This window comes from Acinetobacter albensis (assembly GCF_900095025.1).
GTDB classification, from domain to species: Bacteria; Pseudomonadota; Gammaproteobacteria; order Pseudomonadales; family Moraxellaceae; genus Acinetobacter; species Acinetobacter albensis.
Window position 1 is genome coordinate 1 of the sequence record NZ_FMBK01000010.1, and the last position, 115,343, is coordinate 115,343.

Consider the following 115,343-nt stretch of genomic DNA (forward strand, 5'->3'; position numbering starts at 1 on the left):
GCGACAGCGGAAAACGCTGTTTCCCCTGTCTTATCTTTCGAATGAGGAATATATTCCGCAAGTTCTCATATCCGAAGATGTAATTAGCCATAAAAAATCCCCTTAAGAGGGGGTTTTTTATGGGTATCTCAAAAAGAATGAAATAGTCTAAACTAGCCTTTTTGCACCAAATAATGAAACTCTTTGTTGCCTACTTCATCGAATACTTCTTCTTGTAATAATAATTCATGACCTAAATGCATACAAAATTTTGGAATATCCCATGAAGTTGAATTGTCTGTTGCAAAGACTTCAACCACATCGCCCGATTTTGACTTACGAATCGCTTGATGCAACATCATTACAGGTTCAGGGCAACGCAATCCCCGTGTATTGATTTGTAGCGTAGGTATAACAAGCGGTTCAGACATGTTTAAACTCGGTATTAAAAATCGCAACTATTTTAACATAAACTCATTTAGCATCTTTTACAAAAAAAGACTGTAATATGAAATTAAACCATGACTACGACATTCATCCGTTTGCATTATTTTATAGATAGACATCTATATTTTCTCGGGTATGATAAAATTTATTTTTTTGCTCTTCAGCCTCTTTAGGAAAAATCATGCACGAGGAATCAGGCCCGTCGTGGGGCATGCGCGGCTTACGTAAATGGTTAAGCACCGCACCCGAAACTCGCGACGAACTGCTAAAATTAGTACAAGATTCACGTCGTTTTTTAGAACCCGATACTGTTGCAATGTTAGAAGGTGTACTTGACCTTCCCGCAACTAAAATTCGTGAGGTCATGACCCCAAGAACGTCGATGATTAGCTTACAAGAAGATGATCAGTTATTGGATATTTTGCATGTATTGGTCGAATCTGCACATTCACGTTTCCCCGTTTTTTCATCTGATCAACCCGATAATGTAGTCGGTATTTTACTGGCAAAAGATTTGCTGCCTTTTTTGACAGAACAAAGCAATAAAGTAGATGTTCGTGCTTTAATGCGACAACCATTATTTGTTCCTGAAAGTGCACGTTCTGACCAAGTGCTGCGTATGCTCAAAAACACTCAAACCCATATTGCGGTGGTGATTGATGAGTATGGCACAACCTCTGGCGTAGTCACTTTAGAAGATATTTTAGAAGAAATTGTCGGTGAAATTGAAGATGAGCATGACACTGTAGATGAAGAAGCTCAATTCATTATTCCTGATCATGATCCTGAAACAGCCAATACTTGGCTTGTTCAGGCACTTACACCAATTGAACACTTTAATAATATTTTAGATGCTGAATTTTCTGATGATGAAGTAGAAACTGTGGGCGGCTTATTGCTTCAAGAAATGGGCTTGGTGAGCGATTTACAGGGTCAGATTATTGAGCTTGAAAATTGGCAATTTACCATTTTAGAAGCAGATGCACGTACTATTCATCTGATTCGAGCTGTCCGTAAATGAGAACTTACTTTCATAAGCTGTTAAATTCATCTCAAACACAAAAGCAGCTTCCTTTTATTTATCCTTTTTTAATTTCACTATTTTCAGGTGCTATTTTTAGTTTTGCTTTGGCGCCTTATTATTACTGGTGGCTAGCACTGCTGTCTCCAGCTCTACTGTATGCCTCATTACGTCAACGTTCTGCACGACAAGCCTTTGGAATAGGCTGGGCCTATGGCTTTGGTTTATGGTTTGTGGGTGCATTTTGGTTATATACCTCTATACACGTCTATGGCGATACCAGTGCATTTTTAAGCGTTCTGATGATTGCATTCATGGCCTTGCTCATGGGTCTGTTCACTGCTTTACAAACGTGGATCTATCGTCGCTTTTTCCCAGAAACACCCCTCACTTTTGCACCGCTTTGGGTGTTTTTTGAATGGATTAAAACTTGGGTATTTACTGGATTTCCGTGGTTATTTGCAGGTTATGCTTTTACTGAACGCTTCTTAGACAATTATGCCCCGCTCTTTGGAATTTTTGGCGTTTCGTTTGCGGTCATTTTACTGGCCTGTGCATTAGTTGAAATTCTCAATAAACGTCTATTTTGGATTGTGCCTTCAGTCCTTATCTTGTTAGGTGCTTGGGGTGCTTCATTTCTTAACTTTGTACAAGAAAAAGATGAAAAGCCACTTTCTGTTTCTCTTATTCAAGGCAATATTCCGCAAGATTTAAAATGGCTAACCGAATACCAAGTTAAAACTTTACTGATTTATGCCAATTTAAGTCGAACAGAATGGGGACGTGACCTCATTGTCTGGCCAGAATCCTCTATTCCAATGTTCCAAACTGATATTCAACCTTTTTTAGATGCCATGAATGTACAGGCCGAAAAATCTGGAACAGCATGGGTTACAGGTATTCCATATTGGGATTTGAAAGAATCAGATATCGAGCAACATCCGATGTACTACAACAGCATCATGGCTTCGGGTGATGAATCGAGTGGTCTGTATAAAAAACAGCGTTTGGTGCCTTTCGGTGAATACATTCCATTATCTGGATGGCTTAGCTGGGTACTTCCTGCACTACAAAATGACCCTTCAATGAGCGGTTTTTCACGTGGTGCAAACCATCAGCCACCTTTAAATGTTAAAAACCATCCTTTGGGTGCGGCCATTTGTTATGAGGTCGCTTATCCAAATCTGACCCGTCGTAACGCCAGCCAAAGCGATTATTTGGTCACAGTATCCAATGATGCGTGGTTTACGGGTACAGCAGGTCCTTGGCAGCATTTACAAATGGTACAAATGCGTGCTAAAGAAAATGGACGTTGGTTCATTCGTGCCACAAATACGGGTGTGACTGCTTTTATTGATCATCATGGCCATATTGTGAAACAAGCACCAATCGATCAAGCAACTGTTTTACGTGGTGAACTGCCAGCTATGCAAGGTAAAACCCTGTATATGCGTCTAAGTGATTGGCCAGTTTTGGGGTTTTCTTTGTTATTGTTAATTCTGGGTTGGATCTATCGCCCACGTAAAGTAGATGTATCCTTTAAATCACGACGCTAATCATTGCTTTCAACTGCTTTAAAAGCAATTAAAAAACCGAGATCAATATCTCGGTTTTTTAATTTAATAAACTTAAAACATTCTTCTTTTTAAAGCTGAGTGACCAAATAAGACAGCATGCTCGCCAAAAAGAGCATTGGAATATAGCCATACATTTTGACCACAACATGCTCTAGCGCTGAAATCTGTGGTTGTTTTAATTTTAAAACTGTTGCTTGCAATGCCGACCAGAAGCACAAAACTGACATCGCACTAAATACACTCAGTGCAAAAAAGCCCACCATAATTTGGCTACTGCCTTCTGTCGCATTCCAGAGGGTTAAAATACCCTGAGCCATCGGCAATAAGCTCAAAATTAAAAGAATAGATTTGAGCATTGCCCAATGAAATTGATTAATTTCATCCGATAATATTAATGCTTTCATTCCATCCTCCAAAGGCTTTTTTTGCCACTAAGAACATTATGCAAGCTTTTTAATAAATAAAAAGTCTATTTATCTTCATAAAGAATCAATATTGTAACTATCAAATATGGGAATAATTCTTATTATAACTCTCAAACCTCTACTATTATATCATTATTCTAAAATTCATAAACTTAACCCCTATTTTAGAATTAAGATTTATTATCACTTCACTTAGTATTGAGGTAAAAATAAAGTGAAGTGATAAGACTTATTTAAAAGACATGATGATTTTAAATTACGGTTGATAATAAATATCGGCATTATTTCCTTCACCGCCTTCTTGACCATCAGCACCAAAAGAATATAAATCGAATGCACGACCTTCAGCACCCGGAATTACATATTGAACATCATTATCCCAACTGTCTTTTGGATAACCACCTTTTACATATCCACCTGGCAACCAATTTTTTGCAGAAGCAGGCTGATTCACTAAAGCATCTAAACCGCCATCTTGCATCGAAGGATATCGACCATTATCAAGTTTGTATTGATCTAAAGCACCTGCAATCCCTTTTAGAGTAATGGATGAGGTATCAACTTTTGCTTTCTCGCCACGACCCATAACATTTGGCACAATCAGGGCAGCCAGAACACCTAAAATGACAATCACCACCATCACTTCAATGAGGGTAAATCCTGATTGCTTCGCTTGATATTTTTTAGCTTGCATATAACTCTCTCGCAAAAATCTTTATCTTTATAAAATGGGTTAAATCATATTATTCATATTCACAATTGGCAGCATGACCGCAATCACAATCACTAAAACAATACTGGCCATCACCACCAACATAATCGGTTCAAGTAAAGCCAATAACGTTGAAATAAGGGTCGTAACTTCTCGATCCTGCATGGTTGAAGCCCGTTCTAGCATTCGGTCTAGCTCTCCAGACGTTTCACCACTTTTGATCATTTGTACCATCATCGGTGGGAAATAACCACTGCGCTCCAATTGCGTCGCCAAATTGCCACCTTCAGTGACTTTTTCTGCGGCTAAATTGACTGAATCACGAATCACCCAATTGTTGCTGACTGCTGCACCAATTTTAAGTGCGTCCACCAAAGGTACGCCAGATTTAGTCAAAATAGACAAGGTACTGGCAAAACGTGCAGCATTTATACCACGTGATAATTTACCAAATAATGGCAGTTTGAGTGTTAAACGATCAAATGCATAATGCCCAGCCGAGGTTCTTAAAAAGCGAAGCAAAACAATAGAACCGACCACACTGACGACCAATAAAAATGGCCATGCCACCCGTATAAAATCACTGGCTTTCATTAAAGCCACGGTAATCCAAGGCAGTGCATCTTTATTTTGATCAAATGTTTTGACAATGTCAGGCACGACATAGGTCATCAGACCCATTACAATCGCAAAGGACATCAGCATCAGAATAATTGGATAAATCATGGCGCCTTGCACTTTCTTTTGCATGGTAAAGCGGTTTTCGGTGTAATCTGCCAATTGGTCTAAAATTAAATCCAGATGTCCCGAACGCTCACCTGCGGCAATGGTCGCAATATACAAATCAGGTAGACGCCCAGATTGCTGCAAGGCATGCGCCAATGAATGCCCTTCCATCACTTTGGAACGAACTGACATCAATAAATTTTGCACATGGGCTTTTTCGTTTTGCTTGCCTACGGCACGAAGTGCCTCTTCCAATGGAATAGATGCTGCCACCAAAACTGAGAGTTGACGCGTAAATAAGGCCAAATCATAAGCAGTCACTTTCTTTTGAAACCACGCTTGCGATCGGTGTTTATCTTTTTGTTCAACAGGATCAACCGTGACAGGAATGAGTTCTTTGTCTCTGAGCTGCTGACGGATTTGACGGGCTGAATCGCCTTCTAAAACGCCTTTTTGCTGCTTCCCTGAAGCATCAATGGCAGTAAATTGATATGCAGGCATTGTAATGCTCTAATTTTCCAAAATTTGCTTCAGCGCTGTTGCGTCTGACCACTAAAATCATTCATATTCTGAGATATAAATGATTGCTCACTCTAACATAACTCTCTCGATAGCACGACGGAATTTGATCAGGACTATTTAAGCTTTATCTATGCCAAATTCAACCTCGACTTTATCCAGTATTTATCGCATTCGTGTCGCAGTGCCAGTACCTGTCTATGACTGCTTTGACTACATGCTAAGCGCAGAACAATATCAGCAGGCAGAAGTAGGTGCACGTGTTGCTGTCTCATTTGGACGTCAAAATCTGGTCGGCATTATTGTTGAAAAATTAAGCAATGACACTCCTATCGACCCACGCTTTAAACTTAAAGCGATTAGCGAATTGCTGGATGAACAGGCTATTTTAGATGCAAAAATTTTAAGTTTATTAACGTGGTCAGCACAATATTATCAATTCCCGATAGGTGAAGTTTTTCAAAGTGCCTTACCTGCTTTTTTACGTCAGGGTAAACCGTATAATTTATTGGCACGCATCTGGAAGGTTTTGGACTTAAATGCTGAAGCCAAAGTAACACGTTCAGAAAAACAACAAAATGCCTATAAAATTCTGAAATTACACCCATCAGGCACCACAGAGAATATTTTAAATTTAGCAGGTATTGAAACTGCCACGCTGAAAGCTTTAGAAAAAAAAATCATTATTGAATGTGTCTTGGAAAATCAAGATTTTCGGCCCCAGTCCGTGACATTGGCTCAAATGCCATTGACCCCCAATCAAGATCAAAAGAAAGCCATTCAACACATTCTAAAAGCACAAAATAAATATCAGGCTTTTTTACTGGATGGCTTAACTGGCAGTGGTAAAACCGAAGTCTATTTACAAGTCATGCAAGAAGTTCTGAAACAAGGCAAACAGGTTTTGGTTTTAGTGCCCGAAATTGGACTGACCCCACAAACCATTAGCCGTTTTCAGTCGCGCTTCCATGGCCATATTGTACTGTTACATTCAGGACTGAATGATTCAAAACGTTTACAAGCTTGGCAGTCAGCACAGACAGGCAAAGCTTCCATTATTTTGGGAACACGTTCAGCTATTTATACCCCATTGCCTAATTTGGGATTAATTATTTTAGATGAAGAGCATGATCTATCTTTTAAACAACAAGAGGGTTTTCGCTATCATGCGCGCGATGTAGCAATGTATCGTGCACACTTACACAGTTGCCCCATTATTTTAGGTTCAGCCACACCGAGTATTGAAAGTTATGCGCTGGTCAGTTCGGGCAAAATGACCAACTTAGAATTGAATCAGCGCGCAGGTGTTGCGCTCATGCCAAAAATTCATTTAATTGATTTGAAAATTGCGCAAAAACAAAACGGCATGAGTCAAACCTTAATTGATGAAATTCAAAAACGTTTAGATAAAAAAGAACAAGTCTTGGTGTTTTTAAATCGACGGGGTTATGCACCTGTGTTGATTTGTGAGAGTTGTGCATGGCAAGCCAAATGCCCACATTGCGATGCTAATTTTACGGTACACCGTCAACCTTACCAGCATTTACATTGTCATCATTGTGGCAGTATTCATCGTATGCCAGAGCATTGCCCACAATGTAAGCATACTGAGCTCAAATCAATTGGCATGGGAACAGCCAAGGTTGAAGAACACTTACAACAGTTATTTCCAAAATTTGATGTCATTCGCGTAGATCGTGACTCCACCAGCCGGATTGGAAGTTGGCAAAAAATTTATGACAAAATTCAAAAAAGTGAACCCATTATTTTACTGGGAACTCAAATGCTGGCCAAAGGGCATCATTTTCCATACGTGACTTTGGTGGCGATTCTGGATATTGATTCAGGTTTACTCAGTGTCGATTTTCGTGCCACCGAACGTACAGCACAACTGATTATACAAGTAGCAGGTCGTGCAGGACGTGGGGAACATAAAGGTGAAGTCTATTTACAGACCTTAAGACCAGATCATCCATTACTGAATACTTTAATTCACAAAGATTACCGTCATTTTGCTCACCAAACTTTAAAAGAACGGCAAGCTGCACTTTTACCGCCTTTTCGATATGCGGTCCTCATTCGTTGCGAGTCTAAAAGTCAGGAACAAAATCAAGAATTTTTACAACAACACGCTCAAGTGTTAAAACATGGTTCTGAAAATCTAATTGATATTTGGGGGCCTATTCCAGCCCCGATGGAACGTAAAGCGGGTCGTTATCAGGCGCATATGGTGCTGTTATCCGTAGATCGTGCCCGATTACATTTTTATATTCGCGCTTGGTGGCAAAATATGTTGCATCAAAAGCCATCAACCATGAAACTGACCCTAGATATAGACCCTCAGGAATTGAGTTAAGTTCAACATTTGCTGAGTGAAATATTGTTTAAAATGAAAATAAATTTTAGGAAAGACTAATGTCGCTCTTATTGCAGATTACGCTTTTTCTTGGTGCATCCCTGATTTTGGTTCCTTTAGCCAAACGCTTTGGAATTGCGACGGTACTCGGCTATTTATTTACAGGTATTTTGCTGGGTCCTAGCGTCCTTAACATGGCCAATGACCCTGAAGCAATTCAAGAACTAGCTGAATTTGGCGTCATTTTATTGATGTTCATTATTGGCCTAGAGCTTCGTCCACAACGGTTGTGGGAAATGCGTAAATCCATTTTTTTAATGGGTAGTCTACAAGTGGGTATTACTGGAATAATTTTGGCTGTTGTAGCCTTTTTTGCATTACAACAAAGTCTTGCAGCCAGTTTTATTATTGGGACAGCACTCGCATTATCATCTACTGCATTTGTTTTACAGCTACTGTCAGAAAAACAACAATTGAATACCACCTTTGGACAGCAATCATTTTCTATTTTATTGTTCCAAGATATTGCTGCTATCCCGTTATTGGCCATTATTCCGTTATTGGCAGGCAGTGAATCAACACATCATGGCGTTGCTTATTTCGCAGCAATTATTGCGACCTTTAGTGGATTATTTTTATTTAGCCGTTACATGATGCGTCCCTTTTTCCGCTTCGTCGCCAAAAGTGGTGCACATGAACTCATCACAGCAGTGGGTTTATTTATTGTTTTGGGTGTAGTCGTCCTCATGGATGTGCTGGGAATTAGCACTACACTTGGTGCATTCCTAACAGGAGTATTGCTGGCGGATTCTGAATTTAGGCATGAACTTGAAGCCAGTATTGCACCATTTAAAGGTTTACTGCTGGGTCTATTTTTCATGACCGTAGGAATGACCACCCCATTGTCTTTATTGGTGGAGATGCCTTGGTTCATTTTAGGCGGCGCTGTGCTTTTAATGCTGGTTAAAAGTGTAACTCTGACCGCGGTTGCACGTTATTTAAAATATTCTTGGCGCAATAGTCTGCTGCTTGCGACTTGCTTGGCACAAGGAGGAGAGTTTGCGTTCGTGGTGTTTAAAGTCGCCACGAGTGAAAAAGTTCTGAGTCAGGCCATCGTAGAACCGTTAACGCTCATGGTGACCCTTTCCATGGTGCTCACTCCAATGTTGTATTGGCTCATCAATCGATGGGTTATTCCACTGATCGATCAAGAAAAATCACCGATCTATGATGAAATTCCGAATATACATCATGCAATGATTATTGCTGGATTTGGCCGTTTTGGACAAATCATTGCACGTATTGCACATTTGCAACATCAATCCTTTACCGCAATTGACAGTAATCTAGAAAAAGTTGATTTTGTACGAAATTATGGCGGTACTTTATATTATGGTGACGCAACCCAACCCGATATTTTACGCGCTGCCGGTATTGAACACGCCAAAGTATTTGTTTTAGCCATTGATGATATTGAAGACTCCATGAATGTGGCACGACATATTCGTTTAAATTATCCAGATTTAAAAATTTTAGTCCGTGCACGCGATCGTCATCATGTCCACTTACTACGTGACTTAGGTGTCGAACATATTTGGCGCGAAACATATTTGTCTTCACTGGATATGGCTTATCGTGCTTTGCGTGAATTAGGTGTTAGTGAAGCAGATGCATTTAAAAGTCTGGAGTTGTTCCGCGATTACGACGAAAAGCTCTTGGCCCAACAGCAACGCGTCTATACAGATGAACAAAAGATGTACGAAACGCACCGAAATGCACTCGCAGAACTTGAGCATTTATTTGAAAGTGATGCTCATATTCGTGAACAAACCAGCAGCGCACATTTACGTCATCCCTTACATCAACGCACCGATGTTTCACCTGATGAAATTAACTAGCTTGTGTTTTATCATATAGACACCATTAACACGGGCTATTGGAGAAATTTATGTCTGAATTACGTCAACGCTTTTATATTGAAAATTGTCCAGTGCGTGGTGAAGTGGTACATATTGAAAATGTGCTACAAACGATTCTCGCTCAGCGTGACTACCCTCAAGCCATCCAGATTTTATTAGGTGAGATGCTTACTGCAACTGCCTTGCTTGCCAGCACACTGAAAATTAAAGGTCGTATTAGCCTACAAATTCAAGCAGCAGGTACATTCAAATGGGCGATGGCAGAATGTAATCATTTAGGTGAATTACGTGCATCGGCAGACTATGAAGAAGACCCTCGTTTCTTTCAGGCTGAAAATAGCAGCACCGTATTAAAATCTTTGGTTAATCCAGTACTCTTTATCAATATCGAACCTGAATTTGGCGAACGTTATCAAGGTATTGTTGCACTTGAGCAAGACTCTTTAGCAGGTTGTCTAATGCAATATTATGATTTATCTGCACAAATTCCGACCAAAATTGTTTTAGCCAGTAGCGCAGAACGTGCAGGTGGTTTACTGATTCAATTATTACCTCGAAATAGTGAAGAAGAACAGCAACGCGTAGATGAAGATCTTTGGCCACGCTTAACCCTGTTGACAGAAACTTTAAAACCACAAGAGCTGACTGATCTAACGGCAACCGAAATTCTCTACCGCTTATACAACGAAGAAGATGTACGTTTACCTGAAGTGGAACAATTAAAATTTGGTTGTACCTGCTCTAAAGAACGCTGTGCCACTGCGCTTGAGCAAATTGGCATAGATGCTGTACGTGAAACACTGGAATTTCAAAATCCAATTACGATGGATTGCCAATTCTGTAGTACGCGCTATAGTTTTACTGCTGAAGAAGCTTTAGGTTTATTTGGTAAACACTTAAGTTAGTCCAATCATTCCACTCAAAAAGTGATTTTAGCCATCACTTTTTGAGTAAGTTGCTGCAATTAAAATCCATCTTTTAAACAATCCTATTGCATCACCCAAGGATTAAAAATATAAGCTCATACCCTGTTATAACTTAAATAATGACCGCTATATAAAACTCATTTCAATTTTGCTTGGTCTATTTTTTATCATGAGTGATGAAATAAATTGAATAATTATTAAACCAAAGTATAGCGCTAAAAATCTAATTTAATGATAAAATTAATGCATCAAGTATATGTAACGCTATGTATTTTTTTGATTTTATTCGAATGATGTTCTGTGACTAAATTGTTTATTCCCATCGCCTTTCTATATGAAATTGGTTTTAATATTCTCAAACATTTTTTATTTATTTGATCTATAAAAATAAATTTTTATAGATCAGCACCAAAGGTCTGGATTGGATGAACAATAGTAATTTTAAAGGGTTTCAAGATGCTGGGGAAGCCATTTTAAAATTCCTCTATCAGCGCTTTGGGTTTAATTTATGGATGATTACGCGCGTAGAAGGTAACGACTGGATTGTATTACAAAGTGAAGATCATGGTTATGATGTAAAGCCAGGACAAGTATTCAGCTGGGCAGATTCCTTTTGTTCACATATGGTCACCGGTAAAGCGCCTAAAATAGCCCCGCGTTCAGAAGATATACCCTTATATGCCAGTGCTCCGATTAACCAACAAGTCAGCATTAAATCTTATATTGGGCAGCCTTTAATTAAGGAAGATGGCAGTTTATTTGGAACCTTGTGTGCAATTGACCCTCAACCCAAATCTGAAGAAATTACCCAAGATCTTGAAATGATCGAATTGTTTGGTAATTTACTCAGCCATATTCTTCAAGCTGAATTGCGTGAAAATGAAAAAATACGTCAATGTGAACGCTTAGAAGCTGAGGCTTTAAGTGATGCTTTGACCGGATTGTATAATCGTAGAGCATGGGAAAAACTACTGTATGCCGAAGAAAAGCGCTGTCAACGCTATGGGCATGCTGCCGCAGTTTTCTTTATTGACTTAAATAATCTTAAACAAGTGAATGATCAGCAAGGACATGTTGCAGGAGATGCATTAATTCAACACACGGCCTCTCTACTGCGCCAGACTGCACGTAAAAACGATGTTGTGGCCCGTCTAGGTGGCGATGAATTTGTTATTTTAAGTATTGAAACTGATGAGGTCGGCGCAAAAACACTGTTAAAGCGGGTAATGCATGGATTTGAACAAGCCGATATTAGTGCTGCAATCGGTTTTGCGATGCGTCATCCCAGTCAAGGGCTGACAAATGCCGCTCAAGAAGCAGATAAAAAAATGTTTGAACATAAACGTGCTATGAAAGCTGAATCCTCTTAAATTGGGTAGAGTTAGAATTAGAGATAAAGAACTCATTCAGATTTATATTAATACTGAAATTCCTCTCTTTATAGATAATTAAAAAATCAGACGATGCCATTTTGAAGTAACACCCTGTTATGATTTGAAACAATAAGGTACAGATCTACACTATTGCATTTTGATGAAAAGCATAATAATGATTAAAATATAATCAATGACGGCTTTTTAATTTATGCCTAAAAATCATTATGAAACCTTAGGTATCCCCCGTGATGCCACGCCTGATCAAATTAAAAAAGCCTATCGTAAATTGGCACGAAAATATCATCCTGATGTCAGTAAAGAAGCCAATGCTGAAGAACAGATGCAAGCCATTAATGTAGCATATGACACTTTAAGTCATGCTGAGAAAAAGAACGAATACGATTTTCAACTTGATCATCCTGAAGCATTTTCGCAAACAGGCGGGTCTAAAAGTGGTGCAGGCAGTTATGATGATGCACAATTTTATCGTCAAGGTGGTCATCAGCAGTCGTCTGACTTTAGTGGTTTTGAGGACTTATTTGGACGCTTTGGTTCAGGCTTTGGAGGAGGAAATTACCAATATCAAAATCAGCAAAGACAACAACAACGCAGTTATGCGGGTGAAGATCAACATGCCAGTATCGAAGTCGATATACAGGTTGCTTATGAAGGTGCTACACAGCAAATTACTTTACAAATTCCATCCTTAAATGCTTATGGCGAACCTGAAGTCCAACGTAAAACTTTACAAGTTAAAATTCCAAAAGGTATGAAAGAAGGTCAGCACATTCGTTTGTCAGGGCAAGGACAATTGGGTGTAAATGGTGGGAAAAATGGTGATCTTTACATTGAAATTCATTATAAAAATACAGAACAGATGCGAGTCGAAGGTGCCGATATTTATGCCACTATCACTGTGACACCTTGGGAAGCAGCACTCGGACAAAGCATTGAAATCCTCACCCCTGCAGGAAAAAAAGTTCAGGTAAATTTACCTAAAAACAGCAAGACTGGCCAACAATTACGATTAAAAGACCAAGGGATACCAAATAAAACATCAGGACACCTCTTCCTTGTGTTAAATATTGTCTATCCAACAGTGCAAAATGAACATGACCAGCAGGCTTACCAAGCTTTCGCAGAAGCTTTTTCAGCATTTAAGCCGCGCAATGCTTAAGGAGAAGAATCATGACCACTATTCGTTATCGTGAAATTATCAGTGATGGATTTAATCATGCCGAAATTGTCGATGAGCATCACATTTTTGACTTAAAGCATTTTGCTGATGCTTGTGGCCAAAGTCCTGAATGGATTTTGCAACTTCTTGAATATGATATTTTAAATACCCGTCCTGAAGAACGGATTCATCAATTTTTTGGCGATGATGTATCGCGTGCACGCCGCGCCTATCGTTTACAACGTGACTTCGATGCCAGCTTTTCTGCTGTCGCCATGATGCTTGATTTAATTGATGAAGTTCAACAATTGCGTAAACAAGTCAGACATTCAAATTTTAAAGATGCGTAATGAAGTCGCTTAAACCCACTGTACGGTTTTAAATGAGCCGTACAGGTTATTTTTATTATTCAACCAGTGAGAATAATCTAGGCCTATGAAAACTAAAGAATGTAATAAAAAGATAAAAAAAATGTTTCCTGAACATCAGGAACTCATACAGAAACTTCGACATGATGATCCACATTTTGCCAAAATCTTTGAACATCATGAAGAGCTCGATAAAGAGATTACCCAGCTTGAGCTGAATCCCGTCAATTTAATTAATGATGACATAGAATTGCTGAAGCGTAAAAAGCTAAAAATGAAAGATGAAATTTATAAAATATTGACACAGACCACTCAGTCGAGTCCTCTTTCTTAAAAGTGATCCTGTTTGAGTCTTAAACACAAACAGGATGTCTTAAAATATAATCTGTTGAAGGTAACGCTTTTCTATCACGGGAAAGCTTTACTTTAATTTGGTGAGTTTCTCAACTTCTTTCATGGTGTCTTTAACCGATTGTTTAATTGGTTCATACTCAAGAAACCAAAGTAAATTGACGTGTTGACCTTTATGCTGCTGTGCCAAAAGATCAATCACGCTTCTTTCACCGCGTCCGACCAAATGTCGGCGATAAAAGTAATACAATAATAAAATCGTGGTGATCAGCATGATCATCAACATGCTCCAAAATCCGATGGGTGATTTTAAACCTGGAATAAATTCAAAGTTCATTCCATAAATACCCGTTAATAGAGTTAAAGGCGCAAAAATCGCGGTAATGATGGCCAGAATTCGCATATTTTCATTGGTCTGATTGGCAATTGCCGAAAAATGTAGATCAATTGCAGCTTGAATAGATGCCCGCAACCGCATGGTATGCTTTTGAATTCGCTCAATATGGCTCACCAAATCATTCATCCGAACCAACATGATATCTTGTCGTTCTGACTTTTTTTTGCCTTTTAAATGTGGATAATTATCTACAATTTCATCTCGCAGCTCTTGCAAGGCATCCATCTGCTCTTCACAGAGATTTTCGACTTGTTGAAAAGCCATATTTTCTTGTAATAACTGATTCCACTTGGTAAAGCGACGGTGCCCCTGCAACAATTCCTGTTGCCAAAATTCGACTCTGCGGGTCAATGGTACACGCAAATCTAAGTAACCATCCACCATGCTATTGAGTAAACGTAAACATAAATCAAGAGGCGTAGCTGGAAGCTTTCGAGGTTTACTTTGTTCTTGAGCAGAACGACTAAAGTGAATTTCAAGACGGGAAATATAGTTTTCTACTGCTTTATTGCCCTGTTCACGAACAGTAATAAGTACCTGTGAATTAACAATAAAGCTAATCGGTGTAGTTGCTAAACCAAACAATTTTTCGTGCTGTTCAATGGCTTGATCATCCGCTTTGATTTCATCATCTGGAGTAATCAATTTACGAAAAATCAGTAAATCGTAGTCATCCAGACTATCTAATACACACGGATGCTCTAAATTCAAAATATCTTTGACATGAAATTCATTTAAACAAAAATGGCTATGGGGAAAGAGTTCTGTTTGCCACACTTCTGCACGATTGACCACATCTTCTCGGGTACATTCAATCCAAACAAATTCAGGTTCAAGCGCTTCATTTTTTTCTTTTTGCACAAAAACATGATGTTCTGTCGGATGTAAATAGAAGTAATAAACCTGCATTTCAACAATTCTCTCATCATGTTTTTTGTTTATTGGATAGGTTTTCTGCTGTTCAGCTCTATCATATTCAGTTTAAAAGTATGAGCTGAGAGAAAAACTTAAGCAATCCAATCTTTAAGTCTCATTTCAATTTACTTTAAATTAAAAAAACCCGCATTACGCGGGTTTTTTTAAAACAAGCAACAATTATACTTGTTCGATATCTTTCATCGTTAACTTGATACGACCACGGTTGTCGACGTCAGCAACTTGTACTTTCACTTCCTGCCCTTCTTTCAAAACGTCTGCAACATTGGCAATACGTTCATTCGAAATTTGAGAAATGTGAAGTAGACCATCCGTACCCGGCATAATATTTACAAATGCACCAAATTCAACAATACGGATCACTTTACCCATATAAATTGTACCTGGTTCAATTTCAGCCGTTAACGCTTGAATTTTTGCAACCGCAGCAGCAGCAGCAGCTTTCGTTTCACCAAATACGCGAACTGTACCGTTATCTTCGATATCGATTGCAGCTTTAGTTTCTTCAGTAATGGCACGAATCGTTGCGCCGCCTTTACCAATCACATCACGGATTTTATCCGGGTTGATGTTGATCACTTGGAAGGTTGGTGCATGCATCGAAATTTCAGGACGAGCGCGTGAAATTACTTGGTTCATTTCGTTTAGGATGTGCATACGACCCGCATACGCTTGGTTCAATGCAGCTTCCATGATTTCTTCAGTGATACCTTCGATCTTGATATCCATTTGAAGCGCAGTAATACCGTTTGCAGAACCGGCTACTTTAAAGTCCATGTCACCTAAATGATCTTCATCACCTAAAATGTCAGAAAGAACTGCGAAACGCTCGCCTTCTTTCACTAGACCCATTGCAATACCTGCAACTGGTGCTTTCAGTGGAACACCCGCATCCATAAGTGATAATGAAGCACCACATACAGAAGCCATTGAAGATGAACCATTTGATTCAGTAATATCAGATACGATACGGATCACATACGGGAAGCGATCAGCAGGTGGAAGTACCGCTTGAACACCACGACGTGCCAAACGACCATGACCAATTTCACGACGTTTAGGACCAGATTCACGACCTGTTTCACCCACAGAGTATGCAGGGAAGTTGTAGTGAAGCATGAAGTTGTCAGTTTTCGTACCAGACAATGTATCGACCATCAAGGCATCACGTGTGTTCCCCAAAGTCGTTGTCACCAACGCTTGAGTTTCACCACGTGTGAACAATGCTGAACCGTGTGCACGACCCAATACGCCCACTTGAACGTCAATGCCACGAACAGTTTTGGTATCACGACCATCAATACGTGGCTTACCTGACAAAATGTTGTCACGTACTGTACGGTATTTAAGATCTTCGAATAATTCATTCACTTCGTCAGCAATACCAGTTTCGTCATTTTCAGGGACGAATTGAGCAACTGCTTCAGCATAAAGTGCATCAAGTGCCGCATAACGGTCTTGTTTTACAGCAATGGTATACGCTTCAGAAATTTTTGCTTCAAAAGCAGTTTTCAATTGTTCAAGAAGCGCTTCATTTTTGCTTGGTGCAACCCAAGTCGATTCAACCGCACCAGCAGCAGCTGCAAATTCTTTAATTGCTTGAACAGCAATTTGCATTTCATCATGACCAAAAAGTACAGCACCTAACATTTGGTCTTCTGAAAGTTCTTTCGCTTCAGATTCAACCATTAGTACCGCAGATTCAGTACCTGCAACCACAAGATCAAGATCACTCTCTTTCAGCTGTTCGTGGTTTGGATTTAAAATATATTCGCCGTTGATTAAACCAACGCGAGCACCTGCGATAGGGCCACGGAAAGGAACACCCGCAATTGACATTGCAGCTGAAGCACCGATCATTGCAGCAATGTCAGCATCCATAGTCTTATCAGAAGAAACAACAGTCGCTGTTACTTGGATTTCGTTATAGAAACCTTCTGGGAACAATGGACGAATTGGACGGTCAATAAGACGTGAAATTAAAGTTTCAGCTTCAGACTGACGACCTTCACGTTTACCATAACCACCTGGAATACGACCAGCAGCATATTGTTTTTCTTGATAGTTCACAGTCAGTGGGAAAAAGTCTTGACCCGCTTTTGCTTTTGGTTGAGCAACAATTGCTACAAGAACGGTTACACCGCCCATTGTAATCACAACGGTGTTTGCTTGACGCGCGACACGACCTGTTTCAAGTACAACTGTATGTTGACCGTACTGGAATTCTTTACGAATAATATTAAACATCGACATGTATTTTTGTTTCCCGATTTTATTCTAGTGGAGACCCCTAAGGTTTGACATTCACATTACTCAAATGTAAGCATAAATGACAAAGCTTAGAAGCCGACTTCACCAGATTTTTTAAAAACACTAATTAAAGACACAAAGAAGGAGCGAAACATTCGCCCCTTCCCTTTTACCTAGCCGAAGCGAGGCAGACTTTGTTTTTCAGTCTGAAAGCATTCAAAAATGCAATCGTCCGAAAAATAAGTTTAATCGAATTAACGACGTAAACCTAAAGCAGCAATCACGTCAGTGTAACGAGTAGCATCTTTACCTTTAAGGTAATCAAGAAGCTTACGACGTTGGTTAACCATACGGATAAGACCGCGACGGCTATGGTGATCGTGTTTGTGTGCTTTAAAGTGACCTTGCAAATCATTGATTTGAGCAGTCAATAAAGCCACTTGTACTTCAGGTGAACCAGTGTCGTTTTCAGCACGAGCAAATTTAGCAACGATTTCTGCGCGATCTGTATTTGTTAAAGCCATTCGATTTCTCCGAGATGCTTATTTATATTGATAAAAATCAAAGTAATGAGAATTCAAAACTCTGACTGCCGTGCATCACTACAGCAAGTCGCCTATTTTAAGTGATCTATCGCTATATTGCAAAAATGTTTTATGTTCGCGGGCAATTCGGCAGCTGACAATCTGTAATAAAATTGGCAAAATTATATTCATCTATGTTCAATCATTGATCACAGAAACAAAAAAAATGAAAAAATTGCGAGGGAATGTGAAAATTTTATCAACCAATACCTGTTATGTACCGAATGACCTCAATCATGTGATTCGTACTAAAAACGAAGTCGCAGCTGACTTGGGGAGCATGACCGAAAGACAAATTCAAAATATTTGGAATAGTGTCGAAAATTTATATAAAACAGGAAATTACCCTTTAGTCACCTTATGTTTACGTCGTAAAGGGCAGATTGTTTTAAATCGTAGCATCGGTTATGCACAAGGAAATTCACCCAATGGCCTCGCATCTGATGCCAAAATCGGAACGCCAGACACGCCTGTGTGTTTATTTTCCGCCTCGAAAATGATTACCGCCATGTTGATCCATATGCTTGATGAGCGCGGTGATCTCAATCTACTCGATCCGATTAGCTATTATATTCCTGAATATGGAGTAAATGGTAAACGTCGTGCCACCATTTTCCATTTACTCTCTCATCGTGGTGGTATTCCCCGTATCGAAAGTGAAGTTACGCCAGAGCTGCTGTTTGACCAAGAAAAAATTTTAAAACTTCTTTATGCAGCTAAACCTGTTTCACCCTCAGGTAATCATCTGGCTTACCATGCAGTCACTGCAGGCTATATTTTAGGTGAAATTGTTCAGCGCGTCACAGGACAAAGTGTTCAAGCATTTTTGCATGAACAAATTGAAAAACCGATGGGTCTAGATTATTTCAACTACGGTTTAAAACCTGAATATCGTGCAGATGTAGCTTTAAATTATGCAACTGGTTTACACCCACGTTTAGGCACAGATCATTATTTAAATCATGTGTTAGGAGGTGGTTTACAACTTGCAGTCGATGTGACCAATGACAGCCGATTTATGGACTCCATTTGTCCCGCAGGCAATATTTATACCAGCGCGGAACAAGCAGGTCGTTTTTTTGAAATGCTATTAAGTGGAGGGGAATATCAAGGCAAACAAATCATGAGTGCTCAAACTGTGTTTCGCTCTACTCTACCGACTTCTGGCATTAGCCTCGATCGTACCTTGTTAGCACCTATGCGCTATGCTTTAGGACCCATGCTTGGCAGTAATCCAGTCGGTTTATTTGGACCAATGACAGGGCAAGCTTTTGGGCATATTGGTTTTTCAAATATTTTATGTTGGGCTGATCCTGAGCGTGATATTAGTGTTTCCCTATTAAACACAGGGAAATCAGTGGTGGGTACACATTTACCCGCATTGGCAAAAACGCTTTATCAAATTTCAACCAACTGTCCAAAAATTCCTAAAAATCAACGTCGTTCGCTTTTTGCAACCGATCGTACAGAAACAGATTTAGTCTAAGTCTTTAATGTGCTTCTATTTTAAATAAAAAAAGCCCAAGCAAGCTTGGGCTTTTTTGCGCTGTAGTTTTCTTATATTTTAATTGTTATTATTTTATTTATAGTCATGATATGACGCGTTCTCGCGATTCTTGTTTTAAACCATCCATGTTTAAACATATCCTTCCCTCTGTGATACATTTTGCCATAAAGGATTATGTAGAAAAGACGACTTTTACGTATCTTTGTGTAAGCTTTTGCGTACGTTTTTTAATTTTTTGTTTCAAATGCCAATACATATTTAAAAAATATTATTAGAATACAAAGACTAAATAAAAAATAAACCATGCTTTCTTTTCAGCATTCTGATTCAACTAAAAAATAGAAAGTCGCATCTGATTTTTATTTTAAGGTATAAGGTTTTGCAAATCATTTTATAAAATAAGGCTATTTTTAGATATAAAAAAGCCCTGTAGTCTCTCCCAAAACTACAAGGCTTAGCGGCTGTAAGTTTCCTCTTTTCCTTACTTCACTGTAAGTTCGCTGTCTCTCGACCTTTTTTATTCTGTTATGGCGATTATGCTCAACATTCCGTGTTGAGTTTTTATGTGAGGCCATCATCTCAAAAACATAGCTAAAGCTCTATGCGCTAATTTCTCGAATTGGTGTAAGCTTTTTCGTACAAAAGTCGATATTAATTAATTAATCTTAACAATTAGAAATTTTGTTAATTTTATCTAATAAGCCACTGGTTCTCGAACTCCGATGAGTCAACGATTGTATAAAAGCATCTTGATCCACCAGCAAAGTGAGTCCCCTCTTGGCACGAGTAATCGCAGTATACAACAACTCCTTACTCAGCAAATTCTTGGCAGAGCGGTCAAGCACCACTGCGGTATGGGTAAATTCCGAACCTTGTGATTTATGAATAGTCATCACAAAAGCAGTTTCAATACTTTTAGGTAAGCGTGTCGCAAGAACCCATTTGTCTAAACTAGGAAAATATACCTCAAACTGGCTTTGGCCTTCTCGATTGCGTTTAAAACAAATACCAATATCACCATTCGATAACCCAAGCTGATAATCGTTATAGGTCATCATGACGGGACGTCCAACATACCAATCTCCCTGCTTTAGCATGAATAGAGATAAACTGGCCAGCAGACGTTGCTCAATCTGTTGATTTAGCTGCCTTAAACCTAAATTCCCATGACGAATAGCAGTTAAAATACGGTAATCATCGAAACATTTCAGAACCTTACTCATCCATAACTCAGGCTCATCTGCAGTTAAATAATTTTTTAATATTTCAATATAGTCTTGATAACCGAACATAAGCTTGTCGTAATAAGGCGTCCAATCCACTGGTTTGGACGTATCTTCTGTTAGATATTCCCATTGAATGTGGTCTTCCATTTCAGGCGTTAAACTCATGGTTTCAATTTGGGTTGGGCCAACCACTTGATTGGAGAATTTTTCTAATAATGCTACATGGCTTTGAGTAAATTCTTGCAGCTGTATGAATTGTGCCATTTGCCCAATTAAAGCGCCTTCTTTAAAACGGCGACTGGTCAGTAAATTGACACGATTGTCTGCTAAAGCAGCGACCTGTTGTAAGTCCGCCAATACAGAACCCACATCTACTGCAGCCAATTGATCGGCATCACCCAATAAAATTAAACGAGCATGCTCAGGCACAGCCGCAAACAACATTTGCGCTAAACCCAAATCTAGCATTGAGGCTTCATCTACGACTATTACATCATATGGCAAAGGTTGTTTAGCATGAAAACGTGGCTGATTATTGCTGTTCAAACCCAATAAACGATGCAAGGTCACAGGATTGAGTTGTTTTAAATCATTGGTGACCCAGTTTTGCAATTTTTTATCATTAAAAGAATGCTGTAGTGCTTCTTTCATCCGCTGTGCGGCTTTACCTGTCGGTGCAGCCATCGCAATTCGAATATTCGGTATGGCTTGATTCAGTACCGCAATTATGCGAGCCAAAGTATAGGTTTTTCCTGTACCTGGCCCGCCTGTAATGATATTTAAGCCCTGTCTGGCGACCATGTGTAAAGCTCGAATTTGATGTTCATCGCTCAAGAGATTGGAATAATCGCCGATATCAATTGGGTCAATCGTTTGCTGTTTTAAACGGACCACTTGTTCAGCCAAAGCATGTTCCAATATCCAATAACGATACAAGTACAAATGCTGCTGATCAAATACAAAAGGAGCAATCTCTTGCTCTTGGGAAGCATCAGCAGCACAAATCACTAAATTTTGCAGTGTATCGACTTGTGCTTGCGTTGCGGGAATACAGCTGTTGCCATTTTGAATTGCTTCGAGTACTTGTTCAATGATGTCACTGTCTATTTCGCTCTGTGCACCTTGAGTAAAAGGTTTTTGGCGAATAAACCGACTCCAAGTGCCAATCCATTCAGCGCTTTGGTGCTCTTTATCCTGTTTATTTTCCACACAGTTATCCTCAAAGTTATCCACAACTCAATCTATTGTTTAAAATCGTTTAATCATGGTGAGTTGATTATTTTCAGGTTTTTTCTTCAATAAAACTGCCCAACAAAGCATCAAGTCGTAAGATAAACTCCACCTCAGGTTTCCAGTGATAAAAACCATCTGAGCTTTGCCCATTCATACCGCGCAAATACAAGTAACTTGCGCCACCTAAATGCTGTTCAATGTCATAACTCTGCATTTTCACGCTTAAATAACGATGTAGAGCCACCAAATATAAACCTGCCTGTAACCAATAACTGGCTAGTGCCATGCTTTGTCTAATTTCAGGCACTGTATAATGCGATTGATCTGTGCCTAAAAAATTACTTTTATAATCGGCAATGTGATATCGCTGACCATCAAAATAAACCAAGTCAATTGAACCTGTTAGGTAACGAGCAGAATTGGCTGGATTAAAATCCAGCATTTCAATGCCATATTCTGCATATAGCTGATGAATCCTGTGAATTGCTAACACATGATCGGATAAAGACAAATAAAATGGAAATTCAGCCAAATATTCATGTGTATTTAGTTGGTTCAACTTAAAATTTTCATGTAAAACCGTCGTTAATACGTGCTCCAACCATTCGCTGATCCAAAGAATCAGCTGATCTTCATCTTGCTGCGGAAAATCCTGTTCATATTTATTGAATAATTCGAGCCATAAGACAGGATAATCATTTTTAAAACGGCGACGAATTTCTAAAGGCCAATCTTTTGAGTCTTGAAAATCAATATGTTCAAAAATTTCATGTAAAAAAGTCCCCGCTACAGTTCCCATTGGAAAGTTTCGTTTAATCCATGACAGCGGTTGGATCGGAATACTTTGAATAAATGCTGTGCGATGCATTTCATCCGCTGCACGCATTGTTTTTTCAGCGTCTACCGCCAAAGCATCTATGACCTGTTTACGGCTTAAATGCTGTGCCAAGGCACTAAAACTAGTTTTTGATCGTGGATAAAAACGCTGTGCTGGAAATGCCAAAGCATATAGCGGCAAGAGTTCTTGAATTTTTTTCGCCACTAACTTCACAGGTTTTTCGCTTAATACTGCTTCATCACTACTGGCTGGATGAGCAAAACATTGGTCCGCTTGTCCACGCCAAAATGCCAGTCCATGTGTCGATTTCCCTTGTTGGTCATGTAGCACAGCGTAGACACGATGACTGGCTCGCGTTAACGCCACATACCATAAACGATGTTGCTCAGCTTCCACCCGGGCATTGTGCTGCTCAATAGCATGGTCTGGGAGTAAATTTTTATCATTAATCGCAACTACACGTTGCAGTTCGACTTTTCCTGTTACGGGATGAACATGCTCAATCGTGGAAAAATTCAACGTTTTATTTATTTCTCTAGGCGGTTTATCCGCACCCAGCAAAAATACAATTTTAAATTCTAAACCTTTAGACTGATGAATGGTCATCAGTTGTACGCCTGCCTCATTTGACAGTTTACGCTCAAGCTCCCACTCGCGTTCCGCAGGTGATTGCAGTTGTTTCAAATACCAATAATATAGCTTTTGCGCACCCTGATAATGTTCACTGTGCTGACTCAGCAATTCAGTCAAATGACGTAAATTCACCACCGTTCGCTCATTGTCTCGGCTTTGAGTAGCGACCAGATTTTTCCAAATTTTAAATAAATTTAAACAGTATTGCCAAGCGGTGAGAAAGCCTCTTTCGACCCACATTTCACGAATACAGTCAAAATCATAAATAAATTGACTCAGTCCATCGGCTTGATTTTCCAACTGAATGAGTTGTTGTAAATTAAAACCCAACAAGCGACTGAGTAAAGCACGTTTCACTTTTGCTTCATCATAAGGATGCATGATTGCAGTCAATACCGCCCCTACATCTTTGGCCACTTGATGATCGAAAACACTACGTTTGGAAGGGCGATTGACCCGAATTCCCAGACGCTCCAATTCGTATTGAACTTTATCTAGGCCCGTATGGTTTTTTGATAAAATCGCAATATCATTTTCAACGAGCGCGCGAGCTTCTATCGCTTCTGCCACATAAAGTTGTTCTTGAATCCCTTGATTTAACAGTTCACGGATTTTCCATGCAACTTGTATGGGTTCTTCATTTTTATCATTTAACAATAACCAGCGTAAGGGTTGGTGGTTTTCACCCTGTGCATCCATCAGCGGTGGATGGCTACGTTTCCCTGCCTCAACAGGACTATAACGAACCTCCTCACCAAAATCCATTTGCCGTTGGAATAAAGCATCGACCACATCAACCAAGGCTTGGACTGAACGATGATTATGGCGCAGGCTATATTGCAAGCCTTGTTTAGCCAAAACATCAGCACGGGCTTGGTTATACGTCAGCATATCACCACCGCGAAAACCATAAATGGCCTGTTTTGGATCGCCCACCATAATCATACAGCCTTGGGTATAGCGTTTGGCATCACGCCAAATTCTGGCGAGCATGTTATCTTGATCTTGGTTGGTATCCTGAAATTCATCGACCAAAATCAGTGGATAACGTGCCTGTACGTACTGCGCAAAACGCTGTCCTTGTTGCCCTTGCAAAGCTTCTGACAGCGTCCGAATTTGTTGGGCAAAGGTAGTTTCATTTTTTTGTTGCAGCATTTGCGGTAAACGTTTTTTGACTTCACGACTTAAATAAAACTTTAAATAGGCATCCAGTACATCGAGATCCATATTCAGTTTAGATAATGCTTCACAAAATACTCGCAAACTTTGAATAACACCATGCTGTTCAAACTGATGTAACACATCTTCGGCGCATTTATTCAGCACTTTTTTAGTGGCCAGCTCATTCAAATGCTTTAATGTCTTTTCAAAATGTGGTGCAAATAAAGCATAGCAACCTTGTTGTGCCAAAGCCTGAAGAAAGATAGGTAAATCATCACACAAGGTGCGCTGCATTAAAGCATCAGTGCGCCATTTTTTCGCCACTACGGCATGATATTGTCCTTCAGGTAAATAATATTCACTTAAAGTTTCGATTAACTGGAGATCTAACTGAATAAAATGATCAATCACCTGTTCAAACTGACTTAGGTCTAGCACTGGCGGGCTAACTTCCTGAAATTGAGCCGATGCGAAATTCAGGCTATTTTCAACCACTGGAATATAAGCTTCTTGCGATTTGAGTTTCTGATTCAGCAATAAATAATTCACCACCTCTTGAGGTTGTGATTGGATCCATTCACGTAATACATCATGAATCAATTGATGGGTATAGCGCTTCGCATCATCGGTGATATCCGCACGTTCAATTTTGCCACTTTCAAAAGAGAATTCACGTAATAACTTTTGACTAAAACTGTCCAATGTTCCGACAAAAAGCTCATCTAACTGATCAATCACCAATTTGAGACGTTGTTGAGCAAAATCAATCCGAGTCGCATAATCGTGTAACACTTTTTGCAATAAAGGGTCTGTTTCAGCAGTCATTTTGACTTGAATTTCGGCCTCTGTCAGGGTTTGACAGGTTTCAATATAACGTAAGGTTTGTACCAGTCGAACCCGAATCCGATTTTTAAGCTCTGCGGATGCCGCACGGGTAAAAGTGGTGGCAATCACTTGATTCGGCAAATAAGATTCTAAAAAAATTCGAACCATTAAACTTGATAAAGTAAACGTTTTCCCCGTTCCTGCCGAAGCTTCAATCCAATGTAAACCCTTAAATTGCATGTCTGCAATGGGGTCAAACGAGACCTTATTTAATACTTGAGGATGATTCATTTTATTTTATTCCTCAATCACGTGTTGATGCCAAAAAATGGGCTGATAAAGATGATAAGAAAATTGTACACATGCCTCTTCAAGTAATGCTGTCGCATCTTGTTCTTGCAAAATAAACTGCCAGTCACGGTGCATCTTATTGGCTTCATTATCCACCACAGAAAAGCCGCTAAATTTTCCATCGTCATGCCAATCTTTATAAATGATTTGCATATCATCAATACACATCTGATTCTGCTCATTGGCTTGCCAGTAATGTGCTTTATCTTTTTCTGCCACTTTTAACAACAATGCTGCAGGTAAAACCAAAGGTTGAGTTTGACCGTACCTCCATGCTGCCAACCAGTGATCAATCCATTCACGCGCTTTATTTGAACTGACTCCCTCACAAACAATGCTCTGGTCACTAAAAACCACGATTCGCGATAATTTTTCTCCACCCTCCCCCATATTTAAATAGGCCACCCAAAGCAGATATTCTAGCCAGACCTGAGCACGTCGCTTAGCCCGCGCACTTGATGCTTCTAGACTGACCCATTTTTCTGCATGATGTTTGGGTAAAGTGATATTGATATAAAGCTGATCAGTGACTTTCCAAATCTGTTGCGTGGTCGGGGTGACTTCAGTGGCATGTTGATATAAGCGATCTTTTAACCGTTGTTGTTCGATCAAACTCATCTGCCAACTGCTGTGTTGCAGTTTACCTATCGGTAGTTGATGCATCAGTAGGTCAGGGTTAGGCGGTTCTTGCTGTTTTTGCAAAAAATTTCGCACAGCATAACGTCCTAAACCATCAAGCAATAAAGGTTCTTCTAGCGCAGGTAACTCTTCAGGAGTCAAATTTTCAACGCCTAAACTTTTCAAATATAAACGTGCAGGAAAAGTCACATCTCTAATCCACTGATGACTGTCCAAAACCTGAACATCATGCACCACGCTTTGGTAAGGCGTATTGATCCATGGCAAACGTTGCCCTGTTGCATGGCGAATTTGCCCTGCCACAGCAAACCACTGATCTTGGTAACGCACGGGTTTATTTGACTCAAAGCCAACAGGATCAAAAGGCAATAACGGATGAACAAAATAGAGTGACTGTAACTGTTCAGGCACCTCTACGCCGTGAATGTTGACCGTTTCATTGGTGCCACTTTGGGGTTGTTTTGACTGTACAATAAAAGCGAGATGCTGAATCAACTCTTGTAATACAGTGGAGGGATCGCGCACTTCACCATCATTAATGTCAAATCCATTATAAAACAACCACAAATTATCTTGTGCCAATAACATATGATCTAGAAATGCACCTTGATCATCCTCCAAACGTGAACGATCCCCTAACTGTGGTTTTAATAAATCCATTAAATCAAAAGGTAAATGCTGGGTTCGATTGGGAAATTTGCCACTATCCAATCCAAGCATCACCATCAACTTATAAGGTACGGGACGTATTTGACCCAGTTGGCTAAAGGTAATTTGTCCTGTCGGTTCGGCATGTTCTAGCTGAGTTTCTAAAATAGTATTAATCTCGGCCAGTATGTAAGGCAAAGGTAACCTTAAACCTTGCAAGGCATGCTGATCATGATCATCATAAAAGTTGGCCAAAGTCAGCATTCGCTGTTGTTTTTTAACAATTTTATAGACTGATGCTAAAGCTTCAACACCGGCTTGTTCAAATGTAGCAATCTCTTGCATTAAGCGGTTTAACCAGTGCTCTACAGGCTGGGTTTGACCTTGTTCATGCTGGATAATCCAATCACGACGTACATCAAAATCTTGGTAAATCTGAATCAATTTGGCAATCAACTCAAAATCACTACTTAATACTTCAGCAAAACTGAGTGTATTCTGAAATACAGTATGTTTAGGAATTGCAATACCTAAAGCCAAACGATCTAAAGCAAATTTAAAACTAAAGCGATAGTCTTCATCACCCGCAGCCAGACTTTGGCGCAAATGCTGAGCATCAAATCCACGTTTAAAGCCTGCATCAATCAGCAATTTGGTTATTCGCTGAATCGAGCCTATTTCAAGGTCATATACCTGTTGCGTCGCATTTAAACTTAACCAATCCGCAAAATCTTCAATGGTAAAGCGCCCCTGAATCAGTTCAATTCGACCCAGCAGTGCTCGCCATGCATTTAAAACATCTATTTGAGTGACACCCGCAATCTTAATGGGCAAATAGATACTGTCTTTAGACAACTGATGAGGACTATCACCTTTTTGCTGGATTAAATCACGCTCACTGGGTGGCGGCGCAAATACACTGCGAATCAGCGGTTCAAGCTCAGTTAAACTGGGAGTTAAGACCAAAATATCACTGGGTTTACGCGGATTTTCTGGCGTCCCTTGAGCAAGCCAATAAATCAGTTGTTCTTTTAAGACCTCAAGCTGGCGCAAACTGGAATGGCATACATGAATTTGAATAGAATCATCTTCAGCTTCCAAAGGATATTGATGCTGCTCAGGTTCAACCAAATATAAGATATCAGACTGAATTTTACCCAATAAATTATTGCGATAAGCATCGATAAAAGCATCTGCCCAAATCCCTTCTTCTCCTGAGGATAAACTGGACAATAAAGAAAAGTGATCACGTGCTTGCTTACCAAAACGGGTCAGCAGCGGATGTCTAGACTCTCGTTGTTCCGCATTAAAGTTCAGGGTGAATTCCTGAAAAAATTGCTCAATATCGGCATCTTTCGCCTGTGGATTTTTTTCAATAAAACGTTCTTTAACCCGCACGTCATAACGTGCTTTCCAATGCGGATCGACGCTGTCTGCCCAATATTCTTGCGAAGGGTTATAATGCAAAATATAAATATCGAGGTACTGCCCCAAGCGTCGCATAAAGGCCAACTGCATGGGCGGTAAATCCAATACAGTAAAAATCACCAATTGAGGTGGTAATTTTTTTAAAGCTGCTGAACGTGTTTCAGGATTGTCCAAAATCTGCCAAAACATCGCATCAATACTTTGCATTTGTTCAAAGTCTTGGTGAAAAACGTCTTGCCATAACCAGCGTTGCCATGCTTCTAGTTCTTGCGCTTGAGTTAGAGTAAATTCAGAAATATCTGTATTGGTTTTAAAAAACATGCCTTCCAGTGCGAGGGCTTGGTTTTTACCCCAAGCCTGTAACCAGTTGCTTTGGCAATTACACAGATTGGGAGGACAATTTTTCGAGCAATAACCCCGATATTCCATGTAATGACTAAATAAACGTGAAACTTGCTCAGCAACCCAATACAACATACCTTGTTTTTTAAGTTGCTTTTCTGTGCCTTGTTCTAAACGGTCGGCACTGTCATAAATACGTTGCACAATTGAAAACAAAGGATGCTGACTGTCCAAAGCAGTGTGTTCTGGCTGAATAAATTCTTTTAAGGCCTGAAACACCCGCCATTTAATAATAATTCGTGGAATATTGGCTTTACGGACCTGTTCTTTTTGCTCGACCAAAACCCATTGATAGGCTGACCATTGAAAACCCCGAATACGATGATGAAACTGGGTATTGGCACTTATTCCTTTTTTCTCTGCCAATTTTTGAGTTAACCATGCCTCAACCGCGTGTGAAGGCACAATATAATGCTGAGTTTGCAGCACATGAAAAGGCGTTTGCGCTGGCTGATTCACCGTAGTGAGCATTGCTTCTACAAGCACCTCAATACGTTGACTTTGAATTACATGAATGGCCATGTCTTGCCTTTTCCCTTTATTTGCAAAATGAAACACCTACAAAAGCATAAAAATTAATTACTATACATTCCGATTAATCTATGTCACTTTTAAAAAACGGTACGATTCAAAAATGCTTTGAAATTCGAACGTTAACAATGATTAAATAAGAAAACCTACATCAAGTTTAAGGTATTGCCATTATGAAAATAGATAAAATTCCGGACGCTATAGATCCCACATTAAATTTAGAAATCATTCTTGCAGAATGCTTGGAACTGGTCAAAAAACGTGCTTACTTTTCTGCAGGTGCTGCAGTGGTTCCCGTGCCATTTCTTGATGTTGTCATCGATGTCGGAATTTTGTCACAACTCATTCCAGAAGTGAATGCACGTTTTGGATTAGCGCCAGAACAAATTAGTGTCTTCGACCCTAAAACCAAACAAGTGCATTGGACTGAATTACGCAAACGTGGCGTCGAATTTTCAGGTTTGGTGGTGGCACGCACAGCAGTGAAAAAATCTTTGAATAATGTAGCAGCTAAAGTGATTACTAAACAAATCACAAAATTTATCCCATTAGGTGGACAAATTATTGCAGCAAGTTTAGGTTATGTGGTCATGAAAAAAGTGGCTGAAGCGCATGTGAGAGAATGCTATAAAATTGCCAAAGGGATTCAGCAAAAACAGCAAGCTCAGTTGGTCAGTTAATTTTTCAATGGTCTGACACCAAACTTGCTGCACCACATGCTTTTCTTAGGTCTATCATCATTTTATGATCGACTCAATGCGGGTTTAAACCCAAACTAGCCTCTTCTCACCAGTATAGATAAAAGACCCAACTCACAGCTAAATGCTTAATCTGCATTTAGCTGTTTTAAAATGGCACGTAATATTTCTAAGCGTGCCGTGTATTTATTATTGGTCGCAACAATATGCCACGGCGCATCTGAAGTATTGGTTCGCTCAAACATATCTGCTGCGGCCTGCAAATAGCCATCCCACTTTTCTCGATTACGCCAGTCATCTGGCGTTATTTTAAAGCGTTTATGCGGTGTTTCTTCTCGCGCTTTAAAACGTGCGGCTTGTTCATCCTGACTAATCGCTAACCAAAACTTGATCACTAACGTTTGATTTTGTACCAAGTCTCTTTCAAATCGGTTAATTTCATCATAAGCACGTTGCCATTCAGGCGGACTGGCAAAACCTTCTAAACGTTCAACCAAGACCCGTCCATACCATGAACGATCAAAAATCGTAATATCTTCGTCAGTTTGTAATTTGTTCCAAAAACGCCACAAATAAGGCAGGCGTAATTCATACTTTTCAGGTGCAGCAATGGTATGAATATCATACTCACGCGGATCCAGATTTTTAACAATCCGCTTAATTGCACCGCCCTTGCCTGCTGCATCCATGCCTTCAAAGACAATAATCGTTCTGCGTTCATCACAACGCAAGGCTTTCGCAACTTTACGCGATAGTTTTTTCAGTTCTTTTTTATAGTCTTCATGGTTGAGTGGCGTCTGTTCAGGCTGCAATAAACTTTCGGGAATGGCCGCCTGTTTCCACTTGGTTCTGGTTTTACTTAAATGTTCTGGACAATCTTTTAAGGCAGTTAAAATCAGCTGTGCAAATTGTTGATCACGCTGTTGCTCATCTTCACAATTTATAATTTGCCAATCATCAGTAAAACGCTGACGCAGTTTTTGCAAATTGTCGTACTGTTTTTTACTCCGCCAGTCCAGTCCATGAAGTTTATGCCAATGCACTTCACTCGGATCTAAATTATCCAAACGTTTCTGTAATGATTTCCACGACAAGTCAAACCAAACTTTAATCACATCGACATGATTATTTTTTAAATCTTGTTCAAAAGCCCGCATATCTTCGACATAACGATCAAACTCCGTTTCATCTAAAGGCTTGGAGACGTACATCGCTGTAACCAGTAAATCACTATACCAATTACCAAACATCACCATCATTTGACCTGTCGCTGGAATAGCACTGGCATAGGCCTGCCAGAAAGGTTGCTGTGGATTAAATATTTTTGGAATATCGGCTTTAACACCTAAATAACGAGGATCGACCCATTCACGTAGTTGTTTAACAGCCTCGCCTTTGCCTGCCAATTCAATTCCATTGACCAAAATCATGACACTTTTAGCATTTTTTTGATCACGGGTATTTTTTAAAAGATATTGTGCTTCAATCAGGTTTAAAGAGAGCTGATCTTCATCTACGATTTGATTTTGCGTGAGTTCTAATGACATATCTTTGTTCTCTTTTTTTGATATCTTTTAATTTATTTCAATATAAAACAAGATTGCAGAAGAAAATATACCGTTTATGTTGTGAAGAATTGTATTTCAACAGCAAACTGACCTATTTAAAGTCATTTTTATCGCATGTTGTCATAGCGACATTGTCCATCTGTCTCTAAAATTTAGCCAACTGAAAAGAATAGAGACTGAGAATGTCAAAACTGGCTGCACTAGATGATTTATTAGCCTTGTATTATCAATTAAATTATCATCAAAACCCTGCTATTTTTCAGCGTTTACAAGATGTACAAGCTTGGCAAAAACAACGTATGCAACGTACCCATGCCAAAATATTTGCAGAAAAACAGAATATTTTAATGTCTGAATATTTTTTGAATCGTTTATATGGTGGCCCCGATTTCGATGCTTTGGCAGGACAAATTGCACGTTTAATGAAATATGTGCACAAAGCAGAAAAACTCATTCCTGAAAATGCGATTAAAACAGGTACATCTGGCGTTGCTTTGGCTATTTTAGCTGTTCGTTTAGATGAACAAGTCGCGATGCGACTGTTACAAGATTATCATCCAAATGAAGCTTTAACTGACGAGATGATGCGGCTAACTTATTTGAAACTAGACCAAGGTCAACAACGCTTAGAACAGCTTGATTTACTCGATCAATTGGGTAAGAGTCTAGATAAATATATGCGCTCATTTGTGGTTTATACTGCATTTAAAATGTGTAAAGGAACGGCAAATAAATATCATTTTCAAATCATGTATGAATTTATGCAAGATGGCTTTTTAGCCATGAAACCACTTAAGTCAGCAGAGAAATTTGTCCAAGATTTTACCGCTGTTGAGCGTCAAATTATCCATAAAGTCCATGCAGGTGATCTGGCCCCATTTCAATAATTTTTTCGGATAATTAAAATGGACATCGACATGAAAAATAAAAATACGACATAGATTTCTGTATATTATTCATAACAATTGCATGCTGATTGCTGTACAACGTCTTAGAATCTGTCATCATGCATGCATTGCCATCTTAACCCTATTTTTATAATTAGGAGCGACTCTATGTCTAATGAAAATCAAGCGCCAACTGCAACTTCTGAGTCGGCACCCAATACAGACAAAGTGAGTCCTTTCTTAACTGAACCTCTGCCACAAGGCACTGCACAAGGTCAGCAACAATCACTACAACAACAATTCACAGATAATCCAACGAAGTCAGTGCCGAAATATAACTTACCTCGTGGTGCCAATACAGGCAATGTCGGTGCAACCACTCATTTTGGTTATGCAACGGTCAGCAGCGAAGATAAAGCACAAAAAGTTGCTGAAGTATTCCACTCTGTAGCCAGCAAATACGACATTATGAATGACTTAATGTCCTTTGGTATTCATCGCCTATGGAAACGATTTGCGATTAATATGTCAGGTGTACGTCGTGGTCAACATGTACTCGATATTGCAGGCGGTACAGGTGACTTAGCCAAAGTGTTTAGCCGTGAAGTTGGTCCAACAGGTCATGTGGTACTTTCAGACATTAATGAATCTATGCTCAATGTTGGGCGTGACCGTTTAATTGATGCGGGTTGTACCAACGTCGACTTTGTTTTGGCCAATGCCGAAACTTTAGAGCCCTTTGCAGACAACAGTTTTGATTTGCTGACCATCAGTTTTGGTTTACGTAACGTAACCGACAAAGATGCTGCATTGGCTGCCATGTATCGCGTACTTAAACCAGGTGGTCGTTTACTGATTCTTGAGTTTTCAAAACCTGTATTTGAACCTTTCTCTAAACTTTATGACTTATATTCATTCACCGCCTTGCCAATCATGGGTAAAATTATTGCCAATGACGCGGAAAGTTATAAATATTTAGCTGAGTCGATTCGTATGCATCCAGACCAACGTACCTTAAAAGGAATGATGGAAAATGCTGGATTCCAAAACTGTGATTACCACAATTTAACCGCTGGTATTGTCGCAGTTCACCGCGGCTTTAAACTTTAAGGTTTCATGCAATGTGGTCGATTCTCGCACTCGGTGCAGCTGAACGATTAATTCACCATGTGATTGATCTGGATGCGATTAGTCGTATCCAATTAAATAAATTACAAGGCCAAATGCTGCGTGTCGTAATGGACAGTCCGCAGCTTTCAGTCGATGTTTTCTTTGATGAAAACAAAGTTCGTTTAGAACCGACTGTCACTGGACAAAGTGGACACAATTCCATTTTCGAACAACGCCCATTTGATAAAAATGAACAAGTGTTTGAAGCGACTGCCACATTACATGTTAAAAATGTGGTTGCACTTTTAAAGCTGTTTTTGGCAGATGAAGTCGGTAATATTCCTTTGCAAGGTGATTATCACCTATTGCAGGATATTCAGCGTATCTTACAACAAGCCGAGCCAGATTTGGCTGCACATTTAAGTCCTTGGATTGGCCCTGCCTTGGCACATGAACTGGGTAAAATCCAGTTAGCACCTCAACATTTAAAACGCGCTTTGGAAAGTTATGCTTTCTTTGCGGAAGATGCTTTAAAAGAAGACAGTGGTTTATTTGCTTCGCGCTGGCAAATGGACGATTTAAATCAAGACACACGCATCTTCAATCAAAATTTAGACCGTACCGAAGCTAAGATTCAACAGCTTCGTGCAAAAATTGATGCAACGGCAACGTCTGCTTCACCTCAAAATTAGGTAGTTTCACATATGATTCCGCACGTTTCACGTTTACTCGAACTTTGGCGCATTGCGGCGCACTATAGACTCGACACGTTGTTTCCTGCGGAAGAGTTGCCAGAAAAAATGCGTCATGCTTTAAGCCTGATTCGTATGCATCCTGCAGCATGGTCAAGTCGTGAACGTAAAAACTCACTTAAACTTAAACAAGCTTTAGAAGACATGGGCCCCTTGGCGATTAAGCTTGGGCAATTACTCTCGACACGTCGCGATCTGATTGCACCTGAAGTCTTAGAGCAATTGGTGTTATTACAAGACCGTGTCAAACCGTTTGACAATAACGTCGCCAAAATGCGCATTCAGCAATCCCTAAAAGCCGATGTAAATACTCTTTTTTCCCGTTTTGATGAACAACCGCTTGCTGCTGCTTCTATTGCACAAGTGCATACTGCGGCCCTGCATGATGGTCGTGAAGTTGTCGTCAAAGTCACTCGCCCTCATATTCGTCAGCAGATTTTACAAGATTTTGAAATTTTGGAATGGCTGGGTGCCGCATTAGAAAAACGTTTAGAAGCAGCGCGCGCCTTACATTTATCTGAAATTATCCAGAATTATCGTCAAATTATTTTGAATGAACTGGATTTGACCTTAGAGGCTGACAATACCCGTCGTATGCGTCATTACTTCACCGGTTCAAGCATGATGTATGTGCCTGAAGTTTACATGGACAGTCAAGATGTGATGGTGGCTGAACGCATCACAGGTGTACCCATTTCAGATATTGCGACTTTTGACAAAATGGGTATGGATCGTGCAGATTTGGCTGAAAAAGGCTTAACGATCTTTTTTACCCAAGTGTTTCGTGACAACTTTTTCCATGCCGATATGCATCCCGGCAATGTTTTCGTTGAAACCATAAATCCGAGTAATCCACGCTTTATTGCACTTGATTGTGCGATTATGGGCGAGTTGTCCAAACACGATCAAATGACTGTAGCACGCATGTTATTGGCTGTCATGAACAGCGACTTTATGCAGCTCATTTTAGTGGTGCATCAAGCAGGTTGGATTCCACCGGGCACAGATCAAGATGCCTTAGCACGTGAAATGCGCCGTACAGTTGGGCCCATGGTTTCTAAACCCATGCACGAGCTAGACTTTGCTGGCATCCTGATTCAAGTCATGGATATTGCCCGTCGTTTCCATTTAGAAATCCCACCACAACTGATGCTATTACTGAAAACTTTGGTACATGTCGAAGGCTTAGGCACCGACTTATATCCAGAACTGGATATTTGGAAACTGGCGAAACCAATCTTAACCGATTGGATTAAAACACAAATGAACCCACAGAAAAACTTAAAAGAATTGGGTCAAAAAATTCCTGACTTATTGCTTGGAGCACAAGATTTACCGAGCTTAATGATCGACAGTTTAAACGGTCTAAAAAATCAGTCTGCTTGGCATTCCAAACAACTCAATGAACTGCAAAGTATGCGTTTACAGATGGAACATCAACAAAAACGCAGTTGGATGTTTGGCAGCATCATGGCGATTTTGTTATCCATTGCCATTATTGCACCGTGGTATGTGTCCATTTTGTTGATCGTACTCTCAAGTATACTGGCAATTTGGCGCGTCGCGAAATAACCAAATTTTTATAAGTTTTCAATATTCAGCAGCCTGATGATAAAAATGATCGGGCTTTTTCCCATCCAGTGACTGTTCAGTCACCAACTGATGTCTCTCGCCATTGTGACCCACAGCAAACGGATTAAAATTACAGCACACTTGTATATTTAATCGAAGATCATGACGCAAATTCTGCAAAAACGGGCTCCTGCATTAAACTTACGTGCAGGTCACCTTGCACGCCAACTGATTGAAAAAGAAGGATTACAAGCCAGTTTTGTCGATATTATACCTGGTGCAGCTGGTGGCCCCAAAGGGATTGGCATTCAAGGTTTAGACCAAGCTATTTTTGGTGATTTTCTCCCTCAAGCACCACAACGCAGAACGCTTATTGGTTCATCAATTGGAAGCTGGCGTTTTGCCAGTATTTTGGCTTGGGGCGCACAAGAAGGCACCAAACGTCTTGCTGATTTATACACACATCTTTATTTTCATAAAAAAATGTCGCGAAACGACGTCGGTCATGTTTGTCGCGATATGTTAATTGAACTGATTCAAGGTAAAGAACAACAGCTTATTGAACACCCCGATTATCATTTGGCCATTATTTCGATTAAAGCGCAGCATATATTTCAAAGTGATCATTCTTTGCCACTGCTTGCCTCAGTGGCAGGTATTATAGGAAGTAATGCATGGGGGCGAAAACATAATCGTCTATTTATGCAACGTGTGATTAGTCAACCTGCATCGGCTCAACAGTTTAAAATAGAAGATGACTTTTTTACCCATTATCATGCTTTAAATGAAAAAAATATCACCCCTTGGCTCATGGCCTCAGCCTCTATTCCAGGCCTGATGTCCGCTATTCGTGATATTCCAGATGCACCTAAGGGGAGCTATCGCGATGGAGGCTTAATTGATTATCATCTTGATCTGCCCTTTAAAAGCCAAGGGATTGTATTGTATCCGCACTTTAGCGACACCATTACTCCAGGCTGGTTCGATAAAATGTTGAAAAAGCGTAAAGCTAATCCTGAAAATCAAGCAAGCACATTATTACTTTCACCATCGAAAGAGTATTTACAATCATTGCCGCTCGGGCGTTTACCCGATCGCAAAGACTTTAGCTTAAAAGGTTTAGACCAAAAACAACGTATTCAAATGTGGAACCAGTGTGTGGCTGAAAGCCAACGTTTAGGCGATGAATTTTTAGAGCTGGTCGAAAAGCAAAATTTCCCTCAGTTTATAAACGCTTTATAAATGACGTCAATGTACAGCTTTCTGGGTCTGATGAGAGCTGTACTCTAACGGTCGGTTTTACATCGGGCTGGATGCTAAAAATTGTGGTCGTACTATATCTGGGTAGTGGGTCAAGTCAGTTTGAAACGGATCAAATCGATATTTTTTTCTCAAAGCATCGCTTATCACGTACACTATGCAATGGCGATTTTCATTCGCTCTTTTTAATTTTGAATATATTTTGGTGAAATTCTGATGAAAAATCTGCAATGGCTCGATGAAGTAAAATTTAACGAACAAGGTCTCATTCCTGCCATTGCACAACATCATCAAACTGGTCGCGTCCTCATGGTCGCATGGATGAATCGTGAAGCTTTGACTTTAACTGCTGAAAAAAACCAAGCAGTTTATTTCTCACGCTCACGCCAAAAATTGTGGCATAAAGGCGAAGAATCTGGGCATTTTCAAACTGTGCATGAAATCCGTTTGGACTGCGATGCCGACGTCATTGTATTACAAATTGAACAACACGGTGGCATTGCCTGTCATACAGGTCGTGAATCGTGTTTTTATCGCAAATTGACAGCCAATGGCTGGGAAATCGTCGATGCACAATTAAAAGATCCAGATCAAATTTATGCGAACAAGTCTAATAATCCACATACCCTTGCAATGAATGCCTCAACTGCGCAATCTGAACAGATAGAAATACTCGATTATTTGGGTCAAATGATGGCTGAGCGTAAAGCGGCCGATCCTGATTCATCCTACGTAGCAAAGCTTTATGAAAAAGGTTTAAATAAAATTTTAGAAAAAATCGGTGAAGAAAGTATCGAAACCATTATTGCCGCAAAAGATTTTAAATCTGAACCGCAAGAAGACAATAAAAATGATTTGATTTATGAAGTGGCAGATTTATGGTTCCACAGTATTGTGATGTTGGGTTATTTTGACCTTCAACCTCAAGTCATTTTAAATGAACTCGCGCGTCGCCAAGGCTTATCAGGTTTGGTTGAAAAAGCCAACCGTCAACATTAAGCCGATGACTGTGTCTGACTTCAAAAAACCCAGCGCTACTTATGAGCAAGCTATTGCCATAGACAATGCACGTTTGGGCAAATCCTTTAAAGTGATTGCCTATGCAGGTACAGGTAAAACCACCACTTTACAAATGATCAGTGATGCCATGCCCGAACGGCGTGGTATGTATCTGGCATTTAATAAAGCCATTGCCAGTGAAGCGCAAAGTAAATTTCATCGTGGGGTTGATTGCCGTACTTTTCACTCCTTGGCATTTCGTAGTGTGCCGCGTGGTGTGACCGACAAATTACGCCTGCCTCGTTTAAGCCCCAGTTTTATTGCCAAAGAATATCGACTTAACCCAATTACTTTGCGCCGTATGATGGGCGGACGTTACGAAAAATACGTGATGATGCCGAGCCGCTTAGCAAGCTTAGTCTCTAATGCAGTGAGTTATTTTTGTTCGACCAGTTCGCAATATCCTGCACCACGTCATCTCCAAGCACCCAGTTGGTTGCACCCCGACGATATTGAAGAATTGCAAAAACATCTGTATCCCGCTGTGGAAAAGCGTTGGTTAGAATCGATTAATACCAATCATCAAGCGGGCATTGGTCACGATATTTATCTGAAACTTTGGGCTTTGTCCGAACCCAACATTCCCACCGATTATGTGCTGTTTGATGAAGCACAAGATGCCGACCCACTCATGCTCGGGATTTTACTGCGTCAAAAAAATACCCAAGTGATTTACGTCGGTGATGCCCATCAGCAAATTTATGCATGGCGCGGTGCAGTCAATGCTATGCAACAACTGCCTTTACCCGAGTCTCGTTTAACCACCTCGTTTCGTTTTGGTGAGGAAATCGCCTTAAATGCCAATGCCATTTTGGGTGCTTTAAGTGAAACTGTACCCCTCTTGGGTAATCCACAGCTCAATTCAAAAGTAGTTAATAAACCACATATTAAACAACGCGATGCTATTTTGTGTCGTACCAATGCGCGCGCCATGGAATTGTTACTGGCAGGTTTAGTGCATGGTGACAAAGTTAGCTTACAAGCCGACCATGTTAAATTGAATCGTTTTGTTGATGCGGCCAGTATGCTAAAACAAGGACGGCGCGTTACCGATGTACCTGAATTGGCTTGGTTTAACTCTTGGCATGATGTACATGAATACTGTGAAACCAATGATGGCAGTGACATTAAACCCTTAGTGAAACTGGTAGATGATCACGGTACAGATCCGTTAAAACGTGCACTAGCCAAAATTAGTCCAATTGAGCATGCCGATTATATTATTTCGACCGCGCACAAAGCCAAAGGTCTGGAATGGAATCGTGTGCATATCGAAGATGACTATCAATTTAAGGTCAATGAAAAAGACCATAAAATTAGTGATGAAGAGTTAAGACTACTTTATGTGGCCTGTACCCGCGCCAAAGTCAGTTTGAATATTTACCATATTTACGATTTGATACAACAACTCAAAAAGCAAATGCCTGTTTCATTGCGTAAAGCGGTAGGAGAATAAGGTGAGCCAATCGCGTTTATACTGAACATAGATATCTTCAGTTCAACGCTGCCCGCCTTTCACCCCAATAACTTTATCTTACTTTTCAAGCTCAAAACTTCTGCCCTGAGAAAGTCTGCGTTTAACTCGAAATTTGATTCAACAATTGATTGAAACAATAAGAGAGTATTTTTTCGCCCACAATCAGAGTTTGAAAAAAAATTGCATGCATAATTCATGTATAAAATTCAATTTCTAATAACTTTAATGAATAATTTTCAGCCATTAATTACTTCGCCGCATGAAAATCTTAGATGGATGTATAATTATATGGCTCGACGAAAAAAGATTTGATGTTGTTTTACTCATGCAATAAGATCATGTATATTTGAAGTTTGATAGTAAAATCCGATTCTACTATGACTTTCTACAAGCTGCGCAACACAGCTTGTTATTGCTTATTTTTCACTACATTTGGCTTTCAAGAATGAACTTTTTTGGACTGCTCTTTGCATTCCTATAATCCTTGAAAGATAACATTCACCCTTTTAGGTTTTAAAAGACCTAATTCACGACAATGGATATGAATGTGCTACCGATTATTATCTTGTTACCGTTAGTACTTGGCACAACCCTTGTCTCGTGGCTGAATCGATTTTCACGCGGGGTAACGGCTTTAGGCGCAATTGCAGTCAGTTTAAGTAGTTTTATTTTGCTACTGACTCAAGCAAAAGCGGTCTTTAATGGTGCCAGTATCACTCAAAGCTGGGCATGGTTACCACAACTTGGTATTCACTTAAGTTTTCGCCTTGATGCTTTGGGTTTAATGTTTTGTTTACTGATTAGCGGTATCGGTACGCTCATTTATATTTATGCTTATTATTATTTAAGTCCCAAAAACTCTCTCAGTAAACTCTATCTGCTTTTAATGCTATTTATGGCAGCAATGCTGGGTATATCTTTATCGAATAATTTGATTTTATTGCTTATTTTTTGGGAATTGACCAGTATTTCATCTTTTCTGCTGGTTGGTTATTGGAGCAATTACGAAGCTGCACAACGTGGCTCACGCATGGCACTTACCATCACGGGTATGGGAGGGCTGTCGATGCTGGGTGGTTTCATTTTATTGGGTCAAATTACAGGCACCTATGAAATAGACCAGATTCTGGGGATGCGCACACAAATTCAAAATCACTCTCTCTTTGTGCCCACTTTATTGATGATTTTAATCGGTGCATTTACCAAAAGTGCCCAGTTTCCTTTCCATTTTTGGTTACCCAATGCCATGGCAGCACCGACACCCGTGTCGGCTTATCTACACTCTGCCACCATGGTGAAAGCGGGCATTTTCTTGCTGGCACGTTTTGCGCCTATTTTTGTTGGTGCGGCGCTTTATCACAACATCGTGACTTTTGTTGGCTTATTTACCCTGTGCATGGCCGCTTTTTTTGCAATCTTTAAAGAAGATTTAAAAGGTCTATTGGCCTATTCGACCATCAGTCATTTGGGTCTCATTGTCTGCTTATTGGGGATCGGTTCACCTCTTGCGATTGCAGCAGCCATTTTCCATATTATCAACCATGCAACGTTTAAAGCTGCCTTATTCATGCTGGCTGGAATTATTGATCATGAAACGGGAACACGCGATTTACGCAAATTAAACGGTATTTGGCAACTGCTTCCATTTACTGCCACGCTCACCATGATCACCGCAGCATCGATGGCTGGCATTCCCTTGACCAATGGTTTTTTATCCAAGGAAATGTTCTTTACGGAACTGGTCGCCAACCTGTCTGGACCTATACTGATTTTTTCTATTATCGTCGCCACCTTGGCTGGCGTTTTTGCAGTCGCGTATTCAGTACGTTTGGTACATGGGGTATTTTTCGATGGTCCACTTGGTCCACAGGTTCCCAATCAAAACGCGCATGAACCACCTTTAGGTATGCGTGCGCCAGCAATTTTGCTGTCTATTTTATGTATTTTAGTCGGTCTAGCACCTGCCCTTCTGGTTGAAAAAATTGTAAATTCAACCACACGTGCCAGTACCCAGATAGCTGAATTTGAAGGCACACATTTAGCCATTTGGCATGGGTTTAATCTACCTTTACTCATGAGTATGATTGCGCTTTTGGGCGGTATTATTTTCTATTTTGCTCTGGCGAAAGGGGGTAAAATCCGTGAGATTGACCTTGATCCTCTGCTAGGCAAGTTACAGGGTCGAATCTTATTTGACTTATTTTTAAAGCATTTATTACTCAAATCACGTCAATTAAAACGTAAAACTGAAAATGGGTCATTACAAACTTATTTAACGTGGATTGTTTTGTTTAGTGCGGCCTTACTGGCTATGCCACTGATGAATCAAGGACTCACCACGGGCACACGCGAATTGACACATGCACCCGCGATTGCGATTGTTCTTTGGTTATTATTATTCAGTGCCTGCTGGATGATGTTGTGGTTTCACCATGAGCGAATTAAAGCCGTTTTGATTAGTGGTGCAGTGGGTCTGGTGGTGACCATTGTATTTGTCACCCTTTCTGCGCCTGATCTTGCGCTCACTCAAATTACCGTAGATGTCGTTACGACGGTTTTATTGTTGATGAGCTTATCGCTTTTACCCCAACTTACCCCATATGAATCCAGTATTTCACGTCGTTGGCGCGATGCCCTGATCGCCATTGGTGGTGGTCTGGGAATTGGCTGGATTGCATGGCTCATTTTAACGCGTGATCATAATTCCATTTCATGGTTTTTCTTACAACAATCAATTCCATTGGGCGGCGGTACCAATGTCGTTAATGTTATTTTGGTCGACTTCCGTGGTTTCGATACTTTTGGTGAAATTACAGTACTTGGCATAGCTGCGATTGGTACTTTATGTCTGATGGATGGCATGCGTGCGCATGGCACCACCATGACCCAAGGGTTAACTTATCGTTTCAACCCTTCCCCATTGATGTTCCGTATTACAGCCTCGTGGGTACTGCCTTTGGCACTTGTGGTTAGTCTTTACATTTTTCTACGTGGGCATAACTTGCCAGGTGGAGGATTTATTGCAGGCTTAATTACGTCATTGGCGTTGCTAATTCAATATATTGCATTGGGTCAAGATCAAGCTGAACACATGCTAAAGGCTAAATCGGGGCGCTTATATGAAGTTTGGATTGGTATTGGTCTTTTAATTGCTGGACTTACAGGTCTTGGTGCTTGGTTATGGGGACGACCATTTCTGACCAGTGCCCATTTTTATCTCTCAGCGCCCGTATTAGGTGAAATGCATTTGGCTTCGGCTGCCCTGTTTGATGTGGGGGTATATGTCACTGTCGTTGGTGCAAGCATGCTGATGATTTCAGTTTTAGGCGACTCACGCCACTCCAGCATGGCTGGTCCAGTACGCAAAGGAGAATAGAATGATCAGTCTAGAATTTTTACTTGCCTCTGCGATTGGACTCCTGACTGCCACTGGAATTTATTTAATTTTACGTGCCCGTACTTTTCCCGTGGTCTTGGGTTTGGCCATGATTGGTTATGCCGTAAATTTATTTTTGTTTGCTATGGGACGACTTCAAATAGATGCACCTGCTGTTTTGACCGAAACCACCAAAGTGACCGATCCTCTACCTCAAGCCTTAGTTTTGACTGCGATTGTCATTGGCTTTGCCACCACTGCTTTTATTGTGCAACTGGCTTTACGCAGTCGTTATGAAACGGGAAATGATCATGTCGACTCCAAAGAAGATATTGTGCCAATTGACCCGCGTGAGGATGAGCCTTAATGAATAATATCCTCGAATTTTGGGCGCAACATACTCCAATCTTTAGTATTTTAATTCCCGCTGTTACCGCATTTTTATTGCTGTTATTGGGCAATCCTGGTTCAGGTGCTTTGGCGCAAGATTGGCGTCAGCCTTGGCGTCGCGGAATTAGCTATGTGTCCTCACTCCTCGGTTTAAGCACCGCCATTATTTATTTAATATTTGCCAGTAGCGGTCAAATCAGTACCTATAATTTAGGGGAATGGACAGCACCTTTTGGTATTGTGTTGGTTCTAGACCAGCTTTCGGCTCTCATGCTTGTGCTCACTTATGCCTTGGCTACGCCAATATTATGGTTTGCAAGCCGTGACTGGGATGCGCGCGGACGTTACTTCCATGCTATGTTTCATTTTCTATTGATGGGTTTGTGTGGCGCATTTCTGACTGGCGACTTATTTAATCTATTTGTTTTCTTTGAAATTTTATTAATGGCCTCCTATGTTTTACTTTTACATGGTCAAGGTAAGGCGCGTTTTCAACTCGGAATTCATTATGTCACCATTAACTTGGTGGCCTCTGCCCTATTTCTCATTGGGCTGGGAATTATTTATGGCAGTGTCGGTAGTCTAAATATGGTCGACGTTGCTCGTCTAATGCCGATGTTAGAAGCCGATCAGCACAAACTTGCTGTTGCAGGTGGACTGCTACTGTTTGTGGTTTTTGCCATTAAAGCTGCCCTATTACCCGTCGGTTTTTGGCTGCCTAAAACATATGCAGTGGCCACCACCCCGATTGCTGCCATTTTTACCATTATGACCAAAGTCGGTATTTATGCCATTTTACGTATTAATGGAACTGTTTTTGATGATGAGCTCAGTCATAATATTCTGGCTAGCTGGTTGCTACCGTTAGGTTTAATTACGTCAGTTTATGGTGTTATTGGGGCCATCGGGTCTGAACGATTACGTCGTTTTGTCGGCTTTATGATGCTGTCCTCAGTCGGTACACTCATTATTGCGATCTCTTTGTTTAATACTTTGGCATGGGCAGCAGCACTTTACTATTTAGTCCACAGCACTCTGATTGCAGCAGCCTTTTATTTACTGTGCGGCTGGATTACCTCACAACGCGGTAGTTTCAAAGATCATTTCAATGTTGCACCTCAAATGAAGCAGCAAAAACTGGTCTCTTTAATCTTCTTTATGATTGCCTTAATGATGGCGGGCTTACCACCTTTTAGTGGATTTTTAGGCAAAGTCTTTATCTTGCAAGCCACCGCACATTCACCTTACCAACTTATCATTATTGTGGTGTTACTAGTGGTAAGCTTACTCAGTATTATTGCCTTTACCCGAATTGGCTTTATCCTTTTTTGGCGCGCCACCAAACCTGAGGAACGTCCAGAATCGGCTGAGTTCAAGGCATATCAAGCCCTACCCGAGCAAGCACCTGCACGCAATGATAAAACCATCTATTTGTTGTTATTCGCTTTAGTACTGTTTATGGTATTTGCTAGCCCGATTCAACAGTATATGTTTAAAACAGCAGCACAAATCCAAAATAACACCCTGTATGAAACCGCAATTTTAAAACACGATCATCTCCAGCAAATCATCAGTGTACAACCCTATGATCCTGAGAATTTACCTGAAACAAAATATGGCGGTGAGACACTCGATCCAAATGCAAATTTAATTCCTTACCTCATTCCTCAAAAAACTTTTGAGGGCGGACATATTTCTGAATATAAAATGCGTCAAATTGAGGAACAGCACATCCAAGAACCCCAGGTTTTAGATGATGCCCAACTTAAACCGATGGAGCCTTAACCATGCAGAAACGAGTGTTTTGGGAAAACTGGTTACCGCATCCATTTGTTTCGGTGATTGTCACTTTAAGTTGGGTCATGTTGGCACATAATCTTGAGGCAACCACCTTATTTATGGCGGTATTACTTGGAATTTTTATTCCTCGATTAATTCAACCATTTATTGCGCGTACACCTGATATTCAATGGATCTTGGCCTTCAAACTATTTTTTGTTGTGCTCTGGGATATTATTATTTGTAATATTAAAGTCGCTCAACTGGTGCTTGGTCCTACCCGTAAACTTCATCCTAAATGGTTTCGTGTGCCTTTAGAGACTGAACATGAACAGGTAAATGTACTTCTCGCATTAATTATTACCACCACACCAGGCACAGTGACTGCGGGAATTGACCAAGATCGCGGTGATATTCTGGTCCATGCCTTAAGTTCAGATGACACAGAGATCGATATTCAAGACATTAAAAATCGTTATGAAAAACCATTGATGACGATTTTTAATGTAGAAAGAGGAGATGATACATGAGCATTTTGCCTTATGCGCTCGGTCTATGTCTGGTCGCAATTACCCTCTCAATGTTTTTATGTTTAATTCGCTTGGTGATGGGACCATCGATTGTTGATCGTCTCTTGGCTTTAGACACACTTTTTCTGAATGCCACCTGTCTCATTATTATTTTAGGAATCTACTGGGCAAGTACTTCATTGTTTGAAGGTGCTTTATTGGTTGCAATGCTCGGCTTTGTTTCTACCGCTGCGCTTGCTCGCTACTTTACCACTGGCCATGTGGTCGATTAGGAGTGAACATGACGCAACTTATAATGGAAATTCTGGTTTCAATTTTCTTGATGATTGGTGCTTTTTTCACGCTGGTCGGTGGAATAGGTATGGTGCGCCTTCCCGATCTTTTTATGCGATTACATGCACCAACCAAAGCCAGCACACTGGGACTGGGCAGTTTTTTAATGGCCGCCATTATTTTTTCAGCTTTTCATGGACGTTTTGGATTTGCTGAAATACTGATTACGCTATTTTCCTTTATTACCGCACCTGTTTCTGCAAATTTGATGGCTCAAGCTGCTTTACATTTACGTTTACGTTCATCGAGTGGTGAAGTACCCGAAGCTTTAGATCGTCCTTTGCCTTGGCAACGTAGTCGTCGTCGTGTTCCTAAATTAAAAAAGAATGCTGCGAATGATGTAGACTAATTCAGATTTGATTTTTATTCTGTCTTCGTCATATGACATTGCTTTAAGATAAAACAAGTACAATAAAAAGCCACCCGAAGGTGGCTTTTTATGATCAATAACGCATTATTTTTCATCTGGTGTTGCATCATCAGCAGGAGGTAAATCCTTGACTGCTTCTGCAATTAAACCAAACATATAGTTACCGTATGCATTGGTTTTATCATAATGAAAACGTAAACGCGGTGTAATACGTGTCTTGATACGACGGCTCAATTCATGACGCAAGAAACCAGAGGCCTTGTTCAGCACCTCTAAAGTTTCCTTATTTGCTGCTTCACTTTGATCATCGCCAAGTTCACGTCCCATAATGGTGACGTAAACTTCTGCATAGCCTAAATCTGCGCTGACTTTGACCGCAGAGATGGTCACAAGACCACCTAAGCGTGGATCTTTAAGCTCTTGACGAATCAGTTCAGACAACTCGCGCTGTACTGTATCGCCCATTCGCTTAAGACGTTGACTACCCGCCATTAAAGACTCCGTTTAATCAATTGAACATCATACACTTCGATTTTATCAAGTGCTTTGATGTCTTTATAACCTTTGACTGCAAGACCACATTCCATACCAGCACGAACTTCTTCAACCACTTCTTTATAACGACGAAGTGATTCAAGTTCACCTTGGAATACCACCACATCATCACGTAGAACGCGAATTGGTTTGTTACGGTGTAACATACCTTCAAGTACCATACAACCTGCAGCTGCACCAAATTTACTTGAGTGGAATACTTCACGGACTTGCGCTACACCCAGAATCGTTTCACGATGTTCAGGTGCGAGTTTACCGCTCATTGCTGCTTTCACATCATCAATTAATTCATAAATGATGCTGTAATAACGAATATCAATACCATCTGCATCAGATTTTTGACGCGCAGTCGTATCGGCACGTACGTTAAATCCAAGTAGAACAGCTTCTGAAGACTCAGCAAGACTAACATCAGATTCGGTAATTGCACCGACACCTGAGCCAATCACACGTACACGAACTTCATCAGTAGACAAGCTATTCAATGCAACAGTAAGTGCTTCCAAAGTACCACGTACATCAGTCTTAAGAACCACGTTAACGAATGGAACATCTTTCTTGCCCATTGATGACATGATATTTTCAAGACGCATTGCACTTTGACGCTCAAGACGTTGTTCACGTTCACGCGCAATACGCGCATCCGCAACTTCACGGGCTTTTTTCTCGTCATTGACAACAAGAACTTCATCACCCGCCATTGGCGCTTCAGGTAAACCTAAAATTTCTACAGGAATTGAAGGACCTGCTGATTGAATACGTTTTCCGTTTTCATCTACCATCGCACGAACACGACCGTAAGAACCACCAGCAAGGACTAAATCACCCACTTTCAATGTACCATTTTGTACAAGAATAGAAGCAACCGCACCACGATCTTTATCGACACGGGCTTCAATCACTACACCTTGTGCTGCACCTTGTTCAGATGCTTTAAGCTCAAGAAGTTCAGATTGAATGAGGATCAGATCAAGAAGTTCATCAATACCTAGACCAGAGTGTGCTGAAACCATTGCAATTGGAACATCACCACCCCATTGTTCAGGAACAATTTGCTTCGTGGTCAATTCATTCAATACACGATCTGGATCAGCAGATTCTTTGTCCATCTTGTTAATTGCAACAATGATTGGTGTACCTGCAGCACGAGCGTGATCAATTGCTTCAGCAGTTTGTGGCATTACACCATCATCTGCTGCTACAACCAGAACGACGATATCAGTCGCTTTGGCACCACGTGAACGCATTGAGGTAAATGCAGCATGTCCTGGCGTATCCAAGAAGGTAATAATACCTTTCTCAGTTTCAACATGGTAAGCACCGATATGTTGGGTAATACCCCCTGCCTCGCCCGCTGCCACTTTGGTACGACGAATACGATCTAGAAGTGATGTTTTACCATGATCAACGTGACCCATAATCGTGACTACTGGGGCACGAGTGGTTTGTTCACCACGCGCTTCTTCAGCAGCAACCAACAAGTTATCTTCAGCTTGCGTATCTGATACTAGAACTGGGTTATGACCCATTTCTTCAACCACCAGTGATGCAACTTCTTGTTCAATCGCTTGGTTTTGCGTGACCAGTTCGCCCATTTTCATAAGCGATTTGATAACTTCACGAACTTTAACCGCCATTTTCGCTGCAAGATCTGCAACAACAATCGTTTCACCAATTTCTACATCATAAACTTGTTTCTTAACAGGTTTTTCAAAACCATGTTTACCAGCCTGACTGGTTTTCAGACCACGTTTAGGTTGCTTGCTGAAACTTTGCTCTTCCTGACCACGACGGCCACCCTTTTTCGGTGCACGTGTACTGGTCGTGTTACCACCACGCTTAATCTCACGGTCTTCTTTGGCAAATGAATCTTCATATGCCTGACCAACAAGACCAGCTGCTAGTGGAGAATCATCAACAACACGAATGGTGGCTGTAGTATCTTCAGAAGTATACTTAGACGCCATTTGACGCATTTGCTCAAGTGTACGCTGCTGCGCTTCTTCAGCTGATTTGCGACGTGCTGCTTCTTCAGCGGCTTTTAATTGTGCAGATTGAGCTTCACGTACTTTCTTTTGTTCTGCTGTCTCAGTCACTTTAACCGCTTGTTTCACAATCGGTTTATTGTTTGACTTACGTTTTACCACTACAGCAGCTTTAGATACTTCTTGCTTGGCCGTTTCTTGCTTGGCTGCTGCACGCATCGCTTCTAAAGCTTGTTTCGCCTTAGACGCGCCTTGCGTATTTACAGCTGCTTCAGCAGATGTATTTTGTGGTGAATTGTCACTCGCTTTAGATTCAGTACGTGACTTGTCAGCTTCCGCTTTTGCTAAAGCTTCTGCTTTAATTTGTTCTGGATCTGGCTTAACAAACGTATGCTTTTTACGCACTTCTACGTTAATTGTTTTTGCCTTACCTGATGTACTGGCTACTTTAGCAGTACTGGTTGTTTTACGTTTCAACGTGATTTTTCCTGCATTCCCATTGTCTTGACCATGAAGTTTCTTCAAATGGTTCACAAGGGTATTTTGTTGTTCAGTGGAAATAATATCGTCAGCTTTACGTTGCGGTAAACCTGCCTCACGAACCTGCTCTAGGAGCTTTTCAACAGGACGTTCTACGCTGAGTGCTAACTCTTGAATTGACTTGTCCGTCATATATTTCCTCCTAGTTAAACCATGATTCGCGCGCTTTCATAATAAGTTGACCTGCTTTTTCAGCACCCAAACCTTCAATATCTTCAATATCGTCAGTGGCTTGGTCGGCCAAATCATCAACTGTTACCACACCGCGAGCTGCAAGCGCATAAGCAATTTCTTGTGTCATCCCTTCCATTGCAACAAGTTCTGCACTTGGATCTTGGATGTTTTCTTGCTGTTTTAAAGCATCTGCCAACGTAATTTCTTTCGCACGGCTTTGCAATAATTCAACAATTTCAGCATCTAACTCAATTTCATCAAATGTTTCAGCTGGAACATAAGCAATCTCTTCAAGTGAAGTAAAGCCCATTTCAACCAAAGCCATAGCCAAATCTTCTTCAATATCAAGACGTGTTACAAACATGTCTAAATACTGCTGAGCTTCGTTTTGTTGACGCGCGTAGAATTCTTCTTCGAGCATCATGTCCAGTTTGTAGCCTGTCAATTCAGATGCCAAACGAACATTTTGACCTTGTGAGCCAATGGCACGTGCCAATTGATCGCTAGCTGCAAAAATAATATCTGCGCTATGAACATCTTCATCAATCACAATGCTTGATACATCAGCAGGTTCTAAAGCACTGGCAATGTACTGTGCTGGGTCATCAGACCAAACCACGACATCAATACGTTCACCATTCAACTCTGACTGTACAGCTTGGATACGCGTACCACGCATACCAATACATGCACCGACAGGATCAATACGGTGATCGTTTGTTTTCACAGCAATTTTAGCACGAACACCCGGTTGACGGGCAGCCGCTTTAATCTCGATGATTTCTTCAGAAATTTCAGGAATTTCTTTCTTCATCAAAGCCATTAACATTTCAGGACGAGCACGGGTCAATAACAATTGTGCGCCACGGCCTTCACGATTTACGCTATATAAAATAGCGGTCAAGCGTTGCTTAGGACGAAGAATTTCTTTCGGAATCATTTCTTCACGAGACAGATAAGCTTCAGCATTATCACCTAAGTCAATAATAAAGCCATCTTTGGTTTGCTTTTTCACTTCACCATAAATGAGTTCACCGACTTTAGCTTCATAGGCATCGGCCACTAATGCTCGCTCAGCTTCACGAATTTTTTGTACAATCACTTGTTTCGCAATTTGTGCAGCAATTCGACCAAAATCAATCGACTCTACTTCAAGCTCACGAATATCACCGATTGACCACTGTTCAGGATCTAAATCAGAAATCGCATCTTGACAAGCAGGCATTTCATGATCTTCATCAGCGACCACTTCCCATTGACGGAAAGTACGGTAATCACCAGTTTTACGGTCAATTTCTACACGTAATTCTGCTTCTTCAGCGTGTGTACCTTCGTAAAATTTCTTTTTAGTCGCAGCAACTAAAGCTTGTTCAAGTGCTTCAAAAATTGCATCACGACTTACACCTTTTTCGTTACTAACCGTCTCTACAACGGTAAGAATTTCACGAGCCATAAGTCACCTATTCGTTCAGATTCTTATTTATTGAATGAATTAATCTTGATAGATCAAATTTGATTTGTCGATATTATGACTGTCTATTTCTAGTACATGTTGATTTTCAACTTCAACTTGAATGATCTCATTTTCAAGATCAACAGCAATCAGTTTTGCTTGAAATTTACGACGGTTTTCTACAGCACTAATCAGGCGTAAAGCAATTTGCTTTCCAATATAAGCTGGCATCTGATGAAGTTGGAAAAATGGACGATCCCAACCAGGAGAAGAAACCTCAAGTGAATACTCTCCAGAGATCGGATCATGGACATCAAGCATTGCACCGACTTGTTGTGTTACTCGAACACAATCTTGTACGCCAATACCTACACCCTCTTCAAGCTCACCCTCTTCATTCATGACAGGTTGCGTGTTGTTTTCACTCGCTTTGTCAATATAGATACGCAATAAAGAACGTTTACCTTGGGGAATAAATTCAATTCCCCAAAGATCTACATTACAAGCTTGCACTGCAGGAGTTATTAAGTCTTGAAGTGCTTGGGTTTTATTTGATAGCTTCATTTACTCTCGTCATTGTTGTGCGATTCAATTGTCGCTGTGACCGGTTCAGACTAACTCAACTATATTAGTAGTGAAACATGACAATTTGACCAATGGATGTCGACACTACACGATAGCCAATAAAAAAGGGCGTAATCGCCCCTGTGTACACAGAAAAACCAAAGTCCACTGTGCAAAAAGGCCCACCATTTTTGTGAGCCTTTTAGAAACTTGGTAGCGGGAGCTGGATTTGAACCAACGACCTTCGGGTTATGAGCCCGACGAGCTACCAGACTGCTCCATCCCGCAACAACGTGCAAAAATTATATACAATTCACTGAACATTTTCAATCAAAAACTGTTCAACGGTTGCTTGATTTGGTTGCACCCAAATCAAAAAGTGGTAGCGGGAGCTGGATTTGAACCAACGACCTTCGGGTTATGAGCCCGACGAGCTACCAGACTGCTCCATCCCGCAACAACATGCAAAAATTAATCATCATTTAATTTAAATGACCTATTTAGTTTGCTTCTAAATAGTATTGGTAGCGGGAGCTGGATTTGAACCAACGACCTTCGGGTTATGAGCCCGACGAGCTACCAGACTGCTCCATCCCGCATCAACAGATTTGCCGCACACACCAACTTATGTTCTGGATTACAAGTTGGTGCGGAAGGGGGGACTTGAACCCCCACGCCCGAAGGCACTACCACCTCAAGGTAGCGTGTCTACCAATTCCACCACCACCGCAGCTGTGTCGCATTCTATTCGCATCAACCTCAAAAAGGAAGAGCTAAATAGAGTTATTCAGCTGTTTTCGGTGCAACTGGTGAAGTTTCAGCCGATTTGCTTGGTGCAGTTGTCGTGGTTTGAACAGATTTTAAACTATAAGCATCCGTAGTTTGTTTTTTGGCAAATACGGCTAAAGACAAGCTTGTAATAAAAAATAAGGCCGTCAACACCGCAGTTAAACGCGTTAAAAAATTACCTGACCCAGAAGCACCAAATACAGTAGCAGCACCACCACCACCAAATGATGCACCCGCATCTGCACCCTTACCATGTTGTACTAAAATCAATACAATCATTAAAATCGCTAAAATAATATGTACCACCAACACAAAAGTTTGCATGCTGAACTCCTCTTTATTTTGTATGTGCAAATGCCTGAGCAATTTTGTAAAAAGATTCAGCATTTAAAGATGCACCGCCGACCAGCGCACCATTAATATCTGGACAGGCAGCCAACTCTACTGCATTTTCAGGCTTAACACTACCACCATAAAGGATGGCAATTTGCGCGCCGAACGGAGTAATTTGAGTTAAACCTTCTCGAATTTTAGCATGCATGGCCTGTGCGTCTTCAGGAGACGCCGTTTTACCAGTTCCAATTGCCCAAATCGGTTCATAGGCAATCACAATTTTTTGCCACTGTTCTGCTTGAACTACCGAGGCAATATCACAAATTTGTTGTAAAACCACTTGCTCTGCCTGACCATTTTCACGCTGTTGTAGACTCTCACCCACACAGTAAATTACAGTTAAATCAGCAGCTAATGCATGTTTTACTTTTTGATTGAGTATAGGTGTGTTTTCTGAAAATATTTCACGGCGCTCTGAATGCCCAATCAGAACGAATTTAATTTGTTGGTCTTGAAGCAGTTGTGCACTCACTTCACCGGTATAAGCTCCTGTACCCTCAATAATTGATACATTCTGGGCAACCGTATAAATTACACGTGTTGCACTGGAGAATTCTGCTTGAATAGCACTTAAAGCAAGCATTGTAGGCGCAACACCTAAATAACAATCTTCTTCTTTGATTGGATTATTTTTCAATAATTCTTTTAAACCACTTACTAATTCTTTGGCCTCTGCCTGCATTGGGTTCATTTTCCAATTACCGACAACCCAAGGAGTAACAGCCGAACCCGACATACAGTAACCCATTCATGACAATTCATTAAACCGCGCATATTCTACACGTAATTTAGTCACAAATAGATAATTTTTCATTGTGCTTTTTTAATCTATTTTATTTTTTATCCTGTATACCTATATTCTGTATAAAAATATTCATGTCTAATTGCGACTGGTTCAAAGTTTTATCTAATATTAAGTAGATGACAACATTTTCTGATATGGTATTTTGATCTAACAAAAGTATAATTCACAGATACCAATTATAAACAAATGAATTGAACAGGCATACTTAAGCATGGCAGCACTACAGAGTTCACCAAAATTTACGGGATTTATTCGACGTTTAGTTGAGGATGAGATCGTTTCTGCTGAAAACATGCAGAATGCAATATTAAGTGCAAAAAAAGCCCATCAAGATATTGTTCCTTATTTAATTGATCAGTTAAAAATACCGGCCTTACAAATTGCAGAAAAAATTTCTCAGGAATTTGGTGAACCACTATTCGACTTGAGCATTTATGATCCAGCCCAGATTATTCGTGAAGGAATTGATGAGAAAATTATAACCAAACATCGCATTCTTCCGATTTTTAAACGCGGCAATTTACTGTATATCGCCACCAGCAATCCCACCAATATGGATGCCATGGACGCGATTCGTTTTAGCAGTAAAATGAATGTTGAAGCCATTATTGTTGAATACCCAAAATTACAAAAACTCATTGAGCAAAATTTTGCTGAAGCAGATACCTTTGAATTTTCAGATGATGATATCGATCTTAATCTTGAACAGGAGGATATTAGCCAAAAAGAGGATGAAGATGATGACCAGAAGGCAGATGAAGCACCGATTGTAAAATATATTAATAAGTTACTGATTGATGCAATTCGTATGGGTGCGTCAGATTTACATTTTGAACCGTATGAAAAAATGTATCGTGTGCGTTATCGTGTAGATGGTGTATTAAGACAAATAGCCAATCCACCGCTGCAACTTGCTACACGGTTGGCTTCGCGTTTAAAAGTCATGTCGCAAATGGATATTTCAGAAAAACGCTTACCTCAAGATGGACGAATTAAACTTAAACTTTCGAAAAGCAAAGCCATTGATTTTCGTGTGAATTCACTCCCTACTCTATTTGGTGAAAAATTAGTTCTGCGTATTCTCGATCCTTCAAGTGCCATGCTTGGAATTGATGCTTTAGGTTATGAACCAGAGCAAAAAGAATTGTTCATGCAAGCACTAGATAAACCTCAAGGTATGTTATTGATTACAGGACCTACAGGTTCAGGTAAAACGGTATCTCTATATACAGGTTTGAATATTCTGAACCGTGAAGATACCAATATTTCAACTGCCGAAGATCCAGTGGAAATTAATCTGGAAGGAATTAATCAGGTCAATGTAAATGCAAAAGTGGGATTAACATTCTCTGCTGCACTTAAATCTTTCTTGCGACAAGATCCTGATATTGTCATGGTCGGTGAGATTCGAGATTTAGAAACGGCTGAAATTGCAATTAAAGCAGCGCAAACGGGTCATATGGTCATGTCCACATTACATACGAACAGTGCACCTGAAACCTTGACCCGACTCAGAAATATGGGGGTACCTTCCTTCAATATTGCAACCTCGGTAAACTTGGTGATTGCACAGCGTCTAGCTCGACGCTTATGTCCACAATGTAAAGTACCCGCGAATATTCCAGAACCTAGCTTATTAGAAATGGGCTTTACTGAAGCAGACCTCAAACATCCAGATTTCCATGTTTATCAACCAGCAGGCTGCTCAGAATGCCGAGAAGGCTACAAAGGCCGTGTTGGGATTTATGAAGTAATGAAAGTAACACCTGAAATTTCAAAAATTATTATGGAAGATGGCAATGCACTTGAAATTGCTGCTGCATCTTTAAAATCGGGGTTTAATAATTTGCGTCGTTCAGGATTAATGAAAGTCATGCAAGGAATCACGTCACTTCAAGAAGTGAATCGTGTGACCAGTGAATAACGAAAGCATTTAAAAATAAGGATAAATTCATGGCTGTTAAAAAAGCGCAGATGATGCCAATCTTCAGTTATGAAGGGGTAGATCGTAAAGGGGCAAAACTAAAAGGGGAATTACCCGCGCGTAATATGGCACTGGCCAAAGTAACCTTACGCAAACAAGGTATTACCATTAAAACCATTCGAGAAAAAAGAAAAAATATTCTCGAAGGATTAATGAAAAAGAAGGTTTCTACACTCGATATCACTATTTTTACACGCCAACTGGCCACCATGATGAAAGCAGGCGTGCCTCTGGTTCAAAGTTTTGAAATTGTCGCTGAAGGTCTTGAAAATCCCTCGATGCGTGAAGTGGTTCTTGGAATTAAAGGTGAGGTTGAAGGCGGCAACACATTTGCAGGGGCTTTACGCAAATATCCTCAACATTTTGACAATTTATTTTGTTCTTTGGTGGAATCGGGCGAACAGTCCGGTGCATTGGAAACGATGCTTGATCGTGTAGCCATCTATAAAGAAAAAAGTGAACTGTTAAAACAAAAAATTAAAAAAGCCATGAAATATCCCGCAGCAGTTGTCGTGGTTGCGGTCATTGTGACCATTATTTTGATGGTAAAAGTCGTACCTGTATTCCAAGACCTCTTTAGCTCATTTGGTGCCGATCTACCTGCTTTTACCAAAATGGTGGTCAATATGTCGGAATGGATGCAAAAATATTGGTTTCTTCTGATTATTGCGATCGGCGCCATTATCGCTAGCTTTATGGAAGCTAAAAAACGTAGTAAAAAGTTTCGTGACTTCTTAGATAGGGCTGCTCTTAAAGCACCCATTTTTGGTGATTTGGTCTATAAAGCCATTATCGCGCGTTATAGCCGTACATTAGCCACTACTTTTGCTGCGGGTGTACCGCTCATTGATGCCTTAGAGTCTACAGCGGGTGCAACCAATAATGTAGTTTATGAAGAAGCCGTGATGAAAATTCGTGATGATGTGGCAACAGGTCAACAATTACAATTTGCTATGCGTGTGACCAATAGATTCCCTTCCATGGCCGTACAAATGGTGGCAATTGGTGAAGAGTCTGGTGCTCTTGATAGTATGCTGGATAAAGTCGCGACTCATTTTGAAAATGAAGTCGATAATGCTGTAGATGGCCTGACTTCTATGATGGAACCTTTAATTATGGCTGTCCTAGGTGTCCTAGTCGGCGGCTTGGTCATTGCAATGTATCTTCCAATCTTCCAAATGGGCTCTGTGGTGTAATGCAAGAATTTCTGGATTATCTGATCAACACTCCAACTGCACTTTATTTGATCGTTGGGCTTTTGAGCCTATGTATTGGTAGCTTTTTGAATGTCGTGATTTATCGCACCCCGAAAATGATGGAACAAGAATGGCGTAGCGACTGCCAATTTTTACTTCATCCAGAACAACCCATGATTGATGAGACTAAAATTACTCTCAGCAAACCAAATTCAACTTGCCCAAAGTGTCAAAGTCCCATTCGCTGGTATCAAAATATTCCGGTTATTAGCTGGTTAATACTTCGTGGTCAATGTGGTTCATGCCAAAATCCCATCAGTATTCGTTATCCTTTTATTGAATTATTAACAGCCGTCTCTTCGTTGGTGGTTGTGGCTGTCTTTGGTCCAACCTTACAGATGCTTTTTGGCTTGTTGTTGACATGGATTTTAATCGCCCTCACCTTTATTGATTTTGATACTCAACTTTTACCTGATCGTTATACTTTAACCTTGGCAGCACTGGGCTTAGGAATAAACAGCTATGCGATTTACACTTCTCCAACCGCTGCTATTTGGGGCTATATCATTGGCTTCTTATGTCTTTGGATTGTGTATTACCTGTTCAAAATTATTACAGGCAAAGAAGGTATGGGTTATGGAGACTTTAAGTTACTGGCTGCGTTAGGTGCATGGATGGGCCCTTTAATGCTGCCATTAATCGTGCTGCTTTCTTCAATGGTGGGTGCAATTATTGGCATTATTCTGCTTAAGATCCGTAAAGAGAATCAACCTTTTGCTTTCGGCCCTTATATAGCCATTGCTGGCTGGATTGCCTTTCTCTGGGGTGAACAGATTATGAAAATTTATTTAGGACAATAATTTAGGCATAAATATGACCTTTATCTTGGGTTTGACTGGCGGTATTGGTAGTGGAAAATCAGCTGCCAGCAAATGGTTTGAAAACCAAGGCATTACTGTGGTCGATGCCGATATTGTGGCACGTGAAATTGTTGAAAAAGGACAACCCGCTTTACAAAAAATTCAGCATGCTTTTGGTGATTGGGTAATTCTAGACACTGGTGAACTTGATCGTCAGGCTTTGCGTGCACACATTTTTAAAGATCCAGATGCTCGACGCTTATTAGAAAGTATTACCCATCCCGCGATCCGTCAGTCCATCATTCAACAGTTACACGCTGCAACCAGTCCTTATGTGATTTTGGTTTCACCACTCCTGTTTGAAACCAACCAACACCTATTAACCCAGCATACTTTATTGATTGATGCTTCAGAAGAATTGCAAATTCAGCGCGCGAGTCAACGAGATGGTCAATCGATTGAGCAAATTCGACAGATTATAAAAGCACAAATGCTGAGGCACAAAAAACAAGAATTGGCAGATGATATTGTGCTCAATGATGGTCAGCTTGAACATTTATATCAACATTTACAGCCTTTGCATCAAGACTATTTAAAACGGTAAACGTAAAAGATACAGTCTATTTAAGTTGTTCTTTTTGTTGTTTGATTTTTTGTTGCAAGCTATCTTTGTGCATGAACCAACGCCATGGCTGCAACGCCCCCACAGCCATACCGATTAAACCACAAATAATGGCACGGCTTAAAGGTTCATTTAATAAAGGAACGGCAAGAATAGCAGCAATAAACGGTGCCAGCGTAACAATGCTGCCCGTTTTAAAAGCCCCAAGTCTTTTAATTGCTTCAACATATGCCAATGTTGCAATCATCACTACAAAGATCCCATGAAAAATCACTTGCAACACTAAATGTAGAGGTTGTGGTTCAGTTAAATTTTTGGGTAAAAATACCAAATAGATTGGAACATAAATCAGGGCAGACCAAATGGCGACACTGGTCATAGCGTGCCAAGCAGAAAGTTTCCACTGCCGCAGCAATACCGTAAAAATACCCCACCAAATCGCACTGAAGAAAAATAGCATATCTCCAAAACCAAAAGCGATTCCCGTTTCTTGATACATCAAGAAACTCATTATGCCAATTGCAGCAAGCATAATCATCAGACTGATCCAAGTGTGTCGATCAAACGGCTCTTTAAACAGCAGGAATCCAGCAACGGCAGTACACAGAGGAATACAGCCATTTAAGAAAATAGCCGCATGTGCAGCAGGCACATAATGAAATGCAGAGTATGACGTTAGACAATATCCAACGCCGCCAATCATCGCCAAAAGAAAAGGCCGTTTTTTCCATAAAAAAGCAGTGTCTTTTTTATAAATCAAAATGGGCATTAAAATACAGAAGGCTAAGGCAAAACGTAAAGCTGTGATGTCCCAAGCACTAATCCCCCACTGCGCATTCAAACGCGAGGTGATGGTAAATCCTCCCCAAATACACATGGTAATTGCGACAAATACATAACCTTGAGAACGGGGAGACATAGCAAAACAACTTTGGTGTTAAAAAGAATAAAAATATTTATACGTTACGCTGACGACACGCTTCATATAAAGCCATACCTGTTGCGACACTCACATTTAAACTTTGCAAATTTCCTGCCATTGGAATAAATACAGTTTGATCACACTGTGACTGAGTAATCGGACGTAAACCAGTGTCTTCAGCACCCATCACAATACAAATACCCGTCCCAGTAAAATCAAATTCTTGCACAGGGAGTGCTTTTTCATCCAGCATGGTACCCACTACGCGTACATTAAATTCATCTTTAATATTACCTAAAGTACGAGCCAAATTGGTCACTTGAATAAATTTGACTTTTTCTGCACCACCAGCAGCAATTTTACGTGCTGTTGGGGTTAAGCTCGCAGAGCGATCACGCGATACAATTACCGCTTCGACGCCCATGGCCGCTGCTGTACGAATACAAGCACCCAAATTATGTGGGTCTGTGACTTGATCAAGAGCCAGCAAAAGTGCTTGCGGATTTTGATTGAGTAAATCTTGTAAGTCTTGTTCATTCAACGTCGGATGTGGACGCACAGCAGCAACAACACCTTGATGAAAGGGCTGACCTGCCAATTTTTCTAATTTTTCACGACTGGCTTGCTGCACACTAATCCCAAATGGGTCAGCCAAAGCCAGTACATTTTTCAAACGCTGATCGTCACGACCTTTTAAGGTAAATAATGTCAGTACACGCTCTGGCTCAAGCTCAAGTAATGACTCCACTGAATGAACGCCATAAAAATATTCTGTTTTTGCCATGAACGGCCTCTAAAAAATGTGAGTATGATGCAAAAAAGAAAAATCCTGCAAAGCTAACTTTACAGGATTGATGCTTAAATCTAGTTTAACTGATTCAGACTAAAATTTCTTTGCCTGAATACAGGTGATGCTTAGCCTTCTAAGTGACACACATAGTCGAGCACGTCATCGGTCTCAATTCTAAAACGGCTATTGCCTGGTACATAAAAAGATTGGCCGGCACGAAATAATTCACTTTCGGTACTATCTGCAATATGGACGCGACATTCTCCTGAAATAACTTCCATACGTTCAGGCACATGTGTTTCAAAAGTAAGTGCTTGTTCCGTTGGTAAAATTACCCCTAAAGTTTTTTTAGTGCCATCTTCAAATTGAACGGTATGACTAATACATAATCCACCGAAATATACATTCGATTTTTTGATAACAGACACGTGATCAAACTGATTTGACATGCGTATTCTCCAGATAATGCGCATTTATATTTTTTAACGGATGTAGTTTAAAGCCGAGCATTCAACTAATCAATCAATCTTGCATAAACTTAAATGAATATTTAGTGAATATTTGATATTTTTTTTGTAGTCACATTTAAAAAAAGAATAATCAGATAAACATTATAAAAGAATGATCTGATACAAGGCTGATGAGTTTTTACACTGGTGTTGAACGGACATTGAATATTTTTCTAAGCATTTTCTTCAATTTATGTTTATATAACTTAATATCACGTTTCTTCAAACATAGATCGGTTCATCTGTAGGATGAAACTCAGGTAAAATAGTGTGGTTTTACGTCATCTTAAAATAAAAGCTGTCTTGTGACTTAAACCAAATTTCACTATCTTAGATTTAAACTTTTCGCAGCTCGGATGCGTTTATGCTGACTCACTTAACTCTGATTAATTTTGCTTTAGCTGACCATTTAGCTATTGATATTGAACAAGGTTTCAATGTCTTAACGGGCGAAACTGGCGCAGGTAAATCGCTTTTACTGGATGCACTTTCGGCCTGTTTAGGCGAACGAACAGACACCAATTATGTGCGTTTTGGAACAGATAAAGCGGATGTCACCGCTGTTTTTAGCTATCAAGATAAAAGTGCAGAAGCTGAATGGCTTAAAGCACATGAGTTGGATGATGAGTCTGGAGAAATCCATTTAAGACGCGTTATTTTTGCAACAGGTCGCAGCAAAGCATGGATTAACGGTCGTCCGAGCAGCTTATCTGAACTGAAAGAAATTGGTCGTTTATTGGTACAACTCTATAGTCAGCACAGTCAACAACAATTACTTGAACCCCCCTACCCAAAACACTGGCTAGATCGTTACAGCAATTTTTATGAGCCTGCACAGGATGTACGTCATGCTTATAGCACGTGGCAAAAATATATTCGTCAGCATCAAGCGGCTTTAGATGCACAGGCCACGCGTAAACAGCGGATCGAAAGCTTAGAATTACAGCTCGAAGAACTCGAAGAAATTACCTCAATTGACTATAAAGAGATTGAACAAGAGTTTGATCGCTTAAGTCATCATGAACATATCATGCAAGATTGTAGTTATAGCCTAACGGTCTTGGATGAAGCTGAACAGAATTTGATCCAAGAATTGGCCTCAGTTATTCGTCGTTTAGAATCACATGCGGGGCGCAGTGAGCAATTGGCAGAAATTTATAATTCACTTTTAAATGCACAAAGTGAAATGGATGATGCCACAGCAAACTTGCGTCAATTTATTGATCGTCAAAGTTTTGACCCTGAACGCATGGATCTCCTGAATTCACAGCTTGAAATTTTCCATCGTTTGGCCCGTAAATATCGGACTCAACCCGAACATCTTCAACAAGATTATTTGAATTGGCAAACAGAGCTTGAGCAGCTGCATCAACTTGAAAACCCTGAAACTTTGGCTGAACAAGTTGATTTGTCTTATCAAACATTTTTAAATAAAGCACAATATCTTGATCAAATTCGTCGTGAAGCGGCTTTGCCTTTAGCAAAACACTTGACCGAACAAGTTAAACAACTGGCTTTGCCTGAAGCTTATTTTGAATTTAAATTTGAACCTTTAGAGCAAGCTTCAGCGGAAGGCCTGAGTTTTATTCAACTGTTGTTCACAGCCAATAAAGGTATGCCTGCACAACCGTTAGCACGTGTTGCATCGGGAGGTGAACTTTCACGAATTGCTTTGGTCATGCAAGTCATGAATGCTGAAAAAACAGAATCTGAAGTTTTAGTGTTTGATGAAATTGATGTTGGTATCAGTGGTGGTACAGCTGAAATGGTGGGACGTTTACTGGCAGATTTGGCACAACATGTTCAAATTTTATGTATTACCCATCAGGCACAAGTTGCGGCGCAATCTGATCAACACTTATTGGTAAAAAAACGACAAACAGACCCTGCCAGCAGTACCATTATCAGTCTTGCGGAAGAACAGCGTATTGATGAATTAGCGCGGATGACAGGTGGCATGGAAATTAACGACACCACTTTACAACATGCTAAACAATTACGACAGCTCAAGTTTCAGCAGGTATAAAATTGTGATGTAAATCATAAAAAAGCATTGGCTAAACTGAATTAGTTTAGTAAGTTGGTGATAAGAAGAGAATGATTTATTGATTAGCAGTTTAATTTTTAAGGGGGAATGGCTAGATGACTAAACAATATCTGACCCATCGCTGTTTAATTGCACCTCCTGACTTGGCTCATGATTTTTTTGCCAATACTGTCATATATTTGGCACGCCATGATGAAGATGGTGCTCAAGGCATTATTCTTAACCGCCCTTCTGATCTTTCCATTAAAGAATTATTAATTGATTTGGACATCGAAGCGGATAATGTCAATCCTCATGCTGTATTACAAGGTGGCCCTTTACGGCCTGAAGCAGGATTTGTACTCCACACAGGTCAACCGACTTGGCATTCCTCGATTGCAATTGGGGATAATGTTTGTATCACTACATCTAAAGATATTTTAGATGCCATTGCACACAATGAAGGTGTTGGCCGTTATCAAATTGCGTTGGGTTATGCCAGTTGGGGCAAAAACCAGCTAGAACAAGAAATGTCACGTGGTGAATGGCTGATTTGCGATTCCGACATGGATCTTATTTTTAATCTGCCTTATGATGACCGCTGGGATGCAGCCTATAAAAAAATGGGTGTTGACCGTACTTGGCTTTCATCAGAGATTGGACATGCCTGAAATATCAACACCTCAGCTTATTATGGCATTTGATTTTGGTACACAAAAAATGGGCATGGCCGTGGGCCAATCATTGATTGAAAGTGCCAGTCCACTGGCACTGTTTCCCATGAAAGATGGCATTCCAAACTGGGATGAATTACTCAAAATTGTTAAACAGCATCAACCTAACTTATTTTTAGTCGGTTTACCGCTGAATATGGATGACACTGAATCTGAACTGTCTACCCGTTCACGTAAATTTGCACGTCGCTTGCGTCATCAAACCAATATCGAAACCCTGATGGTGGATGAGCGCTTAACCACTCGTGAAGCACGTGATGAGTTAGAGCACTATCAAGCTCAAGGTCGTGCTAAAAAACTGGCTGCTGACAGTATTGCAGCAGCACTTTTGATTTCAAGTTGGTATCGAAACCCTCAAGGCATAAGTCCTTAATCTCTAAAATCTTGTGCTCAACCTTTACGTTAATAAACGAAATTGCAATACAGTGATTTAAAATGGCTTAAATTTGATTTGCCCTATCTAAAGCAACGTGTGAAAAATTAACTGGTGTCATTTGAACACCCTTGATGAAATAAACATGCTGAATATTTCTATCTCTCAAATCATCTTATGAATATGCGTTAAAACTCATTATCAGCTGCTTAGTTTTCAGTGACTCCCCAGATCAATTTTTCTCCTGTATCACTTTTTGTATGGTATCTAAAAAACTAGAATACTTTTGTTTTTCCAATATGAATGGTGGCCGTTCGGCCTGCAACAAAAGCCAATTGATTTTTGGGCATTTCATCTAAAATAATTTTTACAGGTACGCGCTGCGCTAGACGAACCCAACTAAAGGTTGGATTTACATTGGCTAAAAGTCCAGATGTCGTGGTACGTTCACGATCTTCAATACCAGATGCAATTCCCTGTACATGTCCTTTTAACTTTTCAGAACCGCCCATCATCTGAATGGTTGCAGGCGCACCCACATAAATTTTATCTAGCTTCGTTTCTTCAAAATAACCAACGATATACAACTGATGACGATCGAGTAGAGCTGCAACTGCTTGTCCTACCTTGATATAGTTTCCGACACGTAATTCAAAGTTAGACAGCGTTCCATCTGCGGGTGCAAGCACTTCAGAACGGTGCAAATTTAATTGTGCAATATGTAAATGACTGGTGGCTACTTCAATCAATGAATGTTGTTGTTTAATATTTGCCTCAGCTTGTTCTACTGCTGCCTTTATCTGGCTATGTTCTGCATGGGATTGATCTCGAACTGCAAATATCTGATCTTGTTCTTGTCTAGAAATTGCACCATCCATCAAATTGGCATAACGACCTGCATTTTTATCTGCTAAGTCGATATTCGCTTGTGATTTAATCACATTGGCCTTGGCCTGAGCCAAACTTGCTTCTGCTTCCGCCAAACCTGCTTTAGCTCTAGCTAAATCAGAGATCGCCTGCTCGACATCTAAGGCCTGACGGGCAGTGTCTATTTTAAACAGTACTTGCCCTTTTTTGACCGTTTGATTGTCTTGCACTAAAACATCGGTCACTAAACCTGAAACATCAGATGACACCTGAATGACATCACCACGCACACGTCCATCACGTGTCCAAGGTTCGGCATTGTAATAATTCCAAATATGAATAATGGCAAAAACTGCAATTAAAATCATCAGCAATAAAATTATTGGTCTGATCGCTTTGCGTAAATCCACAGCTGTCATTTCAGGTTTACCTCATTCATTTTGTAGGATGTCGATATATTGGTTAAGCAACAGATAAAACAAACAGGCCATGAATCATAAAAAGCAGCACGATATAAAGACATAAATTAAAGATGCTCGGCCACACGATCCAACCTTGACTGCTCCACTGATCTGTTTTCAGTCTCATAACTTGCAGCAATAAGTAAGCAAAAATAGCTTGAACCAGAAGTATTGGGACATATACCCCATAAATATTTATTTCACCCATCTAGATCTGCCTCGTTTTTTATTCAGCGCTATATACAGTGCTTTGATGACACAAACTGCTACGAATATTGTTGAGAGAAATATTTAAACGCTGTGCAATATCGATATTTTCCAACTGGCCCGTTGCCTCTTGTAATCGCTGTATTTGCTTTAACACATGGTCTAAAATATCAAGCTGAGGTTGCTGCATTTCTTTGGCTCGAAAATATTCATCAAGTAACTGTTGTAAATTTCCAATGCTGGAAACCAGAGGATTTAGGCCAGATAACTGCTCGGCCAATTCCTGTAAACGAGTCAAATCGACCACCGCACTGGTTTCAATCAGCGCCAAATTCATTTCCTGCTTCAAATTCTCGGACTGGACTAACTTGCTGTTGAGTACCCCAATCCGATCTAACATACTGCGTAAATGTCTTTTAAAATCGACCCCATAAGGTAAATACAGCGCATTTCTCACCGCTTTATAATGTAGGCTCAATATACGTTGGACCGTCATATCTGGTGACATTGAACGGACCATTTGAATGATATAAACGGAAATAATTGGGCCAATCACCGTTCCAATGGCTGAATCGAAAAATGCCACCTGATCCAGAGCATAAGTATTATGCAAATTTAACCCCATAATCATGCCCATAATCAAAGGTAAACCTAAACCTGCCAGAGGTGGATGTGGAAATAACAACAGACAAAATATAATAAACGGCGCAAGAACCACGGCCAATTCCCAAAAACTGCTGACATGCGGAAAAATACCGTATGCATAAATGAAAACAATAACCGCCGCATAAATAGTCGCCCGAATAAACAGTTTTAATGCAGGAACTGGATTATCCATTGCCGTTAAAATGCATGCACTAATAGCAGCCATGACGGCCATCATAAACCCGGACTTCCAACCACTTAAAATCCAAAATGACGTCGCAATCAAAATCACCAAAAAAGCCGAAATACCACCACGGACAGCCACTCCATGATCTCGATGTAAACTAGGATATGGCGTGGTTAATGGAGTGATGCTTTTGGGTAAGGAATCATCTCCGTTTTGAATACGCTGCCAAATCAGTTTTACGGCTCGAACATTCTGAATAAAATGTCGAATATCCATTTTTAAACTTTGTAAAGCCAAGCGCTGTTCGGGTCGTGCAGAGTCCATCAGCAGGTTAAAATCTGGCTCAAACTGTTTGGGTAAATCATTCAATTGATGTTCTTGAATGCCGTGATCATCATGTAAAAACTCTGCGATATGCACATGCATCTGGGTTAAATCGGCTCGATATGCCATATCTATTTGATCTAACTGTTTCATACGTTCGGAAATGGCTACCAAATTTGCCACCAACAGGGTGAGTTGATGCAACATTTCTTGTAGTGGTTTGGTCATGCCTTGCAGCGCTGATTTTTCATAGGACAAATGCACTGCCATTACATGAATCTCGGAAGTATCACGTGTAATATTTCCCAGTAACTGCGTGTAGTCATAGTGCTGTTTTTCTTTCTGTAATTGTTCACCCAGCAAAATTTGATCAAATAATAATTTAGTATCTTGAATAGCTTGGCTCACCCGAGTTTCGACCGCAGGCCCAATATGGAGTGGAAAAAAGCAGGTCGAAATGACAGCACTACACACTACACCCAAAGTGATTTCTAGAAATCGTCCGATTGCCATATCAAATATGGAAACGGTATCGGCCAGATAAATAATGTTGTAAGAAATAATCACAACGGTATAGCCAGCCAACATAAACACATAACTACGTGAAGTTCGGTCTAGCATCGAAATATACAAGCACACCCCGACCCATGCTGCTAAAAAAAAGGTAAATAGCCAAGGGGTATTAATTAAAAAGGGGGTTACTGCAATCGAAACAATAGCACCTATCAATGTTCCTAACACACGATAAAGACTTTTAGAGGAAGCCATACCTGAATAAGGATTGGCAATGATAAAAACGGTGCCAATGGCCCAAATTGGATAAGCCAAATCTAAAGAGAAAGCGATATACAACGCCAATATACCTGCAACACACGTTTTAATCGCAAAAATCCAGTCCAGTCTAGTAGGACGAAATGCGAGTAATTGTCTGGCCAATAGCATTGTTTGATCTCAAAGTCAGGTGTGAAAACTTGTGTTCATGTTTTTTAGCCCTGACTAAAATACACAACCTATCTCAAAGATAAATTGTGTAGACAAAAGCAGATTGGAACATGTGATCCAAACATGATTAGCATTTCAAGGATTGATGAAAAACAATCAAGTTAAATTCTTATGAGGAGAAACAGTATAAAAAATACTCGATGCAGAGCGGTTAAAGATTCAATCTTAAATCTTGATTTATTCTCCAAGCTCGAAAACACCAATATTTTTAAATATAATATCTCATTGTGATAATCAATACTATATATTTTAACCATATTGAATTTTAATCCACCATTTTCTCACAAAAGTCGTGACTTTTTTAAGACCAAAAATATATTAAAATTCCAACAAAATACGCTTCAACTTCAGTTTTTGTTATAAAGTAATAGGCTTTATTTTTTATTTTTTTGTGCTTTCATTAAGCAGGTACTTATGACACTTTCTAGTTTTGGTAAGATTCTGACTGTTTTAGATCTCTTTTCGGTATCTCGCCCGATTATTAATGTCGACCTGATTAGTGAAGAATTGGGTTTATCCAAGCCGACCAGCTATCGTTATTTAAAAGAATTAGTTTCAGCAGAATTACTGCAACGTTTAAGTGGAACATCAGGGGATTACACCTTGGGTTCAAAAATTGCAGTTCTGGATTATATCTCCCGTACGACAGATCCTCTGGTACAAATCAGCATCCCTTTTATGCAACAAATTGTCGAACGTACCGAATTTAGTTGTTTGCTCACTCATTTAAACCATAATTCATGTATCGATCTACATCATGAGTTATTTAAAGACATTACTTTGCTGTCCTATGGTCGAGGTTGTCCACGTCCTGTATTTATTGGTTCCTCACCTAAAGCGATGATTTCAAATTTACCCAAACAGAGTATTTTGGACTATTACCGTCGTTTTTCGACCGAACTGGATGAAGTTGGTTTTGCACAAAATGAAGAGCAATTTTTACTGAAAATGAAGCAAATTAAGAAACAAGGTTATTACTTTTCCAATGGTGAACTGGATCCTAATATTGCAGGCTTGTCTATTCCAATTAAATTTTCTGCCAAAGAACCGCCTTTAGCCTTGACTTTATTGGCCTCTAAAAACCGCTTTGAATTTGTAAATCTGCAAAAATTAATCGATATTTTGAAAGAGAATGCGGCGTTGATTGAAAAAAAATTTGAAGAGTTAGCTCAAAACCCAGATGGATAAAATAATATTTTCGATTCAAATAGATAGATTTAATCTATAAAACTATCAAATTTAGCGTTGTATTTTTAATTATATTCTCATAATATGATTATTGTTCTTCATGTGGCCAATTGTATTCCATGACAATTTGCAACATCCTTAGAGAAAAGCTTATGTTCTGCATAAGCTTTTTTTTATGCTCAAACAGCCTCATGTTTTATTCCTCTTGCCTCACCACTTAAGTTCAATCTTAAAACCTCAATCTGACAAAAAAGAAATAACAGTCACAACGCGTATTTAGAAAATCTCTAGGTTCAAATCGAGCACCTCTCATTGTTAAACATATTTTAGAAAAAATGACGAAAAGTAAGATTAATTCGAGGCTCGACTATGCGTGTTGATTTCATCAACGCATGTTTCCAATACTGCTGCGTATCGCCTCGCATCACAATCAGCTGACCGCTCTGTAACAGTACATCTACTTTTTTTGCAGTTTGCTTATGTTTGAAACTAAATTTTCGTGTTGCACCTAAACTTAAAGAAGCAATGATGGTTTCTTGGCCTGTTTTAGAGACTAAAGCAGCTTCATCATCGCTATGCCAACCGACGGCTTGTGTACCATTTTCATATAAATTGGCCAAACAAGAATTAAAATGACAACCGACCAAACTTTCAATGTGCTGTTTTAAACGCCATAATCCAGATTGCCATGGATGTGCCTGTTTTAAAGTCCCTGAATAATGATATTCATAATGTTCATCCCCATACCAAGCCACTTGTCGTGCTGTTTGATAATGCTGACCAAATAAAAAAACTTCGTCTTGTTGCCACGCTAAATGTTTTAAAAAGTAATCTAAATATCGTGTGCTTTGTTCCGCAGTTAAAATTAATCCAAAGTCTTCGACGACTCCCGCATAAGGCAAAATATTGGCTTGAGCTTCAGGCTTAAATAATTCAAAGTTCATGGTCAATCATCAAATTACCGATTTAATTTATTTTAGCGCAATGTCCTGAATGACAATTCAAAACATTGTATGCGCTTGTGACATTGAATAATCCCGCTTAGACTCAAACCAAGCTGAACAATAAAAATATTACATATGAACTTATGGCATCTTTTTCATAAACTTCGACCTTTTGTAAGACCATATCGCTTACTGGTGATTGCAACCTTACTGCTGACATTAATTGGTTCATTCACAGCTCAGGTCAATGCGCTCACCTTACAATATGCCGTCGACAGTATTAACCAACTGATTGAAGCAGGTTTTGGTCTGTCTGAAGGCTGGCATATTCTCATCACCATTACAGCTATTTTACTGGGCAAAGAAGTGATTAATGCATTTGTTCAGTTTGGACAAAAGTTTTATGGTGAAAAGCTACGAATTTTTGTTTCACAAGATTTAGCGCAAGGTATTATCGAAAAATTCCTCACCTATCGGCTGAGCTTTTTTAATGAGGAGAACAATCAAGCAGGTAAATTACAAACCCGTATAGACCGCGGAATCGGCTCGTTAACGCGCTTGGTGCAAATCTTCTTTATTGATATTTTACCGTTATTTACCAGTGCGATTGTCGCACTGGGTTTAATGTTCTATGCAAATATTTATGTCGGTTTAGTGGCATTAAGTATTGTCCCGATTTATTTTTGGCTGACCTTTAAACAAGCACAAAAACTGGGCGGATGGCGACGTAACTTAAGAGATGGACGCGAACGAAAAAGCCAAGGTATTTTGAGTATTATTAATTCAATTACTGTCATCAAATCTTTTAACCGCGAATCCATTGAATCAGAGAAGCAACTCAAATTACAAAAAGAATTGACCAATAATCAAATGCAAACCCGTCAAACCAGTTTTCTATTTGATGGTTTAAAAACTTTTATTGAGCAAATTGGAATTGTGCTCATCATTATTTTAACCGCTTATTTTGTCTTAAACGGAGAAATGAGTATTGGCATGATTATGTATCATGTGCTGTTGTTCAATAACGTGTCTGCACCCATTCGCTCATTACATCGTATTTATGACGAAGTGAATGACGCCATGATTTACTCTGAAAGTTTCTTTGCAATTTTAGAAGCCGATCATGAAAGAGAACCAAGTGGTGTGCAAAAACCAATCATCACAGGAAAATTCGAACTGAAGCAGGTCGATTTTTATTATCCCAACGGACATCATGCGTTAAAAAGTATCAATATGGTGATTCAACCGAATAAAATTACTGCTTTGGTGGGATTATCAGGTGCAGGAAAATCGACCCTGATCAGTTTATTGGATAAATTTTACCAACCTGCTTCAGGACACATTCAACTCGATGGTATCGATTTGGAGCATATTGACACACAATATTTACGCGATCATATCGGTCTGGTACTACAAAAAAACCATATTTTCCAAGGGACTATTTTTGAAAATATCCGTTATGGTAAAACCGATGCCAGTTTAGAAGACGTCATGCATGCTGCAAAAAAAGCATCGATTCATGAACAGATTTTACAGCTTCCACATGCCTATGATGCCGATGCGCTCATGCTATCAGGCGGGCAACAACAACGTATTGCACTGGCTCGAATGTTTCTAAAAAATCCACCGATTATTTTTTTGGATGAACCTACGGCCAGCCTAGATGCCATTGCCTCCGAACAAATTAAACAAAGTCTGGATCAGATTAAACAAGGACGAACAGTCATCATCATTTCACATAGTTTGTCGCAAATTATTGACGCAGATTACACCTATGTCATGAAAGAAGGACATATTGCAGAACATGGCGAACACAACACGCTTTACCATCAAAATGGCGTATATAAAGAAATTTTTGATGCGATGGCAAAAAGTTTAAACATTGAAAAAATTGCCAAAACGTTTGAAGATGATACCGAGGAAGAAACCCACAGTTAAAAATCAGCTACAAAAAAAAGCCTCAAATAATGTCGAGGCTTTTTTTGTAGAAAAAATTAGCGCACTTGAACTTTTTCTTCAATTTCTTCTACGCTAATGTGACGTACATCTAAACCTTTGACCATATAAATCACTTGTTCAGAAATATTTCGAGCATGGTCACCAATTCGCTCTAAAGAGCGCAATACCCACAGCACATTAATTACACGTGAAATATGACGTGGATCTTCAATCATATAGGTCATTAAGGTACGGGTAGCTGACTGATATTCACGGTCAATGTCTGCATCAGCCAATAATACCCGTAGTGCTTGTTCGACATCTAAACGAGCAAAAGCGTCTAATGCATCATGGATCATGACACGAACCTGATTACCGATATGGCGAGTTTCCATATAGCCACGCGGTGAACTGCCCTCTTCACATAAGTTTTGTGCAATACGGGCAATTTTAGCTGCTTCATCACCAATTCGCTCTAAGTCCGTATTGGCTTTAGACATCGCAATCACCATGCGCAAATCGATTGCTGCTGGATGGCGACGTGCCAAAATGAGGGTTAAAGCTTCATCAATTTCGGTTTCTAGACGATTCACAATATTGTCTTGAAACTGTACGTCTATGGCTAAAGTTTCATCGGTATCTAATAAAGCACGAATTCCGTTGGCAACTTGCTGTTCGACTAAGCCGCCCATCGTCATAAACTTTGTATTCACACCCTGTAAATCTTCATTAAATTGTGAAGAAATATGGTGATTTAACACCGGATTATTTGGCAAGAGGCATACTCCAAAAACAGCAATTTTAGGTTTAAATAAATTGTTTAATATTAAAGCACATCTACTGTGAAGCTTTCATGACAAAAGTCGAACGTTTAGTTTATTCGCTGAAATGATGAATCAACAAGCCATGTATTCATCTCGCTTAAGTCTTGTGTGGTTAATTTCCCAACCGCTGCTTTTAGTCGTAGCACATTCATTAAATAATCATATTGTGCATTTAAATATTCTTGCTTGGCTGAAAAAGCATTCCTTTGTGCTAAAAGCACATCAACCATGGTTTTTAAGCCTTCTTGGTATTGGGCTTTAGATGCCTGAGATACAATTTGTGATGAATCCATCGCTGCTTTACGGGCTTGTAATTTGGCCTGATCAGTTTCAACTTGCAGATAAGCTTTTTTGACATCGGTATTGGCTTTACGCATAGCAGCATCTAATTGTGCTGTACTTTTTTCCACATTTACCGCTGCTTTCTGCACCGATTTTTGAGTTCTGCCACCACTGTAGACATTCCAATTCATCTCGATCCCAATTTGGTCAAATTGACCATCACTGGAAATAATATTTTGTGGAGATTGTTTGGTATAACCGTAACTGCCGACTGCCTCAATTTGTGGATAGGATGCGGCCTTTTCTACCCGTTTTTGATCTTGTGCATAGCGCTGCTGTAAACGTGCCTGCTGAATCGATAAATTTTGGCTTTGTGCTAAATCTGTCCACGCTGACAAGTTTTCAGGATAAGGTTTTTGGAATTGAAAACCTGTACTTAAAACTGCCAGATTTTCCCGATAAGGTCCAATAAACTGCGCTAACTGTTCCTGAGCCAAAATCAATTCCACATGAGTAGCAATTCGATTTGCGCGTGCATTTTCGTATTGTGCTTTGGCTTCACTGACATCACTTTTTGCCACTAAACCTTCTCTGAGTTTGGCATTCATCATATCCAACTGTTTCAGTAATGCCTGTTCTTCTTGTACATTGGCCTTGGTCAGACTTTGTTGCCGTAGTACTGCAAAATAAGTTTCAGCAAGATTTAAAATATGTTCTTGTTGTTGTAACTGTAGATTGATTTCACTCAAACTCAGCGAAGTTTTGACCTGTTTTAACGCCTCCCAAGCATCCCAACGAAATAACGGCTGGCGTGCAGTCAGAGCAATCTGACGAGTGGTTGATGAAGAAGACATCAATAGGTCTGAATTAAAAGGCAAATCAGTATCTAAATTGGAATTGGTTTGCTGACTTTTACGGGTTACATTCCCTGAAAGCTTAATGGTCGGCAGCAGGTTACCTTTTGCAATGCCTAAATCTAATTGCTCTGCTTCATATTGCAACAGCTTGGCTTGCCAGTTAGGATCTGTACTTTGAGCACGTTGATAGGCTTCCACCAAATCCAAAGCATATGCCCCTGAACTGAGCAGTAACAAAGAACTACTCAAAACAATTTTAATCTTCATTTTTATTGTAAATTCCTGCACCCAAACATCTCAATCTTGATTTTTTTATCCATACTACACCTATTCATGGCTAACAGTGGTTATCTAGGTCGTAGATTTCTATTTAGTTGCAGCGGGTCGGATAAAATCAAATGTCATGACACTCTATTTTTAAGTCTGCTATAAAACATGGAATATTGAATGCAGTTAGATATATAAAAATAGTCCACAATATTTAGTTTAATCTGAAATACATCAATGACATTTCTGCCATCTTTCCTCTTTATTTTATCTGCTATCAAATCAAAAAAATCAACTGTGTCATATTATTTTTATATAGTCACATCACGTTAACTAAATTCCTTCACAATACTACACAGACAAAATCGGTATTAGCGATAAAATACTGACCTTCACTCCCTTTCATTGCCTGATATATCCACATATAGAATGACTCTGCCCTTCAAAATGCTGCTTTCTGCAAAGCAATACCTCCCTTTAATCGTATTTATTTTTTTGCTTGGATGTCAGAAACCTGAACCAGAGCCTGTTCCAAAACAATTAGAAAAACAGTTACAGCAAGAGGAACCAGTTGATTTATCCTTGTTGTGTAAAAATATCGAAAAAAATATGTTGGCGATTGATGCGGATCGAACCACTTTCGCCTTGGAACAAGTCAATCAAGATTTAAAATTATGCTTACCGCTTTCCACCTTTGAAGAACAAAAAAATTTACTCACCTTATCGAATCAAATGTATAAAAACTTTTTAAGTGTGGAAAGAACGGCTTCTCAACAGACTGCTTTTGAAAATTATGCCTTTGACTTGGCCCAGCACCCCACCGTTCAGCAAAACCATTTTGAACAACTGACGTTACGTGATCAATATTTGCTAAAGCATAAAGGTCAGGCCTATGTTGAACTCTTTGATGCAGGCAAAGGGCAACTCAATTATCGTCGTAGCCCTGAATATCTAGCGAGAATTTTTGCACCTTATATGCCTGAAGCAGAACAAGCTTTTATAGAAAACTTGGCTGCACAAAATATGCAACCAGTCTGGGTTAAACAAAGCTTAATGATTGAACCGCATGAAATTGTCGTCCGTGCTTTATTTTGGGAAGACTATTTAAAGCAATATCCGAAAAGTAGTTATCGTCAAAATGCTGAATATCTGATGCAAATGTATGCGCTATTTTTATTTATTGGTACACCTGCTTCACCCGTTTCTGATAATTTTCTTAATTCATACGCTGTTCAAAGTAGCAGCTTAGATGAAATTGAAAAACTGGCTCAACTCAAAAATTCAACTTTGGCAGTTCAGGCTGGAAAATTTCTTCAATTTCTGCAACTCTCTGAAGAGCAAAGAATTAAACACATTCCAGTTCAGCTCAGTCCATCTGAACAGGGAACAAAAAATGAAAGTTTGTTGGCTCAAAAGCAATTGAAACACTATTTAGGTTTAAAAAATTTAAGCCTGTCTGTACCGCGTGATTGTTTTAGCGATGCCATTTGCCGTTAAAAATATCTATTTTTAACTGAGAATCAAAGGTTTATAAACGAGCTTTAATGCACGTGTTTTTATCCGATCTGCATGTTAATATCAGCCTAGCTTGACGGAGCGCGAGTAATTTCTCGCTGAGATCACCAAAATGCATGATTAATGATGGCATTTGATGGTGAGTACCGTTGAACCTGATCAGGTTAAGACCTGCGTAGGAATCAAGCCATCTAAAAACCGAAGCCTTTGCTTTATCTGTATCGGACTATTGAAGTCTCATTCACAGGTAATTCTGCCACGTTTTTGGTCGTGCTTGATTCGTTGATGTCATTCATAAGGATCGAAGCAATGAACCAATTAACGAATCTCTCTGCAACAGATATTTCTGCTCAACATGAGCAAGATGCAAAAGATCTGACCCGTATTTTACCCGCTTCAAAAAAAGTTTACATTCAAGGCTCACGTCCCGACATTCAAGTACCCATGCGTGCCATTGAACTCACCGATACTCCAACTGGTTTAGGCGGCGAACATAATCCTGATATTTTGGTCTATGACACCTCAGGCGTGTATACCGATACAAAAGTTGAAATTGACCTCAATAAAGGTTTACCCAATGTCCGTGAACACTGGATTGCAGAACGTGAAGATACCGAACGCCTAGATACCCTCACCTCGCAATTTGGACAAGAACGCCTAAAAGATATTCGCACCGCAAATATACGCTTCGCGCATATTCAAAAACCACGCCGTGCGAAATCTGGTCAAAATGTCACGCAAATGCATTATGCCCGTCAAGGTATGATTACGCCTGAAATGGAATACATTGCCATTCGTGAAAATCAGCGTCAAATGGCGGGTACAGATGTCCGCCAACATGCAGGTCAAAACTTTGGGGCAAAAAATCTCACTGAAATTACCCCTGAATTTGTGCGTAAAGAAGTGGCTGAAGGGCGTGCGATTATTCCTGCCAATATTAACCACCCTGAAATTGAACCAATGATCATTGGGCGTAACTTTTTGGTCAAAATCAATGCCAATATTGGTAATTCGGCACTCGGCTCAAGCATTGATGAAGAAGTCGCAAAAATGACTTGGGCGACCCGTTGGGGTGCAGACACTATCATGGATTTATCCACAGGAAAAAATATTCATGAAACCCGTGAATGGATTATCCGTAATTCACCTGTGCCGATTGGTACGGTTCCTATTTATCAAGCCTTAGAAAAAGTGGATGGCGTAGCCGAAGACTTAACGTGGGAAATCTTTAAAGACACCCTAATTGAGCAAGCTGAACAAGGCGTAGATTACTTCACCATTCATGCAGGCGTACTGTTACGTTATGTCCCGATGACTGCACAACGTTTAACAGGCATTGTGTCTCGTGGTGGCTCAATCATGGCGCAGTGGTGCCTCGCACATCATGAAGAAAATTTCCTATATACCCATTTTGATGAAATCTGTGAAATCATGAAAGCTTATGACGTATCGTTCAGTCTGGGAGATGGTTTACGTCCTGGTTGTATTCAAGATGCCAATGATGAAGCGCAATTCAGTGAGCTCAAAACGCTAGGGGAATTGACTCATCGCGCATGGAAACATGATGTCCAAGTGATGATTGAAGGTCCGGGTCATGTGCCGATGCATATGATTAAAGAAAATATGGATTTACAACTTGAAGTCTGTCAGGAAGCCCCTTTTTATACCCTTGGTCCTTTAACCACCGATATTGCTCCGGGTTATGACCATATTACCTCAGCCATTGGTGCAGCCATGATTGGTTGGTATGGTACCGCAATGCTGTGCTATGTGACGCCAAAAGAGCATTTGGGCTTACCAAACAAAAAAGATGTGAAAGATGGCATTATTACCTATAAAATTGCAGCACATGCTGCCGATTTGGCCAAAGGCCATCCGGGTTCACAAGTTCGTGACAATGCACTGTCTAAAGCACGTTTTGAATTCCGTTGGGAAGATCAGTTTAATTTAAGTCTTGACCCAGACACTGCACGCAGTATGCATGATGAAACCATGCCCAAAGAAGCGCATAAGTCTGCCCATTTTTGTTCAATGTGCGGACCAAAATTCTGTTCAATGAAAATCACTCAAAATGTGCGCGATTATGCCAAAAACCAAAGTGAGGCGCAGCAGAGTCAAATACAAAATGATGAAATTACAGCAGGATTTAACGCTATGAAAACCACTTATCAGGAACAGGGTCAAAAACTGTATCACAAACTCTAATTTTGTAAAAAATCTTTTATTTCCATAAAATTCTCAGTTAGGATGAATGCATACTTTTCATCCTAACTGCATGATATGAATATTCTTCAACAAGCGACTTATCAGAGCAACGAAGTTCATATTCAGTCACGTGAATATTTATATCGAGGTTTTATTCAGGTTGAGAAAGTCAGTCTAAAACACCGTTTATTTCATCAAGTCGAATATACACCAATTCTGCAACGTGAATTGATTCAACGATCTGAAGCAGCAGGTGTCCTCATTTACAATGATACTCAACAAAAATTTGCCTTAATTGAACAATTCCGTGTTGGTGCAATTGATGATACAGATTCGCCTTGGCAACTCGAAATTATTGCCGGTGTGTTAGATGGTGATGAATCCCCTGAAAGCTGCATCCGCCGTGAAAGCTTAGAAGAATCGGGCTGCCAGATTAATACCTTGCAGCATTTATTCAGCTTTTATCCATCAGCAGGCGCATGTTCAGAACTGTTTCATTTATATAGCGCAGAAGCCGAACTTCCAGAAAAGGGCGGCATTTTCGGCATGCCCGATGAAGGCGAAAATATCAAATTACATCTGATTGACTATCGTGATATTGCAAGCTTAATCCTTAATGGTCGATTAAAAAATGCGCCCGTTATTATGGCTTTGCAATGGTTACAACAGCACATAAACACCTCAAGGAATGTCTAAGGAGCTGGACATGACTTTATCATCGAACCATGACAACCAACGTGACTGGACCATTATTCAGATTTCAGATACTCATTTGATGGATCAGGCAGATTTAGAATTTGTGCACATGAATCCTGAACACAGTTTTCACACCGTTTTAAAGCAAGTTCAACAACAATATCCACATGCAGACGCCATCATACATACAGGCGATTTAGCTCAAGTTCCCGTGCCAGAAACATATGCTCGTTACTTAAGCTTTATGCAAACTACAGGTATACCGTTTTATCAAATTCCGGGCAATCATGACCACGCTGAACACTTCCCATTCCATCAAAATCAAAATCAAGTCCATGTCCTTCATTTTGGTCAATGGAGCATTGTACTGTTAAATACCGCAGTTCCTAATCAAATTGATGGCTGGGTTTCACAACAGCATTTGCATCAACTTGAACATATTTTAGAAACCTATGCACAGCAATTTATGATTGTGGCTTGTCATCATCATCCTTTTGATATGCAGTCAAAATGGATTGATCAACACAAACTCAAAAACACCAATAACCTCTTAGAGGTTTTAAATAAACATAGCAATATCAAAGCCGTTATATGTGGTCATGTACATCAAGATTCTTTAAGGGAGTGGCAAAATATTCAGTTTTTTTCTACCCCATCCACCTGTGTACAGTTCAAACCTTTAAGTGATCATTTCGCTTTAGATGATGAAAGTCCGGGGTTTCGCGTATTATCTTTAAAAGAAAATGGTGAGTTAGACACAGTAGTTCATCGGGTTGCAAATACACAACAAAAAATTAATATTGAAATTTCAGGTTATTAACTTTTCATTTGCCTTCTTTTCCATTATTTTATGGCTTCGAAAGGAAACGTGATAGATAGAATCCCGACATCAAAGACTATCAAAAAGCACAAAAAGTCTATATGATGACGCCCCTCGAAGGAGAATCTCCTAAGGGTTGGATAAAAACACTTGCATATCACCATATTTTTTGCGTATAGATATACGTATATGATGAGGAATGCCCTAAATGGCGAATGACAACCAAAACCAAGTCTTGGACGAACAAACTGATGTTGTAGAGGAAAAGTCTACAAAACGTGTGCGAAAAACCAAGCCAAAAGCATCAGAAAGTGGCTCTACTGCTAGCTTATTTGGTATTGCACCTTATCAGCCGAAAAAAAATGAAGAATACATGTCCGAAGGACAACTTGAACATTTCCGCCAAATTTTACTGGCATGGAAAGAAGAGTTAATGTCTGAAGTGGATCGTACCTTAAACACAATGCAAGATGAAAATACTGCATTGCCCGATGTAAATGATCGTGCGACACAAGAAGAAGAGTTTGCGATTGAACTCCGTACTCGTGACCGTGAACGTAAATTAATTCGCAAAATTGAGCAATCAATCGACGCGATTAAAAATGACGATTATGGCTTTTGTGAAACTTGCGGTATTGAAATTGGTTTACGTCGTCTTGAGGCGCGTCCAACTGCAACCCTTTGTATTGACTGCAAAACTTTAGCAGAAATCAAAGAGAAGCAAAATAACGGCTAATTACAGTTTATGCTTAATAATCCAGCCCTAATCCCTTCTTTATTCAAGGAAGGAGATAAAAGGATGGCTTATGTGGGTCGGTTTGCGCCATCGCCAACCGGCCCTTTGCATTTTGGCTCACTCATCACAGCCGTTGCGAGTTATTGCGATGCCCGTGCACATCACGGTCAATGGCTTGTTCGCATTGAAGATACTGACATTCCGCGTATTTATCCCGGAAGTGAAAATCACATTCTAGCTTGTCTTGATGCATTTCATTTTGAAATGGACGCAGATATCATTTTCCAAAAAAATCGTTTGGATATTTACGATGCCATCATCGATCAATTACATCAAAAGCATCAAGTCTATGCCTGCCAATGTACCCGAAAAATGTTGGGTTCTAATCATATTTATACAGGTACTTGCCTTAATTTAAATCTGTCTTTTGAACAAAAGGCTATTCGAGTCAAAGTGCCAGATCAAAACATTTGTTTTAAGGACCGCTTACAAGGCATACACTGTTCCAATCTCCAACAAGACTTAGGCGACTTTGTTCTCAAGCGCCGTGATGGGATTATGAATTATCAACTGGCAGTCGTGGTAGATGATTATTTACAAGGCATCACCCATGTGGTTCGTGGTGCAGACTTACTAGATAATACCGAACGGCAAATTTGGTTGGGTTCACTTTTGGGTTATCCTACACTTCAATATATGCACTTGCCGCTTGCCATGAATGCACAGGGGCAAAAACTGTCTAAACAAAATTTGGCGCAAGCGATCGATCTCAACCGCGCACCTGAATTACTCCAACAAGCAATTCATGCTTTACATCAACCTCATGTTGATTTGGACACGCCAAAACATATGCTCAAGCAAGCCATTGCGCAATGGGATATACAACAGATTCCACACACAATAGAACTGCAAGGCACTTATTTATAAAATCAAAAATGCGCTAAGCTAAAAGACAAAACTTAAAAAAGAGTTCAGTCTATGTTTTTTATTTTTGGAATGGGTCCAAAGACCAAAATCGTTGAGAAAAGTCAGTTCCTTTGTCCCGTATGCAGAACCCAAAGTGCATATGAATTAAGACAACAGCGTCATTATTTTTCTTTATTTTTTATCCCATTGATTCCCCTTTCAAAAGCAAAAGGAGAATTTGTGAAATGTCTGCATTGTGGCACTGAAATGCCAAGCACAGTGTTAAACCATGCTCAGCAGGATTGATCATCAGAATCAAAGCTAGAAACTTGATTCTTCTTTACTTGGGTTCACTTTTTGTGTGGTTGCATCAATTTTTAAAATCAAGCTAATCATAACCGCGCACATAATTAAAGATGACCCGCCATAACTAATAAATGGCAAGGTTAAACCTTTGGTCGGAAGCATCCCCATATTCATACCGGCGTTGACCAAAATTTGCAGCAAGAAAATAATACTGATGCCATAGGCCAAATAGCCGGCACGTAAATATTGATTTTGTAGGGCACGATGACCAATTTTGATACAACAAACCAGCATTGAAAAAGACAATACCAACACGGTGCTAATGCCCATAAAACCAAACTCTTCACCTAAAATCGCCAGCATAAAGTCTGTATGGGCTTCAGGAAGATAAGCCATTTTTTGGATACTATGTCCAAGCCCCACTCCGACCCACTCACCTCGTCCAAAAGCCATTAAAGCATTGGACAGTTGATAGCCTGTGCCTAGCGGATCTGCCCACGGATCGGTAAAGGATAAAGCACGTTGCAAACGGTAAGGCTCGAACACAATCGCGACAACCAAACCAATAATAATCGCCCCCATGAAAATGATAAATTGGATCGGCGGCGCACCTGCCAAAAAGAACACGCCTAAAATCATCAAGACAATCACTGCTGTTGCGCCCAAATCTGGTTCAGCCAGAATCAAACCGACGGTGATCACCATCACTGCACCTAAACGAAACAGTCCAGATAGATTATTACGTACCTCTTCTGCCCTACGTACCACGTAATCAGCCGTAAAAATGGCCATCATGACTTTAGCAACTTCCGAGGCCTGTAAAGTAAAGCCTGCTATACGAATCCAACGGGTTGAACCGTTCACTTCTGTCCCGACAACCAATACGACCCCCAACAACAAAATGGTCATTAACCACAATGGGAAGGTATTATTGAACCAAATATTCAGCGACACTTTATAAACTAAAAATGCAGCAATGGCAGCCACCAAAATCGATATTCCATGTCTGATCACAAAGTGAAATGGATTTTCATGCAAGCGGTCAGCATACGGCATGGATGCAGAAGCCACCATGATGGAGCCAATACAGAGTAAGGCAATCACACAAAAAATAAGTACATTGCGTGAGGTCATTTCAGCAGGAATTTTTGGTCCCCACGTATTATAAACCTGATTAATTTTATTTATGGTCGCCTGAGCTAAGCCAGCCATACAACTTTCCTTATCATTCTTTTAAGCAAGAGTGTTTACACATTCAACGAACTGGTGTCCACGTTCACTATATCCTTTAAACATATCAAAACTGGCACATGCAGGTGACAATAACACCACATCATGCACTTGCGTATGTTGTTGGCCTAATTCGACCGCTTCTTTTAAAGAGTCAGCTTGAATAATCGTGGTTGTACCTGCAATTGCTTTTTCAATTACAGTACGATCTTCACCGATCAACACTGCAAGCTTTGTATATTGGCTTAAGGCATTACGTAAAGCCCTAAAATCTTGTCCTTTACCCTGACCACCCAAAATAATCGCAACTTTACCCTGTTGAGGGGCTATAGCAGCGCCCAAACCTTCAATCGCTGCTAAGGTCGCGCCGATATTGGTGCCTTTTGAATCATTGTAATAACGTACGCCGTTCAGTTCTTTTACAAATTCACAGCGATGCTCTAAGCCTTTAAATGTCTTTAATGTATTCAGCATCGATTCAAGGGCCAAGCCAATTGCTTCACCAAGGGCCAAACATGCCAAAGCATTTGCAATATTATGTGTTCCTTGCATATACATGTCCGTACTTTTCAGTAAACGTTCACGGCCACGAGCTAACCAAATGGTGCCATCATCTTCTTTTAAAATACCATATTGATTCATATCTGGTGCATTTAAACCAAAGCTTTGCATTGGCGTCACATCTGGCACCAAGGGGCGAGTTAATGAATCATCACGGTTATGTACTACTTTTTTGACACCTTGAAAAATACGATGCTTGGCCGTGTGATACCCCATCATGTCACCATGACGATCTAGATGATCTTCACTCAAATTCAGTATCACTGCCACATCTGCGGCTAAATTAGACGTCGTTTCTAACTGAAAACTGGAAAGCTCTAAAATATACAATTCTGGATCATCTTTGGTTAAATCCAGTGCAGGCCGTCCCAGATTCCCCCCCACAGCAACCTTAATATCAGCATCTTTGGCCATTAAGCCAATCAGTGTAGTTACTGTACTTTTTGCATTTGAACCCGTAATCGCCATAATCGGCTTGTCAGTGGCGCGGCGTAAAATCTGAATTTCACTGACGACAGGAATGCCTTTTGCGATAGCGGCTTGAATTTCAGCTAGCTTCGGATCCAATCCTGGACTAATCACAATTTCTTCAGCTTGTAACAACAGCTCTTGATCAAGCTGGCCAAAGCTGGTTTGTACTTCGCTAGGAATTTGATCATAGCCTGGCGGGGTCGGTCTAGAATCTGTTACTGCAACGCGGTAGCCTTGTTCATGTAAGAAATTTACTGCCGCAACACCTGATATTCCTAGTCCTGCAACGACTTTTAATCCACCACGTTGAATTAACATTTTTACCCCATATTCTGGTTTATTTTTAAAACTGGCAAAATGTTAGCACTTTGCTGTTTTGAATGCTTTTTCTGTTTTGACTTTATCTGCCTTTTTTTGTGTCAGTGCGTAAAAAAACCGTCATAAAGATGACGGTTTTTTTAAATCAGGACAAACTTGCGTTTTATTTCCATTTTACTGCTTGGATTTCTGGCTGTTTTACTGTCTTTTCTTCAGTAACCGCACAGCCACAACCTCCACCACAACCTGAAACCTCAGCCGGCTTTAACCATTTTGCCAAGGTGAGCCAACCCTGTTTATTACACAAATTAGATAAGTGCATAAAGACTGAATTTGCACTTGTAGGAAATACTTTTTTGAACACCACAATCGTGCTCCATATTACCAGTACAGCAACTATAATTACTTCTATCATTTCAATCTCCGCTCGCTGTTATTTTGAATCAACGTCACTTAACCCCAATAATGCGATGCAACTTGATAGGTGAGAAAAGACATCAAATAGGCCAAACCAAATAAATAGGCCGTCATAAAACTGACTGTTTTCCATGAACCCGTTTCACGTTTTACTGTAGCCAAAGTCGCTAGACAATGCGGGGCATAAATAAACCACACCAAAAGTGAAAGACCAGTAGCCAGTGACCAACCCAAGCTCCCATCACTGCTGATAATAGAGGATAGACCTTGTGATATGGCATCATCATCTGTTGCAGACAAGGCATATACCGTACCAAGTGCAGCCACAACAACTTCACGTGCGGCCATCGCAGGAATTAACGCAATACAGATTTGCCAGTTAAAACCCAGCGGTGCAAAAATCGGTTGCATGACATGACCCAGCATACCCGCCAGAGAATAATCAATCGCAGGTAAAGTCGCACCTTCAGGTGGTTGAGGGAAAGTACACAAAAACCAAAGTAAAATTGAAAGCGCAAAGATGATGCCACCGACGCGTTTTAAGAAAATTTTGGCACGATCTAGCAAACCGATCCAAAGACTTTTTATATCAGGAAAACGATAACTCGGTAGTTCCATCAACAACATATGCTGAGACTTATCTTTTTGGAAAAATTTCAGAATAAACGAGACTACTAGTGCACTCACAATTCCAGCCATGTATAAAGCAAACAAGACCAGACCTTGTAAATTGAAAATACCCCACACCATATATTCAGGAATGAACGCAGCAATCAATAAAGCATAAACAGGGAGTCGTGCCGAACACGTCATTAAAGGTGCAACAAAAATTGTGGTCAGGCGGTCACGTGGATCGCTAATACTGCGTGTGGCCATAATGCCGGGCACAGCACAGGCAAAACTAGATAATAAAGGAATAAAAGCACGACCACTTAAGCCTGCCTTAAACATCAATTTATCTAATAGGAAAGCTGCGCGGGGCAAATATCCAGATTCTTCTAACACTAAAATGAAGAAAAATAGAATCAAAATTTGTGGTAAGAATACGACCACACCACCAGCGCCTGCAATGACACCATCCACCACCAAACTGTTTAAGAGTGGATGTGAGATATGCTGTCCAATAAATTCCCCCAACCAACCAAAGAACGTCTCGATCCCATCCATAAATGGTGCAGCCCAAGCAAAGACCGCTTGGAAAACCACAAACATCATGACCGCGAGACTCACCAGTCCCAAGACTGGATGTAAAAAGATTTTATCTAAAAAATCTGAGCGCTTATCTTCTTCATCGACTGAGTTGACCACATCATGCAAAATTGTCTCAATTTTATGATGATTATTTCCTTTTAAACCACTCAGTTCAGTATGAGGAATCGAATATTTAGCTTGATCAAGTGCGCTCATCAGGTTTTCAATGCCTGAATTTCGCACTGCCACCGTTTCTACTACTGGAATCCCTAAGCGTTCTGAAAGTTTTTGGGTATTAATTTGCATGCCACGACGACGTGCTTCATCCATCATATTGAGGACAAGTAAAATTGGACGACCCAATTCAATCATTTCTAGGACTAAACCTAAATGTAATTTGAGGTTGGTTGCATCCACCACACACAAGAATGCATCTTGTTGTTTTTCTTCTGTAATTTTACCTTGAACGACATCGCGGGTAATGGCTTCATCTGGACTGGTAGCATCTAAGCTATAAGTTCCGGGCAAATCCAGAACACGAACCGCTTGACCAGAAGGTAAATTAAACTGTCCAACCTTACGTTCGACGGTCACACCAGCATAATTAGCAACTTTCTGACGGGTGCCTGTCAAGTGATTGAACAAGGAAGTTTTACCACAGTTTGGGTTACCAACTAAGGCAATACGTAGCGCATCACTCATGTCGGCACCCCATCAAGATGTATGTCAATTTTTTCAGCTTCAACTTTACGCAGTGCGAATCGGGTAAATCCAACTTGAATCAAAATTGGGTCTCCCCCAAAAATACCTTTGGTAATCACTTGTACTTTTGTACCAGGAACAAAACCTAATGTCTCTAAACGGCTTGCAACCAAATCTTGTTCAGAAATGCCCGCTTCCAAAGTTCGATTAACTTTGCTAATTATCGCCGTTTGTTTCACTTTTAAATCAGATAAACGCACTACATCTAATCCCAAAATATTTTAACCAGTATACAAACAAATGAGAATAATTACCAAATAAGGTTTGATTCTAATTCTCATCTTGCACTGATGCATCGACTTTATTCAGGAATTGTTCTAAATTAATCTATACCAAGAAAACTTGGATGTTCATTCAATGTAGACCTCATATGCTCAATAAAAAACCTCGAATACCAGCACCCGTAAACATTCCTAAACATTTAAGTTTTTTGCAGGGTTTTCGAGATTATCTAATTTCACAAACTGTGAGTCCACACACCCGGAATGCTTATCTCTCTGATTTAATTCAAGCAAGTGAATGCCATTCCAATCATATGCCACTGTGGTCAGGAGACGATATTTCAGATGTTTTACTAGCCTTAACCAAACAGGGCAAAAGCCCGCGTTCGATTGCGCGTGCCCTTTCCGCACTACGTTGTTTTTACAAGTTTTTACGTGAACAAAAATTACGTTCAGACAATCCCGTAGCGACCCATAAAACCCCAAAGATTGGACGCGCGTTACCCAAAGATATTTCTGAACAAGAAGTCGAAGCTTTGATTCATGCACCCGACATTGAAACGGCTTTAGGTTTACGCGATCGTGCCATGCTTGAAGTACTTTATGCCTGTGGTTTACGAGTGACCGAATTACTCAATTTACGGCTTGAATTGATTAATTTAAAGCAAGGTTATTTGCGTATTGTCGGTAAAGGCAATAAAGAACGCTTGGTGCCTTTAGGTCAAGTTGCCTGTGATTGGATTGAACAATATTTACATCAAGCACGACCACAGTTATATAAATCTGCAACAGATTATGTATTTTTAACTCAGCATGGCGGTATCATGAGTCGGCAAAATTTTTGGTATGCGATTAAAAAATATGCCTTACAAGCGGGTGTTCAAGCTGAACTTTCACCCCACACATTGAGACATGCTTTTGCCACACATTTGCTCAATCATGGCGCAGACTTACGGGTTGTACAAATGTTGCTTGGTCATAGTGATTTATCTACGACCCAAATTTATACTCATGTCGCTCAAGTTCGCATGCAACAATTACACGCACAACATCATCCTCGCGCTTAGCGGTTTTTTTAATCTATGTTCTACGACCAAGAAGTGTTAACGAGCAGTGCTTTTTTTTTGCTATGCTAAGCCACCTGTTTTCTTTATCGCTTAAAAGGGTTATTTATGTTATTTACCCGCTCAAAAATTTTGATTGCATGCACCTTAGCCAGCAGTCTCGCAATTACGGCTTGTTCAAATTCAAATAATGATGACAAGCAAAGTCCTTTAACGGCAAGTACACCTGCAACAGGTGAAGCGTCTAATCTTTCTGAACGTAATGCACAACAACGCCTGATGAATACCTTGCAACAGCACTTTAAAAAAGCCAGCATCAATGCCAAAGTTTTAGATATTAAAGCCACTGAAGTGCCTAGTTTGTATTGGGTCAATCTTGAAGGCATGTCTTCTGTATATGCTACAGCAGATGGTCAATACATTATTCAAGGCGATGTGCTGCGCTTAGGCGACAGCAAGATTCACAATGTCAGTGAAAACTTACAATCTGAAGCCAATAAAAAGTTGCTTGCCAACTTAAAAACAGAAGATTTATTGGTGTATAAAGCAAAAGGTAAGACCAAACATGTAGTCTATGTCTTTACGGATGCAAGTTGCCCATATTGTCATAAACTTCATGAACACCTAAATGACATTAACGCTAAGGGTATCGAAGTCCGTTATATTGCTTGGCCGCGTGGTGAACAATTCATGCCAGCCATGGAAAGTGTCTGGTGTAGCGCAGACCGTCAAGCGGCTTTTGACCAAGCTATTACTGGTGCACCTTTACCACCTGCGACCTGTAAAAATCCTGTAAAAGAGCAGTATCAACTTGGATTAAATATGGGTGTAAATGGTACACCTGCCATTTATAATGCAGAAGGTGTGTATTTGGGTGGTTACCTTTCTCCTGAAGAATTGGTAGAACGTTTAAATAACTAATTTTTATTCGTTAATTTACTTATTTTTATAGTTGAAGATAAAATTATTTCTTTCCTAGAGTCTGATGCTTTTTTTAGCTATGATCTAGGATTGCTTAAAATTGATTAGATATTGGAGTATGACGTGAAACCAGTTCGTCTGGCAATCCTAGGTCTTGGTACTGTAGGTGTTGGTGCCCTTAAACTATTAAAAGAAAATGCTGCTGAGATTAAACGTCGTACGGGTCGCGAAATTCAAATTACGCATGTCGGAACACGTCGTCCGCGTCCAGATTTAGATCTTCCAGAATCCATTCAATTAAGCGCAGATCTTCTTGAAATTGTGCGTCAGCCTGATGTCGATGTGGTGGTTGAAGTCATGGGTGGGATTCATCCTGCTTATGAAGTCATTATGGAAGCCATGAAGCATGGCAAACATATTGTGACCGCAAATAAGGCTCTACTTGCAGAACACGGTAATGAGCTGTTTAAAGCTGCAGAAGATAATGCTGTACAAATTACTTATGAAGCTGCGGTTGCTGGTGGTATCCCAATCATTAAAGTGATTCGTGAAGGATTAGCGGCAAATAGAATTGACTGGCTGGCTGGTATTATTAATGGTACAGGCAACTTCATTCTCAGTGAAATGCGTGAAAAAGGTCGTGCTTTTGAGGATGTTCTGAAAGAAGCACAAGAACTCGGTTATGCCGAAGCCGATCCAACCTTTGATGTTGAAGGTATTGACGCAGCACATAAACTGACCATTTTGGCTTCATGTGCCTTTGGTATTCCTTTGCAATTTGACAAAGTCTTTACCGAGGGAATAGCAAAAATCACCGCACAAGATGTGAAATATGCAGAAGACTTAGGTTTTCGAATCAAACATTTAGGTATTGCACGTCGTGCAGCAACAGGAATTGAACTGCGTGTTCATCCCACACTCATTCCTGATGACCAACTGATTGCCAATGTAAATGGTGTGAAAAATGCCATATTGGTTCAAGCCAATGCCGTCGGACCAACGTTGTATTATGGTGCAGGTGCAGGTGCAGGTCCAACTGCTTCGGCTGTAGTAGCAGATGTCGTAGATATTGTCCGTGACATCATCTATACCGAAGATGGTGCAGGGACTATTCCACAATTGGCTTTTGAAGCTTTAAGTGACCTAACTATTCTTTCACGCGAAGAAATGACGACTGGATACTACATCCGTATTAATGCTGAAGATCAAACTGGCGTTCTTGCAGATGTCACCACAATTTTAAGCCGTGCTGGAATTAGCATTGATGCCATCATGCAGCAACCACGCTTAAAAGATTTGATTCCGATCGTGATTCTGACCGATCCTGTGATTGAGTCAAAAATGGATAAAGCGTTACAACAAATTCAAGCATTGCCTTTCATTCATGGCGAAATTGTACGAATTCGTTTAGAATCGCTTGAAAATTAATCACGTTTTTAAACTCCTCTAAATCCCCCTTTTTGAAAGGGGGGCTTATTCCTCATATTGGAACATCATCATGTCGAATGCCAATCGTTATACTGGTTTAGTTGACCGTTATCGCGACCGTTTACCCGTGTCTGCCACTACTCGTGCTATCTCATTAGGTGAAGGTAATACACCGCTGATTAAGCTTGAGAATATTCCACGTATTATTGGTAAAGATGTTGAAATTTATGTGAAGTACGAAGGCTTAAATCCAACGGGCTCATTTAAAGACCGTGGCATGACCATGGCTGTGACCAAAGCCGTGGAAGAAGGCTCTAAAGCAATTATCTGTGCCTCAACTGGTAATACTTCTGCTGCTGCTGCTGCTTATGCTGCACGCGCAGGAATTAAAGCATTTGTTTTAATTCCAGAAGGTAAAATTGCCATGGGTAAAATGGCACAGGCGATGATGTATGGTGCAATCACCATGCAAATTCGTGGTAACTTCGATGATGGCATGCGTCTGGTCAAAGAAGTTGCAGATCAAGCTCCTGTAACGATTGTAAATTCTATCAATCCGTATCGTTTGCAGGGTCAAAAAACCATTGCCTATGAAATTTTTGAAGCTTTAGGTCGTGCGCCTGATTATCACTGCTTACCAGTCGGTAATGCAGGTAATATCACTGCACACTGGATGGGTTATACAGAAGCGGTAGCCAATCAACCTGCTGATCAATTTGAACAAGTGATTTATGATGCGGCAACCGATGCTTTCACCGGTCCTAAACCTGAAGGCTTACCTATCATGGTGGGTTATCAAGCAGATGGTGCTGCTCCTTTTTTACGTGGTGCTCCTGTTGAACATCCTGAAACAGTCGCAACTGCGATTCGTATCGGCAATCCGCAAAGCTGGAATCATGCCAAAGCAGTCGTACGCGACTCGAAAGGTTGGTTTGATGAATTAAAAGACAGTGAAATTTTAGAAGCGCAACGCTTACTTTCAATGTATGAAGGTGTATTCGTTGAACCTGCTTCTGCTGCTTCTATCGGCGGTGCAATCCGTGATATTAAAGCAGGTAAAATTGCTGAAGGCTCTGTTATTGTCTGTACCGTAACAGGAAATGGTTTGAAGGATCCAGATACTGCAATTAAACAGTGTTCTGATGCAGTTATGCTGACCATTGATGCCACTATGAATGATGTAAAAACTTCAATTCTTTCTAATATGGACCAATAATTTCGATTGTATCCAACTCAAAAAAAGCCTCGCAATTGTGAGGCTTTTTTTTTATAAATAAACTGAAATGATTTGATTAGATACGTTTTGATAATTGCGTCACCCAACCCATTAAACGCGTTGCATCATTGGTACGTGCTTGAGAGGAAGAAGCACCGAGTAAGACTACAACGGCAGGACGATTATTCAAAGTGGTATGCATCACCACACAACGCCCTGCTTCATTGATAAATCCTGTTTTTGAAATATTAATGTTCCAGCCACCATTACGTACTAAAGCATTGGTATTGTTTGATTTCAATACACGATAACCTAAATTAAAATCATAACTCGGTGTCGTTGAAAATTGACGAATGAGACCATACTGATAAGCCGCACTTACTAAAATACCTAAATCTCGTGCAGACGCAATATTATGCGGATCAAGTCCCGTAGACTCAACATAATGGGCTGAACTCATGCCTAAAGATTTGGCTTTAGCATTCATAGTCGCAATAAAAGCACTTCGACCACCAGGAAAAGTACGAGCGAGAGCAGCCGCTGCGGGATTCTCTGACTTCATTAAAGCCAACAATAAAGCTTCTGCACGGTTCATTGAATCGCCAGCACGCAACGTTGAACTTGAATTTTTACCGCCTGCACCAGCAAAATCAATTTGTTTTAAGGTGATTTCTTCAGACATATTTAAACGTGCATCTGCAATCACCACAGCCGTCATCAACTTGGTAATAGATGCAATCGGTAGAGCTGCATTTGAATTTTTACTATACAGCACCTCACCTGTTTGAGAGTCCATCACCAATGCTGCACGAGCATTGACCTGAGGTTGATTACTGTAACCTGAATTACTTAAAATCTGGACTGTTTTAGGTGCTGACTGGGTTACTACACCATTAGAACTGCGTACAGAAGTGGTAATTTTGGTCGAACCTTGTGGCGAAACCTCTTCTACGAGTGCCGAAACATCACCATTAAGCAACTGTTGCGCATCTTCCGATGACCAACTTAGTGCTGCTTGACCGGCCCCCCCGGGAGCGTCCATGATCAGTTCTGCAAAACTAGTTGAACTCACACTTAGCAAGATCGATACACCCAGCACATGCATTAAAGATTTTTTTGAATTTTTCACTTTGGTTTACTCAACTCAGGGAGGTAAGATACATTTGTGTATTACCTCAAATATGCCTTACATTTAAACACAAAGATGAATATTTTTTAAGCATGCAACTTTGTGTTCAACATTTCATTTAAAGATAGAATAGGATTGCTAATTTTGTCATTTCATTGCAAGCTTATTTTGCTTTATGTAACAAAAAAGATGCTTTTTTTTATTTGAAGGAGAATTAGGTGATCACAGTTTTAGTGGTAGATGACCATGAATTAGTCCGTACTGGAATTTGCCGTATGCTCGAAGACCATTCAGGTGTTCAGGTGGTGGGTCAGGCTGAATCTGGAGAAGAAGCGATTACCTTGGTTCGTCAGTATCATCCAAATGTGGTCTTACTCGATGTCAATATGCCTGGTATTGGCGGTGTTGAAACGACCCGACGTTTATTACAAACGGCGCCCGAAACTAAAGTTTTGGCAGTCAGTGGTTTAGCTGAAGAACCTTATCCCTCATTATTGTTAAAAGCAGGTGCTAAAGGCTATATCACCAAAGGTGCACCCGTAACAGAAATGGTCCGTGCCATTAATAAAGTCATGCAAGGAGGTAAATATTTTAGTGCAGATATTGCCGAACAACTGGCCAGCTCATATCTTTCTGATACTCAGCAATCCCCTTTTGATGCATTATCTGAGCGAGAAATGCAAGTGGCGATGATGGTGGTAAATTGTATTAGTGCACAAGAAATTGCTGATAAACTGTTTGTGAGTGTGAAAACAGTAAATACCTATCGTTATCGTATTTTTGAAAAATTGAGTTTAGATAGCGATGTAAAACTGACTCATTTAGCAATTCGTTATGGCTTAATTAAACCTTAATAATGCCTTAAATTGGGCTTGCTAGAAGACATGCATGATACAAAAAAATTATAATTTTGAGTTAAATCAATACCATTTAGCCATTTGGTATACGACATACAGACTCATCATCACGACATGTCTTTTACTGATTTTTTTGCTGACCTATCCCAGTTTAAATGCAGATTATCAATATCCCCAACTCTATTCTTATGTGTTGATGGCGTATGTAGCCATCAGTTTTATCCAACTGATTTCGCTTAAAAATTTAAAATATAAAATACCCCTTCAATTGACACTGCTTTTCGTGGTTGATGTGGTCGCTTTAAGTTTAATGACCTTAGCCTTAGATGGCCCCAACCTACATTTAAGCCTTATTTTTGTCATTACTATTTTTGCCGCTTCCGTATTGCTCGATGCACAAAAAGCGTTGATCATTACCTTAATTGCTGTCATCAGTGTGGTTTATCAGCTTTTTTTAGGCAGTTTATTTGATCTGTCCTCCCTCAATAAAATTGGAAACAGCGCTTTATTGGCTTTTCTATTTTTTATGGTTTATGGCAGTGGCCAAGTCGCCGTAAAACGTTTTCAAATTCTAGAAAATTTAAATTTTTCTCAATCTTTAGAATTAAAACGACTACAAAATCTAAATCGCTATATTTTAGAACAAATTGAATTGGGCTATTTAGTGCTGGATGAAAACTGCAATATCGTATTGAGTAATCCTGCCGCCTGTACACTATTGGGAATTGCCCAAATTTATGTTTATGACAAATATCCGCTCATCAAAGTACAACCTGATTTATTTGAACTACTCAAATTTGATCAGCTTAAAAATGGTGAAAAATTTCAATTTGAATCGCAACTCAGCCTTTTTTCGATACACATTGAAGTACAAAAATTAATTGTTCCTCATCAAATCCTCACCCTCTTGGTACTTCAAGATGCACGTAAACTTAATCAAAGAGTTCAACAATTAAAATTAGCCGCATTAGGCCAGTTATCCGCCAGTATTGCCCACGAAATTCGTAATCCTTTAGCAGCCATCGCTCAGGCCAATGAACTCTTTCTTGACAGTGATCCTGAGCAGCAAAGGCTTTTAAGTCAAATGATTGCGAAACAAGCGCAACGTATAGATCGAATCATACAAGACACCCTAACAATGGTGCGTAATAAAGAAACTTTTCCGACTCTAATTCAATTAAATCAATTTATTTCTCAATTTATTCAAGAAGATTTATCCGATGTTGCAACACAAATTCGTTGTACCATCCAAAGCAAAATCTCGATTATTTTTGATGAAGCACAACTGCGTCAAATTTTAATTAATTTGATTCGCAATGCTATTCGACATAACTCCCCCGAATATCCCTATATTGAACTGAATATTTATACACATGGCAGTCATATTCGCATTGATGTGCGCGATTTTGGTCAGGGCGTGGCTTCAAAAGATCAGGGCTATTTATTTCAACCTTTTTTTAGTACCGAAATCACAGGAACTGGTTTAGGATTGTATTTATCACATAGTTTTTGCGAAGCAAATGATGCCAAACTGGACTATGTACAACAAGAACAAGGGGCATGTTTTCAAATAGAATGCCTCAATGCCAATTTAAATGAATCTTTATAAATAAATATTGCTGGGGGATAATTGTGGAACGACAACCACTTGTTTTAATCGTGGATGATGAAGAAGATTTATGTACACTGATGCAAATGACTTTATCACGGATGGGCATCAAAACGCATATTGCATATCGTCTTGAACAAGCAAAAAAGCTGTTATGCGAACATGAATACGATGCATGTATAACAGATTTAAACTTGCCCGATGGCAATGGCATTCAACTGGTCGAGTGGATTACGCAAAAAACGCCCTCATTGCCTGTTGCAGTTCTGACCGCCTATGGCAACATGGATATCGCAATTGCTGCATTAAAAGCAGGTGCTTTTGATTTTGTCAGTAAACCTATTAATCAAAAACATTTAGAACAACTTTTACAAAAAGCATTTAACAAACCCATCGAACAGCTTCAAACCAAACAAGACAGTTTAGAACAACGGTTGTTAATTGGACAATCTTTTCCTATTCAACAATTAAGAATTACTTTAAATAAAATAGCTCGTTCTCAAGCACCTGTCTTTATTACTGGTGAATCAGGAACAGGAAAAGAAGTGATTGCCAATCTGGTGCATCGCCTCAGCAATCGCAATGAAGGCCCTTTTATTGCCATCAATTGTGGTGCGATTCCTACAGAACTGATGGAAAGTGAGCTTTTTGGACACAAAAAAGGGAGTTTCACGGGTGCAACACAAGACAAACAAGGTCTGATTCAGTCGGCACATGGTGGCAGCCTATTTTTAGATGAGATTGCAGAGTTGCCGCTGAACATGCAGGTCAAACTACTGCGTGCGGTGCAGGAAAAGCGCATACGTCCAGTAGGTTCAGAAAATGAAATTGATGTTGATTTTCGCGTGATTAGCGCCAGTCATCAGGATTTAGAAGCTTTGGTACAACAAGGCAAGTTTCGACATGATTTGTTTTTCCGTATTCATGTGATGGATTTAGTCCTTCCTCCTCTACGTGAGCGTGGCGATGATATTATTTTACTCGCGCATCATTTTATTCAAAAAATTAGTCAGGAATGGGGAATTCCTGCCAAACAGCTCGCTGAACGCGCAAAGAAATTTTTACTGGAGCAATACTATCCAGGAAATGTCAGAGAGTTACGCAATATCATTGAACGGGCCATCACTTTAAGTGATGATGAAAAAATTGATTTATCTCACTTACAAAGTGCACCTTTACGTTATCCAAGAATGAATCCAGTCGATCTACAAGAATCTATTGTTCTACCTCGTACTGAAAGCACACTTTCTGGTAAAAAGCTGCCCGAAGAAGGTTTAGAGCTTTATTTAGAAAATATTGAAAAAGATATTTTACTCAATGCCTTGAACTTAACGCACTGGAACAGAACCGTGGCCGCGAAGAAACTGGGGATGTCCTTTCGCTCGTTACGATATCGTTTAAAAAAATTCGGACTTGATACAGAAGACGAATAATATTCTTATTAATGATTTAAAATAATTTCTGCAACGTGTTCCAGATAATTTTCATCTTTGGTGTCATGTTGTAGAAGATATTCTTGATTGGGCTGAATACCCACTCCTTCAATCATTTGGCCTTTTGGCGTGTAATAGTGCGATACCGTCATTTGTAAAGCAGCACCATTTGGCAAAGGAAAGAGCTTTTGTACTACACCTTTCCCATAGCTTTTTTCACCCACTACCCAAGCACGTCCATGCTCTTTTAAAGCCGCAGTAAAAACTTCAGCAGCAGATGCCGAACGACCATTGATTAAAATGCCTATTTTTAAATTTTGAAACTCAGAACTGGGTAAGGCCTGAAACTGCTGATCACCTTCAGAACGACTTTTGGTTGAAACAATAACACCTTGATTTAAAAACAAATCTGCCGTTTCAACTGCAGCTGAGAGTAAACCACCTGGATTATTCCTCAAATCTAACAAGACCGTTTTAATGCGATTAGAAGAATATTCCTCAATTAAGCGTTTGATTTCATTGGCAGTATCTTGCTGAAAAACTTTTACTTTAATGACCAGAACTTGATTATGCACAACATGAGCTTGAATGTCGGTTTCTATTTTTTTATTACGTACCAAACTGATAGGCTGACTGGTTGAACTCTGTTGCAGGCTTAAAGTCGAACCAATCGAACCGTTCAATAAGCTCATCACTTGGTCATGATTGAGTTTTTTTAACTCCTGCCCATCAATTTTAAAAATGCTGTTCCCATTACGTAAACCTTGCTTAGCAGAATCAGCATGAGCGTTCAAACTCTGAATCATCCATTGATGTGACTGTTGGTCATAGTTCAAACCAAAATCTACAGAAGCCAGATCACCTTCGGTATATTGCACCAATTGTTTATAGTCTTCCGCGCTTAAATAACGTGAGTAACGATCTAAACCACTAACCAACCCTTTAATCGCTTGTTGAAATAATACATCATCCGTTTTTGTATCCACATAATTATCTTTGACAATACTGTAGATTTGAACAAATTGCTGAATTGACTCCACAGGGACTTCAGCATAGTTATCGTTAATCTCATCATCAAAATCTAAAACAGATTGATTTTTTTCAGCGGCAAAAACAGAATGGCCTCCACACAGCATGAGCAGGGTAAGGGTGACAATAAAATTGCAGCGTCGTAAGACCATTCTTTTACCTGTTTATGGTTATCACATTATGGTTATCACAAAAATTATGCTGTTAAAGTCACCAAATTGCGACCCTGCATTTCTGCTGGTACAGGAACATGCATCAGACTTAATAAAGTCGGTGCCACATCAGCAAGAACACCCCCTTCAGCAATCGTTGCAGACGTCGGCCCCACATAAATGAATGGCACCAATTCTGTCGTATGTTGCGTATGCACTTGACCACTCTGATAATCCTGCATTTGCTCGACATTACCATGATCAGCCGTAACCAACATATGCCCTTTTTGTGCCATCACTGCTTCATACACTCGGCCCAAACAAGTATCGACTGCTTCTACTGCTTTTACTGCTGCATCAAACACCCCAGTATGTCCTACCATATCACCATTGGCGAAGTTGACCACCAGCAAATCAAATTCGCATGAATTAATCGCAGCCACCAATTCATCGGTGACCTCATAAGCACTCATTTCTGGTTTTAAATCATAAGTCGCTATATTCGGGGATGGAATCAGAATACGCTTTTCACCTGGATATTCATCTTCACGACCACCACTAAAGAAAAACGTAACGTGCGCATATTTTTCCGTCTCGGCAATTCGCAGTTGAGTTTTACCCAAGTCTGATAAATATTCACCAATCGAATTTTTCAACGCTTCAGGCATATAAGCTACAGGTGCATCAATCGTCGCTTGGTAACGAGTCAACATCACAAATTTAGATAATTCTGGAATGACTTTACGCTCAAAACCTGCAAACTCTTTTTCGACAAAAGCTTTGGTGATTTCACGAGCGCGGTCAGCACGAAAATTCATAAAGATGACACTGTCTTGATCTTGAATTTTAACCGCCTCACCAATACGCGTGGCTTTGACAAATTCATCACTTTCACCAGCAGCATAGGCTTGTTCTAAGCCTTCAACTGCTGAAGCTGCATGATGTGATGCTTCAGATTCAGTCAGTAAACGATAAGCTTGCTCAACACGATCCCAACGGTTATCACGATCCATGGCAAAATAACGACCAATCATACTAACAATGCGACCTTGCCCTGGATATTGGGCAAAAATCGCATCCAATTTTTCCAGTGAAGGTTGAGCACTTTTCGGTGGCGTATCACGACCATCGAGGAAGGCGTGTAGATAGACGTTTACACCACGTTTCAATGCCAACTCACACATCGCCACAATTTGGTCTTCATGTGAATGTACGCCGCCTTGCGACAATAAACCCAAAATATGTACCGCAGCATTCGCAGCTTTGGCTTTTTCTACAGCATCTATCAAAACTTCATGTTCAAAAAAAGCACCGGTACGAATATCTTTGGTAATGCGGGTAAAATCTTGATACAACACGCGACCTGCACCCAGATTCATATGGCCCACTTCAGAGTTGCCCATCTGACCATCTGGCAAACCGACATCTTCACCTGAACCTGAAATTAAACTATGGGGATGCTTGTTTTGCATAGCTGTTAAATTCGGTCGTTTCGCAGCTAAAAAAGCATTGTCTTTGACCGCTTCACGGTGCCCCACACCATCCATAATGACCAATACGTGAGGAATTTTGCCAGCAGTTGCATCCGCCATAATCAATACTCTTTGTTTACAATTTCAGGGTGATATCTTACCGAATTTTCGGTGAAGACTCTATCTACAGATTAGTCCAAACTAATCTCGGCATTCTATATAAAGCTTTCTAACTCTAACTCTAACGCGCACGGCGCAGTAAATAACCGCCAACCAACATCATTAAAATAATGGGTACAAACACAAACCACGCCGGTGAAGGCGAATAAACTAAACTTGCATAACCCAAAAAATCTTGTAAATAGAAAAAACTTAAACCAATAAACAATGCAATCACCAAACGAAAGCCCATCGATTGTTGGCGCAATGGGCCAAAAATAAATGAACAGGCAATGACCACTAACGCAATTAAGGCAAATGGCGAAGCCACTTTTTGCCAAAATGCGAGTTTATAGGTTTTAGGCACTTGACTGTATTCTTGCATATAGCTCATAAAACTGATCAATTGACTGGGTGATAAATCTTCTGGATCAATCGTGACCATGTGTACATATTTAGGTTGCAACGCCAGTGAAAGCGGAAGTTGTGCAGCATTGACCAAAGTTGCATTACCTTGAGGCAAAATATCAACTTGCGATACACGTTCTAGATTCCAATCACCATCTTTTACAAATTGACCTTGCGCAGCATTAAGCACGCCTTTTAAATGATAACCTTCATCGAAATCGACCACTTGAACGTGTTTAAGCTGCCCTTGAGCATTGGCATAATCAATATAAATAAAACGCTGCCCTTCTCGGGTCCAATAGCCTTTGACTTCACCTAGTGCACTTACACTCCGGTGATCTTTAACGCTTTTGGCTTGTTCGTTGGTGTATGGAATCACCCATTCACTCAGTGCAAAAGATAAAATCACCAAAATTAAAGCAGAACGAATGACCCAACCCACAATACGCCACAAGCTAATCCCGATTGAGCGCATGATGACCAATTCGCTATTGGATGCCAAGGTACCCAAACCAAGTACCGCTCCAATCAGTGCAGCAATCGGTAGAATTTCATATAAATATCGAGGTGCTCCCCACATGACATAGAGTAAGGCTTGCCATGCGTTATAATTCTCATTTAAAGCGCCTAATTCACCCAAGTAAGTAAACAGGACTTGTAACACCGATAAGACCGCTGTTGCACCCAACATGGCTAATGCTGTGGTTTTGGTCACATGTTTGGCGACTATTCGACGTGCTAACATTTTATGACCTCACCTGTTGAATGCGCTTTTTAATTTTAGGTGCAAGTTTTTGTTTTCTCGAAAACAAAGCTGCTGCTATTCCATAGACCGCCAACACCAATGGATAAGCTGCAATACCCATTTCATCTTTACTAACTCGTGTTTTTACCGCCATTAAGGCCACAATTAAACTGGCAAAAATAAGTAAGGCAGGAAAAAGTTTTAAATAACGTCCCTGACGAGGACTCACTTCGGAAAGCGCCAGCGCTAAAGCCAAGGCCACAATCAGAGAAAATGGAACAAAAATACGCCAACCTAATTCACTAGCCACGACTGCATCATCGCGATTGCTCCATAGCTTGGAGATAGGCAGGGCTTCAACTTCTGCACTTTCAAACTTGGCTTCACTATCACTTTCTAAACGTAAACGATAGGACTGAAATTCTGCTTGTGTATATTTAGGTTGACCGGGAAAAATTTCATAACGACGTCCTTCCACCAAATCGACAATACTGGCAGTTTCATTGGCCACTTCTACGCGAGTAGCTTCTTTGGCCAAAATCATCACATCGGGTTTATCCGCTTTTTCAGCACGCTGATAAAAAAAGACATCTTTTAAATTACGCCGATCTTCCGACAAATCGCCCGCATAAATCGTATAGGGGCCAGAGGAAATAAATTCTTTGGGTCGAACCAAGTCAAAACCCGTCCGCACCGCTTGATTGGTGGTGAGTGCTTCAAATTGACGGATTCCCCAAGGTGACATCCAGATCATTAACACCGCTTGTACAGCCAAAAAAACCACGGTGATGGGAATCAATAAGCGCCCCAACTGATGTCGACTCACCCCGCTTCCATTGAGAACCGCCATTTCATGGTCGACATACAAACGACCAAACACCAACATTAAGCCAATAAAAAAGCCCAGTGGAAGAATAAGCGTTAAAAACTCAGGCAATCGATAGCCAATAATGCTAAACAAAATACTGACATCTAAACGCCCTTGCGCTGCAACGCCAAAGTATTTGATCAGTCGACCACCCATCATGATTAAGGTCAATAAGGCAATCACAACCAAGGATGTAGACACCACTTGCTTGACCAGATAACGCCGAATAATCAAATTAATTCTTCCAAAAAAGAGGCTAATAAAAACGAGTGTTAGTTTACCCGAATGTTGAAAATATAAAACCTATACTGCTGTTGTGCATTGAAACTCTATTCATATAAATGTTTCAATGGTTTAATGGTTTGCAAACGTTCAAAGGCACGAAGACAGCACATGAAACTTACAATTAATACGTCATTTCAAGAGAATACGTCTAGTCCATATTTGTTGATATTAGTGGATTCTGAGCACTTACAAAAGGTTGCTTCTACTTATAAAATCAATGATTTAAACACTATAATAGAGGCTGCACAATTTAAAAGCAGCTTAACTGAAAGCCTAACACTGATCGGCAAAGTTGCTCAGTGTAATCATACTGTACTCATGGGTATCGATAAAGCAAACGATCTTTCCCCAGCCAAATTAGCAAAAATTGCACAAAGTATTATCAAAGCGTCACAAAAAAAATTCAAACAGATCAGTATTGATATTTCTGCATTAACATCTGAACAACATTATTTATTTGCTCTGGCTTTAACGCAAGCCAATTATATTTTTGATGAATACAAATCGAAGAAAAATCACTGCATTCTTGAAACGATTCATCTTATTTCAACCGATAGTGCTTTAAATCCGCAACAACTCAACTTAATTCATGCAGTACAAACAGGTCAAAGTTGGGCAAGAGATTTAGGAAATCGTCCGGGTAATATTTGTTTCCCTGAGTATTTGGCTGAGCAAGCGCAAGCCTTGGCCGTAGAATATCCTGAACTACTCAAAGTGACTGTGATTAACGAACAGCAAATGGCAGATTTAGGCATGCATGCCTTTCTGGCCGTAAGCAAAGGATCAGACCGCCCAGGTCGTGTAATCACACTTGAATATAAAGTTCAAGCTGAACAAGCTCCGATTGTGCTGGTCGGGAAAGGCGTAACTTTTGATACAGGTGGTATTTCACTGAAGCCCGGTCTTGGTATGGATGAAATGAAATATGATATGTGTGGAGCTGCCTCTGTATTAGGCACCATGCGTGCACTCTGTGAAGCAAAATTGCCCATTCATGTTGTGGGTGCAATTGCAGCCGCTGAAAATATGCCTTCTGGTCATGCGACACGTCCAGGTGACATTGTGACGACCATGAGTGGACAAACGGTCGAAATTTTAAACACCGATGCAGAAGGTCGTTTGGTGCTCTGTGATACCCTGACCTATATCCAACGCTATAAGCCAGCTTTAGTCATTGATATCGCAACATTAACAGGTGCTTGTGTAGTGGCTTTAGGTTCAGTTCTCACGGGTATGTTCTCACCAGATGATGAACTTGCTGCTGAAATTCAGGCTGCGGGACAAAGCTCATTTGACCGCGTATGGCGTATGCCAGTGATCGATGATTATCAAGAACAGTTAGACTCTCCATTTGCAGATATTGCCAATATTGGTGGTCCTAAAGCAGGTGCGGTGACTGCTGCCTGTTTCTTGCAACGCTTTACTCGTGAGTATCGCTGGGCACATTTGGATATTGCAGGAACAGCATGGAACTCAGGTGCGGCTAAAGGTGCAACAGGTCGTCCTGTACCCTTATTGATGCAATTTTTAGCCAATCGTGCACAAGCAAATGGCTAAAGTTAGCTTTTATTTATTTGAAAAAAGCAATGAACGGCAAGTGGAAAGTACTTGCCGTTTATGCCGTAAGATTTTGAAGAAATCAGAACGTATCTGGCTTTATTGCGACCATCCAGAATTGCAGCAGCAACTCGATGAACAGTTATGGACTTTTGATGCCAGTAGTTTTATTCCACACGGCATTGACCAAGAGCAGGCCACGGTTTGTATTTCCTCTCGACTGCCTGAACAAGCAGATTGGATTGTGTTTAATTTTAACAATCAAGCGCTTGAACAGATTGATAAATTTGTTCACATTATAGAAATTATTGAAAATAACGAAACGGCCAAACAACTGGGGCGTAAAAAGTTTAAGCAATATCGACAATTCGGTATTGAACCACGAACCTTCAAGCTGTAGCCGAACAATTGAAACAAGGAGATGCATGGTGGCATTAAATGTCGGTCAAGATTTTAAACAGCGCTGGTTAAATGTGCCTGATGCTGTTCGTCAGACATTTATTGATGACCTTTATCGTGTCTGTAACGTACTTAAACCTGAAACCAATACGCAAAAATGGTTAGAAAAAGATGAACTCGCGCAAAAACAATCGTTTGAGAAAATGGAAACTGCTTATGCAGAACGCAAAGCTCAACTGATTGAAGACGCACGGTTACGTCGTCAACATGCCTTAGAACAGTCTTTAGCAAATAAACGCGCAGCACAAAAAGCATTTGCTGAAAGCTTACAACAGGATGAAGTACGACAATTTATTGAGCAAACACAGACTTTAAATTTTATTCGTCAAAATCTAGAACGTGAAACGCAAACCTATACAGCGCGGTATCATAAAAATCCTGAAGGTTCAGCGCTAAATTTTGCCAAGGGCATACTTTCTATTCAGGATAATCAAATTTTATCAGAACTCGAAAGTGTACGTTTACGTCTTGAATTAGAAGCAGAAACCTTGATTGAACAAGCAGTGACTGTATTTCGTGCTAAATTGCACCAAGCCAGCCAAGAAGAAATTCAATATATTTTAGAGCATTCAGATTTTTCAGCAGAAAAACCAAAACCTTTGGTATAAGTTTTAAACAACTGAAATTGAATTTATTTTTTGTCATCTAAATAAAATATCGATTTCAAAAATGCTTATGTCTTAAAATCAATCTATTGAATGAGATGATCTAAATTCTCGTTGAATATGATTTCATTCAGGACGAAAAAACGGATATCTTGGAGTAAATTTCAACTCAGATTGCTGCATTGCACTCAGGTGAAAATGCAGTATATCTGCTTAAAAATTATGCATTCACCCTACCAACTTTCACTCAATTGCTTCTATATTTCCCGTGAAGCGAAAAAAGGGGAGTAAGCCTCACTAGCTGCCCAACTAAGTTATTGGATAAGCCCTAGCGCCCTCATTCTTACCAAAGATTAGAATCATTTAAAATTTATAATAAATCAAAAATTGAGTTAAATAAGTTCTAAATTTAAAAGTTAAAATGAATCAACGGCGACTTCTAGCAGATTGCCTGCACCATAACCTATTCCCAACAATAAGAAGATCCAAATCAAACTTCCTGCAATATTATATGCAGTAAAACTTAATATATTCATATGCCCTGCCCCCGCAGCAAAGGGTGCAAAAGAACGTACAAAAGGAATAAAGCGCGCCACTAAAATAGTTTTACCACCATGTTTGGTAAAATAATGATTGGTCTTCTTAATATATTCTGGTTTTAAAAATCGTGAATGCGCGTGAAAAAACTTAAACCCCAATACCTTCCCCGTATAATAATTAACGCTATAGCCCAATACAGCTGCACTAAAAAGTAACGCACCCATATAGGGTAAATGAATGACATCTGTCGTTGAACAAAGTGCACCAATTGCGATCAGCAAACTGTCTCCTGGCAGGAAAAACATAAACACTGAACCTGTTTCTGCAAAAATAATCAGAAATAATATGGCATAAATCCACAGACCATACTGGTCTAATAAGGTCGGCAACCATTGTTCAAGATGCATTAAAAACTCAAGCATTTTTACCTTTTCCAGCTTTTCTGTGTTCTGAATACAATAGCTTAAAATGATACAAAGACACAAAAAAAGCAGCCTGATTTTTCAATAAGACTGCTTTTTTATTTTATAGATTTTTATTTCAAGAAACCATTTTCGGCTAGAAAAGCCATACTTAATTTAGAAGTTTGCTGTGTATCAGCTGCTTGATCACCCAACATTAAACGTTCGATATAACGAGCCAAAACATCCACTTCTAAATTGACTTTTACACCCGTTTTCCACGTGCCGATATTGGTTCGATCTGCAGTATGTGGAATCAAATTCAGGCTAATGATATTGCCGCGCAAATGATTAATGGTCAGACTAATGCCATCAACCGTCACGGAGCCCTTTTCGGCCAAATATTTGGCAATTTCAGCAGGTGCAGTCACTTCATAATAAATTGAACGCGCATCTTCACGTACAACAGTAATTTCGCCCACAGCATCGACATGTCCACTGACAATATGCCCACCAAAACGTGTGGTTGGTAACATTGCCTTTTCAACATTAACGCGCTGCCCAACTTTCCAAGTGCCAAGCGTAGTACGGTTTAAACTTTCACGCGATACATCGGCTGCATACCAGTTTTCACCCCATTCAATCACGGTTAAACAAATACCATTGGTGGCAATCGAATCCCCTAAATGTACATCCGACATGTCTAACTCAGTTCCAATTCGTAAACGGACATCACCACCTACGCTTTGTACGCTTTCCACTTTGCCTAAGCTTTCAATAATACCTGTAAACATAATTTTTTCTCTATTTCTCTGATGGTTTTTACCACAAAGCAAGTTGTGTACTTACACCAGTGGTATCAACACCGCCCAATTCGGCAAAATGATATAACTGACCTAAAAGTTGGCGTAGCGGTGGTCCAGATTTGGCATGTGTATCAGTAATTACAATAAATTCTAACACTCGGGCGCGTTCTGATTGACGCTGCTTACTCACCCGATAACGTGGCACATCTTGAGTGAGTAAAGTGACCCGCCCACGTTTTAAATTGGCTTGCAATAAATCTGCGGCCTCAATATTACCATCGGTTGAATAACTGGTCAGAATATAACGTGCGTTGATGGTAGCCACCAACTTTTCATAAGCTTCTTTGGCATACTTAGAAGAATTGTACTGACTTGGGCGCTCTTTACGCCATGCACGATCAATTCCGCTTTTAAACCCTTTAGTGTCTGGGGTAGGTAAATCGACCTGATCCCACAGGGTCAAAGCGTTTAACACATGATAATTACTGCTATAGGCATGCTGATTATAAGGTGGATCAAGATAAGCCACATCCACCTCAAAAGTACGCATTTGATTGGCCAAATGTTGTGCATCCACACACCACATTTCTGCAGCAGGTTTTTTCGGTTCACCCATCGGACAAAAGCGACTCGGTGTGAGCCACAGTAACGATTCAATTCGCTCTAAAGCGGTTTGAGTTTTCCCCCCCCAACCATGGTGAAAACTTTTAAATACACCACTCGTGTTACTGACAAAACTGGCCGAATACAATAACGGGGCCAGCAAAGCCGACATTTCAACATCGTCAATCGCGCCTTGCGCCTGCCAAGTGGCAATTTGCTGACGAATCGCATCAATCCGCATCCCATTGCGTCGTTTAAAAAACAAACGATCACGAGAAGGATCATAAATTTCATCATTACGTGGGCAGAGGTTATGCGTCACCCAGCCTTTCACTTCAGGCAAGCGGTTTAAGTAATCAATCGCTTTTTGATAACCACCTAACTCCTTAAAAGCAGGTGCTTCTGTACAAGATAAAATAGCACTGTTTAAAGCATGACTATAGGGTTCCCAATCATTGGCAATCACCCGATAACCATTTTGACGGGCCAAACGTGAAACCACGCCTGAACCTGCGAAAAAGTCCGCAAAAATGGGCGAACGACCATTTTTGCTATTTAAAGTTCCTGTACTCTCAAGTGCTTCTAAAATAAGATGCAACAAACGACGCTTATTGCCTAAATATGGAACAAGCTGATTAAAAAGATATTCGTCTGTGGTACGTGCTGAATGACGACGCTTATGATAAACCGAAGACTCTGAATTCATATTGTCTCTTGGAAAGGAATTAACCTTAAGCGCACATCATTGCCCAACTGGGTAACATCTATAAGCTTAAATCGAAGTTGCTCTGCCATACAGGTAAAATCTGCATTAAACATTGCACGTGCTGTTTGACCTAAAAAAGTCGGGGCAACATAACTGATCATCTCATCAACCAAATGCTGTTGTAAAAAAGCAGTAGATAATGTTGCTCCAGCCTCCACCATCACATCATAAATTTGGTGCTGTGTCGCTAGAGTATGCAACAAGTCTGTTAAAGACTGGATGCTAAATTGTAGCACGCCTAAATCTGCAAGCTCCTGACGAAAAGGCCCCATAACCATCACCGTTTCAGGCTGCTGTAATATTGTCGCATGAAGCGGCAAACGTCCTTGACGATCAAGGACTAAGCGTTTCGGTTGAACAACAGTACTTAGATCAGCTACGCCGTCTAATTGACGCACATTCAGCTGACAATCATCTGCAAGCACCGTTTCAATTCCTGTAATCACAACACTGGAAATCGCTCGCCAGTGTTGTACATCTTGGCGCGCTAAAGCTGAAGTGATCCATTTCGACTCGCCCGATGCCATCGCGGTACGACCATCTAAACTAGACGCTACTTTTAAACGTACATAAGGCATGCCGGTTGCCATGGCTTTTAAAAATCCAAGATTTAATTGACGAGCTTCTATTTCACATAGCCCGACTTCAACATGGATGCCAGCCTCTTTTAAAATTTGTACACCTTTGCCTGCCACCAATGGATTGGGGTCAGAACATGCCACGATGACTTTAGCAACGCCCGCTTCCACCAAACTTTTGGCACAAGGTGGTGTCCGACCATAGTGTGCACAAGGTTCTAAAGTCACATAGGCTGTTGCCCCTTGTGCAAGCTTACCTGCCTGACGCAAAGCAAAGACTTCTGCATGGGGTTGTCCAGCTTGAGGATGAAAACCTTCCCCGACGGATTGACCGTCTTTAACAATTACACAGCCAACATTCGGATTGGGCTTGGTTGAGTAACAGCCAAGACGTGCCAATTCAATTGCACGTTGCATCCACCTATGATCATGCTGAATAGAGTCTTGGCTGAACTTAGACATCTTTAAACTCTTAATGTTCACGTTGTTGCATTTGTTCAATTTGATCTCGAAATGCTTCTACATCTTGAAAGTCTTGATAAACCGAAGCAAAACGCACATAGGCCACATGGTCAAGGGCAAACAAGGATTGCATAACAATTTCCCCAATGGTACGTGATTTGACATCACGTTCCCCCAAACGACGAATTTGTAATTGAATATCGCTGAGTACAGTTTCAATTTGCTCTTGTGTCACAGGACGTTTTTGTAGCGCATGCATCAAGGAACGACGCATTTTCGCTTCATCAAAAGGTTCACTTTTACCATCAGATTTTATGACCCGCGGCATCACAACTTCATAAGTTTCAAAGGTGGTAAAACGTTCTCCGCAACTGATACATTCACGACGGCGACGAATCTGACAACCTTCGGCTGCCAATCGTGAATCAATCACTTTACTATCTGAGGCGTTGCAAAATGGGCAATGCATAGCACTTTAATTGAACAAATCAAATCGGATTTAAAGTGTAGCAAAAATTCTGTGCTTTGTAGAGGCTTACGCAATATATGGAAAAAAAACAGCCCTTTCGGGCTGTTTCACACAATATATTGATAATGTATGTCTGTATTATTCTACACGTTCACCGTGTTGGCTTAAGTCCAAGCCCATACGTTCATCATCACTCGCCACACGTAACCCCATCACCACATCAATCACTTTAAGAATAATGAATGTCAACACTGCTGAGTAAGCAATAGTCGCAAGCACACCTTCTGTTTGTATCCATAATTGATGTAACATATCGGTCGGTGCTTTATCCCCCATAATGAAATCACTGGCAAATACCGCTGTTAAAAGCGCACCAACAATACCACCCACGCCATGTAGACCAAAAGCGTCTAATGAATCATCAGCTTTGAGTAAGCGTTTAAGTGCAGTAATGCCCCAGAAGCATACCACTCCGCCAATTAAGCCCATTGCAAGTGCACCACTGACGGTTACAAAGCCTGCCGCAGGAGTAATGACCACTAAGCCTGCAACTGCGCCAGATGCACCACCAAGAACCGATGCTTTACCGCGTACCACTTTCTCTGTAATTAACCATGCGATTGCTGCTGCTGCTGCTGCCACTTGCGTTACAACCAAAGCATAACCTGCAGAACCATTTGCACCCAGTGCAGAACCACCATTAAAGCCAAACCAACCGACCCAAACCAAACTCGCACCAATAACCGTCAAAGTCAGATTATGCGGTGCCATAGATTCACGGCCCAAGCCCATACGTTTTCCGAGCATATAGGCCGCAACTAGACCAGCGACACCAGAGTTAATATGCACCACGGTACCACCAGCAAAGTCAAGCGCACCATCATTTCCTAACCAACCACCACCCCATACCCAGTGGGTAATTGGTGCGTAAACAACAACGCTCCAAACCGTAATAAAGGCAACAAAAGCGCCAAATTTCATACGTTCTGCAATTGAGCCAGTAATAATAGCAACAGTAATAATGGCAAATGTCATTTGGAAAATAACAAACAAGATTTCAGGAATAGTGCCCGTTAATGCATCTGTGGTAATGCCTGAAAGCATTATTTTATCTAAGCCTCCCACAAAAGCATTGCCCTCACTAAAAGCCAAGCTATAACCAATTACAACCCAAGTTATACTGACAATCGCAGCGGCCACAAAACTGTGCGCCATGGTCGCTAACACATTTTTCTTACGTACCATACCGCCGTAAAATAACGCTAAGCCTGGAATCGTCATCAGTAGAACCAACGCAGTAGAAACTAATATCCACGCGGTATCACCTGTATCTAATTTGACTTCTTGTTCGACAGGTGTTGCTGCTGGAGCAGGTGCTACAGCCAATTCAGAATTCGTTGTTAATGATGTATCAGTTGTTTCAACGACTGCCACATTTTCAGCAGTTGTGGCTGCGGTTACAGTTTCTTCAGCCCATGCAACCGAACCACCTAAAAGTGCGCCAGACAAACTGAGCGCAATAAGCATTTTTTTCATTGGTATCCCCCAACCTAGTTTTTTGAGTTACTAGGTACTCAGCAAACTTCATGCCAAATTAAACAGCATCCGCACCTGTTTCACCCGTACGAATACGAATGACTTGTTCTAGATTCGTCACAAAAATTTTGCCATCACCAATTTTGCCTGTGCTGGCAACGCGTGTAATCGACTCAATAACTGAATCAACCATTTCATCACTAATTGCAATTTCAATTTTGACTTTAGGTAAGAAATCAACGACATATTCAGCGCCACGATAAAGTTCTGTATGACCTTTTTGACGACCAAAACCTTTGACTTCAGTTACGGTGATCCCTTGAACACCAATTTCAGAGAGTGCTTCACGCACGTCATCTAATTTAAAGGGTTTTACAATTGCAGTTACAAGCTTCATGTTGGTTTCCTTCGGCTTCTTTCACCAGTAAGGTTTTATGTTCAAAATTCGTGCCAAAACTTCTAAGGTTGGGGGAATAAAAGTATTTAACACGCGTTTTCTTTATAACCTATTTTACTCTTTTAGTCGGCGTTTGATTTTCAAAAATAAACTTTTTTACTATAAAATTAACGATTTTATAGATCTGGGCTTCTGATATCTGATCGATAAGCGCTATGGTCTAAGCATGACCAATGTTACACTGTGCACACTTATCCATCATTATAGAACTTCACAATGATCGAAACTTTATTACAAGCAATCATGGAACAAATAGAGCAGCCTAAAAAGGATGTCGAACATAATTTACGTGCTTTACTCAATGAAGCCGTATCCAAAATGGATCTAGTCTCCAAAGATGAAATAGAGAGACAACGTACTGCACTCAACAATGCCAATTTGCGCTTAAATGAACTGCTTAAACAGGTTGAAGCTTTAGAGATTAAGATCTACAACAATAAATAAGCGCGTTTTCAGTGCATTAAACTTTATAAAATGATTAAAAATAACGCACTTTAATGGAATAATAAAAATGTCATTTGCGAAAATTTTTACGCGGGGTCTATTGGGGCTACATGCACCATTGATTGAAGTTGAAGTTCATGTCAGTCAAGGGCTTCCTTCTTTAACTATTGTTGGTCTGGCCGAAGCAGCGGTACGTGAAAGTAAAGATCGTGTACGATCCGCTATTATTAACAGTGGGTTTCAGTTTCCGACCAAACGTCTAACCATCAACTTAGCGCCCGCAGACTTACCCAAAGATGGCTCACGGCTTGATTTACCCATTGCATTGGGTATTTTAATAGCATCGGGACAAATTCCAGAAAATGCCACAGACAATTTAGAATTTATTGGAGAACTGGCTTTAGATGGCCAACTTCGTTCAGTGACAGGAATTTTAAGTATTGCGATTGCCTGTCAGCAATCGGGACATCAACTTATTCTACCTAAACAAAATGCACAAGAAGCTTCACAACTTCCTCAGTTTGAAGTTTTCGCGGCACAGCATTTAAAAGATGTTTGTGAACATTTATCTAAGCAACAGCCTATTCCGCAATACCAAGTTCAGATGCCAATTGCAGTCGATCAGTATCAGTGTGATTTGGCCGATGTCAAAGGTCAACTTCGACCTCGACGTGCATTGGAAATTGCTGCAGCAGGTGGACATTCCTTATTATTTAAAGGACCTCCAGGAACAGGAAAAACACTTTTAGCCTCGCGACTTGCCAGTATATTGCCTCCTTTAAATATGCAAGAGAACTTAGAAGTCGCACGAATTTATTCAGTTGCCAATACTGTGCACACTTTTGGACAGCGCCCTTTTCGTGCACCACATCATACTGCTTCTGCAATTGCTTTAGTCGGTGGTGGCTCACATCCTAAACCGGGCGAAATTACTTTGGCGCATTTAGGGGTGTTATTTTTAGATGAGCTACCTGAATTTGATCGTAAAGTTTTAGAAGTTCTCAGACAGCCTTTAGAATCGAAAGAAATCGTGATTTCGCGTGCTTCTCGACAAATGACGTTTCCTGCAAACTTTCAATTGATTGCAGCCATGAATCCATGCCCTTGCGGTTATGCATTTAATCAAGATGTGCGTTGTCAATGTTCAGCTGATGCTATTAAGCGTTATCAAAATCGTATTTCTGGGCCATTGTTAGACCGTATAGATTTACATTTGGATGTCCCACCTTTGCAAGCAACCGAGTTACAAGACACCACTCCTGTAGAAAATTCTCAGACTGTGCGTGAGCGTGTGATTCAAGCTTACCAAAGACAAATACAACGACAAAATTGTTTAAATCATGCTTTAAGTCCGAAACAACTTGAACAATATGTGGTCTTAGACCCACAAGCACAAAAAATCATTGAAATGGCTCAGCAACGATTAAATTTATCTGCACGTGCTTATCATAGAGTGTTACGGGTAGCGCGCAGTATTGCAGATTTGTCTGAACACAGCGAAATTCAAACGCAACATCTAACTGAAGCGTTGTCTTATCGCGCACAACAAAATTAAATTTTGAAGCAATCATTAGAAATGGATTAAGCAAATGTCTCATCGGAATTTAGCCATTTTTTTGCTGAATCGAAGCCATACTTTAAAGATGATATAATTTTCTAAGTTGTTTAATGATGGTTCAAAATTATTCATGCCCTTGAACGGACATAATAAAAAACCTCTAAAGAATTACTTTAGAGGTTTTTTTATTAATCTTTAAACTTAAATTTAGAAGGCTTTGGTTAAGGTAAACACTGCACCTGTGTCTACGCCACGTTTGCCAGCATGAGTCATGCCATCGGTATCAATATCTGTACCTACAGCAGCTAATTCAGCAGATAAGCCATCAACAGAAGCAAATGAATAGCTCACACCCGCTTTCCAATCGATATAACTGTCTTCCCCACCAAAATAATCCTCATCTGCTTGGGTATAACCTAATGCAGCCACACCGCCAAAACCGGTGGTGCCAAAAGGTACCGCATACGTTGCATTAAGATACCAAGCATCTGTATCTAAGCCCAAGAAATCATTGGTATAATTAACAGCTGTTAATAAACTTGCACCTGGCACCAATACATCATTGAAAGTCAATTTACCGTATAGTTCCAACCAGTTTAAGTCACTTTCACTTGGGTAAGCGTAGTACCATAAACCGACATCGAGTAATGGTTTGTGAGCAAAATTATCTAAAGTCGTTGCATAACCAATATAAGGGTCGAGTTCAATATGCGCCGTCCCGCCAAAATCAACATTTGATCCCCAAACACCCGCATACGCACCTGACTCATGTGACAATACAAAACCTGCTTGTACTGATGGATCGTTAAAGGTTTGAGTCATACCACGGTAACGATAATCTGAAGTTAAAGCCGCAGTTCCACTGAACGACAAACCATAAGGTAATGCTGGTGTCTCATCAGCAAATACAGTAGCCGAAATACCTGTTAAAGCAGCGATTAGACATATTTTTTTAAACATTTGAGCATCCCCATTCATTTTTTATAAACTCATGGAACTAATAGCAAATGCTGTGCCAAAACTAAGAATTAATTAAAAACCAAGCTCCTACACACACATATATTATTGTTTTTCATTGGTTTATTTAAATTCACTAAAGATAAGAAAATATTCCTTCTTTGTTTTTCTCAATGTATCAAAGATAGGTTTTGATGCGCCTGACCATAAAAATAGTCACCAATTTTTATGCTGCTTCTTTTTGAGACTATTTTTTAATCAAAATATTTTTTCTGCCTAGAAAAAGTGCACGCTTTCAAAAAACTCAGTTTTATTGAATTGAATATATTCAATTATGGCAAGGTTAAAACCATGCTCTTTCTTACATGCTCAATGAATGTTTTTATGATCCAAAATTTTCTTCACCTATGAATATATGAAACAGTTCACGCTAATCCATATAACACAATGAAGAACACTGCATCATTTAAATTTCTTATTTATGAAGAGAACTAAAACAATATAAATAACGTAATTTTATTAAAAATTGGATGTGCGTTTAGTGGCTCTCAATAAATAAAAAATCTGCAACATAGAAAAAATTAGTTCTGGTTTTTAAACATATTTTATAACTTTTGTTCAATTATAAACCAATATTTCAGGTGTTCTTAAAATGAAAAAATCTAAAATTCCCTGTTCTAAATAACGTTGTTTTTTTAATATAATGTTAAATTATTAAGCAATAAAAATACAAAAAACTCTAATTTTTTAATCTCTAGATTAAATCAAAATCCACCAAAAACCTTATAGAACGACATATTAGACCAAAGTATAAGCAACTAAAATCCCTAAAAATATAGGTCTATATGAAATATAGATTACATAAAAAATCACTTATTAACAAAATATATAATTGTTTTAAATCAAATTTTCTGAGAAAAGTTAGAATTTTAATGTTCGTTCAATTTATTAAATACTTTATTATTCAAATAATGCATAAATTTAATGAAATAAAAGCAATGAAAAAAGATTTTATTCTTCTACAATCCGTATACAATTCCTTCAATTTTTTTAATTTTGTATTGTATAAGGCTTCTCCCCCATGCAAAAAACACAAAAACTTAGTTTAGCCATTTTGATTCAAGCTGCTTTAATTTCTTCAGCTTATGCAAACGAACAAAGTGAAGCTAAAGGCTTTATTGAAGATGCTGAAGGTTCTGTTCTATTTCGCACAGGCTATATTAATCGTGATAAAAAAACAGTCGGTGTAAAAGACCAAAGTTCGGCAGCCCAATCTGCCATTTTTAAGCTCGATTCTGGTTATACACAAGGTGTAGTTGGTTTTGGTGTAGGCGTCGTTGGCGATGCTTCATTTAAACTAGGCGCAAATAAGAATGCCAGTAACAATATGATTCCACGTGAAACATTGAATGGCACCGATAATGCTGGTGATACTTACGATCATTGGGAACGTGGTGGTGCCAATGTAAAAGCCCGTATTTCAAATACAGATATTCGCTACGGTACTCAAGTTTTAGATTTACCTGTACTGGCCAGCAATACGGGTCGTATGGTGCCAGAATACTTCGAAGGTTTTCTAGCGACCAGTCGTGAAATTAAAGGTTTAGAATTGACCGCGGGTAAATTTACGAAAAATCAGATGTCAGAACAAATCAATAGCGATGGCAATAATTTAGACAGCGCAGTGGTTTGGGGTGCTAAATACAAATTTAATGATGCTTTAAATGCCTCTTACTATGGTCTAAACAGCGAAGATAAATTAGAACGTCATTATATCAATGCCAATTATAAACATTCTTTGGCAAATGGTAGCTCTTTAACCTATGACTTCAGTGGCTATCATACTGAATGGGATCAAGACGCGACTACTTACTCTTCAACTCTTGGAAATGAAAATATTGATGGTCGTAGCAATAATATTTGGGCAGTCTCTGGCTCTTATAATTACGGTCCTCACAATATGATGTTGGCGTATCAACAAAATACCGGTAACACAGGCTATGATTACGGTCAAAATGCCGATGGTTTCCAAAGCGTTTACTTACCGAACTCATATTTGTCTGATTTTGTGGGTAATCATGAAAAATCAGCACAAGTTCAATACAACTTAGACTTCGGT

General features: G+C 40.0%; 98 protein-coding genes, 4 tRNA genes and 1 riboswitch (1 of these 103 running past the window's edge). Of the genes, 53 read left to right on the top strand and 49 right to left on the bottom strand.

The features are described 5' to 3' along the window. Nucleotides 1-152: 152 nt before the first annotated feature. A complete protein-coding gene (tusA, locus tag GA0116959_RS09300) occupies nucleotides 153-410 on the bottom strand; it encodes a sulfurtransferase TusA (protein ID WP_092720479.1) in 258 nt (85 codons plus the stop codon). Between the two features lie 197 nt (nucleotides 411-607). On the opposite strand from tusA, the gene GA0116959_RS09305 reads away from it, so the two are divergent. Both GA0116959_RS09305 and lnt read left to right on the top strand, forming a co-directional pair. Then, entirely contained in the window at nucleotides 608-1,447 is an 840-nt protein-coding gene (locus GA0116959_RS09305; RefSeq protein WP_053578895.1) for a CorC family transporter, read from the top strand. Continuing rightward, nucleotides 1,444-3,003, top strand: coding sequence for an apolipoprotein N-acyltransferase (gene lnt, locus GA0116959_RS09310; protein ID WP_092720480.1), 1,560 nt, complete (start codon nucleotides 1,444-1,446; stop codon nucleotides 3,001-3,003). The genes GA0116959_RS09305 and lnt overlap by 4 nt, the downstream gene beginning before the upstream one ends. 89 nt (nucleotides 3,004-3,092) lie before the next feature. Here lnt and GA0116959_RS09315 read toward each other — a convergent pair whose 3' ends face one another. The 3 genes from GA0116959_RS09315 to gspF form a co-directional block, all read right to left on the bottom strand. Next, a complete protein-coding gene (locus tag GA0116959_RS09315) occupies nucleotides 3,093-3,428 on the bottom strand; it encodes a hypothetical protein (protein ID WP_092720481.1) in 336 nt (111 codons plus the stop codon). A gap of 277 nt (nucleotides 3,429-3,705) precedes the next feature. Further along, complete coding sequence (gene gspG, locus GA0116959_RS09320; RefSeq protein WP_053578898.1) at nucleotides 3,706-4,143, bottom strand: type II secretion system major pseudopilin GspG; 438 nt, start codon at nucleotides 4,141-4,143, stop codon at nucleotides 3,706-3,708. 39 nt (nucleotides 4,144-4,182) lie between these two features. Further along, nucleotides 4,183-5,388 (bottom strand): type II secretion system inner membrane protein GspF, encoded by a 1,206-nt coding sequence (gene gspF / locus GA0116959_RS09325; protein WP_092720483.1) that lies wholly within the window; start codon nucleotides 5,386-5,388, stop codon nucleotides 4,183-4,185. Between the two features lie 151 nt (nucleotides 5,389-5,539). On the opposite strand from gspF, the gene GA0116959_RS09330 reads away from it, so the two are divergent. The 7 genes from GA0116959_RS09330 to GA0116959_RS09360 all read left to right on the top strand — a co-directional run bounded on the left by GA0116959_RS09330 (nucleotide 5,540) and on the right by GA0116959_RS09360 (nucleotide 13,862). Beyond that, a complete protein-coding gene (locus tag GA0116959_RS09330; protein ID WP_092720485.1) occupies nucleotides 5,540-7,762 on the top strand; it encodes a primosomal protein N' in 2,223 nt (740 codons plus the stop codon). A 59-nt stretch (nucleotides 7,763-7,821) separates the two neighbouring features. Then, the gene (locus GA0116959_RS09335; protein ID WP_092720487.1) at nucleotides 7,822-9,660 is read left to right on the top strand and encodes a monovalent cation:proton antiporter-2 (CPA2) family protein; all 1,839 of its coding nucleotides are present in this window, start codon (nucleotides 7,822-7,824) and stop codon (nucleotides 9,658-9,660) included. Between the two features lie 50 nt (nucleotides 9,661-9,710). After that, nucleotides 9,711-10,586, top strand: a complete 876-nt coding sequence (hslO, locus tag GA0116959_RS09340; RefSeq protein WP_092720489.1) for an Hsp33 family molecular chaperone HslO — start codon at nucleotides 9,711-9,713, stop codon at nucleotides 10,584-10,586. Between the two features lie 446 nt (nucleotides 10,587-11,032). After that, nucleotides 11,033-11,977, top strand: a complete 945-nt coding sequence (locus GA0116959_RS09345) for a sensor domain-containing diguanylate cyclase (protein ID WP_092720490.1) — start codon at nucleotides 11,033-11,035, stop codon at nucleotides 11,975-11,977. 214 nt (nucleotides 11,978-12,191) lie between these two features. Beyond that, nucleotides 12,192-13,160, top strand: coding sequence for a DnaJ C-terminal domain-containing protein (locus GA0116959_RS09350; protein WP_092720492.1), 969 nt, complete (start codon nucleotides 12,192-12,194; stop codon nucleotides 13,158-13,160). A gap of 11 nt (nucleotides 13,161-13,171) precedes the next feature. Beyond that, a complete protein-coding gene (locus GA0116959_RS09355) occupies nucleotides 13,172-13,510 on the top strand; it encodes a chaperone modulator CbpM (protein WP_053578905.1) in 339 nt (112 codons plus the stop codon). A gap of 85 nt (nucleotides 13,511-13,595) precedes the next feature. Next, entirely contained in the window at nucleotides 13,596-13,862 is a 267-nt protein-coding gene (locus GA0116959_RS09360) for an HP1242/YdcH family protein (RefSeq protein WP_053578906.1), read from the top strand. 87 nt (nucleotides 13,863-13,949) lie between these two features. On the opposite strand, the gene GA0116959_RS09365 is transcribed toward GA0116959_RS09360, so the two are convergent. The 3 genes from GA0116959_RS09365 to rpsO form a co-directional block, all read right to left on the bottom strand. Further along, entirely contained in the window at nucleotides 13,950-15,185 is a 1,236-nt protein-coding gene (locus GA0116959_RS09365; RefSeq protein WP_092720494.1) for a magnesium transporter CorA family protein, read from the bottom strand. A 186-nt stretch (nucleotides 15,186-15,371) separates the two neighbouring features. Next, a complete protein-coding gene (gene pnp, locus GA0116959_RS09370) occupies nucleotides 15,372-17,459 on the bottom strand; it encodes a polyribonucleotide nucleotidyltransferase (RefSeq protein WP_171250359.1) in 2,088 nt (695 codons plus the stop codon). A 257-nt stretch (nucleotides 17,460-17,716) separates the two neighbouring features. Then, nucleotides 17,717-17,986, bottom strand: a complete 270-nt coding sequence (rpsO, locus tag GA0116959_RS09375) for a 30S ribosomal protein S15 (RefSeq protein ID WP_053578909.1) — start codon at nucleotides 17,984-17,986, stop codon at nucleotides 17,717-17,719. Between the two features lie 247 nt (nucleotides 17,987-18,233). Here rpsO and GA0116959_RS09380 point away from each other — a divergent pair, with 247 nt between their 5' ends. Beyond that, complete coding sequence (locus tag GA0116959_RS09380) at nucleotides 18,234-19,532, top strand: serine hydrolase domain-containing protein (protein ID WP_092720561.1); 1,299 nt, start codon at nucleotides 18,234-18,236, stop codon at nucleotides 19,530-19,532. 686 nt (nucleotides 19,533-20,218) lie between these two features. Here the strand turns inward: GA0116959_RS09380 and recD are convergent. The 3 genes from recD to GA0116959_RS09395 all read right to left on the bottom strand — a co-directional run bounded on the left by recD (nucleotide 20,219) and on the right by GA0116959_RS09395 (nucleotide 29,459). Next, nucleotides 20,219-21,988 carry an exodeoxyribonuclease V subunit alpha gene (recD, locus tag GA0116959_RS09385; protein ID WP_171256900.1) on the bottom strand — a complete coding sequence of 590 codons (1,770 nt, stop codon included), beginning with the start codon at nucleotides 21,986-21,988 and terminating at the stop codon, nucleotides 20,219-20,221. A 73-nt stretch (nucleotides 21,989-22,061) separates the two neighbouring features. Continuing rightward, nucleotides 22,062-25,760 carry a UvrD-helicase domain-containing protein gene (locus tag GA0116959_RS09390; protein WP_092720497.1) on the bottom strand — a complete coding sequence of 1,233 codons (3,699 nt, stop codon included), beginning with the start codon at nucleotides 25,758-25,760 and terminating at the stop codon, nucleotides 22,062-22,064. A 6-nt stretch (nucleotides 25,761-25,766) separates the two neighbouring features. Continuing rightward, nucleotides 25,767-29,459: an exodeoxyribonuclease V subunit gamma gene (locus GA0116959_RS09395; protein WP_092720499.1), complete on the bottom strand. Its 3,693-nt coding sequence runs from the start codon at nucleotides 29,457-29,459 to the stop codon at nucleotides 25,767-25,769. Between the two features lie 182 nt (nucleotides 29,460-29,641). Here GA0116959_RS09395 and GA0116959_RS09400 point away from each other — a divergent pair, with 182 nt between their 5' ends. Continuing rightward, nucleotides 29,642-30,148, top strand: a complete 507-nt coding sequence (locus tag GA0116959_RS09400; RefSeq protein ID WP_053578913.1) for a hypothetical protein — start codon at nucleotides 29,642-29,644, stop codon at nucleotides 30,146-30,148. Between the two features lie 146 nt (nucleotides 30,149-30,294). Here GA0116959_RS09400 and pap read toward each other — a convergent pair whose 3' ends face one another. Beyond that, nucleotides 30,295-31,713: a polyphosphate:AMP phosphotransferase gene (gene pap, locus GA0116959_RS09405; RefSeq protein ID WP_092720501.1), complete on the bottom strand. Its 1,419-nt coding sequence runs from the start codon at nucleotides 31,711-31,713 to the stop codon at nucleotides 30,295-30,297. A 203-nt stretch (nucleotides 31,714-31,916) separates the two neighbouring features. Between pap and GA0116959_RS09410 the strand changes: the two genes are divergently transcribed. From GA0116959_RS09410 to GA0116959_RS09425, 4 genes are all read left to right on the top strand, one after another. Continuing rightward, entirely contained in the window at nucleotides 31,917-32,621 is a 705-nt protein-coding gene (locus GA0116959_RS09410; protein ID WP_092720502.1) for a DUF8198 family protein, read from the top strand. 168 nt (nucleotides 32,622-32,789) lie between these two features. Next, nucleotides 32,790-33,731 (top strand): bifunctional demethylmenaquinone methyltransferase/2-methoxy-6-polyprenyl-1,4-benzoquinol methylase UbiE, encoded by a 942-nt coding sequence (gene ubiE / locus GA0116959_RS09415; RefSeq protein WP_092720504.1) that lies wholly within the window; start codon nucleotides 32,790-32,792, stop codon nucleotides 33,729-33,731. Between the two features lie 11 nt (nucleotides 33,732-33,742). Next, nucleotides 33,743-34,423 carry a ubiquinone biosynthesis accessory factor UbiJ gene (locus GA0116959_RS09420; protein ID WP_092720505.1) on the top strand — a complete coding sequence of 227 codons (681 nt, stop codon included), beginning with the start codon at nucleotides 33,743-33,745 and terminating at the stop codon, nucleotides 34,421-34,423. Nucleotides 34,424-34,435: 12 nt separating this feature from the next. Continuing rightward, nucleotides 34,436-36,055: an ABC1 kinase family protein gene (locus GA0116959_RS09425; protein ID WP_092720506.1), complete on the top strand. Its 1,620-nt coding sequence runs from the start codon at nucleotides 34,436-34,438 to the stop codon at nucleotides 36,053-36,055. Between the two features lie 18 nt (nucleotides 36,056-36,073). Here the strand turns inward: GA0116959_RS09425 and GA0116959_RS14270 are convergent, their stop codons facing one another. After that, the gene (locus GA0116959_RS14270) at nucleotides 36,074-36,235 is read right to left on the bottom strand and encodes a hypothetical protein (RefSeq protein ID WP_155857487.1); all 162 of its coding nucleotides are present in this window, start codon (nucleotides 36,233-36,235) and stop codon (nucleotides 36,074-36,076) included. Here GA0116959_RS14270 and GA0116959_RS09430 point away from each other — a divergent pair. The 9 genes from GA0116959_RS09430 to GA0116959_RS09470 all read left to right on the top strand — a co-directional run bounded on the left by GA0116959_RS09430 (nucleotide 36,218) and on the right by GA0116959_RS09470 (nucleotide 46,608). Then, the gene (locus GA0116959_RS09430) at nucleotides 36,218-37,297 is read left to right on the top strand and encodes a patatin-like phospholipase family protein (RefSeq protein ID WP_092720507.1); all 1,080 of its coding nucleotides are present in this window, start codon (nucleotides 36,218-36,220) and stop codon (nucleotides 37,295-37,297) included. The two genes, GA0116959_RS14270 and GA0116959_RS09430, sit on opposite strands and share 18 nt — an antisense overlap. A gap of 234 nt (nucleotides 37,298-37,531) precedes the next feature. Further along, complete coding sequence (gene hisIE / locus GA0116959_RS09435) at nucleotides 37,532-38,314, top strand: bifunctional phosphoribosyl-AMP cyclohydrolase/phosphoribosyl-ATP diphosphatase HisIE (protein ID WP_092720508.1); 783 nt, start codon at nucleotides 37,532-37,534, stop codon at nucleotides 38,312-38,314. Nucleotides 38,315-38,324: 10 nt separating this feature from the next. Next, complete coding sequence (locus GA0116959_RS09440) at nucleotides 38,325-39,830, top strand: UvrD-helicase domain-containing protein (protein ID WP_092720562.1); 1,506 nt, start codon at nucleotides 38,325-38,327, stop codon at nucleotides 39,828-39,830. Between the two features lie 556 nt (nucleotides 39,831-40,386). Next, the gene (locus tag GA0116959_RS09445) at nucleotides 40,387-43,227 is read left to right on the top strand and encodes a monovalent cation/H+ antiporter subunit A (protein WP_092720509.1); all 2,841 of its coding nucleotides are present in this window, start codon (nucleotides 40,387-40,389) and stop codon (nucleotides 43,225-43,227) included. 1 nt (nucleotide 43,228) lies between these two features. Then, entirely contained in the window at nucleotides 43,229-43,594 is a 366-nt protein-coding gene (locus GA0116959_RS09450; protein ID WP_053578922.1) for a Na+/H+ antiporter subunit C, read from the top strand. Then, nucleotides 43,594-45,402, top strand: coding sequence for a monovalent cation/H+ antiporter subunit D (locus tag GA0116959_RS09455; protein ID WP_092720510.1), 1,809 nt, complete (start codon nucleotides 43,594-43,596; stop codon nucleotides 45,400-45,402). The genes GA0116959_RS09450 and GA0116959_RS09455 overlap by 1 nt, the downstream gene beginning before the upstream one ends. 2 nt (nucleotides 45,403-45,404) lie before the next feature. Continuing rightward, nucleotides 45,405-45,926, top strand: a complete 522-nt coding sequence (locus tag GA0116959_RS09460) for a Na+/H+ antiporter subunit E (protein WP_092720511.1) — start codon at nucleotides 45,405-45,407, stop codon at nucleotides 45,924-45,926. Further along, a complete protein-coding gene (locus GA0116959_RS09465; RefSeq protein WP_092720512.1) occupies nucleotides 45,923-46,198 on the top strand; it encodes a monovalent cation/H+ antiporter subunit F in 276 nt (91 codons plus the stop codon). The genes GA0116959_RS09460 and GA0116959_RS09465 overlap by 4 nt, the downstream gene beginning before the upstream one ends. Before the next feature lie 8 nt (nucleotides 46,199-46,206). Next, nucleotides 46,207-46,608, top strand: coding sequence for a Na+/H+ antiporter subunit G (locus tag GA0116959_RS09470; protein ID WP_092720513.1), 402 nt, complete (start codon nucleotides 46,207-46,209; stop codon nucleotides 46,606-46,608). Between the two features lie 105 nt (nucleotides 46,609-46,713). Here the strand turns inward: GA0116959_RS09470 and GA0116959_RS09475 are convergent, their stop codons facing one another. From GA0116959_RS09475 to tpiA, 10 genes are all read right to left on the bottom strand, one after another. Next, on the bottom strand, nucleotides 46,714-47,121 hold the full coding sequence (locus GA0116959_RS09475; protein ID WP_053578927.1) for a ribosome-binding factor A: 408 nt from the start codon (nucleotides 47,119-47,121) through the stop codon (nucleotides 46,714-46,716). After that, nucleotides 47,121-49,841, bottom strand: coding sequence for a translation initiation factor IF-2 (infB, locus tag GA0116959_RS09480; RefSeq protein ID WP_053578928.1), 2,721 nt, complete (start codon nucleotides 49,839-49,841; stop codon nucleotides 47,121-47,123). Before infB ends, GA0116959_RS09475 begins: the two co-directional genes overlap by 1 nt. Nucleotides 49,842-49,851: 10 nt before the next feature. Next, nucleotides 49,852-51,336 (bottom strand): transcription termination factor NusA, encoded by a 1,485-nt coding sequence (gene nusA, locus GA0116959_RS09485; RefSeq protein ID WP_053578929.1) that lies wholly within the window; start codon nucleotides 51,334-51,336, stop codon nucleotides 49,852-49,854. Between the two features lie 39 nt (nucleotides 51,337-51,375). Then, nucleotides 51,376-51,900 carry a ribosome maturation factor RimP gene (gene rimP, locus GA0116959_RS09490; RefSeq protein WP_053578930.1) on the bottom strand — a complete coding sequence of 175 codons (525 nt, stop codon included), beginning with the start codon at nucleotides 51,898-51,900 and terminating at the stop codon, nucleotides 51,376-51,378. Nucleotides 51,901-52,111: 211 nt separating this feature from the next. Further along, nucleotides 52,112-52,188, bottom strand: a tRNA-Met gene (locus GA0116959_RS09495). 92 nt (nucleotides 52,189-52,280) lie between these two features. Continuing rightward, a tRNA-Met gene (locus GA0116959_RS09500) sits at nucleotides 52,281-52,357 on the bottom strand. A 65-nt stretch (nucleotides 52,358-52,422) separates the two neighbouring features. Next, nucleotides 52,423-52,499 (bottom strand) — tRNA-Met (locus GA0116959_RS09505). Nucleotides 52,500-52,545: 46 nt separating this feature from the next. Further along, nucleotides 52,546-52,630, bottom strand: a tRNA-Leu gene (locus GA0116959_RS09510). Between the two features lie 53 nt (nucleotides 52,631-52,683). Further along, the gene (secG, locus tag GA0116959_RS09515) at nucleotides 52,684-53,013 is read right to left on the bottom strand and encodes a preprotein translocase subunit SecG (RefSeq protein ID WP_053578931.1); all 330 of its coding nucleotides are present in this window, start codon (nucleotides 53,011-53,013) and stop codon (nucleotides 52,684-52,686) included. Between the two features lie 13 nt (nucleotides 53,014-53,026). Next, nucleotides 53,027-53,818: a triose-phosphate isomerase gene (gene tpiA, locus GA0116959_RS09520; RefSeq protein ID WP_092720563.1), complete on the bottom strand. Its 792-nt coding sequence runs from the start codon at nucleotides 53,816-53,818 to the stop codon at nucleotides 53,027-53,029. A gap of 280 nt (nucleotides 53,819-54,098) precedes the next feature. Here tpiA and pilB point away from each other — a divergent pair, with 280 nt between their 5' ends. Genes pilB through coaE form a run of 4 tightly spaced genes read left to right on the top strand, consistent with a single transcriptional unit; the run spans nucleotide 54,099 to nucleotide 58,531 of the window. Next, nucleotides 54,099-55,811 carry a type IV-A pilus assembly ATPase PilB gene (gene pilB / locus GA0116959_RS09525; protein ID WP_053578933.1) on the top strand — a complete coding sequence of 571 codons (1,713 nt, stop codon included), beginning with the start codon at nucleotides 54,099-54,101 and terminating at the stop codon, nucleotides 55,809-55,811. Nucleotides 55,812-55,840: 29 nt separating this feature from the next. Further along, on the top strand, nucleotides 55,841-57,067 hold the full coding sequence (locus GA0116959_RS09530) for a type II secretion system F family protein (RefSeq protein WP_092720514.1): 1,227 nt from the start codon (nucleotides 55,841-55,843) through the stop codon (nucleotides 57,065-57,067). Then, the gene (locus GA0116959_RS09535; protein WP_092720515.1) at nucleotides 57,067-57,927 is read left to right on the top strand and encodes a prepilin peptidase; all 861 of its coding nucleotides are present in this window, start codon (nucleotides 57,067-57,069) and stop codon (nucleotides 57,925-57,927) included. The genes GA0116959_RS09530 and GA0116959_RS09535 overlap by 1 nt, the downstream gene beginning before the upstream one ends. 13 nt (nucleotides 57,928-57,940) lie before the next feature. After that, nucleotides 57,941-58,531 (top strand): dephospho-CoA kinase, encoded by a 591-nt coding sequence (gene coaE / locus GA0116959_RS09540; RefSeq protein ID WP_092720516.1) that lies wholly within the window; start codon nucleotides 57,941-57,943, stop codon nucleotides 58,529-58,531. 16 nt (nucleotides 58,532-58,547) lie between these two features. Here the strand turns inward: coaE and GA0116959_RS09545 are convergent, their stop codons facing one another. The 3 genes from GA0116959_RS09545 to ppnP form a co-directional block, all read right to left on the bottom strand. Further along, nucleotides 58,548-59,468: a DMT family transporter gene (locus GA0116959_RS09545; RefSeq protein ID WP_053578937.1), complete on the bottom strand. Its 921-nt coding sequence runs from the start codon at nucleotides 59,466-59,468 to the stop codon at nucleotides 58,548-58,550. Between the two features lie 37 nt (nucleotides 59,469-59,505). Beyond that, nucleotides 59,506-60,255 carry a 23S rRNA (guanosine(2251)-2'-O)-methyltransferase RlmB gene (gene rlmB, locus GA0116959_RS09550; RefSeq protein WP_092720517.1) on the bottom strand — a complete coding sequence of 250 codons (750 nt, stop codon included), beginning with the start codon at nucleotides 60,253-60,255 and terminating at the stop codon, nucleotides 59,506-59,508. A gap of 131 nt (nucleotides 60,256-60,386) precedes the next feature. Next, on the bottom strand, nucleotides 60,387-60,710 hold the full coding sequence (gene ppnP, locus GA0116959_RS09555; RefSeq protein ID WP_053578939.1) for a pyrimidine/purine nucleoside phosphorylase: 324 nt from the start codon (nucleotides 60,708-60,710) through the stop codon (nucleotides 60,387-60,389). Nucleotides 60,711-61,134: 424 nt separating this feature from the next. On the opposite strand from ppnP, the gene recN reads away from it, so the two are divergent. The 3 genes from recN (at nucleotide 61,135) to ruvX (ending at nucleotide 63,903) form a co-directional block, all read left to right on the top strand. Continuing rightward, nucleotides 61,135-62,796, top strand: a complete 1,662-nt coding sequence (recN, locus tag GA0116959_RS09560) for a DNA repair protein RecN (protein WP_092720518.1) — start codon at nucleotides 61,135-61,137, stop codon at nucleotides 62,794-62,796. Nucleotides 62,797-62,912: 116 nt separating this feature from the next. Further along, nucleotides 62,913-63,467, top strand: a complete 555-nt coding sequence (locus tag GA0116959_RS09565) for a YqgE/AlgH family protein (RefSeq protein WP_092720519.1) — start codon at nucleotides 62,913-62,915, stop codon at nucleotides 63,465-63,467. Then, nucleotides 63,460-63,903 carry a Holliday junction resolvase RuvX gene (gene ruvX / locus GA0116959_RS09570; RefSeq protein WP_092720520.1) on the top strand — a complete coding sequence of 148 codons (444 nt, stop codon included), beginning with the start codon at nucleotides 63,460-63,462 and terminating at the stop codon, nucleotides 63,901-63,903. Before GA0116959_RS09565 ends, ruvX begins: the two co-directional genes overlap by 8 nt. A 275-nt stretch (nucleotides 63,904-64,178) precedes the next feature. Here the strand turns inward: ruvX and GA0116959_RS09575 are convergent, their stop codons facing one another. Genes GA0116959_RS09575 through GA0116959_RS09585 form a run of 3 tightly spaced genes read right to left on the bottom strand, consistent with a single transcriptional unit; the run spans nucleotide 64,179 to nucleotide 67,536 of the window. After that, complete coding sequence (locus GA0116959_RS09575; RefSeq protein ID WP_053578943.1) at nucleotides 64,179-65,189, bottom strand: HlyD family secretion protein; 1,011 nt, start codon at nucleotides 65,187-65,189, stop codon at nucleotides 64,179-64,181. A gap of 43 nt (nucleotides 65,190-65,232) precedes the next feature. Beyond that, nucleotides 65,233-65,439, bottom strand: a complete 207-nt coding sequence (locus tag GA0116959_RS09580) for a DUF1656 domain-containing protein (protein WP_092720521.1) — start codon at nucleotides 65,437-65,439, stop codon at nucleotides 65,233-65,235. Between the two features lie 18 nt (nucleotides 65,440-65,457). Continuing rightward, the gene (locus GA0116959_RS09585; protein ID WP_092720522.1) at nucleotides 65,458-67,536 is read right to left on the bottom strand and encodes an FUSC family protein; all 2,079 of its coding nucleotides are present in this window, start codon (nucleotides 67,534-67,536) and stop codon (nucleotides 65,458-65,460) included. Between the two features lie 474 nt (nucleotides 67,537-68,010). On the opposite strand from GA0116959_RS09585, the gene GA0116959_RS09590 reads away from it, so the two are divergent. Continuing rightward, nucleotides 68,011-68,784: an IclR family transcriptional regulator gene (locus tag GA0116959_RS09590; protein ID WP_092720523.1), complete on the top strand. Its 774-nt coding sequence runs from the start codon at nucleotides 68,011-68,013 to the stop codon at nucleotides 68,782-68,784. A gap of 326 nt (nucleotides 68,785-69,110) precedes the next feature. On the opposite strand, the gene GA0116959_RS09595 is transcribed toward GA0116959_RS09590, so the two are convergent. Continuing rightward, nucleotides 69,111-69,728, bottom strand: coding sequence for an alpha-ketoglutarate-dependent dioxygenase AlkB family protein (locus tag GA0116959_RS09595; RefSeq protein WP_053578947.1), 618 nt, complete (start codon nucleotides 69,726-69,728; stop codon nucleotides 69,111-69,113). A gap of 135 nt (nucleotides 69,729-69,863) precedes the next feature. On the opposite strand from GA0116959_RS09595, the gene GA0116959_RS09600 reads away from it, so the two are divergent. After that, nucleotides 69,864-71,666 (top strand): ABC transporter ATP-binding protein, encoded by a 1,803-nt coding sequence (locus GA0116959_RS09600; protein ID WP_092720524.1) that lies wholly within the window; start codon nucleotides 69,864-69,866, stop codon nucleotides 71,664-71,666. Nucleotides 71,667-71,722: 56 nt separating this feature from the next. On the opposite strand, the gene phoU is transcribed toward GA0116959_RS09600, so the two are convergent. Further along, complete coding sequence (phoU, locus tag GA0116959_RS09605) at nucleotides 71,723-72,442, bottom strand: phosphate signaling complex protein PhoU (RefSeq protein ID WP_053578949.1); 720 nt, start codon at nucleotides 72,440-72,442, stop codon at nucleotides 71,723-71,725. 95 nt (nucleotides 72,443-72,537) lie between these two features. Next, on the bottom strand, nucleotides 72,538-73,896 hold the full coding sequence (gene abuO, locus GA0116959_RS09610) for a multidrug efflux outer membrane protein AbuO (protein WP_092720525.1): 1,359 nt from the start codon (nucleotides 73,894-73,896) through the stop codon (nucleotides 72,538-72,540). 447 nt (nucleotides 73,897-74,343) lie between these two features. Here abuO and GA0116959_RS09615 point away from each other — a divergent pair, with 447 nt between their 5' ends. The 7 genes from GA0116959_RS09615 to GA0116959_RS09645 all read left to right on the top strand — a co-directional run bounded on the left by GA0116959_RS09615 (nucleotide 74,344) and on the right by GA0116959_RS09645 (nucleotide 81,080). Then, nucleotides 74,344-75,393, top strand: coding sequence for a hypothetical protein (locus GA0116959_RS09615; protein WP_244878587.1), 1,050 nt, complete (start codon nucleotides 74,344-74,346; stop codon nucleotides 75,391-75,393). Between the two features lie 85 nt (nucleotides 75,394-75,478). Further along, nucleotides 75,479-75,610: riboswitch (TPP riboswitch) on the top strand. Between the two features lie 110 nt (nucleotides 75,611-75,720). Beyond that, complete coding sequence (gene thiC, locus GA0116959_RS09620; RefSeq protein WP_092720526.1) at nucleotides 75,721-77,616, top strand: phosphomethylpyrimidine synthase ThiC; 1,896 nt, start codon at nucleotides 75,721-75,723, stop codon at nucleotides 77,614-77,616. Nucleotides 77,617-77,691: 75 nt separating this feature from the next. Continuing rightward, a complete protein-coding gene (locus GA0116959_RS09625) occupies nucleotides 77,692-78,312 on the top strand; it encodes an NUDIX domain-containing protein (RefSeq protein ID WP_092720527.1) in 621 nt (206 codons plus the stop codon). A gap of 10 nt (nucleotides 78,313-78,322) precedes the next feature. Then, the gene (locus GA0116959_RS09630) at nucleotides 78,323-79,132 is read left to right on the top strand and encodes a metallophosphoesterase (RefSeq protein ID WP_092720528.1); all 810 of its coding nucleotides are present in this window, start codon (nucleotides 78,323-78,325) and stop codon (nucleotides 79,130-79,132) included. A 208-nt stretch (nucleotides 79,133-79,340) separates the two neighbouring features. Further along, complete coding sequence (gene dksA / locus GA0116959_RS09635) at nucleotides 79,341-79,868, top strand: RNA polymerase-binding protein DksA (RefSeq protein WP_053578954.1); 528 nt, start codon at nucleotides 79,341-79,343, stop codon at nucleotides 79,866-79,868. Between the two features lie 9 nt (nucleotides 79,869-79,877). Further along, nucleotides 79,878-80,795, top strand: a complete 918-nt coding sequence (gluQRS, locus tag GA0116959_RS09640) for a tRNA glutamyl-Q(34) synthetase GluQRS (protein ID WP_171256902.1) — start codon at nucleotides 79,878-79,880, stop codon at nucleotides 80,793-80,795. A gap of 51 nt (nucleotides 80,796-80,846) precedes the next feature. After that, nucleotides 80,847-81,080, top strand: coding sequence for a zinc-ribbon domain-containing protein (locus GA0116959_RS09645; RefSeq protein ID WP_092720530.1), 234 nt, complete (start codon nucleotides 80,847-80,849; stop codon nucleotides 81,078-81,080). Between the two features lie 15 nt (nucleotides 81,081-81,095). On the opposite strand, the gene ftsW is transcribed toward GA0116959_RS09645, so the two are convergent. From ftsW to GA0116959_RS09670, 5 genes are all read right to left on the bottom strand, one after another. Continuing rightward, nucleotides 81,096-82,292, bottom strand: a complete 1,197-nt coding sequence (gene ftsW / locus GA0116959_RS09650; RefSeq protein ID WP_053578956.1) for a putative lipid II flippase FtsW — start codon at nucleotides 82,290-82,292, stop codon at nucleotides 81,096-81,098. A 21-nt stretch (nucleotides 82,293-82,313) separates the two neighbouring features. Next, complete coding sequence (murD, locus tag GA0116959_RS09655) at nucleotides 82,314-83,660, bottom strand: UDP-N-acetylmuramoyl-L-alanine--D-glutamate ligase (protein ID WP_092720531.1); 1,347 nt, start codon at nucleotides 83,658-83,660, stop codon at nucleotides 82,314-82,316. A 163-nt stretch (nucleotides 83,661-83,823) separates the two neighbouring features. Then, complete coding sequence (locus GA0116959_RS09660; protein WP_053578958.1) at nucleotides 83,824-84,075, bottom strand: DUF6587 family protein; 252 nt, start codon at nucleotides 84,073-84,075, stop codon at nucleotides 83,824-83,826. Between the two features lie 38 nt (nucleotides 84,076-84,113). Then, a complete protein-coding gene (feoB, locus tag GA0116959_RS09665) occupies nucleotides 84,114-85,970 on the bottom strand; it encodes a ferrous iron transporter B (RefSeq protein WP_092720532.1) in 1,857 nt (618 codons plus the stop codon). After that, nucleotides 85,967-86,230, bottom strand: coding sequence for a FeoA family protein (locus tag GA0116959_RS09670; RefSeq protein WP_092720533.1), 264 nt, complete (start codon nucleotides 86,228-86,230; stop codon nucleotides 85,967-85,969). The genes feoB and GA0116959_RS09670 overlap by 4 nt, the downstream gene beginning before the upstream one ends. A gap of 170 nt (nucleotides 86,231-86,400) precedes the next feature. On the opposite strand from GA0116959_RS09670, the gene xerD reads away from it, so the two are divergent. The 4 genes from xerD (at nucleotide 86,401) to thrC (ending at nucleotide 90,880) form a co-directional block, all read left to right on the top strand. After that, nucleotides 86,401-87,318, top strand: coding sequence for a site-specific tyrosine recombinase XerD (xerD, locus tag GA0116959_RS09675; protein WP_092720534.1), 918 nt, complete (start codon nucleotides 86,401-86,403; stop codon nucleotides 87,316-87,318). Between the two features lie 105 nt (nucleotides 87,319-87,423). Next, nucleotides 87,424-88,236 (top strand): DsbC family protein, encoded by an 813-nt coding sequence (locus tag GA0116959_RS09680; RefSeq protein ID WP_092720535.1) that lies wholly within the window; start codon nucleotides 87,424-87,426, stop codon nucleotides 88,234-88,236. Nucleotides 88,237-88,359: 123 nt separating this feature from the next. After that, a complete protein-coding gene (locus tag GA0116959_RS09685) occupies nucleotides 88,360-89,664 on the top strand; it encodes a homoserine dehydrogenase (protein WP_053578962.1) in 1,305 nt (434 codons plus the stop codon). Between the two features lie 70 nt (nucleotides 89,665-89,734). Continuing rightward, the gene (thrC, locus tag GA0116959_RS09690) at nucleotides 89,735-90,880 is read left to right on the top strand and encodes a threonine synthase (protein ID WP_053578963.1); all 1,146 of its coding nucleotides are present in this window, start codon (nucleotides 89,735-89,737) and stop codon (nucleotides 90,878-90,880) included. A gap of 76 nt (nucleotides 90,881-90,956) precedes the next feature. Here the strand turns inward: thrC and GA0116959_RS09695 are convergent, their stop codons facing one another. After that, nucleotides 90,957-92,009: a serine hydrolase gene (locus tag GA0116959_RS09695; protein WP_092720536.1), complete on the bottom strand. Its 1,053-nt coding sequence runs from the start codon at nucleotides 92,007-92,009 to the stop codon at nucleotides 90,957-90,959. 218 nt (nucleotides 92,010-92,227) lie between these two features. Here GA0116959_RS09695 and gacA point away from each other — a divergent pair, with 218 nt between their 5' ends. From gacA to GA0116959_RS09710, 3 genes are read left to right on the top strand one after another with little or no spacing between them, the layout of a single operon-like run. Continuing rightward, complete coding sequence (gene gacA / locus GA0116959_RS09700) at nucleotides 92,228-92,863, top strand: response regulator transcription factor GacA (protein WP_053578965.1); 636 nt, start codon at nucleotides 92,228-92,230, stop codon at nucleotides 92,861-92,863. 34 nt (nucleotides 92,864-92,897) lie between these two features. Beyond that, the gene (locus GA0116959_RS09705) at nucleotides 92,898-94,475 is read left to right on the top strand and encodes a sensor histidine kinase (RefSeq protein WP_092720537.1); all 1,578 of its coding nucleotides are present in this window, start codon (nucleotides 92,898-92,900) and stop codon (nucleotides 94,473-94,475) included. A gap of 20 nt (nucleotides 94,476-94,495) precedes the next feature. Next, nucleotides 94,496-95,908 carry a sigma-54-dependent transcriptional regulator gene (locus tag GA0116959_RS09710; protein WP_171256903.1) on the top strand — a complete coding sequence of 471 codons (1,413 nt, stop codon included), beginning with the start codon at nucleotides 94,496-94,498 and terminating at the stop codon, nucleotides 95,906-95,908. Between the two features lie 8 nt (nucleotides 95,909-95,916). On the opposite strand, the gene GA0116959_RS09715 is transcribed toward GA0116959_RS09710, so the two are convergent. The 4 genes from GA0116959_RS09715 to lptF form a co-directional block, all read right to left on the bottom strand. After that, nucleotides 95,917-97,044, bottom strand: a complete 1,128-nt coding sequence (locus GA0116959_RS09715; RefSeq protein ID WP_411164412.1) for a S41 family peptidase — start codon at nucleotides 97,042-97,044, stop codon at nucleotides 95,917-95,919. An 89-nt stretch (nucleotides 97,045-97,133) separates the two neighbouring features. After that, nucleotides 97,134-98,681: a 2,3-bisphosphoglycerate-independent phosphoglycerate mutase gene (gene gpmI / locus GA0116959_RS09720; protein ID WP_092720540.1), complete on the bottom strand. Its 1,548-nt coding sequence runs from the start codon at nucleotides 98,679-98,681 to the stop codon at nucleotides 97,134-97,136. Nucleotides 98,682-98,802: 121 nt separating this feature from the next. Next, entirely contained in the window at nucleotides 98,803-99,873 is a 1,071-nt protein-coding gene (gene lptG / locus GA0116959_RS09725) for an LPS export ABC transporter permease LptG (RefSeq protein WP_092720541.1), read from the bottom strand. Between the two features lies 1 nt (nucleotide 99,874). Beyond that, nucleotides 99,875-100,975 (bottom strand): LPS export ABC transporter permease LptF, encoded by a 1,101-nt coding sequence (gene lptF / locus GA0116959_RS09730; protein ID WP_053578971.1) that lies wholly within the window; start codon nucleotides 100,973-100,975, stop codon nucleotides 99,875-99,877. Nucleotides 100,976-101,134: 159 nt separating this feature from the next. Between lptF and GA0116959_RS09735 the strand changes: the two genes are divergently transcribed. The 3 genes from GA0116959_RS09735 to blhA are packed head-to-tail and all read left to right on the top strand — an operon-like array spanning nucleotide 101,135 to nucleotide 103,650. Next, nucleotides 101,135-102,583, top strand: coding sequence for a leucyl aminopeptidase (locus GA0116959_RS09735; protein ID WP_092720542.1), 1,449 nt, complete (start codon nucleotides 101,135-101,137; stop codon nucleotides 102,581-102,583). After that, the gene (locus GA0116959_RS09740; protein ID WP_092720543.1) at nucleotides 102,576-102,983 is read left to right on the top strand and encodes a DNA polymerase III subunit chi; all 408 of its coding nucleotides are present in this window, start codon (nucleotides 102,576-102,578) and stop codon (nucleotides 102,981-102,983) included. Before GA0116959_RS09735 ends, GA0116959_RS09740 begins: the two co-directional genes overlap by 8 nt. A gap of 25 nt (nucleotides 102,984-103,008) precedes the next feature. Continuing rightward, on the top strand, nucleotides 103,009-103,650 hold the full coding sequence (gene blhA / locus GA0116959_RS09745) for a cell division protein BlhA (RefSeq protein ID WP_227552571.1): 642 nt from the start codon (nucleotides 103,009-103,011) through the stop codon (nucleotides 103,648-103,650). A 413-nt stretch (nucleotides 103,651-104,063) separates the two neighbouring features. Here blhA and GA0116959_RS09750 read toward each other — a convergent pair whose 3' ends face one another. The 7 genes from GA0116959_RS09750 to glnK all read right to left on the bottom strand — a co-directional run bounded on the left by GA0116959_RS09750 (nucleotide 104,064) and on the right by glnK (nucleotide 110,205). Then, a complete protein-coding gene (locus GA0116959_RS09750; RefSeq protein ID WP_053580267.1) occupies nucleotides 104,064-104,609 on the bottom strand; it encodes a VTT domain-containing protein in 546 nt (181 codons plus the stop codon). 113 nt (nucleotides 104,610-104,722) lie between these two features. Beyond that, on the bottom strand, nucleotides 104,723-105,382 hold the full coding sequence (locus tag GA0116959_RS09755) for a riboflavin synthase (RefSeq protein WP_092720544.1): 660 nt from the start codon (nucleotides 105,380-105,382) through the stop codon (nucleotides 104,723-104,725). A gap of 28 nt (nucleotides 105,383-105,410) precedes the next feature. Further along, entirely contained in the window at nucleotides 105,411-106,703 is a 1,293-nt protein-coding gene (locus tag GA0116959_RS09760) for a DNA adenine methylase (protein ID WP_092720545.1), read from the bottom strand. Then, on the bottom strand, nucleotides 106,700-107,803 hold the full coding sequence (gene ribD / locus GA0116959_RS09765; RefSeq protein ID WP_092720546.1) for a bifunctional diaminohydroxyphosphoribosylaminopyrimidine deaminase/5-amino-6-(5-phosphoribosylamino)uracil reductase RibD: 1,104 nt from the start codon (nucleotides 107,801-107,803) through the stop codon (nucleotides 106,700-106,702). The genes GA0116959_RS09760 and ribD overlap by 4 nt, the downstream gene beginning before the upstream one ends. Nucleotides 107,804-107,813: 10 nt before the next feature. Further along, on the bottom strand, nucleotides 107,814-108,272 hold the full coding sequence (gene nrdR, locus GA0116959_RS09770) for a transcriptional regulator NrdR (RefSeq protein ID WP_092720547.1): 459 nt from the start codon (nucleotides 108,270-108,272) through the stop codon (nucleotides 107,814-107,816). Nucleotides 108,273-108,410: 138 nt separating this feature from the next. Further along, nucleotides 108,411-109,808 (bottom strand): ammonium transporter, encoded by a 1,398-nt coding sequence (locus GA0116959_RS09775; protein WP_053578979.1) that lies wholly within the window; start codon nucleotides 109,806-109,808, stop codon nucleotides 108,411-108,413. Between the two features lie 58 nt (nucleotides 109,809-109,866). Continuing rightward, on the bottom strand, nucleotides 109,867-110,205 hold the full coding sequence (gene glnK, locus GA0116959_RS09780) for a P-II family nitrogen regulator (RefSeq protein WP_004650081.1): 339 nt from the start codon (nucleotides 110,203-110,205) through the stop codon (nucleotides 109,867-109,869). 276 nt (nucleotides 110,206-110,481) lie between these two features. On the opposite strand from glnK, the gene GA0116959_RS09785 reads away from it, so the two are divergent. Together GA0116959_RS09785 and GA0116959_RS09790 are read left to right on the top strand one after the other, a co-directional pair. Beyond that, entirely contained in the window at nucleotides 110,482-110,709 is a 228-nt protein-coding gene (locus GA0116959_RS09785; RefSeq protein ID WP_053578980.1) for an accessory factor UbiK family protein, read from the top strand. Between the two features lie 67 nt (nucleotides 110,710-110,776). Next, on the top strand, nucleotides 110,777-112,264 hold the full coding sequence (locus tag GA0116959_RS09790; RefSeq protein WP_053578981.1) for a YifB family Mg chelatase-like AAA ATPase: 1,488 nt from the start codon (nucleotides 110,777-110,779) through the stop codon (nucleotides 112,262-112,264). Between the two features lie 210 nt (nucleotides 112,265-112,474). Here GA0116959_RS09790 and GA0116959_RS09795 read toward each other — a convergent pair whose 3' ends face one another. Further along, nucleotides 112,475-113,227: a TorF family putative porin gene (locus tag GA0116959_RS09795; protein WP_092720566.1), complete on the bottom strand. Its 753-nt coding sequence runs from the start codon at nucleotides 113,225-113,227 to the stop codon at nucleotides 112,475-112,477. A 1,078-nt stretch (nucleotides 113,228-114,305) separates the two neighbouring features. Between GA0116959_RS09795 and GA0116959_RS09805 the strand changes: the two genes are divergently transcribed. Beyond that, nucleotides 114,306-115,343 carry the 5' portion of an OprD family outer membrane porin gene (locus tag GA0116959_RS09805; RefSeq protein WP_092720549.1) on the top strand. 261 nt of this gene lie beyond the right edge of the window, so 1,038 of the gene's 1,299 nt are visible here — the first part of the coding sequence; it begins with the start codon at nucleotides 114,306-114,308; its stop codon lies beyond the right edge, outside the window.

What these genes read in the sequence shown, in the direction of transcription:
- tusA (WP_092720479.1), bottom strand. Translation starts at nt 410, where the DNA reads ATGTCTGAACCGCTTGTTATACCTACGCTACAAATCAATACACGGGGA.
- GA0116959_RS09305 (WP_053578895.1), top strand. Translation starts at nt 608, where the DNA reads ATGCACGAGGAATCAGGCCCGTCGTGGGGCATGCGCGGCTTACGTAAA.
- lnt (WP_092720480.1), top strand. Translation starts at nt 1,444, where the DNA reads ATGAGAACTTACTTTCATAAGCTGTTAAATTCATCTCAAACACAAAAG.
- GA0116959_RS09315 (WP_092720481.1), bottom strand. Translation starts at nt 3,428, where the DNA reads ATGAAAGCATTAATATTATCGGATGAAATTAATCAATTTCATTGGGCA.
- gspG (WP_053578898.1), bottom strand. Translation starts at nt 4,143, where the DNA reads ATGCAAGCTAAAAAATATCAAGCGAAGCAATCAGGATTTACCCTCATT.
- gspF (WP_092720483.1), bottom strand. Translation starts at nt 5,388, where the DNA reads ATGCCTGCATATCAATTTACTGCCATTGATGCTTCAGGGAAGCAGCAA.
- GA0116959_RS09330 (WP_092720485.1), top strand. Translation starts at nt 5,540, where the DNA reads ATGCCAAATTCAACCTCGACTTTATCCAGTATTTATCGCATTCGTGTC.
- GA0116959_RS09335 (WP_092720487.1), top strand. Translation starts at nt 7,822, where the DNA reads ATGTCGCTCTTATTGCAGATTACGCTTTTTCTTGGTGCATCCCTGATT.
- hslO (WP_092720489.1), top strand. Translation starts at nt 9,711, where the DNA reads ATGTCTGAATTACGTCAACGCTTTTATATTGAAAATTGTCCAGTGCGT.
- GA0116959_RS09345 (WP_092720490.1), top strand. Translation starts at nt 11,033, where the DNA reads ATGAACAATAGTAATTTTAAAGGGTTTCAAGATGCTGGGGAAGCCATT.
- GA0116959_RS09350 (WP_092720492.1), top strand. Translation starts at nt 12,192, where the DNA reads ATGCCTAAAAATCATTATGAAACCTTAGGTATCCCCCGTGATGCCACG.
- GA0116959_RS09355 (WP_053578905.1), top strand. Translation starts at nt 13,172, where the DNA reads ATGACCACTATTCGTTATCGTGAAATTATCAGTGATGGATTTAATCAT.
- GA0116959_RS09360 (WP_053578906.1), top strand. Translation starts at nt 13,596, where the DNA reads ATGAAAACTAAAGAATGTAATAAAAAGATAAAAAAAATGTTTCCTGAA.
- GA0116959_RS09365 (WP_092720494.1), bottom strand. Translation starts at nt 15,185, where the DNA reads ATGCAGGTTTATTACTTCTATTTACATCCGACAGAACATCATGTTTTT.
- pnp (WP_171250359.1), bottom strand. Translation starts at nt 17,459, where the DNA reads ATGTTTAATATTATTCGTAAAGAATTCCAGTACGGTCAACATACAGTT.
- rpsO (WP_053578909.1), bottom strand. Translation starts at nt 17,986, where the DNA reads ATGGCTTTAACAAATACAGATCGCGCAGAAATCGTTGCTAAATTTGCT.
- GA0116959_RS09390 (WP_092720497.1), bottom strand. Translation starts at nt 25,760, where the DNA reads ATGAATCATCCTCAAGTATTAAATAAGGTCTCGTTTGACCCCATTGCA.
- GA0116959_RS09395 (WP_092720499.1), bottom strand. Translation starts at nt 29,459, where the DNA reads ATGGCCATTCATGTAATTCAAAGTCAACGTATTGAGGTGCTTGTAGAA.
- GA0116959_RS09400 (WP_053578913.1), top strand. Translation starts at nt 29,642, where the DNA reads ATGAAAATAGATAAAATTCCGGACGCTATAGATCCCACATTAAATTTA.
- pap (WP_092720501.1), bottom strand. Translation starts at nt 31,713, where the DNA reads ATGTCATTAGAACTCACGCAAAATCAAATCGTAGATGAAGATCAGCTC.
- GA0116959_RS09410 (WP_092720502.1), top strand. Translation starts at nt 31,917, where the DNA reads ATGTCAAAACTGGCTGCACTAGATGATTTATTAGCCTTGTATTATCAA.
- ubiE (WP_092720504.1), top strand. Translation starts at nt 32,790, where the DNA reads ATGTCTAATGAAAATCAAGCGCCAACTGCAACTTCTGAGTCGGCACCC.
- GA0116959_RS09420 (WP_092720505.1), top strand. Translation starts at nt 33,743, where the DNA reads ATGTGGTCGATTCTCGCACTCGGTGCAGCTGAACGATTAATTCACCAT.
- GA0116959_RS09425 (WP_092720506.1), top strand. Translation starts at nt 34,436, where the DNA reads ATGATTCCGCACGTTTCACGTTTACTCGAACTTTGGCGCATTGCGGCG.
- GA0116959_RS09430 (WP_092720507.1), top strand. Translation starts at nt 36,218, where the DNA reads ATGACGCAAATTCTGCAAAAACGGGCTCCTGCATTAAACTTACGTGCA.
- hisIE (WP_092720508.1), top strand. Translation starts at nt 37,532, where the DNA reads ATGAAAAATCTGCAATGGCTCGATGAAGTAAAATTTAACGAACAAGGT.
- GA0116959_RS09445 (WP_092720509.1), top strand. Translation starts at nt 40,387, where the DNA reads ATGGATATGAATGTGCTACCGATTATTATCTTGTTACCGTTAGTACTT.
- GA0116959_RS09450 (WP_053578922.1), top strand. Translation starts at nt 43,229, where the DNA reads ATGATCAGTCTAGAATTTTTACTTGCCTCTGCGATTGGACTCCTGACT.
- GA0116959_RS09455 (WP_092720510.1), top strand. Translation starts at nt 43,594, where the DNA reads ATGAATAATATCCTCGAATTTTGGGCGCAACATACTCCAATCTTTAGT.
- GA0116959_RS09460 (WP_092720511.1), top strand. Translation starts at nt 45,405, where the DNA reads ATGCAGAAACGAGTGTTTTGGGAAAACTGGTTACCGCATCCATTTGTT.
- GA0116959_RS09465 (WP_092720512.1), top strand. Translation starts at nt 45,923, where the DNA reads ATGAGCATTTTGCCTTATGCGCTCGGTCTATGTCTGGTCGCAATTACC.
- GA0116959_RS09470 (WP_092720513.1), top strand. Translation starts at nt 46,207, where the DNA reads ATGACGCAACTTATAATGGAAATTCTGGTTTCAATTTTCTTGATGATT.
- GA0116959_RS09475 (WP_053578927.1), bottom strand. Translation starts at nt 47,121, where the DNA reads ATGGCGGGTAGTCAACGTCTTAAGCGAATGGGCGATACAGTACAGCGC.
- infB (WP_053578928.1), bottom strand. Translation starts at nt 49,841, where the DNA reads ATGACGGACAAGTCAATTCAAGAGTTAGCACTCAGCGTAGAACGTCCT.
- nusA (WP_053578929.1), bottom strand. Translation starts at nt 51,336, where the DNA reads ATGGCTCGTGAAATTCTTACCGTTGTAGAGACGGTTAGTAACGAAAAA.
- rimP (WP_053578930.1), bottom strand. Translation starts at nt 51,900, where the DNA reads ATGAAGCTATCAAATAAAACCCAAGCACTTCAAGACTTAATAACTCCT.
- secG (WP_053578931.1), bottom strand. Translation starts at nt 53,013, where the DNA reads ATGCAAACTTTTGTGTTGGTGGTACATATTATTTTAGCGATTTTAATG.
- tpiA (WP_092720563.1), bottom strand. Translation starts at nt 53,818, where the DNA reads ATGTCGGGTTCGGCTGTTACTCCTTGGGTTGTCGGTAATTGGAAAATG.
- pilB (WP_053578933.1), top strand. Translation starts at nt 54,099, where the DNA reads ATGGCAGCACTACAGAGTTCACCAAAATTTACGGGATTTATTCGACGT.
- GA0116959_RS09530 (WP_092720514.1), top strand. Translation starts at nt 55,841, where the DNA reads ATGGCTGTTAAAAAAGCGCAGATGATGCCAATCTTCAGTTATGAAGGG.
- GA0116959_RS09535 (WP_092720515.1), top strand. Translation starts at nt 57,067, where the DNA reads ATGCAAGAATTTCTGGATTATCTGATCAACACTCCAACTGCACTTTAT.
- coaE (WP_092720516.1), top strand. Translation starts at nt 57,941, where the DNA reads ATGACCTTTATCTTGGGTTTGACTGGCGGTATTGGTAGTGGAAAATCA.
- GA0116959_RS09545 (WP_053578937.1), bottom strand. Translation starts at nt 59,468, where the DNA reads ATGTCTCCCCGTTCTCAAGGTTATGTATTTGTCGCAATTACCATGTGT.
- rlmB (WP_092720517.1), bottom strand. Translation starts at nt 60,255, where the DNA reads ATGGCAAAAACAGAATATTTTTATGGCGTTCATTCAGTGGAGTCATTA.
- ppnP (WP_053578939.1), bottom strand. Translation starts at nt 60,710, where the DNA reads ATGTCAAATCAGTTTGATCACGTGTCTGTTATCAAAAAATCGAATGTA.
- recN (WP_092720518.1), top strand. Translation starts at nt 61,135, where the DNA reads ATGCTGACTCACTTAACTCTGATTAATTTTGCTTTAGCTGACCATTTA.
- GA0116959_RS09565 (WP_092720519.1), top strand. Translation starts at nt 62,913, where the DNA reads ATGACTAAACAATATCTGACCCATCGCTGTTTAATTGCACCTCCTGAC.
- ruvX (WP_092720520.1), top strand. Translation starts at nt 63,460, where the DNA reads ATGCCTGAAATATCAACACCTCAGCTTATTATGGCATTTGATTTTGGT.
- GA0116959_RS09575 (WP_053578943.1), bottom strand. Translation starts at nt 65,189, where the DNA reads ATGACAGCTGTGGATTTACGCAAAGCGATCAGACCAATAATTTTATTG.
- GA0116959_RS09580 (WP_092720521.1), bottom strand. Translation starts at nt 65,439, where the DNA reads ATGGGTGAAATAAATATTTATGGGGTATATGTCCCAATACTTCTGGTT.
- GA0116959_RS09585 (WP_092720522.1), bottom strand. Translation starts at nt 67,536, where the DNA reads ATGCTATTGGCCAGACAATTACTCGCATTTCGTCCTACTAGACTGGAC.
- GA0116959_RS09590 (WP_092720523.1), top strand. Translation starts at nt 68,011, where the DNA reads ATGACACTTTCTAGTTTTGGTAAGATTCTGACTGTTTTAGATCTCTTT.
- GA0116959_RS09595 (WP_053578947.1), bottom strand. Translation starts at nt 69,728, where the DNA reads ATGAACTTTGAATTATTTAAGCCTGAAGCTCAAGCCAATATTTTGCCT.
- GA0116959_RS09600 (WP_092720524.1), top strand. Translation starts at nt 69,864, where the DNA reads ATGAACTTATGGCATCTTTTTCATAAACTTCGACCTTTTGTAAGACCA.
- abuO (WP_092720525.1), bottom strand. Translation starts at nt 73,896, where the DNA reads ATGAAGATTAAAATTGTTTTGAGTAGTTCTTTGTTACTGCTCAGTTCA.
- GA0116959_RS09615 (WP_244878587.1), top strand. Translation starts at nt 74,344, where the DNA reads ATGCTGCTTTCTGCAAAGCAATACCTCCCTTTAATCGTATTTATTTTT.
- thiC (WP_092720526.1), top strand. Translation starts at nt 75,721, where the DNA reads ATGAACCAATTAACGAATCTCTCTGCAACAGATATTTCTGCTCAACAT.
- GA0116959_RS09625 (WP_092720527.1), top strand. Translation starts at nt 77,692, where the DNA reads ATGAATATTCTTCAACAAGCGACTTATCAGAGCAACGAAGTTCATATT.
- GA0116959_RS09630 (WP_092720528.1), top strand. Translation starts at nt 78,323, where the DNA reads ATGACTTTATCATCGAACCATGACAACCAACGTGACTGGACCATTATT.
- dksA (WP_053578954.1), top strand. Translation starts at nt 79,341, where the DNA reads ATGGCGAATGACAACCAAAACCAAGTCTTGGACGAACAAACTGATGTT.
- gluQRS (WP_171256902.1), top strand. Translation starts at nt 79,878, where the DNA reads ATGCTTAATAATCCAGCCCTAATCCCTTCTTTATTCAAGGAAGGAGAT.
- GA0116959_RS09645 (WP_092720530.1), top strand. Translation starts at nt 80,847, where the DNA reads ATGTTTTTTATTTTTGGAATGGGTCCAAAGACCAAAATCGTTGAGAAA.
- ftsW (WP_053578956.1), bottom strand. Translation starts at nt 82,292, where the DNA reads ATGGCTGGCTTAGCTCAGGCGACCATAAATAAAATTAATCAGGTTTAT.
- murD (WP_092720531.1), bottom strand. Translation starts at nt 83,660, where the DNA reads ATGTTAATTCAACGTGGTGGATTAAAAGTCGTTGCAGGACTAGGAATA.
- GA0116959_RS09660 (WP_053578958.1), bottom strand. Translation starts at nt 84,075, where the DNA reads ATGATAGAAGTAATTATAGTTGCTGTACTGGTAATATGGAGCACGATT.
- feoB (WP_092720532.1), bottom strand. Translation starts at nt 85,970, where the DNA reads ATGAGTGATGCGCTACGTATTGCCTTAGTTGGTAACCCAAACTGTGGT.
- xerD (WP_092720534.1), top strand. Translation starts at nt 86,401, where the DNA reads ATGCTCAATAAAAAACCTCGAATACCAGCACCCGTAAACATTCCTAAA.
- GA0116959_RS09680 (WP_092720535.1), top strand. Translation starts at nt 87,424, where the DNA reads ATGTTATTTACCCGCTCAAAAATTTTGATTGCATGCACCTTAGCCAGC.
- thrC (WP_053578963.1), top strand. Translation starts at nt 89,735, where the DNA reads ATGTCGAATGCCAATCGTTATACTGGTTTAGTTGACCGTTATCGCGAC.
- GA0116959_RS09705 (WP_092720537.1), top strand. Translation starts at nt 92,898, where the DNA reads ATGATACAAAAAAATTATAATTTTGAGTTAAATCAATACCATTTAGCC.
- GA0116959_RS09715 (WP_411164412.1), bottom strand. Translation starts at nt 97,044, where the DNA reads ATGCTGTGTGGAGGCCATTCTGTTTTTGCCGCTGAAAAAAATCAATCT.
- gpmI (WP_092720540.1), bottom strand. Translation starts at nt 98,681, where the DNA reads ATGGCGGATGCAACTGCTGGCAAAATTCCTCACGTATTGGTCATTATG.
- lptG (WP_092720541.1), bottom strand. Translation starts at nt 99,873, where the DNA reads ATGTTAGCACGTCGAATAGTCGCCAAACATGTGACCAAAACCACAGCA.
- GA0116959_RS09735 (WP_092720542.1), top strand. Translation starts at nt 101,135, where the DNA reads ATGAAACTTACAATTAATACGTCATTTCAAGAGAATACGTCTAGTCCA.
- GA0116959_RS09740 (WP_092720543.1), top strand. Translation starts at nt 102,576, where the DNA reads ATGGCTAAAGTTAGCTTTTATTTATTTGAAAAAAGCAATGAACGGCAA.
- blhA (WP_227552571.1), top strand. Translation starts at nt 103,009, where the DNA reads ATGGTGGCATTAAATGTCGGTCAAGATTTTAAACAGCGCTGGTTAAAT.
- GA0116959_RS09750 (WP_053580267.1), bottom strand. Translation starts at nt 104,609, where the DNA reads ATGCTTGAGTTTTTAATGCATCTTGAACAATGGTTGCCGACCTTATTA.
- GA0116959_RS09755 (WP_092720544.1), bottom strand. Translation starts at nt 105,382, where the DNA reads ATGTTTACAGGTATTATTGAAAGCTTAGGCAAAGTGGAAAGCGTACAA.
- GA0116959_RS09760 (WP_092720545.1), bottom strand. Translation starts at nt 106,703, where the DNA reads ATGAATTCAGAGTCTTCGGTTTATCATAAGCGTCGTCATTCAGCACGT.
- ribD (WP_092720546.1), bottom strand. Translation starts at nt 107,803, where the DNA reads ATGTCTAAGTTCAGCCAAGACTCTATTCAGCATGATCATAGGTGGATG.
- nrdR (WP_092720547.1), bottom strand. Translation starts at nt 108,272, where the DNA reads ATGCATTGCCCATTTTGCAACGCCTCAGATAGTAAAGTGATTGATTCA.
- GA0116959_RS09775 (WP_053578979.1), bottom strand. Translation starts at nt 109,808, where the DNA reads ATGAAAAAAATGCTTATTGCGCTCAGTTTGTCTGGCGCACTTTTAGGT.
- glnK (WP_004650081.1), bottom strand. Translation starts at nt 110,205, where the DNA reads ATGAAGCTTGTAACTGCAATTGTAAAACCCTTTAAATTAGATGACGTG.
- GA0116959_RS09785 (WP_053578980.1), top strand. Translation starts at nt 110,482, where the DNA reads ATGATCGAAACTTTATTACAAGCAATCATGGAACAAATAGAGCAGCCT.
- GA0116959_RS09790 (WP_053578981.1), top strand. Translation starts at nt 110,777, where the DNA reads ATGTCATTTGCGAAAATTTTTACGCGGGGTCTATTGGGGCTACATGCA.
- GA0116959_RS09795 (WP_092720566.1), bottom strand. Translation starts at nt 113,227, where the DNA reads ATGTTTAAAAAAATATGTCTAATCGCTGCTTTAACAGGTATTTCGGCT.